The following is a 113257-nucleotide window of genomic DNA, read 5'->3' as shown; positions in this document are numbered from 1 at the left end:
AACAGGGTCAGGGTCAGCAGCGCGGTCACGACCATGACGAACAGGCCGTTCTTGGGGATGTCGATGCTGGCGGTCGGACTCCAGGAGCCCATGATCCATTCCGGCAGTTCGGCGCTGACCTCGCGGGCGCCGAAGACCGAACGAAACACCTGCTGCAGGATCAGCGACAGGCCCCAGGTGGCCAGCAGGGTGTCCAGCGGGCGCTGGTAGAGCCGGCTGATCATTGCCCACTCCACCAGCCAGCCGATGGCCCCGGCGACGAAGAACGCCAGGATCAGGGCGAAAAAGAAGTAATAGGGCTGCAAGGCCGGAAACAGGTGCAGGGTCAGCGAAGACATCACGTAGGTGGTGTAGGCCCCCACGGTGAGAAATTCGCCGTGGGCCATGTTGATCACGCCCATCTGCCCGAAGATGATCGCCAGTCCCAGCGCCATCAGCAGCAACACGCAGAACACCGAAAGGCCGTTGAAGCCCTGCATCACGGCGATCGCGCCGAAGTCGGATAAGCTTTCCATGGAGATCTCCCCGCGAAGGTGGACGGAGGCGTCGGCGAGGCGACGCCTCCGGTCAGGCAAGGCTTATTGGTAGCCTTTGGGGAAGGGATTGGGCTCGATCAGATCGGCGGATTCGTGGACCACCTTGAAGGTGCCGTCCGGCTGGATCTGGGCGATACGCGAGCGACTCCAGAGGTGATGGTTCTCGTGGACCTTCACATAGCCTTCCGGGGCGGTTTTCAGCTCCAGGCCCGGAGACGCCGCGACCACCTTGTCGACATCGAAGCTGCCGGCCTTCTCCACCGCCATTTTCCACAGCCAGGGACCGAGATAGGCCGCCTGGGTGACGTCGCCCACCACCGCATCCTTGCCGTACTTGGCCTTGAAGGCCTCGACGAAGGCCTTGTTGTTGGGATTGTCCAGGGTCTGGAAGTACTTCATCGAGGAGTAGAAGCCGGCCATGTTCTCGCCGCCGATGCCGAGCATTTCATCCTCGGTCACCGAGAGGGTGAGCAGATTCTGCTTGGCCGAGGTGATCCCGGCCGCCTTGAGCTGCTTGTAGAAGGCGACGTTGGAACCCCCGACTACCGCGGCAAAGACCACATCGGGCTTTTTCAGCTTGATCTTGTTGGTCAGGGAGCCGAACTGGGTGCCGCCCAGCGGGTAGTACTCCTCCCCCACCACCTCGCCATGCAGCACGTTCTCGATGTGCTTGCGGGCGATCTTCATCGAGGTCCGCGGCCAGATGTAGTCCGAGCCCACCAGGTAGAAGGTCTTGGCGCCCTTCTCCTTGGCCAGCCAGTCCAGCGCCGAGAGGATCTGCTGGGTGGCTTCCTGGCCGGTGTAGAAGACGTTCTTCGACTGCTCGAGGCCCTCGTAGAAGGTCGGGTAGTAGAGCAGGCCGTTGTCCTTTTCGAAGATCGGCAGCACCGCCTTGCGCGACGCCGAGGTCCAGCAGCCGAACACCGCCGCGACCTTGTCGGCTTCCAGCAGCTTCTTGGCCTTTTCGGCGAAGGTCGGCCAGTCGGAGGCGCCGTCTTCCTGGATGATCTTGACCTGCCGCCCGAGCACCCCGCCCTGGGCGTTGATCTGCTCGATGGCCAGCCGCTCGGCCTGGATGGCCCCGGTCTCGGAGATGGCCATGGTGCCGGTGGCGGAATGCAACTGGCCGACGGTCACGGTGGTATCGGTCACGGCCAGGCCCGTGGAATTGGCGGCGTCCGCCATCACGCCCTGACTGAACACGCTGGCTGCCAACAGGGACAATGCCGCGGCGCCCAGTGCCAGGCGTCGCGGAAGACTGGATTTCACGCCCGCTGATCTGTGCATCTTGTCGCTCCTCTAGGTGATGTGCCGGTCGCCCCCGGGGACCGGGACTGCGGCTTGCGCTGCGGAGCAAGGATGGGCTGGGACAGCCGGCCCGGAACATACGCAGGATGACGTAACGGCCTACGTCATCTGACGTACAGCCCGCTGCAACGCCCTGAGGCATGCTCTGTCCGTCGCGCGCCCGCGCGGGGCACGCCAAGCCGGGCAGATAGTGGCCATAGAGAGGCAGGACGCCAAGACGACCGAGGCATGGAACTTGCCTGAACCCCGCCACGCAGACCCCAGGAGCCCTGCCGTGCAGCAGACCGGGACGCAACGCATCGCCAAGATCCGCAGGGACTACAACAGCTGGGTGGCCGACGAGACGCTGGAAGACTACGCCCTGCGCTACACGCCCCGGTCGTTTCGCAAGTGGTCGGAATTTCGCATCGCCAACACCGCCCTGGCCGCCGTGTCCTTTCTGGCCCTGGAAGCCATCGGCGGCGCCCTGGCGATCAGCTATGGCTTCACCAATACCCTATGGGCGGTGCTGGCGGCGAGCCTGGTGATCTTTCTCACCGCGCTGCCGATCAGCTACTACGCGGCGCGCTACGGGGTGGACATGGACCTGCTGACCCGGGGTGCCGGCTTCGGCTACATCGGCTCGACCATCACCTCGCTGATCTACGCCAGCTTCACCTTTCTGTTCTTCGCCCTGGAAGCGGCGATCATGGCGCTGGCCCTGGAACTGTACTTCCGCATTCCGCTGGCCCTGGCCTATGTCATCTGCTCGATCATCGTCATCCCCCTGGTGACCTATGGCATCACCCTGATCAATCGCCTGCAGCTCTGGAGCCAGCCGCTCTGGCTGATCCTGCTGCTATTGCCCTATGCCTTCGTCATCGCCAAGAATCCCGGGGCCCTGGCGGACTGGACCACCTTCGCCGGCCGCGAGGGCGAGGCCGGTGCCTTCAACCTGCTGTCCTTCAGCGCCGCCTGTACCGTGGCCCTCGCCCTGGTGACCCAGGTGGGCGAACAGGTCGACTACCTGCGCTTTCTGCCGGAAAAGACCGCGCAGAATCGCCGGCGCTGGTGGGCCGCGCTGCTGATGGCCGGTCCCGGCTGGATAGTGCCCGGCGCCCTGAAGATGCTGGCCGGCGCCTTCCTGGCCTTTCTCGCCCTGCAGCACGAGATTCCCCTGGAACGCGCCGCAGAACCCACCCAGATGTACCTGGTCGCCTTCGGCTACGTGTTCGCCTCGCCCGGCTGGGCCATGGGCGCCATGGTGCTGTTCGTCATCGTCAGTCAGGTCAAGATCAACCTGACCAACGCCTACGCCGGCTCCCTGGCCTGGTCCAACTTCTTCGCCCGGGTCACCCACAGCCACCCGGGCCGGGTGGTCTGGCTGGTGTTCAACGTGCTGATCGCCCTGATGCTGATGGAGCTGGGAGTGTTCGAGGCCATCCAGGAAGTGCTCGGGCTCTATGCCAACATTGCCATCGCCTGGATCGGCGCCGTGGTCGCCGACCTGGTGATCAACAAGCCTCTGGGGCTGTCGCCCCGGCACATAGAATTCAAACGGGCGCACCTCTACGACATCAACCCGGTCGGCGTCGGCGCCATGCTGCTCGCCTCGCTGCTGTCCGGTCTGGCCCATGCGGGGCTGTTCGGCGCCCTGGCCCAGGCTGCCTCGCCCCTGGTGTCCCTGGTCTCCGCCCTGATCTGCGCGCCGCTGCTGGCCTGGCTCACCCGGGGCCGCTACTACATCGCCCGGACCAGCGTGCTGAAGTTGCTGCACCCCGCGCAGGTCCATCTGGAATGCGTGCTCTGCACCAACGCCTTCGAGCGCGAAGACGTCGCCTTCTGCCCTGCCTACGGCGCGCCCATCTGCTCGCTCTGCTGCGCCCTGGATGCGCGCTGTGGCGATCTCTGCAAACCCAGGGCGCGCCTGGCGGAGCAGGTCGACACCCTGCTGCGCTGGCTGCTGCCGAACACCTCGGTGCCGCGCCTGCATACCCGCCTGGCGCACTACCTGGGCGTGCTGCTGGTCTTGGTCGGGCTGATGTTCTGCGCCCTGGCGCTGATCTACAGCCAGGTTTCCCAGGGCTTGCAGGTCGATGAACGCCACCTGTTGTATCAGGGCTTCTTCAAGGCCTTCATGGTGCTCACGCTGTTTGCTGGCGCCCTCGCCTGGTGGGTGGTGCTGACCCGCGAGAGCCGCCATGTGGCGCTGGAGGAATCGAACCGGCAGACCGCGCTGCTGATGCAGGAGATCGAGGCGCACCGCAAGACCGACGAAGCCCTGCAGCGGGCCAAGGAGGCCTCGGAAGCCGCCAATGCCGCGAAGAGCCGCTATGTCACGGGCTTGTCCCACGAATTGCGTACGCCGCTGAACAGCATCCTCGGCTACACCCAGATCCTGCAGCGCGATCCGACCAGCAGCCATCGTCAGTTGGACGCCCTGGCCACCATCTACCGCAATGGCTCGCACCTGCTCTCGCTGATCGACGGCCTGCTCGACGTGGCTCGGATCGAAGCGGGCAAGCTGCAGCTGGAACCCTCGGAAATCCCCTTCCCGGAATTTCTCGAACAGCTGCAGCAGATGTTCACCCCCCAAGCCCAGGACAAGGGCCTGAGCTTTGCCCTCGAGGTCGACGGACGCCTGCCCGCCGTGGTACGTGGCGATGAAAAGCGGGTGCGGCAGATCCTCATCAATCTGCTCGGCAACGCCGTGCGCTACACCGACCAGGGCGGCGTGATCCTGGCGGTCACCTACGCGCGGGAAACCGCCACCTTCGAGGTCATCGACAGCGGCCTGGGCATCGCCGCGGAACAGCTGGAGCGGCTGTTCCAACCCTTCGAACGGGGCGATCCGCTGCGCCAGGACAACGGCCTGGGACTGGGCCTGACCATCACCCGCATGCTAGTGACGCTGATGGGCGGCGCCCTGGACGTGACCAGCACACCCGGCCAGGGCACCCGCTTCTTGGTGCGCCTGTTCCTGTCCGAAGTGCGGGTGCCCCGGGCGCTGGTTCACGTCGAACACAGCATCAGCGGCTATCAGGGCCCGCGGCGCCGGGTGCTGCTGGTGGACGACCATCTGGATCACCGCCGGGTGCTGGCCGGCATGCTCGAACCCTTGGGCTTCGAACTGGCGGAGGCCGCCAATGGCCAGGACGCCATCCGCCAGATCGCCCTGTGGCAGCCGGATCTCATCCTCATGGATCTTTCCATGCCGCTGCTGGACGGGCTGGAGACCAGCGCGCTGATCCGCCGCCACGGCCTGTCCAGGGCGCCGATCATCGTCATTTCCGCCAATGCCTTCGCCGTCGATCGCGAACGCAGCACCGCGGCCGCCTGCGACGATTACCTGGCCAAACCGGTCCATACGCCGCAGCTGCTGGAAAAGATCAGGACGCACCTGGACCTGACCTGGCTGGAGCGGACCGCCGAACCGCCTGGCAGGCGATCGGTGTCGCTCCAATCACCGAGCGTTGCCAATCTGAAAGCGTTACAGGAGCTGGGTGCGCTGGGCTATGTGAAAGGCATCCACGCCTGCCTGGATCGAATCGAACGCGAGGAGCCAGCCAGCGCTGTCTATGTCGATACCCTGCGCGCACTGGTCAAACGCTTTCAGCTCAACGACTTCAACCGCCGGGTCAAAGACGCGCTGCAGCCGGCCGACCTGCCCCTGGAAGGAGAGAATCCATGACCGCCGCCCTACCGCCCAGCGTGGTGCTGATCGTCGACGACACCCCGGACAACCTCGCCCTGCTCTCCGACGCCCTGGACGCCAGCGGCTACATGGTGCTGGTGGCCCTGGACGGCGCCAGTGCCCTGGAGCGCATGCAGCGCCGCCGACCGGACGTGGTGCTACTGGATGCCATGATGCCCGGCCTGGATGGCTTCGAGACCTGTCGACGCATAAAGGCCCAGGCCGAACTGGCTGATATCCCGGTGCTGTTCATGACCGCCCTGACCGAAACCGAGCATGTGGTGGAGGCCTTCGCCGCGGGCGGCATCGACTACGTGACCAAGCCACTCAAGACCGATGAGGTCCTGGCACGGGTCGCGGCCCACCTGCGCACGGCGCGCGAACTCCAGGCGGCGCGCAGCCTGCCAGCGAGCCGCCCGCACGCCAGGACCGCGCTGGACCTGGCGCCGCTCAGCAGCCGCTACCAGCTGACCGGGCGCGAGGTCGAGGTGCTGCACTGGGTCGCCTGCGGCAAGACCAATCGCGACATCGGCGACATCCTCGGCCTCTCGCCCCGCACGGTGAACAAGCACCTGGAGCACGTCTACGTGAAACTCGGCGTGGAGACCCGTACCGCGGCGGCCACATTGGCCATTGCGGCGTGTCGGTAGAAAAGAAACGAGGCGACGCTAGGCACGCTCGTCCTTGGCCGTGTCCATGACGATGTAGCTGACCACCGAGTTCACGTGCGGCAGCACGCCAAGTACCTGGGTATGGAAAGCGCGGTAGGCCAGCATGTCGGCCACCTCCACCCGCAGCAGGTACTCCACGGCGCCGGTGACGGTGTGGCACTCCACCACGGCGGCCGAATCGCTGATGGCCGCCTCGAAGGCATCCAGCTCTTCGCGACCATGGCAGGACATGCCCACGGCGACGTAGACGATGAAGCCGATGCCCATCCGCGTGCGGTCCACCACCGCCCGATAGCCCTTGATGATCCCGGAGCGTTCCAGCTCCTGCACCCGCCGCAGGCAGGCCGAAGGTGACAGGCCGACCCGCTCGGCCAGCTTCACGTTGGTCTGGCGCGCATCCTTTTCCAGCTCACGCAATATTCGACGGTCAAGACGGTCCAGATCAGTCATTCATCGCACCCAAGAAGTCTTATTACTTATTTATGCAATCTTAAACTGATGGGTGCGCAATAAAATAGCCATCCAATATCGTCACTCCACAACAATCTTGTCCATGACTGACCTCAGCGTTCTCCTGCCCTTCCTCCTTTTCGGCCTCATCATGACCGCTACGCCCGGACCCAATAACGCCCTGGTACTGGCCAGTGGCGCTCAGGTCGGGATACGCCGGACCCTGCCCCTGGTCCTCGGCATCGCCCTTGGCGTGGGCCTGCAGCTGGTGGTAATCGGCCTTGGGCTGGGCGCGTTTTTCCTGGCCCTGCCAGGGCTGCATCTGCTAGTGAGTGCCTTGGGACTCGGCTACCTCCTGCTATTGGCCTGGCGGATCGCGCGCAGTGGTCCGATCCGGCTCGACGCGGAACCTGCCGCGCCCATGGGATTGCTCGCCGGCGCGGCCTTTCAGTGGATCAATCCCAAGGCGTGGACGGTGTCGATCAGTGCAGCGGCAGCCTATATCCCGGTCGAGCATCACGCCCCGAACGTGATACTGGCTGCACTGCTGCTGGCCATGCTGAGTCTTCCTGGCGTCGGTGTCTGGGCGCTGGTCGGCAGTGCGCTGCGCGGATGGCTCGCGGATGCGCGGCGCGCGCGCCGCTTCAACCTGGGCATGGCAGTCGCGCTGCTGGTATCGACCTTGCCACCGCTCTACCAATTGTTCGCCGCCTGAGTCTTCGCGAACGTCGCGCGCCTTCATACAGGAAACCGCCTAGTGTCCTGCCATACCCGCACCGCCCTTGTCTGCGAAGGTCACCAGGGCCTCGGCGGCCTTATCGCCGAAGCCTTGATCCGCAATGGTGTTAGGGTGATTCGGGCGTCCAGTGACCCCCTGGGCGCCGCCCAGACCGATAGTGTGCAGCTGGATTTCCTCATGCCCGCGTCGGTACGTCATTGCGCCGAGCACCTCGCGGCGACCGGCTGCCAACCGGACATCCTGGTGCTCAATGCCCCCTGCGCTGCCTGACGGCTACAGTGCCGGGCTGGACGACGCTGCCTGGGCGCGGGCGTGCCAGCTGTTGTGGACCGGACCTCTCGCGCTGGTAGGCCGGCTGCTACCGGGAATGCTCCAAGGTGGCAACGGCAGGCTGATCTGGCTCACCTCCTGCGCGGCGCATCGCTTCGTCGCGGGACAGGCCATCGCAACCTCGTTGCAGAGCGGCATCCATGGGCTGGTACGCACCCTGGCCGCCGAATACGATGCCCAGGGCCTTAAGGTCAACGCCCTCATCCCGACCGCCAGGTCGTCACCAACCGCGCTGGCAGGCCAGCAGACCGCCTCCCTCGCCTTTGCTCGCTATGTGGCCTTTCTCGCCTCGGATGCGGCCGCCTACGTATCGGGGCAGTTGCTGGTCGCCGACGTGGATGCCGTCCCGTAGCTCAGCCGCAGCGGGTGGACTGCCTCTTCCGGGCTTGCGATCAGGCGGCTAAGGTGTGCGCCTCGTCCCTTCCCGTAGTCGTCTTTCCGGAGCCTGACCAACCATGCTCAGCCAGGAGCTCAAGGCGTTTCACATGGTCGCCCGGCTGGGCAGCATCACCCAGGCGGCCAAGAAGCTTGGCCTGAGCCAGCCGACGGTGACCACCCAGATCCGCAACCTGGAAGCCCATTACGGCATCGAGCTGTTCCATCGCGGCGGCCGGCGGCTGATGCTCAGCGAGGTTAGGGGTGCAGTTGCTGCCCAGGGTGCAGGAGCTCCTGCAACGCGAAGCCGACATCGACTTCCTGCTCCGCAACAGCGGCCAGCTGCAGGGCAGATTACGTCTCGCCGCCACCGCGCCCTATTACATGCTGGATCTGCTGAGCGCCTTCCGGGCGCGTCATCCGCACATCGAGGTGACCCTGACCATCGGCAACTCGCAGCAGGTGGTGGAGGCGCTGGAAGACTATCGCGTCGATCTGGCGGCGTCCTCGCAACTGGAGCAGGACCCGCGCTTCAGTCGGCTGGTCCTGGGCGAGGATCCGCTGGTACTGACGGTGCACCGCAGCCATCCCCTGGCCGGACGCCACCTTTTACCGCCCGCCGCCCTGGCCGGTGAGTGCCTGCTGTGTCGCGAAGCGGGTTCCGTCACCCGCCAGCTCACCGAGCGTTGGCTGGCGGCGGCCGGCGTGCAACTGGGCAGCCTGCTGGAGATCGGCAGTCGCGAATCGATCCGCGAGGCGGCGCTGCGTGGCCTCGGGGTGGCGGTGATCGCCCGGCACGAGGTGCCGGATCATCCCGCCCTGCGGGTGATCGAGCTGGAGCAAGCGCCCACCATCACCGAATACCTCTATTGCCTCAAGGAGCGACGCCAGGCACGTCTGCCAGCGGCCTTTCTCGCCGTGGCCCGGGAACGCGCCCAGCGCTGACCGGCGCTACCCAAATTCGCCGATACCACTATCGGCAGGTTTGGCTCAACTGCCATCAAGGCGTCGCGCCCGGCGCCCAGCATTGACCTCGTCTCCCGCTACCCGAGGTCACCGCCATGGCTACCGTCGATCTACGCCTGACTGGACTGCACAAGCGCTTCGAAGACTTCGTGGCGCTGGACGGCGTCGACCTGGAGGTCACTGCCGGCGAGCTGGTCTGCCTGCTCGGACCCTCCGGCTGCGGCAAGACCACCCTGCTGCGCTGCATCGCCGGGCTGGAGCGACAGGACGCCGGCCACATCCTGGTCTGCTCGGGACACGACTACCAGACGCTGCTGGCCGAGCAACTGGCGACCCTGGAACCCCAGGTCTGCCGTCTGCAAATGCTGCGCGCCCGCTGTACCCGTCCACTGGATCTGCAGCACGCGGTGCTGACCGGGCTGAGTTGCGTGCACTACGGCGCCTTCGCCGATCTGCCGGAAGCCGCGGCGATCCGCGCGGAAATCCGCCAGCAACAACCGGAACTGGCGACCCTGGGCATCCACCTGCTGATGAGTCCCACCCCGCAGGGTGACCTCATCATCGGCGATTCCCACGACTACGGCAGCGATGCGTCGCCCTTCAACGCCGAACACGTCGATCGTCTGCTGCTGGAATTGGCGGAACAGACGCTGGGCGACCGCCTGGAGGTGCTGGAGCGCTGGCAAGGCGTCTACGGTGCCCGTGGACCCGGGCCCTACAGCGTGCTGGAGGTCGATCCGCAGATCACCGCCGTATTGATGCATACCGGGCTCGGCATGAGCATCGGCCTGGCGCTGGGGGAGCGAACGATCGCCGAGTTGTTCTGAGCCCCCACCGGTATGAGGCGTTCTCACGCCCTGCAGGAATGAGCTGCAGTACCCTTCGGGCGTAGGGCCTGCTATCTAGGCAGCATGAGCCGTCACGGCATGCTGCCGAAGACCCCCGTTCCGTTAGCCCAGGTTGAAGATGCCTTCCTTTCCCACCGACCGCTACGACCTTCCCCTGTCCACCCCTTCCACTCACGCCGCCGAGCGCTATCGAGCCGGCGTCGACCTGCTGCTGTCGCTCTGGCCCGGGGCGGCCGAGGCGCTCGACGAGGCGATCGCGGCCGATCCTGATTTCGCCCTGGCGCTGGCAGCACGGGCGCGGCTGCAGCTGATCGACAACCAGGCCGGCGCGGCCCGGGAGACCATCGCGCGGGCGCAGCGGCTGGTCGAGCGGCTTGGCACGGAGCGCGAGCGCAGCCATGTCGAGGTCCTGCGGCGGCTGATCGCCGGGGAAGGCGCGCGGGCGCTGCAGGGCGCGCTGGAACATGCCGAGCGCTGGCCACGCGACATCCTGATCCTTGGCCTGCCTCTGGGGGCCTTTGGCTTGCTGGCGTTTTCCGGGCGGGCCGATCATAACCAGGCGCGGGTCGACCTCTGCGAACGCCATGCCCGCCATTTCGCCGCGGACGACTGGTGGTTCCTGACCTACCGCGGCTGGTCCCATGGCGAGAACGGCGATGTGGTCCGCGGTCGAGTGCTCACCGAGCGGGCGCTCGAGCTACGCCGTCACAACGTCAATGCGGCCCATGCCCTGACCCATGTCCTGCACGAATCCGGCGACAGTCAGGCCGCGCAGGCCCTGATCGCCGGCTGGCTGCCCGAGTATCCGCGCCATGGCACCCTGCATGGACATATCGCCTGGCACGGCGCCCTGGTGGCGCTGGAACAGGGCGACAGCCAGGGCGCGCTGGACCTCTATCAGCGCTTCGTAGCGCCGGCGGCGTCCACCGCCGGCCCGCTCAATCGGGTCAGCGACAATGCCTCCTTTCTCTGGCGTCTGGGACTCTATGGTCATGAGGTGCCCGCCGAGCTCTGGCAGGCCACCGCCGCCAGTGTGGAGGGGCTGTTCCAGCAACCGGGCCTGGCCTTCGCCGACGTCCATATGGCGCTGATCGCCGCAGCGATCGGGGATCGTCTGGCGGTGGAAGCCCGTATCGCTGGACTGGAAAGCCGCCTGCGCGACGGCGGCCTGGCCGCCGGACCGGTAGTCCCCCTGCTCTGCCGCGCCCTGCTGGCTTTTGCCGAGGAGAACTACCCAGGTTGCGCCCGGCTGCTGGAACCGCTGCGCGGGGACGTCGCCCGCATCGGCGGCAGTGGCGCCCAGCGCGAGGTCATCGAAGACACCCTGCTGGTCGCCCTGCTGCGCGGGGGTGAACACGCCAGGGCCGCGGCGCTGCTGGACGAGCGGCTTCACCGGCGGCCCTCGACCCGGGATCGGCGCTGGCAGGCCAGCCTGGCGTTCTGAAGCGCGGGGTCAGGCGTGGGTCAGATACCAGCGCCAGTCCTGCTCGCCCACCTCAGCCATGAATTGCCGGTATTCCGCGCGCTTGATGGCCAGGTACACCTCGACGAAGCGCTCCCCCAATGCCTCCCGGATCCAGCTGGAGCGATCCAGCGCCTGTAGCGCGGTCAGCCAGTCGGTGGGCAGGAAGTCGGTGGCCTGCTCGTAGCCGTTGCCGACAGTGGCCGGCCCCGGGTCGCGTTCGTCACGGATGCCTTCATGGATGGCGGCGAGGATGGCCGCGGCCGCCAGATAAGGATTGGCATCGGCGCCACAGATGCGGTGCTCGATGTGGCGACTGCTGGCCGGACCGCCGGGTACGCGCAGGGACACGCTGCGGTTGTTGACCCCCCAGCTCTTGGCCAGCGGCGCATAGCTGTTGGCCTGGAAGCGGCGGTAGGAGTTGGCGTTGGGACAGAAGATCGCCAGGGCATCCAGCATCCGGTGCTGCATGCCACCGATGGAGTGGCGCAGCAGTGGCGTGCCCTGCGGATCCTCGCTGGCATAGAGGTTGTTGCCCGCGGCGTCGGCGAGGCTGACGTGCAGGTGCAGGCCACTGCCGGCCTGGTCGCCGAACGGCTTGGCCATGAAGCAGGCCTGCAGGCCGTGGCGGTTGGCGACCCCCTTGACCAGGCGCTTGTAGCGAATGCCCTCGTCGATGGCCTGGAGGGCATCGACGCGGTGCAGCAGGGTCAATTCGAGCTGGCCGGGGGCGTATTCGGAGATGGCCGTGCGCACCGGCAGTTCCTGTACCTCGCAGGCGGCGTAGAGGTCGTCGAGAAAGGGCTGCAGTTGCTCCAGTTCGTAGACCCCATAGACCTGCGGCGAGCCGGGTCGAACGCCATTCATCTGCAGCGCCGGTTGCGGCCGGCCCTGGGCGTCGCGGGTGCGGTCGAGCAGATAGAACTCCAGCTCCACCGCCATCACCGGCTGGAAGCCGTCGGCCTGCAGCCGCTCGATCACCCGTACCAGGGCATGCCGGGGATCGGCGGGGGTGGCCGGCAGGCCCTGGGTCGGGTGCATGCTCACCTGCACCTGGCCGGTCGGGGTGCTGCGCCAGGGTTGCAGGGTCAGGCTGCCGGGCAGCGGATAGGTCCAGCAGTCGACATCGGCGACCTCCCAGACCAGGCCGGTGGCCTCGACGTCCTCCCCCTGCAGGGTCAGCGCCAGGATGGAGCTGGGCAGCGGCCGGCCCTCCTCGTAGATGGCCAGCAATTCGTCACGGTGCAGCAGCTTGCCGCGCGGCACGCCATTGGCGTCGATCAGCATGAGTTCGATGCTGCGCACCTCGGGGTGGGCGGCGAGGAAGTCACGGGCTTCTTGGGCATCGGCGAAGTTCATGGCTGACACTCCCGGGCGCCGGGCAACGCCAGGAGCTCGCCAAGAGCCTGGTCGAGGGTGGCCAGCAGGCGGTCGACGTCCGCCGCTTCGAGATCCGGGCAGCACAGGGTCATGTTGTGGAAGGGGGTGATGAGGATGCCCCGGTTGATCAGGTAGAGGTGCAGCGCCTGCTGCAGACTGTCGTGGAAGGCGGCTTCCGCCTCGGCGCCGGTGGTGGGCGGCGTGGCGCAGAACTGGAATTCGCAGCGGGCGCCCAGCTCCGTCACCGACCAGGCCAGGCCATGGCGGGCGATCACCTCGCGCAGGCCGGCGGCCAGTCGCGCCGCCAGCGGCAGCATTCGCGCATAGGCGGCCGGGGTCATGACCTCTTCCAGGCTGACGCGCAGGCAGCGCATGGCCAGGGCATTGGCCGACAGCGTCGTGCCCATGCCGCTGTGCCCATGGCCGTGGCTGGTCTCGCTGGCGTGCTGCTGCGCCAGGCGCATGGCCTGGGCCATCTCGTGGCTGCAGCCATAGGCCGAACAGGGCACGCCCCCGGCGATGGGCTTGCCGAAGGTGATGAAGTCCGGCTGGAGATTCCAGGCACGGGTGCAGCCACCGGGACCGGTGGACAGGGTATGGGTCTCGTCGATGATCAGCAGGGTGCCGTACTGCCGGGTCAGGGCGCGGACCTGCTCCATGAACCCCGGGGCGGGCAGCACCATGCCGATGTTGGTCATGGCCGGCTCGCAGATCAGCGCGGCGACGTCGCCTTTCGCCAGTGCCGCCTCCAGCGCCGCGAGGTCATTGAAGGGCACCGCCCGGCTGGTCTCGGCCAGGTTGTGGGCCTGGCCGATCAGGCCGCCGCGGTGCACGGTACGCCCCTCCTGATGGCGCACCATGACATCGTCGACGGTGCCGTGATAGCAGCCGTCGAACACCAGCAGCATCTTGCGATTGGTGATGGCGCGCGCCCAGCGGATGACATAGCGGTTGGCATCCGTGGCGGTGGTCGCTACCTGCCAAAATGGCAGGCCGAAGCGCTCGGCGAGCAGTTCCCCGGCGACCACGGCATCCTCGCCGGGCAGCATGGTCGTGAGCCCGCGCGCGCCCTGCTCGGCCAGGGCCCGGGCGATGGGCGCCGGCGAGTGGCCGAACATGCTGCCGGTGTCGCCCAGGCAGAAGTCGACGTACTCGTGGCCGTCGACGTCATGGAAGCGCGAGCCCTGGGCATGGCTGACGAACAGCGCGCTGGGCATCGACCAGTCGTTCATCCAGTGCATGGGCACACCGCCGAACAGCGAGTGCCGGGCCCGCTCGGCCAGGGCCAGGGACTTGGGATTGCGCGCCAGGAAGCGCTCGCGTTCGGCCGCGACAAAGGTCTGCACGGCGGCTTCGCTGATACCACTGGTGGTCATGTCGAATTCCTCTTGGGGTGGAGGGCGGATCGGCCCGGGCTCAGTGCCCGGCCGAGACGCCGCAATCGATGGCCAGGTCCGCGCCGGTGATGGAGCGGGCGGCGGGTTGGCACAGGAAAAAGGCCAGCTCGGCGACCTCCTCGGGCTGGATGAAGCGCGCCGCTTCACCTTGCGGATACTTGGCCAACAGGTCCTGCAGGTAGGCGGCGGGATTGCCGTCGCCATAGCGCTCGGCCTGAAAGCTCAGCATGGGCGTCGCCACATCGCCGGGCGAAATGCTGTTGCAGCGCACCCCGCTGGGCGCCAGATCCAGGGCCAGGGCCTTGGTCATCAGGGTCACCGCCCCCTTGCTGGCGCAGTAGACGGCGGCATTGCGATTGCCCTGGCGACCGGCATCGCTGCTCAGGTTGACGATGGCGCCCCGGGTGTCCCGCAGCGCGGGAATGGCCGCGGCGCAGAGAAAGAAGCTGGCCTTCAGATTGACGTCCAGCACCAGGTCGAAGTCTTCCTCGCTGAAGGTCTCGGCTGGGCCTTCGCGCCAGACACCGGCGCAATTGACCAGGGCGTCGAGCCGACCGAGGCGGTCCAGGGCGCTGGCGACCACCTCCCGGCTGGCGCTGGCCTGGCGCAGGTCGGCGGCGTGCTGGCCGGCAAGGCCACCTTCGGCCTCGAGCGCCGCCAGGGCCGCGCCATCGAGATCGGTACCGAAGACCCGCCAGCCGGCCTGCAGAAAGTGCGCACGCACCGCCTGGCCGATGCCCCCCAAAACCCCGCTGATCAGCACGACTGGCTGCATGTCAGGCCCCCTTGTTTTCGATGCGGCTGTTGCCACCGTCCACCACCAGGTATTCCCCGGTGATGTAGCTGGCCTCGGGCGAAGCCAGGAAGGCCACCGCTGCGGCGACCTCGGCGGGACGACCGGCGCGGCCCACGGGCACCCGGGTCGCGGCCTGCAATTCTTCCGGCAGGCTGGAGGCGGTCTCGATCCAGCCGGGCGCCACGGCGTTGACCGTGATGCCCTGCCCGGCCACCTCCAGCGCGAGACTCATGTTCATGCCGACCATGGCCGCCTTGGCCGCGCTGTAGGCCGCGGCCTGCGGAATGCCCGCCCGGGTGCCGGTGGCGGAACTGACATGGACGATGCGGCCATAGCCGCGCGCCTGCATGCCGGGCAACACGGCGCGGGTCAGCAAGAAGGCCGTGGTCAGGTTGCGCGCCAAGGTCAGATTCCAGTCGGCCAGAGTCATCCGCGCCACCTCGACCAGGGGCTCGGGACTGCCCTGCATGGCCATGCCGGCATTGTTGACCAGGATGTCGATACGGCCCCAGCGCGCCTCGGCCCACTGGCAGAACTCGCCAACGGCCGCCTCCTCGGTGAGATCCAGCGCCCGGCCTTCGGCGGTGAAGCCGGCGGCGCGCAATTCCACCACCCGCTCCGCGATCCGGGCACTGCTGGCGGTGACGATCAACCGCGCCCCCGCCGCACCAAGGCGCCGGGCGATCGCCATGCCGATACCGGCTTCGCTGCCGGCACCGCTGATCAGGGCCACCTGGCCCGCCATCGACTCGCTCATAAGGCTGTCTCCGTTGTGGTTTGGCTGGACTCTAAGCCGGTCTGGCTGATACAAAAAGACGATCGTTATCAGCGAAATTGACAACCATGGCCTTTACCAGCGAAACGCTCAGGGTCTTTCTCGCCGTGATTGACGAAGGCTCCTTTTCCGCCGCGGCTCGTGTGCTGGGGCGGGTGCCCTCCGCAGTGAACATGGCGATCTCCCAACTGGAGGCCGAGCTGGACTTGGTGCTGTTCGATCGCGCCACCCGCAAGGCCTTGCCGACCCCCGCCGCGCGCGCCCTCGAACCCCAGGCGCGGCAGGTGGCCAGCCAGCTCACGCTGCTCGACGCCCATGCCCTGCAATTGCATGCGGGGCTGGAACGGCGCTTCGTGCTGGTGATGGCGCCGGAGTTGCAGACCGGCGCCTGGAGCCGCCCGCTGGTGACCCTGGCCGAGGAATTTCCGGCCTTGGAAATCGAGATCCGCTCGGCCGCCCGCGCCGAGGCGATCCGCCTGCTGCACGAGGGCAGCGTGGACATGGCGCTGATCTTCGAGCGCCCGGGCATCAACGCGCTGGAAGGTTTCGCCGAGGCTGGCAGCCAGTTGCTCACGGCGGTGGCCGCGCCCGGCTATCCCGCCTCCCGCCAGGATCGGCCACTGGGCGAAACGCTGATGGCCGATACCCGCCAGATCGTGGTGGCCGGGGGCGACCGTAATGCCTCGGACCCGCAGATCGTGCTGTCGCAACGGGTCTGGCTGACCGACAGCTACCTGGCGACGCTGGACCTGGTGCAGGCCGGGCTGGGCTGGGCCTATCTGCCCCACCCGCTGGTGCGGCCGCTGATCGCCGCCGGCCTGCTCGAGCAGGTGCAATTCGACAACATGGCCAGCCAGATCCGCCGCTGGATCGACGTCATCTGGATCAAGAATCGCCCCCTGGGCCTGGGAGCGCGCCGCTACCTAGAGTTGTTGCGCGAGCAGATCGGCACCAAGCCGGAATAGCGGCTTCAGCGCCCTTCGGTCAGCCGCTGTAGCAGCTGCGCGCGCCGTGCGTGGTCCGCGGCCTCCTTGGCCAGCGCACCGGGCAGCAAGGCTGCGGCCCGCGCGGGCGACAGGACGAACAGGCCATCGTCGTCTCCGAGGGCCAGGTCACCGGGGCAAACGCGGGTCTCGCCGAGCTGGAGTTCGACATTCAATTCGCCCAGCGCCTCGCCACCCTGGGTGGTGACGGCGCTGATACCGCGGTGGAAGACCGGCAGGCCGAGTTGACGAAGCGCCTGGACGTCGGTGATGGCGCCATTCACCACCACGCCGGCCAGGCCCTTGATCAAGGCGGCCAGGGTGCGCAATTCGCCCCAGCAGGCGCAGTGGGGATCGCCCACGGCCTCGATCACCAGGACGTCGCCCGGGCGACTGGCGATCAGAGCCTCGCGCAACAGGGCGCCATGGGGTAAGGGAATGCGCGCCGTCACCACCCGGCCCAGCAGACGCGTATTGGCCACCACCGGCTTGAGTTCGGGCAGATAGCCCGTGCGCCCGAGATGGCCCAGGGTCGAGGCGGCTACCTCGGCGTACCCGGCGATCAGTTCGGCCGGCAGCTCGCTCAGGGGGCCGGGCATGCGGCCTCCCGGGGGCGGATCAGCGGGCAGTTGCTGCAGTATTCGGCGGGCGCCGTGGCCTGGTAGTAGAAGCAGCAGGTGCGCCGGAAGCGAACGGGGCGCCCAAGGGTATTGGCCGTCGCAGGCCGGCGGAACTGCGCCAGCGGATTGGTCTCCAGCCCAAGTTCCGCCGGCGTCGCCGCCAGCAGCCAGGCGAAATCCTCGGCGCAGCGGGCACGAATGGCCGGATCATCGAGTTCGGCGAGGCGCCGGTCGTACAGCGAATAGAGCCGCACCGCGGCGTTCTCCCAGAGGATGCGGGGCGAGACGCGGCCAACCCGCGCCAGAGTCTCCCAGAGCGGCCGCAGCAGCTCGCCGAACAGGGTGCGGGCCAGTAGTGCTCGGGCCGTGGCGTGATCCTCCAAGGCGGGCAGCGGCCGGGTATCGCTCAATGGCAGGGCCGATCGCCAGCGCCCCTGGACGTGGCCATCCTCGATCCAGACATTGCCCGGCGTCAGGTCCAGGCACCGGTCATAGGCCGACAGGGCCTGGAAGGCCACCCCGGTGGTGAGAAAGCCCAGCCGTTTGGTCAACAGCGACGCCGCGACCCGCCGGGTAGGCGCTGCCATCCGCTCCGCCAGGTCGTCGAGCAACTCGGCGCAGCGTGCGGCGTCCAGCCAGGCGGCCACCGGCTGGCTGTGCTGCCCGTCGCGCTCACTGGCTTCGCGCAGGCCGAAGGTGGCGCGCAACTCGTCCCGCTGGGCGCTGTCGAGGGCGGGCCTCAGGCACATGGCGGTACCTCGCGACCAAAGGGAATGCACAGCGGCGTGCCGAAATAGGGATCGGCGATGATCCGGCATTCCAGGGCGAACACTTCCCGGACCAGGGCTTCCGTCAATACCTCTGCGGGTGCGCCCTGGGCGAAGGCACGACGCTGATGGACGGCGACCAGGTGATCGGCGTAGCGGCAGGCGAGATTGAGATCGTGTAGCACCATGACGATGGTCTTGCCCTCCTCCCGATTCAGCTGACGTAGCAGGTCCAGCACCTCGATCTGGTGCGCCAGGTCCAGGTAGGTGGTGGGCTCGTCCAGCAGCAGGCAATCGGTGTCCTGGGCCAGGGTCAGGGCGATCCAGGCGCGTTGGCGCTGACCGCCGGAGAGGTCGTCCACCGGCCGCTCCGCCAACGCCAGCAGGTCGGTGAGGCGCAGCGCCTTGTCCACCGCCGCGGCATCGTCCGCCGACCATTGGCGCATCCAGTTCTGGTAGGGATAGCGGCCCAGGCTCACCAGTTGCCGCACGCTGATGCCCTCGGGCGCCACCGGGGTCTGCGGCAGGACCGCCAGTTGCCGGGCCAGGGCGGCGGTGGACTGCCGGTGGATGTCCTGGCCGTCGAGCAGCACCTGGCCCTGGCGCGGTTCCAGCAGCCGGGCACAGGCCTTGAGCAGGGTGCTCTTGCCGGAGCCGTTGCTGCCGATGAGAACCGAGACACGCCCCGGCGGTAATTCGAGGTCGAGGGCCTCGATGATGGTCTGGGTGCCGTAGCCGAGGGTCAGGCCGCGGCTGGCCAGGGTTGCCATGAAGACTCCTTCAGGGACGCTGCCGGATCAGCAGGTAGAGGAAAAAGGGCGCCCCCAGGGCGGCGACGAAGATGCCGGCCGGCAGATCCAGGGGCAGGAACAGGGTACGACCCAGGAGGTCGGCGAGCATCACCAGCAACGCCCCCGCCAGAGCCGCCATCAGCGCCTGAGCGGCGAAACCCGCGGGCAGCAGGCGGCGGGCGATATGGGGCGCGATGAGGCCGACGAAGGCGATGGCGCCCCCCCAGGCGATGGCCACCCCGGCCAGGGCCACGGCCAGCGCCAGCAAGGTTGCGCGGTGCACCTGCAGGCGCACCCCGAGGCCGCGGGCCAGCTCGTCGTCGAGTTGCGCCAGCACGGCGTGGCGCGCCAGGGTCGCCAGCGGCAACAGCAGGACCAGCCACCACAGCCCCAGGGCGCGCACCTCCGGCCAACTGGCACCATAGACGCTGCCGGTCAGCCAGACGTAGGCGGACAGCGTCGTGGTCAACGGACTGAACACCAGCAGGAAGGTGGTGGCCGCGGCGAGCATGGCCGACACCCCTACCCCCACCAGCACCAGCCGCAACGGCGAGGCGCCATGGTTCCAGGCCAGGCCATAGACCAGCAGCGCCGCCAGGCCCGCGCCGAGCATCGCGGCCAGCGGCAGGCCATGCGGTCCGAGGCTGCCGGCCAGAACCGCCAGATAGAAGACCGCCCCGGCGCTGGCGCCACTGGTGATGCCCAGCAGGTCCGGCGAGGCCAGGGGATTGCGCACCTGGCCCTGCAGCAGCAGGCCGGACACCGCCAGGGCGCTGCCGACCAGGGCGGCAAGCAACGCCCGCGGCAGGCGCAGCTGCATGACGATGAAGCTCAGGCCGCCATGCGCGTCGTCGGCCAAGGCGGCCAGCACCTGGGTGGGCGTCAACCAGACCTTGCCCAGGCAGAGGCACAGCAGCAGGGCCGCCAGGGCCACCAGCGCGGCGACGGCGAGCCGCCCCAGGGTGGCCGGGGCCAGGCGGCGGGAGAAACGGCCGAGCCGCCAGACGATCTCAGCGGCCATGACGGCCTCCTCGACGCGCCAGATGGATGAAGAAGGGCCCGCCGAACAGCGCGGTCATGATGCCCACGGGCACCTCCTGGGGCAGGATCACCACCCGCGCCAGGCTGTCGGCCAGCACCAGCAGCAGGGCCCCGCCCAGGGCGCAGCCGGGGATCAGCCAGCGATGCTCGTGTCGCGCGCGGGCCAACAGCCCGCGCACCAGGTGCGGCACCATCAGGCCGATGAAGCCGATGTTGCCGGCCAGGGCCACGGCGCTGCCGGCCAGGCAGATCACCAGCACCCCGGCCAGCAACCGGATCAGCCCGATGGGCTGGCCCAGGCCGCGGGCCAGGTCATCACCGGCGACCAGTACATCCAGCTGCCCGGCCAGGACCCCGGCAGCGGCCAGGGCCAGCAGGCTGAACACCAGCAGGGGCGCAGCCGTGGCCAGGTTGCGCTCTCCCACCGAACCGGCCAGCCAGAACAGCACGCTGTCCAGCCCCTCCTGGTTGATCACCAGCAGCGCCTGGCTGAAGGCGGTGAACAGGGCCGCCAGGGCGGCGCCGGCCAGCACGATGCGCAGCGGTGTCAGGCGCGCCTGGCCCCGGTTGCCCAGGGTCCAGACCAGGCTGCCGGCCACCGCCGCGCCCAGCAGCGCGCAGAGTATCCAGCTTTCGGTGCTGGACAGCCCCAGCAGGGTGATGCCCAGCACCAGGGCGAAGGTGGCGCCGGCGTTGATGCCGAACAGCCCCGGCGAAGCCAGGGGATTGCGCGTCATGGCCTGCATCAGGGCACCGGCCACCGCCAGGTTGGCGCCCACCACCAGGGCGACCAGCAGGCGCGTCAGCCGGGTGGTGTTGACCAGGGTGGCGTCCAGCCCTAGCGAGGGGTCCTGCACCAGGGCCGCCACTACGCTAGTGGGCGCGATCCAGCGGGCGCCTACGGAGAGACTCAGCACGGCGATCAGCGCCAGGGCCAGGGCGAGCAGCAGCAGTCTGAGGGGTGCGCTCATGCGGCCCCCTGGTCGACCAGGACGCGCTCGATATCGTCCAGCAGCCGATTCGCCGCGAGCAAGCCGCCGCCCAGGCTCCAGGCCACCCCATCGACCCGCCAGACCTGCCCGCGCCGGGGGGCGCTCAGGCGTTGCCAGAGCGGATGCTCGAGCAGACGCTCGTAGTTGCGCTGCACCGCGGCCTGGTCGGCGCGCAGGAAGACGAAGAAGACGTCGGCCTCCACCACCGGCAGACTTTCCCGGGAGGTCAACTTGATCGAGGGTGCAGCGCTGCCCTGGCTGGCCGACGGCCAGGCGAAGCCCAGCTCGCTGAGTACCCGGCCGGCGAAGCTGTCGGGCAGGTAGCTGCGCAGGTGATCGGCGCGTAAATCCAGGACCGCCACCGTCGGCGGCCACTGGGACCCGTAGTGGCGTTGCAACGCCTCGCGCAGACGGGCGATGCGCGCCTGCCAGGCCTGCAGCAGGGCCGTGGCCTCCGCTTCACGCCCCGCGGCGGTGCCCAGGGCCAGCAAGGTCTGCTTGAATTCGAAGACCTCCTCCAGCATCACCACCGGGCACAGCTGCTGCAGCAAGGGAGCGATCCGGCCATGGCGAAAGCGCGAGGCGACGATCAGGTCGGGCGCCAGCAGCGCCAGGTCCTCCAGACTCGGCTGGGTCTCCAGGCCCAGCGAAGGCACTCCTGCCAGCGCCGGGCGCAGGTAGCGATAGACCGGTTTCTCGCTCCAGGACTCCACCACCCCGCAAGGCCTGAGCCCCAGGGCCACGGCGCTGTCGGTGGCGCCCTGGAACAGCGTGGCCACCCGGGTTGGCTGCGCGCAAGCCATGCCTGGCTGCAGCGCCAGGCCGGTGGCGAGCACGCCGCCGAGCCCGAGCAGGCGGCGGCGGGTTACTACTGAGGAAACACTAGGGGGCATGGCTCACCTGATGAAAGGGATTGACCACCCTGCCCTTGCCGAACGGCATGCTGCCAGGCCCACCGGCCCGCTCGATCATCGGGCGCAGCAGCCACTTCTGCGGCCAGTCCGGTGCCTCGAACAGCGTCTCCCGAAGCAGCGCCCGAGCCTCGGCGTCGAAGTCCAGGGCCGCGATGCGTTCTTCCAGCACCTCGCGCAGCAGCGTCCAGGCGGCGGTCAGCGGGACAGCGTAGCAGCTCGCGACGGTCTCGAAGATGGCCCTGAGGTTGACCTGGATGCCCAGGGTCTGGAACCAGAACAGCAGGTCGCGCGGATGCTCGTGATAGAGCGTCTGGGCATGACCGGGCTTGATCCGGTACTGCGGATCGGCCAGCCCCTGGCGCTCCAGCCAGGGCACGTACAGGCGCAGGGAGTCGTGGTCGCGTAGCAGCAGACCCTGGATGCGTCCGGCGCGCCAGACCAGCACGGCGTTCTGCCCGTGCACCTCGCCGAGCAGGCCGAGGCGGAACAGCCGCAGGTTGAGATCGATGAAGCTGTGGCACAGCTCACCCAGCAACAGCTGGACGTTGGCCGGGGTCGGCGCCAGTAACCGGGCCGCCAGCCAGTCGTCGAAGAAATGCCGACGACTGCCCGGCAGCGGCGTGCCAAGCGCGGCCATGGGCAGCAGGCGGCAGTCGGGATCGGCCAGCAGCGCGGCGGGATAGCCGCGCACCATGGCCGAGAGATGCCGCGGCGCCTCGTCGAACAGGGTCGCCGACGGTGGCATGAAGGCCCACCAGCGAGACTCGTCGCACAGGTGCAGGCTCTCGGCGAGCACCGGGTCCAGGGCCCGCGCCTTCCGCAGCAGGGCCTCGCTGCGCGAGCCGTTGATCATCTTCACCGCCGGCAGGTAGCGCGAGGCACCCAGGGAATGCACCGCCATGGGCAACTTCAGCTGGGCCACGCCCGCGCCCTCCTCCATCAGCATGGATCGCAGCGACGAGGTCGCGTGGCAGCGTGCGCCGGCAAAATCCAGCTGCTGGCAGACGCCGCTGGCGAAGGCCTCGTCCAGCCGACCCGGCAGTCCCCTGGCGAGTTGCCAGGGATGTACCGGCAGCGCCACGTGACTCGCCGCCAGGCCGCGCCGCTGCAATTCGGCCTGCAACTCGCCCAGCGCCGCCGGGGTCAGCAAGTCGGCCGCCGGTCCCTGGGAAGCGGCCGCCACGCCCTCTCCACACAGCAGCTGATCGCGGCGCACCGCGACCCAGGCCAGGCGCACGGGTTGGCCGAATTCGGCCTGGTAGGCCTGGTAGTCGGCGTCGCTCAGCCCCAGCTTGGCCTTGGCCAGGGGGTGATAGGGTCGATCCCGCAGGGCCGCCCAGCGCTCCAGCTGCAGGAAGGCGGCCTTACCGTCGCCCTCCAGCAACGGACCGGGGACCAGGGATTGTTCCAGCGACAGCCGGGTCTGCCGCAGACTGGTGGCCAGGGTCTCGCGCAACAGCGCGATGCCCCGCGCCTGCTCGGGATCGGCGGCCGCCTCGGCGAACACCAGGGAGACGAAGGCATCCGGCGTGAGGGTGCTCCAGGCGTCGCCCTGGCGCGCCAAGATCGGCGTACCGGGCACCTTCACCCAGGCCTGGGTAATGCCCGGGCGCACCCGCGCGGCGATGAAACGCTGCTCGCGGGAATCGCAGCAGCACTCCCAGAGGCGCTCCTCCGGGGCGGCCGGCTGCAGGGTGGCGGGATGTTCCGCGGTCGCGGCCGTCAGGGTCACGGCCATGGGGGCGAAGACGTCTTCGGCCAGCAGGCAGTCGAACAGGTCCTGCAGGATCAGGTCGGTGGCGAGGGTCTGGGCGTTCATGGGGATTCTCCGCAGGAATGGGCGGTCAGGCGGGCTTGCAGGGCCCGAAAGGCGATGCCGCGCTCGTCGCCGAGCACGAAGGTGGTGACGCCCCGGGCGCGCCAGAGGTCAAGGTCCTCCGGCTGCCGGGGGATGGCGCAGTAGCGGGTGCCCTGGCGCTGGGCGGCGGCCCAGGTCTGGCGCAGGGCTTCCTGCACCTCGGGATCGGCGAGGTGCCAGGGGCGGCCGAGGGATTGCGACAGGTCCGCCGCCCCTTCGAGCAGCAGGTCCACCCCCGGCACCGCGGCGATTTCCGCCGCCCGGGCGACGCCGGTGGCACTTTCGATCATGGCGACCACCAGGATCTGCGCATTGGCGCGGTTCACGTAGTCGGCCAGGCTGGTCTTGCCGAAGGAGCCCGGGCGACCGGCATTGAGGCTGCGCTCGCCCTCCGGGTGGTATTTGCAGGCGCGCACCGCGGCGGCCAGCACCGCCGGGTCCTCCACGCAAGGCAGCACGATCCCCTGGGCCCCGGCATCGAGCAGGCGCAAGAGGCGCTTGGGCTCGGCGTCCGGCACCCGCACCAGCGGTGTGAGATCGTAGCTCTCGGCGGTGCGGATCATGTTCTCCAGGGTTTCCGGATTGATCAGCACGTGCTCCATGTCGATGATCACGAAGTCGTAGCCGGCTTCGGCGATCAGCTCGATGCTGGCGGGCGTGGGCAGCGAGGCGAACAGGCCGTGGCTGGGCGTACCGGCCGCCAGGGCGGCCTTGAGTCGATTGCGCCTCAGCATGCGGCGGGCCGATAGGGATGCAGGGGGTTGGCCACCGCCTTGAAGCGCCGCTCGCCGTCACCCAGCAGGCGCCGCTTGGTCAGCTCCTCCACCTCGAAGGTGGGGGCGAAGACGTCGAACAGCGCATAGCGGTCCCGGTGCTGGGGATGGGCGCGCTGGTAGTCGAGGATGACCGTGGCGGTCGCCTGCCAGAAGTCGGCCTCGGCCAGGGCGAAGTGCTGACGCAGGAACACCGCCAGCTCGCCCAGGGCGATGAAGAAGAAGGCATCGCAGGTGAAGTCGCGCACCGCCGCCACGTCCTCGGTGAGGATGAAGGAATTGCGGTTGATCCGCGCATGACTCGCCGGCAAGGGCTCCAGGGTCGGACGCAATTCCGGGCGCGCCAGGTGGCGCTCGGCGTAGCGCACACCATCGTGGAAGTCCTTGAGGGCGATGCGCAGCGGCCAGCCGTCGCGGTGGATCAGCACGATATTCTGGCCATGGGACTCCATGCCGATGCCTTCGGCATGGAGCATGTGCATGAGGGGCGTCACCGTGACCCTGAGCAGCTGCCGCAGCCAGGCGTCGAGGCCGTGGCGCTCGATCCAGGCGGCGACGAAGGGCCATAGCGCGCCCTGGCCGTAGCGATTCTCCACCTGGGTCAGGCCGTTGAAGGGTACCGCCTGTTCATCCGCGCGCAGATAGGCGTGGATGCTCTCGCGCCAGACGGCGCCGAGGGTACCGTAGACCTGCCCCGCACGGCTGACCGGCAACGCACGACTGTCATAGGCGACGCCGGCGACCTCGCCGAGCACCACGAAGTCCAGGTCGCGGGCCGTGGCATCGGTTGCGATCAGGCGCTGCAGCCAGTCGGTGATGAGCGGGCCGTTGAGCACCGTGTGGCGCGCCAGGATGCGGGTGCTGGAGGTGTTGGTCAGGCACATCGCCAGCTTGACATAGGGCCGCTCGGGCGCGCTGCGATTGGCCAGGGTGCGGATGGACTGCTGGGCCGCGTACTGGTCGCGGGAGCTGCCCAGGTAAAGCAGCTCGCCGCTCACCAGTTCGGGCTGGAACAGCGCGGCCAGGTGCTGCTCCCACTGCCAGGGATGCACCGGGATCAGCTGGTAGTCGTCCAACGCCCGCCCCTGTTCGCGCCACTCGGCGGCCAGGGCCGTCCAGCGCTCCACCCCGAACTCCGCGGCGATGAAGGCCGGGAAGTCCAGGCGGCGGGAGTGCCCCACCGAGGCCCGCTCGCGTGCCAGGGCCAGCCAGACCAGCTGGATCGGCTCGCCGAATTCCGGTCCGTAGCGGCGATTCTCCGCCAGCGAGAAGCCGATGCGCGACTTGTAGCAGGGGTGGTAGCCATGGGCGTCCATGAAGTGCCGCTCCAGGGCGTCCACGTCCAGCTCGTGCGCCGGGCGTTCAGGACGATAATCCTGACGGCGCGACTGCAGGTCCTTGAGCAGCGTCTGCTCCAGCTCCTGGACGAAGCGCGGCCACAGCGGCGAGTCGCTCTGCTCGCCGAGCAATTCGGCCAGGGTCTCGTGCAGCGTCGGCGCGCGGCTCCCCTGGGCGTCCTGGCGCACCAGGCGCTGCGGATCCAGGCGGATCAGGCCGAAGCTGGCAGCGGCGGGCGCATAGCCCAGGTACTGCACGGGTGTGCCATCGGCGGCGGTACCGGCCAGGCGATACGCTGCCAGCCCCTCGGCCAGCGGCTGGACCTCGGCCTTGAGCACCTCTTCGTAGATCAGCGTCTGCAGCAGCTGCGCCACCACGCGCTGCTCGACCTGGCGATAGAGGGCGGCATCGGCGGGCGACGGCCAGGGCTGCGCGGCAAGTGAAAGCTGAGCGGTCATGAGTACCTCCGAACGGAAAGGGGTTGAGCGGCGGGAAAGCGCCAGGCCCAGGGCAGTGCCAGCAGGATGAACAGGCCGGTGGCGATGAAGGCGTCCTGGATGGCGACGCCGGTGGCGGCCTGGCGCGGGCCCCAGCCGGCCGCGCCGCCCAGGCGCAGTTCCAGCCACAGGGAGGCGGCCACCACGGCCACCGAGGACACCAGGCGCCGGGCGATGTTGTTCATGGCCGCGCCCTGGGTGACCTGGGCATCCGGCAGGCTATTGAGGCCGGCGGTGGTGGCCGGCATGTAGGACAGCCCCAGACCGACGCCGCGGAGCACCATGAGCGCGCAGATCCAGGCCAGCCCGGCATGGCTGCCGACCACACCGAGGGCCAGGGTGGCCAGGCCGCTGAGCGCCAGGCCGGTGGCGATCACCCCGCGGGGTCCGCGGCGGTCGAGCAGGCGACCGCCGACCTGGCCGAACAGCGCCGCCGCCAGGGCGGTGCAGAGCAGCGCCAGGCCGGTCCAGAGGGCGCTATGGCCCAGCACCAGCTGGACCAGCAGCGGCAGCAGCACCAGGCATTCGAACATGCCCACCGCCTGGACCACGGCGATGATGACGCTGGCCCGATAGCCGCGCAGGGCGAACAGGCGCAGCGGCAGCAGCGGCTGGCTGCGCTGCAGTTGCAACCGGACGAAGACCAGCAGGCACAGGACGCCGGCGGCCAGCGCGAGCAGATTGAGGGGGTCGGCCAGCGCCGCCAGCTCGCGCAGCCGGCCGAGGGTTACCAGCAGCAGCCCCAGGCCACTGGCGATCAGCAGGTAGCCGGCCAGGTCGAAGGGCTTGCGTTCGCGGGGGCCATCCGCGGGCAGCACCACCTGCCCCATGGCCAGGGCCAGCAGGCCCACCGGGACGTTGAGCAGGAACAGGGCGCGCCAGTCGAACACCTCCAGCAGCAGACTGCCGCACAGCGGCCCCACCGCCGGCGCCAGCATCACCGCCCCACCCCACCAGCCGGTCACCCGGCCACGCTCCTCCTTGGGATAGACGGAAAAGATGATGCCCAGTGCCAGGGGAATCATCAGGCCGCTGGCCACCCCCTGGACCATGCGCGCCAGCAGCACGCCGGCGATGGAATCGGCCAGGGCGCCCAGCGCCGAGCCGGCGATGAAGGCCAGCAGCCCGAGGCGATAGAGTCGCCGCCGACCGATGCGCCCGGCGAGAAAGCCGGTCAGCGGCATGGTGATACCCATGGCCACCATGAAGCCGGCGACGATCCAGCTGGCCAGCAGCGGCCCCAGGTCGAAGGCGGCGATGAAGGCCGGCAGCGCCGGATTGAGCGCGGTATTGGCCAGGCTGACGGTGACCGTGCCCAGCAGCACGTTCACCGCCACCCAGACCCGCGGGATCGCAACGCTCACGCCGGGACACTCCCGTTGCCGGCGAGGAACAGCTGCCGCGGGCGCGGATGGCAGAGGAAATCCGCGTGGGAGATGTTGTAGCCATAGGCGCCGGCCAGGGGCAGCACCAGCAGGTCGCCGACCCGTACCTCACCCAGCGGCTGGCCGCGGCTGAGGATGTCCTTGGGGGTACAGAGCTGACCCACCACTGTCCAGGCCTTGCCTCCAGTCGCGGTCGCCCGCCCCTCGCGGGGCAGGTGCAGCACCGGATGATCGTGCCCCTGGGCCACCGGCAGGCGGAACTGGTGGGTCCCGCCGCGACAGACCAGGAAGTGCTGGCCGTGGCTGGTCTTGGTATCCAGCACCTCCATGGCGTAGTAGCCGCAGAAGGCCGCGAGGAAACGTCCCGGTTCGAAGCGGATCAGCGGCGGCTGCGCCTGTTCGGCTAGGCGGGCGCGCAGGTGCGCGCATAGCCGCGCCCAGTCGAATCGCCGGCCTTCGCGATAGTCCACCCCAATGCCACCACCGACGTTGAGCCGCACCACGCTTTCCGGGCGCCGGGCCAGGCCGCGCCAGTGCGGCCAGCGCTGCAGGTAGAAGTCCAGCAGTTGCAGATGGCGCTCCACCGAGTGCTGGTGCGACAGGGCATGCACATGGAAGCCCTGCAGCTGCAGGTGGCTGGCCGCCTCTACCGCCGCCACCGCGGCGTGCAGATCGGCTTCGTCGAAGCCGAAGGGCGTCGCCGTGCCGGCCATGGCCAGGGTGCTGGTCAGCCCGGCCGGCAATTGCGGATTGATGCGGATGTACACCGGCTGCAGCCGTCCCAGGGAAAGCGCCAGGCGTTGCAGGCGCTGGATCTCGCCAAGGCTCTCCAGGTGGATGGCTTCGACGCCCGCGCTCAGGGCGGTGCGCAGATCGGAATCCAGCTTGCCCGGACCGGAGAAGATGAACGGCTTGCGCTGCGGGCAGGCGGCGAGGCGATCGATCTCGCCACCGGAGGAGATCTCGAAGCCGTGCACCAGCGGCGCCAGGGCCGCCAGGATCGGCGCCTCGCTGTTGGCCTTGATGGCGTAGTACAGCTCCACGCCCGGGGGTAATTCGGCCATCAGCGCGGCGACGTGCCGCCGCAGGGCGTCGAGGTCATAGACGAAGGCCGCCAGGGGATCGCCGGACTGCGCCTGGGCCTCCACCAGGGCGGCGCGGACCGCGGCAGGTAGCTCAGCCATGACGCACCTCCGCGCCCCAGGGGCAAGGCAACTGCACGTAGCCGGCGTGGCGATCGGCCTGGGCGGCGAGGCGCACCTTGAGATTGGTCTTGCAGGGAATCGGCTGGCCGGCGATCAGCGCATCCAGCTCGGGCGCGGCGCGTTGCAGGTCCCGGCGGATGGCGATCAGCTCGGCTTCCACCTGCCGCCACAGGCGCGGCGCCAGGTGCGGACGCTCCCAGCTCAGCGCCAGCACCGCCTCGGCGAGGTTGTTGACGAACAGGCAATAGGCGATGCGCCGCCAGCCCTGGTCGCGACTGTAGAGCAACGACTGGCGCACCCGGGGCTGGACGTGGGCGTCCAGGGCCTCGGCGCCGAGGGTATCGGTCAACTTGATGCCTTCGAAGTCGCGCAGCAGCAGCCGGACGGGTCGGCCGTTGTCATGCACCAGCACGCAATTCTGCAGGTGCGGCTCCAGCACCACGCCGTGCTCGAAGAACAGCCGCAGCACCGGCCCCAGCAGCAGTCGCTGGTAGTCCTGGAACCAGGCCAGCCGGGTTTCGTCGCTGACCGGCTGGCCACCGCAGCGGCTGAGGAAGTCATGCAGCAACGGCTGCAGGCGGGTGTCGCGGGCGAACAGGGTGCCGGCCAGCAGGCAGCAGTCGGCGCCATGCTCCAGGCAGAAATTCTCGCGCAGGATGGCGCCGGTCTGCTCGCGGAACCAGCGCTCGTCCTCGGCACTGGCGGCCGGCGGCGCCCAGCTCAGGGCACCCGGCTCGCGCACCATGTCCAGCCCCGCCACCCGCCCCTGCAGGCGCTGCATGAGGCGGTCGACGATCAGGGTGCTCTGCAGTTCGTACCAGGCGTTCTTGCGCACGCAATTGGTGATGCGCACGTTGAGCGAGCCCTTGATGAAGAAGGCATGGCCTGGGCGGTACCAGGTGCGCATGGAGGCGGTGGGACTGGCCAGGGCGCCGCTGGCGCCGAGGTCGCGGATCACCCCCTGGCTGACCAGCGCCCGGACCCGGGGATCGCCGAGGAACAGCTGCGCCTGGACCGGGTGCAGCACGATGCGCGCCCGCTCAGGGGCGGCCTGCGCCTGGTCCACGAAGCCCTGCAGCACCTGGGCGTCGCTCAGGCCGTTGCCGGCCACCTGCAACCCGGCGCGGGGCACCTCCAGCACGTGCATGGCGGTGCTGATGTGCAGCTCCGGGGCATAGGCCTCGGCCGGCAGGGGCTCCGGCCAGCGGCGTGCCTTGGGCGCCGGGTGATTGGGATGGCCGAACCACAGGCCCTGCTCGCTGGCCAGGTAGTCGCTGAGCGGCGCGGGATGGCGCGAGACCTGTACGTGGTCGACGATGGCCGCGGTCAGGTGCTGGCTCTGCAGGACCTGCTGCAGCAATTCGCCATTGTGGGCGCCGGCGAGTTCTTCGCAGGCCTCCAGCAGAAAATCGATGAAGGCGGCGAAGTCCGGGCAATGCCAGGCCTGGTCCCCGCGCCGGACATAGATATCGGAGAGATAGCGCTGGCTGCCGAGTTCATCCTGCCGATCAACGACAAGGAAGAACTGGCGGTCGCCGGGAAAGGCGATCAGCAGGGGCACGCCGCCGTCTTGCAACCAGCCGAGATAGTTGGCCGGGGCGATACCGCGCCGGTCTTCCGGCCAGGCATAAGACAGGCACCGTTCCGGCAGGGCGAATTCCTTGATGAGGCAATTCATCAGGGCGTGGGAAGACGCCAGCTCGCTGACGATGCGGGAAAGCAGCGTGGATTCGAAAGAAGTCATGGCAGTGTCCAAGAGGTTGCGCGTCCCTGCGGGCGATCCGGTGTCACGGCACTCGGGTGGTGCCTTGTGCTCAGCCACGGGGCTCGGCCAGGGCCGCCACAAGGGCCGCCTCCAGGCGTTCGAGCAGCACCAGGCAGTGGCTTTCCTGGAGGATCAGCGGCGGCAGCAGCCGCACCACGTTGCCGTCCCGGCCGCCGCGTTCGAGCAGCAGCCCCTGGGCGAAACAGTGGCGCTGGATGGCCGCGGCCAGGGCGGGATCGGCCGGCAGGCTGCCGAGCGCATCCGCCGCGCCACCCGCCTCGACGATTTCCAGGCCCAGCATCAGCCCCAGCCCGCGGACATTGCCGATGGCGGGGAAGCGCTCGCGCAGCCGCTCCAGATGGCGCCTGAGCCAGCCCCCGAGCTGGGCCGCATGGCTGACCAGGCCGTCGCGCTCGATGACCTCCAGGGTGGCGAGCCCGGTGGCCATGGCCAGCTGGTTGCCGCGGAAGGTGCCGGTATGGCCACCGGGCTCCCAGGCGTCGAATTCACGGCGAATCGCCAGCAGGGCCAGCGGCAGGCCACCGCCCACGGCCTTGGACAGCACCAGGACGTCCGGCTCGATGCCGGCATGCTGGCAGGCGAACAGCGCGCCGGTGCGGCCGAATCCGGTCTGGACCTCGTCGACGATGAGCAGGATGCCGTGCTCCCGGGTGACCTGGCGCAGGGTCCGCAGCCAGGCCACCGGTGCCGGATTGACGCCGCCCTCCCCCTGCACCGCCTCGACGATCACCGCCGCCGGCCGACAGACGCCGCTTTCCACGTCGCCGAAGAATCTTTCCAGATAGCGCGCCAGGGCCGCGGCGCCCTGCTCGCCGCCCAGCCCCAGCGGGCAGCGGTACTCGTGGGGATAGGGCAAAAATTGCACTCCGGGCATCAGCCCGGCCACCCCCTGCTTGGGCGCGAGATTGCCGGTCACCGCCAGGGCGCCGTGGGTCATGCCGTGGTAGCCGCCGGAAAAGGCGACCACGTTGCTGCGTCCGGTGACCTTCTTGGCCAGCTTCAGCGCCGCCTCCACCGCATCGGCACCGGACGGACCGCAGAATTGCAGGCAGTAGTCTTCCGCGCGGCCCGGCAGCAGGCCCAGCAGGCGCTCGCTGAAGGCGTCCTTGAGCGGCGTGGTGAGATCCAGGCTGTGCATCGGCAGGCCGCTGCCGATAAAGTCCCTGATGGCCTCGGTGACGGCCGGATGGTTATGCCCCAGGGCCAGGGTGCCGGCTCCGGCCAGGCAATCCAGGTAGGTCTTGCCTTCGACGTCGGTCACCCAGACCCCGGCGGCCTTGGCGATGGCCAGCGGCAGCTTGCGGGGGTAGCTGCGGACCCTGGATTCGAAGCGTGCCTGGCGAGCGAGAAAGAAGGCGTTGTCGGCTGTTGCGGTATCGCGACTGAGGGATGGTTGAAGCATGGCGTCAGACCTCTGGACGTTTATCTTCGTAAACGATAATCAGTTTCATTCTCATCCTTCAACCGCGATTCCCGAAAAAGATCGAGTCTTTGAAGTCGCGCCACTTTCACCAAAATGCGGGCGATAAAGGGCCCGAACGCCCGGCGGGTCCGCCCTTGAAATCACGTGTCAACACGCCTGATAGGCAGCTGTTCCCGCTCTGTATGCCGCTCACTCCTGCCGATGAATGACGCCTGAGGGGCCACCGTTCTGCCCCCGTTGGCGATGCGCGGAAGTCGCCCCTGAGCCGGGCGGCGACACGCCTTGCGCAAGGACGGATAACGCCTGCTCAGAACGCCAGGGTGGTGGAAAAGACCAGGGTCCGCGGCGTGGAGATGGTCAGGCCCGGTTCGCTGTCGTCCGAGGCGCCGGCGGAGGCCCAGTAGCGCTCGTCCATCACGTTTTCCACCGAGGCACGCAAGGTCACGCGGGTGGCGTCGACCTTGAAGGCGTAGCGCGCCCCCACGTCGAAGCGATGCCAGGCGTCGATTTCCTTGCTGTTGGCCTGGTCCAGGTACTGGGAGCTGGTGTAGATCCCCCGTCCGGTCAGGGTCAGGCCCGGCACCGCCGGGATGTCCAGTTCGGCGCCGAGGTTGGCATTGAGCCTGGGCGTGGCCGGGGCTCGGTTGCCATCGAAGGAGCCGCCGACGGTGTCCTTGAGTTCGCTGTCGATGTACATCAGGCCGCCGAGCACGCGGAAGCCGGCCAGCGGCTCGCCGAACACGCTCAGCTCCACCCCGTCGTTGACGCGCTTGCCGTTGGGACCGAAGACGCGGCTGGTGGCATTGGTCTCGTAGGCCGGTTGCTTGATGCGGAAGGCGCTGGCGGTCACGGCCACCGCGCCGAAGTCGTACTTGGCCCCCACTTCCGCCTGGCGGCTGATGAAGGGCGGGAAGATCTCGTCCTCGTTAAGCGCGGTGGACGGCGCGATCTTGCCCTGGCTGAGGCCTTCCATGTAGTTGGCATAGAGCGACAGCCGCTCGGTGGCCTTGAACAGCACGCCCGCCGAGGGCGAGACCTTTTCCTCGTCGTAGGCGGTGGGTTGCTTCACGCCGTCGGACCAGTCGTCCACCTTGACCCGCTGCCAGCGGGCGCCGAGGGTGACCAGCAGGCGATCGTCGAAGAAGCCCAGGGTGTCGGCCAGGGCCACGCCACTGAAGCGGTTCTCGGTGTAGTCCTTGCCATCGGAGCGGGTCTGGATGCCCGGCGCGGGCAGGTTACTGGGGTTGTACAGGTTGCTCGGCCCACTGGCGTAGCGCCCGCCGCCGTTCTCGAAGTCCATGTAGAAGTAGTCGGCGCTGACGTTGAGTTCGTGGCTGATTGGTCCGGTCTGCAGCCATTTGCGCGCGCCCAGGTTGGCGGTGCGGACATTCTCGTCGCGGGTGAAATCGCGCGGCTGGACGCTGAAATCGCCGGCGTTGTTAGTGATGGAAACGTTGTGGCGGAGGAAATCGTGATCGCTGCGACGCGCGCCCACGGCGCCATAGACCATCAGCGAGTCGTCGACGTCGAATTCGCCACGCAGGGCGCCGAAGGTGTCCTTGGTCTGGGCGCGGGTCCAGCGCTGGGCATAGTTGTGGCGCACGTCGTCGGCATCGGGTACCCGGGCGTTGGCCCCCACCAGCACCCGCTCCTGGGGCGCGTCGGTGTCGCGCTCGGTGTGGCCCAGATCGAGACCCAGGCGCAGGCGCTCCACGCGATAGTCCAGGCCGAGCACGCCCATCTGGCGATCGACGTGCTGGTGATCCCAGGTAGTGTCGCCGGATTGCTTGACACCGTTGAAGCGCATACCGAAGCGATTGTCCTCGCCGAAGCGACGCCCGATGTCCACGGCCCCGCCCACCTGGCTGTCGGATGCATAGCTGCCGGTGATTTCGGTGATGGGCTGGTCGGTGGCGCGCTTGGGCACCACGTTGATGCCGCCGCCGACGCTGCCGCGGGGCGAGATGCCGTTGAGCAGCTGGCTCGGCCCCTTGAGGATATCGACCCGCTCGGCCATCTCCATGTCGATGGAATAGGTCGGCAGCACGCCATAGAGACCGTTGTAGGCCACATCGCTGTTGAACAGGCTGAAACCGCGGATGGTGAATTGCTCGAAGCGACCACCGGACGGATTGGTGGAGCGTACCGAGGGATCGCTGGCGATCAGGTCGGTCAGGGTGCGGGCCTGGAGATTCTGCACGGTCTGGGCGGTGTAGGACGTCTGGCTGAAGGGCGTGTCCATGAAGTCGCGATGGCCCAGCAACCCCTGGGAGCCTTGCCGCGCGACCTGGCCACCGGCGTAGGGCGCGTCTTCCGCCTGCAGGCTGGAGGCAACGATGGAGGTGCTGGCCAGCTCCTGGACGCCGCTGTCCTGGGGGGCCGGCGCCAGGGTGAAGTCGCGCTCACCCAGCGGCTGCAGCCGCAGCCCCGAGCCGGCCAGCAGCCGGCTGAAGCCCTCCTCCACGCCAAAGTCGCCGTTGAGGCCAGCGCTATTACGCTTGCCCACCAGTCCCGGATCCACCGCCAGGTTGACGCCGGACTCCGCGGCGAAGCGCGTCAGCGCCTGGGCGAGACTGCCCGCGGGAATCTCGTAATGCCGGCGGGCCGCCTCCTGGGCCAGGGCCGAAGCGGCCCACCAGGGAGTACCGCTCAACGCCACCAGCAAGCCCGTGCGCAGCAACGGACGCAATACCAACGTCACCATCGAATCCCCCTCCTTTTGGTTGTCCTATGCCGTTAATGACCGACAGGTACGAAAAAGGGGACAGACTTTTTTCAGACGGTGACCGAACGGGGTATCAGGGTCACCCAGAAGCGGGTACGCCACTGCAGTTCCACCGGTAGCGTCGCGGCCAGCAGCGTCAGTACCCGGTCGGTATCGGCCAGCTGAAAGCTGCCGGTGACCCTGAGATTGGCCACCGCGGGATCCCAGCGCAGCAGGCCAGGACGATAGCGACTGAATTGCTGCAGGAATTCGCCCAGGGGCTGGTCCTGGGCGATCAGCACGCCCTGGCGCCAGCTCAGCAGGGTCGGCGAAAACGGCTCGATGGCGCCGATGCCCAGGGTACTCAGGCGCAACTGCTGGCCCTTGCCCAACGCCAGCCCGAGGCCCATCAGCGGCCGCACCTCGACGCTGCCGCTGACCACGCGCACGTCGCAGCCTTCATCGTCCTGCTGCACGCAGACCTCGGCCTGTTCCACCGTCAGGGTGCCGAAGCGGGTATCCAGCGTCAGCGCCTGGGTACCGGGTACGCGCAGCGAGAGCTCGCCGCGCACCAGGGTCAGGCGCCGCCGGGTCTGATCCAGGTCCACGGCGGTCGCGGTATTGAGTTGCAGCAGGCTGCCATCCGCCAGGGTCAGGCTGCGGCGTTCGCCCGTGGCGGTGCTGAGATCGGCGGTCCAGGCGTCCAGCGGCAATTCCCGGCTCAGCCACCAGCCGGTCGGTACCACCACCGCCAGGCCCAGCAACTGGCGCAGGGCGGTACGCCGAGTGCGCTCGGCCGGCTGCAGACTGGCCATGGCCAGCCGCGACGGCACCGCGGCGAAGCGCTGTTGCAGCTGCAGGGCCGCCTGCCAGGCGCGCTCGTGTTCGGGATGGGCCTGGCGCCACGCCTGCAGCTGCTGCCGCTCGCGCTCGCCGGCTGCGCCGGACTCCAGCAGCGCCAGCCATTCCGCGGCCTCGCGGATCGCCCGCCGCCGCCGGTCCTGGCCGCTCAGCACAACTCCGCCAGCAGGCAATGCTCGTAGGCCTGCGCCATGTATCTCTTGATGGTGCGCTCGGAGACGTACAGGCGTTCGGCGATCTCGCGGTAGGTGAGGTCCTCGAGCTGGCTGAGCAGGAAGGCCCGCCGCACCGCGGCGGGCAGGCCATCGAGCAGCTCGTCCAGCGCCTGCAGGGTTTCCAGCAGCAGCCAACGCTGCTCGGGCGACGGCACGCAGGCTTCGGGCAATGCCATCAGGGCATCGAGGTAGGCCTGCTCGAGGCTTTTGCGCCGCTGGAAATTGATCAGCAGGCGTTTGCCGATGGTCACCAGATAGGCCCGCGGCTCCTGCAGTTCACCGAGCACTTCGGGATGGCGCAACAGCCGCAGAAAGGCTTCCTGGCTGAGATCGGCCGCATCCCATTCGCTGCCCAGCCGCCGGCGCAACCAGGCCTGCAGCCACCCGCTGTGGTCGAGATAGAGCCGATGAAGGTGGCGCGTGGACGCGAGAGCCATATCACTCATGACGGGTGCTACCTGCTCGTCGATGCTTAGATGATATTGATTCTACTTTACATGGATCATCCAGGACCAGTCCGGAGCCGTCTATTCCCTGCGCTTTCGCCCGAAAGCTGGGCAATGGCCAGCATGGGCCTCAGCCCACCAGGCTTTCCGCGGGCGCAGGCGAGAGATCGACGCTCCGGCAATAGTCCATGAACAGCCGCGTCGCCTTGGTCGGTTCGTTGTTGCGCAGGTAGGCCATGATGAAGGTGGAGGCCGGCATGTCGTCGTGGATGTTGACCTGGGCCAGGCGCTTGCCGTCGTAGGTCAGGTCGGTGGTCGGCCGGGTGACCAGCACGGAAAAGCCCAGGCCCTGCCCCACCATGCAGCGCACCATCTCGATGGAGGGCGAGCTGTAGGCCACGGTGGGGTGATAGCCCTTCTCCCTGAAGATGTCGATGAAATAGTTACGGCTGGGTACCACGTCCAGCAGGATCATGGGCTCGCGACTCAGCTCCTTGAGGGTCACCGCCTTCTTGCCGGCCAGGGGATGGGCGATGGGCAACAGCGCATAGGGCTTGTGCGGTGCATTGAGCTTTTCCTTGGTGATGGAATCACCCAGCTCCAGGTCGTAGAGAAACACCAGGTCGAAGCGTCCGCGGTGCACCCCGTGCATCAATTCGTGCTGCTCGCCATCGTGCAGCTGGATGGTGATCTCGGGATAGAGCCGCTTGAAACCGGCGACCAGCTTGGGCAGATAGAGCGGCGCCGCGGATTCGAAGCAGCCGATGGCCACGGTGCCCGAAACCAGCTCGTTTTCCGCCTTGGCGTTCTGTTCCAGTTCCTGGGACAGCCGCAACAGTTCCTTGGCCTTTTCATACAGCCGACGGCCACTGGCGGTGAGCGAAACGCCCTGGGCGTGATGGCGAATAAACAACTTCTGCTCGAAACTTTCCTCGAGGTTCTTGATGGCGACGGAGATCGACGGTTGGGATATATGCAGTTGTCGCGCGGCCTCGACGATGCTGTCTTCCTCGACCACCGCCACGAAATAACGAAGTTGCCTCAGGGTGAAACGCGTCATGGCTCATCCATAGGAAAAAACTTTGCAGAATGCATATCTGCATAGCGCAATCTGCCGAAGCGAAAGCCATGCCATCCGCCTGAATGCCACCGCGCGGCCCGTGCCTGGCGGTGCTTCATGCGCGGTGACGTAAAGACTAAAGCCTCTGCCGTACGGGATAAAACGCACCAAAAGACTGCACTTCGAGTGCTTATGATTGCATCTTGCCCTGCCTTGGGGCGTATAGCGCGCAGAACAAGATGCCGCCTTCCACTACTTAGGAAAAGGCTATGCAACGACCTGTAATTTGTTAATTGACGATGAGTCTGGCGGACGCCAATTCTGTTCCTGGCAACAGTGCGAACGCTTCAGGAAAGTTCGCACTTTCTTTGAAATGGCGACGGGTTGGCTCACCATGACTTTCGACTGGAACTACATGTTCAGCCTCATTGGCGACACTCAATTCTGGCTGGCAACCTGGACGGTCATCAAACTCAGCACCCTCACCTGGATCATCAGCATCGCCCTGGGCTTCTTCATCGCCCTGGCGAAACAGTCACGGTATCCGGCGCTCAGCCTGCCTGCTCGCGGTTACATCTGGTTCTTTCGCAGCGTGCCGCTGCTGGTGCTGCTGATCTTCATCTACAACCTGCCCCAGGCGCTGCCGGCGACCTCGGTGGTGCTCGCGGATCCCTTCTGGGCCGGCCTGATCGGCCTGGTCATCAGCGAAACGGCCTATGTCGCCGAGATCCACCGCGGCGGCCTGCTGTCGATTCCCAAGGGCCAGGGCGAGGCGGCCCGGGCGCTGGGCCTGCGCTTTCTCGGCACCCAGTGGCGCATCGTAATTCCCCAGGCCCTGCGCGTGGCCCTGCCGTCGCTGGCCAACGAATACATCTCCATCGTCAAGCTCAGCTCGCTGGTCTCGGTGATCTCCCTCACCGAGATCCTGATGGTCGGCCAGCGCCTCTATTCGCAGAACTTCCTGGTCATGGAGACCATGGTGGCGGTGGCCTTCTACTACGTGCTGATCGTCACCCTGTTCGACTTCCTGCTCAAACGCCTGGAGCGCTTTCTCGACGTCACCCAGCGCAAGGTGGTGCGAACCCCCGACGCCCAGGTGCTGGCCCTGGCCAACCAGGCCTCGACCGCCAGCGCCAGGCCGCAGTGGGATGCCGGCACCCCGGCGCTGCAGGCGGCGCGGCTGCACAAGGCCTACAACGACGTCGAGGTGCTGGGTTCGGTCAACCTGCGCATCCAGCCCGGCGAGGTGGTCTCGGTGATCGGCCCATCGGGCTCGGGCAAGACCACCCTGATCCGCCTGCTCAACGGCCTGGAGCAACTGGACAACGGCGAGATCCGCATCAACGGCCAGCCCTTCATCCACCTGCACAAGGACGGCGCCCAGAAGCCCCGCTTCGTCGAGCACAGCGAGCATCGCCTGGACATCGGCATGGTGTTCCAGAGCTTCAACCTCTTTCCCCACCTCACGGTGCTGGACAACCTGCTGCTCGCGCCGCGCTATCACCGCCTGGATGCTCCCGCGGCGCTCAAGCAGCAGGCCTATGCCCTGCTGCACAAGGTCGGGATGCTCGACCACGCCTGGAAGTACCCGCACCAGCTCTCCGGCGGCCAGCAGCAGCGCGTGGCCATCGCCCGGGCGCTGATGATGCGACCGCAGATCATGCTGTTCGACGAGCCCACCTCGGCGCTGGATCCGGAAAAGGTCAACGAGGTGCTGCAGGTGATCGAGGCCCTGGCCCAGGAGGGCATCACCATGGTGATCGTCACCCACGAGATGAACTTCGCCTTCAAGGTCTCGGACCGCATCGTGTTCATGGAAAAGGGCCGCGTGGTCTGCGACGACGCGCCCGCGGTACTGCGTAACGGCCAGCATCCGCGCGTTGAGGCCTTCCTCAAGGACGTGTCCCTGGCTTGACCCCCACCCTTGGCTTCTGGAGAACAGAGATGATCGAGCAAGCGCAAATAGACAGCTTCCACCGAGACGGCTACCTAGTGGTCGAGAACCTGCTGACCGCCGACGAGATCGCCACCCTGCAGGCCGATTTCGACGGCTGGGTGGCAGAGAGCCGCAGCCACGCCGAAGCCTGGGGCGAAACCCAGGATGGCCGCGCCCGCTTCGACGTCGAGCTGGACCACCGGCCCGACCACCCTTCCCTGCGCCGGGTCAGCTCGCCCACCGAAATCTCCGCGGCCTATTGCGAGGTCGCACTGTCCTCGCGGATGGCCCAGGTGGCCGCCCAGTTGATCGGCGGCAGCGGCACGAGATTCCACCACAGCAAGATCAATTCGAAGCTGCCGCACACCGCCACCCAGGTGAAGTGGCACCAGGATTTCCTGTTCACGCCCCACAGCAATGATGACGTGGTCACCGCGCTGCTGATGGTGAGCGAGGTGACCCCGGAGAACGGTCCCCTCACCGTCATCCCCGGCAGCCACCGGGGTCCGCTCTGGTCGCACTGGCAGGACGGTCGTTTCACCGGCGCGGTCGACGACAACGTGGTGGTTGAGCATTGCGGCGAGCCCGTGGCCTGCTTTGGCCCAGCCGGCTCGGTGTGCTTCATGCACACCCGCCTGCTGCACGCCTCCAGCCCCAACCAGACCGAACTGCCGCGCACCCTGTTCATCAGCGTCTACGCCGCCGAGGACGCCCTGCCCTTTGGCGAGAATCCGCTGCCCAGCGAGCACGCCGGGGTGCTGGTGGCCGGCCAGGAAAGCGGGCTGGTGCGCAGCGTGGCCAACAGCGTACGGCTGCCGCAGAAACCGCGCGGCGCGTCCTTCTTCGTCCAGCAGGCCGGGCTCGACCAGGCTGCCGTTTGATCTTTCCTACCGCTCAAGGAGTTTCGCCATGCAAAGATTCAGCAGCGCCTCGCTTCGCATCCTCTCCACCGCCGTACTGGGCGCCGGCCTGGCGCTGGTCTCCAGCCTGGCCTCGGCCGACTTCCTGCAGCCGGGCAAGCTGGTCGCCGGTTCCGACCTGACCTTCTTCCCCTACGAATACGTGCAGGACAACAAGCCGGCCGGCTTCGACATCGAATTCGTCGACGGCCTGGCGAAGTTCATGGGCCGCTCCGTGGAGACGATCGACACCCGCTTCCCCAACCTCATCACCGGGCTGCAGGGTGGCCGCTTCGACATCACCAACTCCTCGATGTACATCACCGCGGACCGCCTCAAGGTGATCGACATGATCCCCTACCTGAAGAGCGGCGAGTCGATCATCGCGCTCAAGGGCAGCAGCTATCAGCCCAAGAAGCCGGAAGACTTCTGCGGCCACAAGATCGGCTCCATGGGCGCCACCTCCTGGCTGCAGCAGCTGCACAAGCTGTCCGACGAGTACTGCGTGAAGAACGGCCTCAAGCCCATCGCCGTGAGCGAATACGGCACCGATCCCCAGACCACCCAGGCACTGCTGTCCAAGGCCGTGGAGGCGCAGATCACCGACGCCGCCGTGGCCCGTGGCCTGGTGGAAAAGCTCGGCAATCGCGTGGTGATCTCCTCGGACACCCTGATCTATCCGGTGCTCAACGGCTTTGGCGTGAAAAAGGGCAATGACGCGGTCAAGACCGCCCTGGTGGATGCGCTCAAGCAATACAGCGCCACCCCGGAGTACGCCGCGCTGCTGAAGAAATACAACTTCCAGGCGCCCACCGAGGCGGACATCGCCGCCCTGATGCCCAAGCCCTGAGCCTTACGGAGTCACGACCATGGCACTTTCTCACGAGGAACGGCTGCGCATCGATCTGGCGGCGACCTTTCGCGTCATCGCCCACCTCGGCATGCACGAAGCCGTCGCCAACCACTTCAGCGCCGCCGTCTCCGCCGACGGCAAGCGCTTCCTGATCAATCCGAAGTGGAAGCACTTCTCGCGCATCCGCGCCAGTGACCTGCTGCTGCTCGATGCGGACGATCCGCAGGGCGCCGAGCGGCCGGACGTGGATCGGACGGCCTGGTCGATCCACGGGCAGATCCATCGCCTGCTGCCGGAGGCCCGGGTGGTGCTGCACCTGCACCCGGTCTACACCACGGCGGTGGCCTGCCTGGCCAGGCCCGAGGTGCCGCCCATCGACCAGAACACCGCGCGCTACTTCAACCGTATCGCGGTGGACGAACTCTATGGCGGCATGGCCGACACCGAGGCCGAGGGCGCGCGCCTGGCCGGGTTGCTGGATGGCAAGCAGCGGCTGCTGATGGGCAACCACGGCGTCATGGTGATCGCCCCCACCATCGGCCAGGCCTTCGACGACATCTGGACCCTGGAGCGGGCCTGCCAGATCCTGGTCACCGCCTGGTCCACCGGCCAGCCGCTCAAGGTGCTGTCCGCCGAGGTCGCCGAAAAGACCGCCCGCGCCTGGGAAGGCATCACCGACTTCTCCGAGCAGCACTTCGCCGAGATGAAAGAACTGATGATCCAGCAGGACCCCTCCGTGCTGGATTGATCGCCGCGGAGCCTCTGCGCTCCGCCTTCCTACTGCTTAGATGACGGCCGCGCCCTGCGGAGCGGCCGAAGGGTACCCTCATGTCCACATTACCGACCACGATCGACACCCTGGTGATAGGCGCTGGCCAAGCCGGCGTCGCCATGAGCGAGCACCTGGGGCGCCTCGGCATCGAGCACCTGGTGCTGGAAAAGAACCGCATCGCCGAAGCCTGGCGCACCGGTCGCTGGGATTCCCTGGTGGCCAACGGTCCGGCCTGGCATGACCGCTTCCCTGGGCTGGAATTCCAGACGCCGCCGGATGGCTTTCCCGGCAAGGACGAGATCGCCGCCTACTTCGAGACCTATGCCCGGCAGATCGGCGCGCCCATCCGCACCGGCGTCGCCGTCACCCGGGTGACTCGCCAGGCCGGCCAGGCGGGCTTTCTGGTGGAAACCTCGGCGGGCAGCTTGAATGCCCAGCGGGTGGTGGTGGCCACCGGCCCCTTCCAGAAGCCGGTGATCCCGGCCATCGCACCTGCGGACGAGCGGCTCTACCAGATCCACTCCGCCCATTACTTCAATCCCCAGCAACTGCCCGACGGCGCAGTGCTGGTGGTGGGCGCCGGCTCCTCGGGGGTGCAGATCGCCGAGGAATTGCTGCGCGCCGGCAAGCGCGTCTATCTCTCCGTCGGCCCTCACGACCGGCCGCCGCGGGCCTATCGCGGTCGTGACTTCTGCTGGTGGCTGGGCGTGCTCGGCCTGTGGGATACCGAGACCATGCAGCCGGGTCGCGAACACGTGACCATCGCCGTGAGTGGCGCCCGCGGCGGCCATACCGTGGATTTCCGCCGCCTGGCCCAGGCCGGCATGACCCTGGTGGGCCTCACCGACACCTTCACCGAGGGTGTCGTGCGCTTCCGCCCGGACCTCAAGCAGAACCTCGACGCCGGCGACGCCAACTACCTGTCCCTGCTCGACGCCGCGGACGCCTATGCCGCCCGCCATGGCCTGGACCTGCCCGAAGAGCCCTCAGCCCGCGAACGGGTGGCGGACGCCGCCTGCATCCGCGAACCGCTCAGGGAACTGGACCTCCAGGCCGCGGGCGTCAGCTCGGTGATCTGGGCCACCGGCTACGCCACCGATTTCAGCTGGCTGCAGGTGGATACCTTTGGCGACAACGGCAAGCCCAAACATCAACGCGGGGTCGGCGCCGAGCCGGGCATCTACTTCGTCGGTCTGCCCTGGCTCAGCCGCCGCGGCTCGGCCTTCATCTGGGGCTGCTGGCACGACGCCCGCCATGTGGCCGACCAGATCGCCATCCAGCGCCGCTACCAGGACTACCGCCCGAGCGTCGAGACGACCGTCCACACCCAGCAGTCGCGCAGCGCCTGACGCCCTTATCGAGATCCGGAGACTCCCCGCATGGCCACCCCGACCCATACCCGTATCCGCATGTTCAACACCAAGGACACCTACCCCAACCAGAGCCTGGACAACGACCTCTGCCAGGCCGTGCGCGCCGGCAACACCGTCTATGTGCGCGGTCAGGTGGGCACCGATTTCGACGGCAATCTGGTCGGCCTGGGCGATCCCCGCGCCCAGGCCGAGCAGGCGATGAAGAACGTCAAGCAACTGCTGGAAGAAGCCGGCAGCGACCTCAGCCATATCGTCAAGACCACCACCTACCTGATCGATCCGCGCTACCGCGAGCCGGTCTACCAGGAGGTCGGCAAGTGGCTCAAGGGCGTCTTCCCCATCTCCACCGGCCTGGTGGTCGCGGCCCTGGGCCAGCCCCAGTGGCTGATGGAGATCGACGTCATCGCCGTGATCCCCGACTGAGGCGCCCCCATGACCTTTTCCCTTACCGCCCGCTGCGCCGCCACCGGTCAGTTCGGCATCGCCATCAGTTCGTCGAGCATCGCCGTGGGCGCCCGCTGCCCCTGGCTGCAGCCCGGTGTCGGCGCGGTCAGCTCGCAGAACATTACCCTGCCCGCCCTGGGGCCGCGCACCCTGGAGCGCCTGGCGCAAGGTCTGACACCCGCCGCGGCCCTGGCCGAGAGCCTGGCCGGCGATGGCTACGCCGAATATCGCCAGGTGACCGTCATCGACGCCCAGGGCCGCAGTGCCCATCACAGCGGTGCCCATACCCTGGGCGTGCACCAGGCCTTGAGCGGCCTGAACTGCGTGGGCGCCGGCAACATGCTGGCCAGCCCCGCGGTGGTGGAGGCGCTGGTGGCGAGCTTCGAAGCCACCCAGGGCGCCCTCGCCGAGCGCCTGCTGCTGGCCATGCAGGCGGCGATGGCCGCCGGTGGCGAGGCCGGTCCGGTGCACTCGGCGGCGCTGCTGGTGGTGGGCGAGCCCAGCTGGCCCATCGTCAATCTGCGCGTCGACTGGGCCGAGACCGACCCCATTGGCGAGCTGGCGGCCCTGTGGCGCGCCTATGAACCCCAGTTGCAGGACTATCTCGACCGCGCGGTGCGTCCGGATCTCGCCCCCGGCTACGGCGTGCCGGGAGACGACCGATGAGCGCCAGCCAGGAGTTGCTGGCGCAGCTGGTGGCCTTCGACACCACCAGTCGCGAATCCAACCTGGCACTGATCGACTTCGTCGCCGGCTACCTGGATGGCTTCGGCGTACCCTTTGAGCTGATCCACAACGCCGAGGGCACCAAGGCCAATCTCTTCGCCACCCTGGGACCGGCCGACGTGCCGGGCATCGTGCTCTCGGGGCATACCGACGTGGTACCGGTGGACGGCCAGGCCTGGACCCGTCCCGCCTTCGCCCTCAGCGAAAGCGCCGGCCGGCTCTATGGCCGCGGCACCGCCGACATGAAGGGCTTTCTGGCCTGCCTGCTGGCGCTGGTGCCCGCGGCCAGTCGCGCGGCCCTGCGCCGTCCGCTGCACCTGGCGCTGTCCTATGACGAGGAAGTCGGCTGCCTGGGCGTGCGCAGCCTGCTCGATCAGCTGGCCCAACGCCCGATCAAGCCGCTGCTGTGCCTGATCGGCGAACCCACCGAGCTCAAGCCCGTGCTCGGCCACAAGGGCAAGGTGGCCATGCGCTGCCAGGTGCACGGCGCGGCCTGTCATTCGGCCTATGCGCCCCAGGGCGTCAACGCCGTCGAATACGCCGCGCGCCTGGTCGTCGAACTCGGCCGGCTCGGCGAGGCGCTCAAGGCACCGCAAGACCAGGATCCACGCTTCGACCCGCCCTTCTCCACGGTGCAGACCGGCCTGATCACCGGCGGCCAGGCCCTGAATATCGTGCCCCAGGATTGTACCTTCGATTTCGAGATCCGCGCCCTGCCCGCCCAGGATCCCTATCAGGTGATCCACCAGCTGCAGGCCCATGCCGAGGCGATCCTGCTACCGGCCATGCGCGCCATCAGCGGTCAGAGCGCCATCCGCTTTACCGAGCTGTCCAGCTATCCCGGCCTGGATACCGCCGTCGAAAGCGAGGCGGCCGAATGGGTCGCACAATTCTGTGGCTCCCGCGACTTCGGCACGGTGGCCTTCGGTACCGAAGGCGGTCTGTTCGCTGCGGCCGGCATCCCCACCGTGGTCTGCGGCCCCGGCAGCATGACCCAGGGGCACAAGCCCGACGAATTCGTCACCCAGGCGCAACTGGACGGCTGCGATGCCATGTTGGGGCGGGTGCTGGCCTTCGCCTGCCGCTAGGTCCTGTACGAAATGTGCCTGCGCTCGGTAATGCTTCGTTGAAAAAGGCCTGGATCGCCAGCCCGGTCGCAATGCTCATTTACCGGTCGTAAACTCGAGCGCGAGCCCGGTCCGCTTCCTCAGCCTTTTTCGTGGGGCCGCCTAGGCTTCGCCTGACCTTCGCTCGGCGACTTTTCGTACAGAACCTAACCTGATCATTCCATTTTGCGGAATGCTGAACTGACGAGAAGGCCGATTCCCACGAAAGCGCTCTGACCCCAAGCTGGTAGCACGAATCGGGACCACCCTTGGCCCGATGCCTGCCAGGAGTTGGATCATGAAGCTCTACCACCTTCCGTTGTCCGGTCATGCCCATCGCGCCGTGCTGTTCGCCTCGTTGCTGGGCCTCGCGCCCGAACTGGTCGAGGTCGACCTCGCGGCCGGCGAGCACCGCACCCCGGCGTTCCTCGCCCTCAACCCCTTCGGCCAGGTGCCGGTGCTGGAGGACGCTGGCGTGATCGTCGCCGACTCCAACGCCATCCTCGTCTACCTGGCGAAGAAGCTGGGCCGCACCGACTGGCTGCCGGAAGACCCGGCCGGGGCCGCCGCCGTCCAGCGCTGGTTGTCGGTGGCCGCGGGCGAACTGGCCTATGGCCCGGCAGCGGCGCGGCTGATCACGGTGTTCGGTGCCCGCTTGAATCCCGAGGAAGTCATCGCCCGCGCCCACGTCCTTCTGGAGCGGCTGGAGGCTCATCTGGCGAACCGCGACTGGCTGGCCGCCGATCACCCGACCATCGCCGACGTCGCCCTCTACAGCTACCTGGCCGGAGCGCCGGAAGGCAACGTGGACCTGGCGCCCTATACCGCTGTGCGGGCCTTCCTGCAGCGGGTGGAAGCCCTGCCGGGCTTCGTGCCCTTTCCGCAGACGGCTGCCGGTCTGCGCGCCTGAAGCAGCGGGATCACCCGCCTTCCCCCATCGCGAGGAGCCACCTCGATGAGCACGCCCCTGAACGCCCTGCCCACCTGGCACCCCGGCGAAATCGCCCTGCAGGAGCGCGTCGGCGTCCGCCAGCGGATGGCCGAGGTCGGCCCGCGGGTGATCCGCAGCTTCATGCCCGACCAGCACCGCGCCTTCTACCAGCAACTACCCTTCCTGGTGCTGGGTAGCGTGGACGCGACCGGCGCGGCCTGGGCGACGATGCTGGAGGGCGCGCCGGGCTTCGTCAGCGCACCGACACCAACGCGGCTGGACATCGCGGCCAGCCTAGCGGCAGGGGATCCGGCCGGCACCGGCCTGGCGGATGGCGCCGCCGTGGGATTGCTGGGTATCGAGCTGCACACCCGGCGCCGTAACCGCGTCAACGGCGAGGTCGAGCTGACGCCCCGGGGCCTGCGGGTGACCGTGGACCAGAGCTTCGGCAACTGCCCGCGCTACATCCAGCTGCGCGACCTGCAACCCAGCCAACCACCGGATCAGACGCCCGCTCCGGCCGTCGAACCCCTGGAGACGCTGGATGAGGCGGCACGCCAGCTGATCGAAGGGGCCGATACCTTCTTCGTCGCCTCCTATGCCGAGCAGGAGGGACGACGCCGGGTGGACGTTTCTCACCGTGGCGGCAAGCCGGGCTTCGTTCGGGTGGATGCCGAGGGCGTGCTGACCATTCCCGACTTCAACGGCAACCTGTTCTTCAACACCCTGGGCAACATCGCCGTCAACGGCCAGGCAGGACTGCTGTTCGTCGACGACGAGCGCGGCGATCTGCTGCAGCTGAGTGGCCTGGCCGAGGTGCTGTTCGACTCGCCGGAGATCGCCGCCTTCGAGGGCGCCGAACGCCTCTGGACCTTTCGCCCGCAGCGTATCGTCCGTCGCCGCGGCACCCTGACCCTGCGCTGGCAGGCGCGGGCCGGGGGCGAGTCGGACAGCAGCCAGCTGACCGGCAGCTGGGCGCAGGCGCGCGAGCGCCTGCTGAGCCGTGAACTCGGCAACCGCTGGTGACCCTTGCGCGTCATCCGCATCGTCGAGGAGAGCGCCACCATCCGCTCCCTCCATCTCGCCGCGGCGGACGGCACCGCCTTGCCGCCCGCCCAGGCCGGCCAGTTCCTGCCGGTACGCCTCACTCCAGTCGCCGGCCAGGCCCTGGCGCTGCGTAGCTATAGCCTCTCCAGCGCGCCGGCCGACGGGCACTACCGCATCAGCGTCAAGCGCGAGGGGCTGGTGTCCACCTGGCTGCACGACCGGCTGCGCGAGGGCGATCTGCTCGACACGCGTCCGCCGGCGGGGGACTTCACCCTGGCCGCCGCCGACCAGTCCCTGGTTCTGCTGGCGGCCGGCATCGGCATCACCCCGCTGCTGGCGATGCTCAGGCACCTGGTCCACGAAGGACGCCGGACCCAGCGCCAGCGCCCGATCACCCTCTTCTACGGCGCCCGGTCGAAGGCCGAGCGCGCCTTCGATGCGGAACTGGCCGAATTGGTGGCCGCCGCCGGAGGCTCGCTGCGCCTGGTGCGGGCGCTGAGCGATACCCGCGGGGCCGTGGCGGATACCGACTACGAGGTGGCCGGACGGATCGACCTGGGTGTGCTGGGCCGCTTCCTGCCCTTCGGCGATCACACCTTCTACCTCTGCGGCCCGGCGGCCTTCACCCAGGCACTGTACGACGGCCTGCGCGGTTACGGCATCGAGGACACGCGTATCCATGCCGAAGCCTTCGGTCCGGCGGCGCTGCGCCGCAGTCAGCCCCTGGAAGCGGCGGCTCCCGTGCGTCCAGCCGCGGCCACGGACAGCGTGCCGGTGGTCTTCACCGCCTCGCTCAAGGAAGCGCGCTGGACACCCGCGGCAGGCTCGCTGCTGGAACTGGCCGAAGCCCGAGGCCTCGACCCCGCCTTCAGCTGCCGCGAAGGTCATTGCGGCAGCTGCCGGACACGGCTGCTCGGTGGTGCCGTCACCTATGCACGGGAGCCGGTGGCGCGGGTCGCCGACGGCGAGGCGTTGCTGTGCTGCGCGGTGCCGGCGGCTGGCACCGACCGCCTGAAACTCGATCTATGATCCGCGCCGCCTGAAGTTGACTACCATGGAGCCTGGTCGACAAGACAGGACGGCGAGGCAGATGGATCGTTGGCAGGCGATGCGCGTGTTCGTGAAGGTGGCGGAAACCGAGAGTTTCGCCCGTACCGCCCGGGAGCTGCACCTGAGCGCACCGGCGGTGACCCGCCTGGTGGCGGCGCTGGAGGAGCTGGTCGGCGCGCGCCTGCTGGTGCGCACCACCCGTTCGGTCAGGCCCACCGAAGCCGGCGCCCGCTACCTGCAGGATTGCCGACGCATCCTCGCCGACATCGCCGAGGCGGAGCTGGCCGCGGCCGGCCACTACGCCAAGCCGGTCGGCACCCTGACCATCACCGCCCCGCTGCTGTTCGGGCAGCTGCACGTGCTGCCGCTGCTGCTGGACTATCTCGAGCGCTATCCGCAGATGCGCGCCCGCACCTTCTTCGTCGACCGGCCGGTGAACATCGTCGAGGAAGGCATGGACGTCGCCCTGCGCATCGGTCACCTGCCCGATTCGGGCTTCACCGCCATCCAGGTCGGCCGCGTGCGCCGGGTGGTCTGCGCCGCCCCCGCCTATCTGCAGGCCCAGGGCGTGCCCGCTACCCCTGCCGCGCTGCGTGAGCACCGCATCCTGGTGTCCCACAGCGCCTGGTCATCACCGGAATGGCGCTTTGCCGGTGGGCAACGGGTGAGCGTCGATCCGCTGCTGCACTGCAACACCAACGAGGCCGCCATCAGCGCGGCCAGGGCCGGTCGCGGCCTCACCCGGGTTCTGCACTACCAGATCGCGCCGGCCCTGGCCGAAGGTGCGCTGCAGATCGTTCTCGCCGAGCACGAGGAAGCGCCGCTGCCGATCCACCTCATTTACCCCGAAGGCCGCCAGGCACCGGCCAAGGTACGGGCCTTCATCGACCTGGCGGTGGCGGCGCTCAGGGACAATCCGCTGTTCGCCTGACACCCTCAGTGGCCGAGGATCGCTTTGGTCTCCAGGTACTCCTCCAGGCCGTGGACGCCATATTCGCGCCCGTTGCCGGAACGCTTGTAGCCGCCGAAGGGTGCCCAGGGGTTCCAGGCCGGATAGTTGAGATGGACCTGCCCGGCGCGCAGACGGGCCGCTACCGCGGCGACCTGGTGGGGGTCCCGACCCTGGACGTGGGCGCTGAGGCCATAGCGGCTGTCGTTGGCGATGGCGATGGCGATGGCGATGGCCTGGTCGAGCGAGCTGTAGGGCAGCAGGCAGAGCACCGGCCCGAAGATTTCCTCCTGGGCGATGCGCATCCCCGAGGTGACCGCCGAAAACACCGTGGGGCGCGCATAGAAGCCGGTGGTGCAGCCATCCGGGCGCCCTCCGCCAGACCGCTCTCGATCAGCGCCTGCACCCGGGCGAACTGGGCGCCATTGGCCAGCGGGCCGAGGGTCGTCGCGGGCGCCTGGGGGTCACCGACCACGAGGCCCGCCACGGTGGCTGCCGCCAGGCGCTCCACCTCGGTCAACTGGGCCTGAGGCACCAGCATCCGCGTCGGCGCGCTGCAGGATTGGCCGCTGTTGCGGAAGGCCGCCAGCACGCCCTTGGCCACCGCCTCCGGCAGATCGGCATCGGGCAGCAGCAGGTTGGGCGACTTGCCGCCCAGTTCCTGGGTCACGCGCTTGACCGTAAGGGCGGCGGCCTGGGCCACCTGGACCCCGGCGCGATTGGAGCCGGTGATGGAAATCATGTCGACATCGGGATGCTCGGCCAGCGCCGCGCCGACGGTGGGGCCGTCGCCGTTGACCAGGTTGAACACCCCTGCCGGGATCCCTGCGTCATGAACCGCCTGAGCGAACAGCAGGGCGCTCAGCGGCGCCAGCTCGCTGGGCTTGAGCACCACCGTGCAGCCGGCGGCCAGCGCCGGCGCGACCTTGGCGGTGATCTGGTAGAGCGGCCAGTTCCAGGGCGTGATGAGCGCGCAGACGCCGATGGGCTCACGTCTGAGACGCAAGGCACCGTCGGCGCGCTCGAAGGCGTAGTCGCTCACCACCTCGCGTGCCACGCGCAGGTGTTCCAGGGCTAGGGGCACCTGCAGGGCCCGGGCCGCGGCGAGGGGCGCACCCATCTCCCGTGAAATCACCTGGGCGAAGGTGTCGGCACGCTGTGCCAGCAGGGTCTGCAGGCGCTCCAGCCGTTGGGCGCGAGCGGCCGGCGTCTGCCCGGACCAGGCGTCGAAGGCGCCGCGGGCGGCCTGCACCGCCTGGTCGACTTCCGCGGCGCCGCCAAGGGCCACCTCGGCGAGCGCGCGTTCGGTCGCGGGATCCGTCACCGTGGCCCGGGCGGCGCCAGGCACCGGCACCCAGCGGCCGGCGAGATAACAGCAGCGGGTCACTTGGGGATCGATCAACGTTTGCAACGAAGGGTCCAGCAGCATGAGGGGAGCTCCCAGATGGCGACGGGCGATCAGTCGGCGCGCGCCAGCGCCTCGATCTCGACGAGATAACCATGGTGCAACTGCGGCACCGGCACCACCGCCCGCGCCGGCCAGTGTTCGCCCAGGAATCCGGCATAGAGGCGGTCGAAGGTAGGCCAGTGCTCGATGCCGACAACATAGACGGTCACCTTGAGCAGATCCTGCGGCCCCCGCCCTGCCGCGGCCAGGATGGCGCAGAGGTTGTCCAGGGCGATCTGGGCCTGCTCAGCGAAACTCGCCGCGACCGCATGGCTGCCGTCGGGTCGTACCGGCAGTTGCCCGGATACATGGAGCAGCCCCTGGTAGGCCACCGCCTGGGAATAGTGGCCGCCCGGTAGCGCCGCGGCCGCGGTCTGGATGAAACGCGTATCAGCGGCCATGCAGGCGACTCCAGGGGGTGACCGCGCCGCTGGCGTCCACGGCGTGATAGCGCTCGAACTGGCCGCCGGTGGCGCAGGCATGGTTGGGCAGGATGCGCAGGCGGCTGCCCACCGGGAAGCGCTGCTCCAGATCATCTGGGCAGCCCCCGGCGAAGCTGACGATGCCATGCTCCTGGTTGGCACCGGTCAGCAGGGCCCCTTCGAGCCAGCGGCCGTCCAGGGTGCAGACCTGGCCATAGCCGAAGTCACGCCGCTGCCGCTGGGTGCCCCGGTCGCGACTGAGGGCCATCCAGCCGGCGTCCACCAGCACCCAGCCTTTCTCCACCTGATGGCCGATCACCGTGGTCAGGACGCTCAGCGCCAGATCCTCGGCCTGGCAGATGCCGACGTTATGCATCACCAGGTCCTGGAAGACGTAGACCCCGGCGCGGACCTCGGTAACCCCGGTCAGATCCAGGGCCGACAGCGCCGTGGGCGTCGAGCCAATACTGACCTGCGGACAGGCCAGGCCCTGGGCACGCAGCCGCTCGGCCGCCGCCACGCAACAGGCGCGCTCCTGCTCGGCCAGGGCCTGCAGCGCCTGGGGGTCGTCCAGCTCGTAGCTGGAGCCGGCATGGGTGAGCACCCCCGCCAGGCGCATGCCGCCCGCGCTCAGCAGCTCGGCGATCTGCACCAGCCGGGGATCGTCCGGTTGCAGGCCCGCGCGATGTCCATCGCAGTCGATCTCCAGCCAGACCTCGAAGGCTTCGTCGTAGCGCTGGCCGGCCGCGACGATGGCCTGGGCCCCGGCCAGGCTGTCGGTCAGGATGCCTAGCCGACAACCCTGCCGCCGCAGCGTGCTGACCTGTTCCAGCCGCGCCGGGGCAATGGCCACGGCGTAGAGCACGTCGGTGATGCCCAGGGCGAAACAGGCCTCGGCCTCCTGGAGGGTGGAGACGGTCACGCCCTGGGCGCCCGCCGCCAGTTGCCGGCGGATGACCGCCTCGCTCTTGCTGGTCTTCACATGGGGCCGCAGGCGGACGCCGAGGGCGTTCATGCGCGCCTGCATGAGGTGGATGTTGCGCATCATCCGGGCTTCGTCGATGAGCGCGGCAGGGGTATCGAGGGTGAGCAGGGAGAGGGTCATGGCAAGGACTCGACCGGTGGGCGATGGGCGAACTGTAGCCGCCCTTCGTTAACCTGTGATTCAATCCTGCTGATGGATTCCTTTAGTCCAGATTAATGATCGCCATCGAAGACCTGCGCCTGGTGGTACTCCTGGCCCGCTGTGATTCCCTCAGCGCAGCGGCGCGCGCCCTCAACGTCTCGCCGCCCGCGCTCTCCACCCGCCTGCGCAAACTGGAGGCACGGCTGGGGGTGGCCCTGGCCAATCGCGATGCCCGGCGGCTGAGCCTGACCCCCGACGGCGAGCGCTTCGCCCAGCAATGCAGCGAACTGCTCGAACGCCTGGAGGCCTTGCCCGACACCTTCGCCCGCCAGGATCGGCAGCTGGTGGGCACCCTGCGCCTCGCCGCGCCCTTCGGCTACGGCCGCCAGCGCATCGCCCCGCTGCTGGCGCGCTTCGCCGTGTTGCATCCGCAGCTGCGCCTGCAACTGGACCTGCGCGAGACCCCCTGGCCCGACCGGCACGACAGCGATGCGGTCATTCATATCGGCGCCATCGACGACAGCTCCTGGATCGCCAAGACCCTGGCCCACAACGAACGCTGGCTGTGCGCCAGTCCGACCTACCTGGAGCAGCACGGCCTGCCGCAGGGGCCCAGGGCGCTGCTGCAGCACCGCTGCATCTGCATCCGCGAGAACGACGAGGACGTGACCCTCTTGCAACTGCGCAACGACCAGGAGCGCCAGACGCTGCGCATCGAACCGGCGCTGCTCACCAACGATGGCAGCGTGGCCCGCCGCTGGGCCGAACAGGGTCTGGGCATCGTGCTGCGTTCCCAGTGGGACGTCGCCGATGCCATCGCACGCGGCGCCCTGGTCCGGCTGCTGCCGGAGTGGCGCTTCGACAGCGCGCCCATCACCCTCCTGGTCCCCGCCCGCAAACAGCGCAGTGCCCGCCTCCAGGCGCTGGCCAACTTCCTCGACCTGGCGGTGAAGGGGCTGGACGCGGGCGCGGACCCTCACTAGCGGCCGGCCAGGAAGCCACCGCACAAAGTGCGGCAACGTCGCCGCGAACGCGTTCGGCACCGGTTCACAGCGGTCGATTTCGGCATTCGCCACCGCCACCCCTCCCTAGACTCAGGGCCTGACCTGCCACTGGGAGCGCCACCATGCCGCTGCACCTCGATCTGCGGGATCCCCGCCTGTTCAAAGCTTCCGCCTATGTCGATGGCCACTGGATCGCCGCCGACAACGGCGCCACCTTTGCCGTGGACAACCCCGCCACCGGCGAGACCCTCGCCCAGGTCGCCGCCCTGGAGGCTGGGGAAACCGCCCGTGCCATCGCCGCGGCGGAAGCGGCCTGGCCGGCCTGGCGCGAGCGTCCGGCCGCCGAACGCGCCGCGCTGCTGGAGCGCTGGCATACGCTGATGCTGGAGCACCAGGAAGACCTGGCCCTACTGATGACCCTGGAACAGGGCAAGCCACTGGCCGAGGCCCGTGGCGAGATCGCCTATGGCGCCAGCTTCGTCAAATGGTTCGCCGAGGAAGCCCGACGCAGCTTTGGCGACATCCTGCCCGCACCGGCCCGGGATCGCCGGGTGCTGGTGCTGCGGCAACCGGTGGGGGTCGCTGCCGCCATCACCCCGTGGAATTTCCCCAACGCCATGATCACCCGCAAGGCCGCCCCGGCGCTCGCCGCCGGCTGCCCGGTGGTGATCAAGCCCTCGGATCTCACCCCGCTGTCGGCCCTGGCGCTAGCCGAGCTGGCCGATCGCGCCGGCTTTCCGCCCGGCGTATTCAACGTGGTCACCGGGATGCCCGCCGGCATCGGCGGTGAACTGACCGGCAATCCGGCGGTGCGCAAGCTGTCCTTTACCGGCTCCACGCGCATCGGCCAGCTGCTGCTGGCGCAGTGCGCGGCCACGGTGAAGCGCACCAGCATGGAACTGGGCGGCAATGCGCCCTTCATCGTCTTCGATGACGCCGACCTGGATCTCGCCATCGCCGGGGTGCTGCAGAGCAAATTCCGCAACGCCGGCCAGACCTGCGTCTGCGCCAACCGCATCCTGGTGCAGGACGGCATCCACGACCGTTTCGCCGAGCGGCTCGCTGCCGAGGTGGCCAAGTTCAAGGTGGGCAACGGCCTGGAGGCCGGCGTGACCCTCGGTCCGCTGATCAATCGCCTGGCGGTGGACAAGGTCGCGCGTCATGTCGACGATGCCCTGACCCAGGGCGCCAAGGCCCTGTTCGGCGGCTTGCCCAGCGGTCGCGACCAGTTCGTCGCCCCCACGGTGCTCACCGGCGCCACGGCGGACATGTTGCTGGCCCGCGAGGAGACCTTCGGCCCGGTGGCGCCGCTGTTCCGCTTCCGCGAAGAAGCCGAGGCGCTGGCGCTGGCCAATGCCACGCCCTATGGCCTGGGCGCCTACTACTACACCCAGGACCTGCGCCGCGCCTGGCGTGTCGGCGAGCAGCTGGAATTCGGCATGGTGGCGCTCAACACCGGCACCCTGTCGATGGAGGTCGCGCCCTTCGGGGGAGTGAAGCAATCCGGCCTGGGCCGCGAAGGCTCGCACCTGGGGCTGGACGAGTACCTGGAAGTGAAGGCCTGGCACCTCGGCGGCCTCGACTGAAAGCCACCGGCGGCAGGCAACCGAAAATGCCGCCACCCCCAAGCAAAACAGCCGATCACGATGCCGGGGCCGGCAACTTCAGCGTTACCGACCCTGCGGCCTGCGTAGGCTGGAACTCTCGCCCCTGCCTGGAGTATCGCTGCATGAATTCCGCTGCCAAAGCCACCGACCGCCTGCTGGGTCTTCGCGAACAAGGCGTTCCCCGCGGCATCATCACCGCCCATCCCGTCGTGGTGGCCCGCGCCCAGGGCAGCGAAGTCTGGGACGTGGACGGTCGCCGCTACCTCGATTTCGTCGGCGGCATCGGCGTGCTCAATGTCGGTCACAACCACCCACGGGTGGTGGAGGCCGTGCGCCGTCAGGTCGGGGAGATCTCCCACGCCAGCTTCCAGGTAATGGCCTACGAGCCCTACCTGGAGCTGGCCAATCGTCTCAACACCCTCATCGGCAACGGCGAAGCCTACAAGACGCTGCTGCTGACCTCCGGCGCCGAAGCCGTGGAAAACGCCATCAAGATCGCCCGCGCCCACACCAAAAGGCCCGGGGTGATCGCCTTTCGCGGCGGCTTCCACGGTCGCACCCTGCTCGGCGTGACCCTCACCGGCTTCGCCCAGCCCTACAAGCAGAACTTCGGCCCCTTCCCCGGTGACATCTACCACGCGCCCTACCCCGATGCCTTCCGCGGAGTGGATAGCCAGCAGGCCCTGGCCGGCTTGCGCGAGGTCTTCGCCACCCAGGTCGCGCCCGACCAGGTGGCCGCGATTCTGATCGAACCGGTGCAGGGCGACGGCGGCTTCCGCCCGGCGCCGGTGGAATTCCTCCAGGCGCTGCGCGCCCTCTGCGACCAGCACGGCATCGTGCTGATCGCTGACGAGATCCAGACCGGCTTCGGTCGCACCGGCAGCCTGTTTGCCTTCCAGCAGACCGGCGTCCAGCCCGACCTGGTGACGGTGGCCAAGAGCCTGGCCGGTGGCCTGCCGCTCTCCGGAGTGGTCGGGCGCGCCGCCATCATGGACGCGCCCCTGCCCGGCGGTCTCGGCGGCACCTATGGCGGCAACGCCCTGGCCTGCGCCGCGGCCCTGGCGGTGCTGGACGTATTCGAGGAAGAGGACCTGGTCGCCCGTGGCGTCGCCCTCGGCGAGCAGCTGCGCAGCGGTCTGCTCGCGCTGCAGCGACGGCATCCACGCATCGGCGAGGTGCGCGGCCGCGGCTTCATGCTGGCGGTGGAGATGGTCGGCGCCGATGGCCACAGCCCGGACGCTGCCCTCGCCCAGCAGGTCATCGACGGCGCCCGCCACGCGGGCCTGCTGGTGATCAAGTGCGGTGTCGAACGCAACGTCATCCGCTTCCTGGCACCGCTGGTGACCACCGAGGCGCAACTGGCCGAAGCCTTGCACATGTTCGGCCAAGCCCTCGCCCAGGCCGGTGCCTGAGGTTGAACGTAACGCCGCCTGGCATCGGCAGAGCGGCGCCAAGGGGAAACCGACCATGAGAATCACGCGTTACCAGGCCCTAGGCTTTTCCTGCTACGGCACCCTCGTCGACCGCGAAGGGGGCATCCTCGAAGCCCTGCGCCCCCTTGTGGCGCAGGCGGGCCTCAGCACCCATCCCGACTGGCTGCTCGGCAGCTATCACCGCCTCGCCCGCGAGTTGCGCCAGGCCACGCCCAACGCCAGCCAGACCAGTCTGCACCTGCGTATCCACCAGCGTCTGGCGCAAGAGTTGCAGCAGGAAGCCGACCTGGATGCCAGCGTGGCCTTTGGAAACGCCACGTCGTGCTGGCCGGTGTTCGAGGATGCGCCGGGCGCGCTGCAGTACCTGAGCAAGTTCTATCGATTGGTGTTGCTGGCCTCGCCCGATGACGGCGACGCCGCAGCGGTCACGGCGCGGCTGCCCGAGGTGTTCGCCGCCGTGATCCCCAACCGCGGCGGCGATCTGCGCCTGGCGCTGGACAACACCCTGGAGGAGCTTGGCCTGGCGCGCGGGGATCTGCTGCCGATAAGAGGCAGCGAACCGGACGACCCCTGGAACCCCTTGGTGGATTTTCCGCTGTGTACCTTGCGCCGTGATCGCTCGCGGCCCTGGAACCTTTCACGGCAGGCCCTGGATGGCACGCGGTGCGAGTACGCGAGTCTCGCCGACCTGGTGCATGCGCATCAGACCGCCCTGCGTGCCTAGCCTGACGTTCACGACTGCGAGGAACGACGATGGACGCCGCAACAAAACTGGACCGCATCGACATCAACATCCTGGTGCAACTGCAGAAGGATGGCCGGATGACCAATGTCAGTCTCGCCGAAGCCGTGGGCCTCTCCCCCAGCCCCTGCCTGCAGCGCGTGAAGCGTCTGGAGGCGGCCGGCTACATCAGCGGCTACGAAGCCCACGTCAACCTCGCCAAGATCGCCAACTCGGTGACGGTCTTCACCGAGGTCACCCTTTCCGACCACAAGCGCGCCGATTTCGTGAAGTTCGAGTCCTTCATCCGCGGGGTCGACGAGATCCTCGAATGCCACCTCATCAGCGGCGGCTACGACTACCTGCTGCGCTTCATGTGCAGCAGCATCGGCCACTACCAGGAGCTGATGGAATCCATCCTCGACCGCAACGTCGGCATCGAGAAGTACTTCAGCTACATCGTCATCAAATCGCCGGTGGTCAAGAACGCCCTGCCGCTGCGCAGCCTGATCAAGGCCGGCTGACCTCCCTCGCCGCGGCGCTCCGCCAGCATCCCGCTGCCGGAGCGCCCTCTTCTCAGCGCAGGATGCAATACAGCTTGCGCACCCGCTCCCGGCTGTCCCAGGCCATGGCCGTTGCCGCCGGTACCAGCACCGCCTCGCCCGCGTTGACCGTGCAGGGCGCTTCGCCCTCGACCGTGAGGGTCACGGCGCCGGCATAGAGCAGCATCAGCTCGCAGTGGGGATTGCTCACCGCCTTGCGCGTATAGGCCGTGCACTCCCACATCCCGACCCGCAGGGCCCCGCCACCGCTTTCGAACAGGTCGCAGCCGGTGGCCGTGGGCTCGGGACTGAGCAGTACGCTGGCCGCTGGCGGCGGCGAGGGTTCGCGCGGCGCCGAGGGATCCAGCAGCACGGGTGCCTGAGGCATGGGGCCTTCGCTGGCCCGGCCGGGAAAGGCCATGAACAGACGCCGCAATTCGCCGCTGTGACGCCAGCGGCAGCTCAGGCCACGCGGCAAAATGAAGGCATCGCCGGCCGTTAGGTGCAGGGCATTCCCCTCCCATTCCAGCTGCAACTCCCCGGCCTCGATGAGGCTGACTTCCACCCAGGGGTAGTCGTCCAGCCGGCAATCGGCGGAATGGGCGACGGCGCTGCCCATCACATAGCCCAGGCGGCCATCGTGCAGGTGCAATTCGCGACCGGCGGCCAGGGGATCATCGTGCAGCGGCTGGAGCGCCCGGGGCAGCTGGCGGTCACCGGGCGGCAGACAATAGTGCAGCAAGGGCATGGCGGATCCTCGTGTCGAGCGGCGCGGCAGGGGCGCCGCGGACCCGGCCAGTATCGACTCGCAGGGCACCGGGGTTATGGCGTTTGCGCCCTGGGCCGGCACAGAAGCTGCCGTTTTTCCCAGATGCGGCGCAGTTTCCACCGCACCACCGATCATGGCGGCGGCAGCGGAGAATTCGGGACAAACTACCGCACGCTTGCGCCATCCTTGAGCTTTGCCGGAGACCTCCCCATGACGCTGCTCTACAAGGCCGATCCCGAACGTGGCCAGGCCTGGCGACGCCTGTTCCAGGAACGCGCGCCCGATATCGCCTTCCGCCAGTGGCCGGACGTGGGCAATCCCGAAGAAGTCCGCTACCTGGCCTGCTGGCAACCGCCGGAAGACCTGGCCAACCGCTTTCCCAACCTGGAGGTGCTGTTCGCCACCTCGGCCGGCGTCGACCAGTTCGACCTGAACCTGTTCCCGCCAGCGCTGCCCGTGGTGCGGATGCTGGATCCTGGCATCGTCGCCGGCATGGTGGAGTACGCCACCCTCATGGTGCTGGCGCTGCATCGCCAGTTGCCCCTCTATCTCGACCAGCAGGCCGCGGGACGCTGGCAGGAACATGCCCTGGTAACGGCGAACAACAGACGCGTCGGCGTGCTGGGTCTGGGCCAGATCGGCCAGGCGGTGCTGGAGCGGCTCGCCACCTTCGGCTTCCAGCTTTCGGGCTGGTCGCGCTCGCCCCATGAGCTGCCGGGGGTGCGCTGCCATGCCGGCGCCGAGCAGCTGCCGGCGTTCCTGGCCGATTGCGAGATCCTCATCTGCCTGCTGCCGCTAACCGGGGAGACCCGCGGCATCCTCGACGCCCGCCTGTTCGCCGCCCTGCCCCGCGGCGCCAGCCTGATCAACCTCGGCCGTGGCGCCCAGCTGGTGGAAGCCGACCTGCTGGCGGCGCTGGACAGCGGTCAGCTGAGCCAGGCGGTGCTGGACGTGGTGGAGCCGGAACCGCCGGCAGTCGACCATCCCTTCTGGCAGCATCCGCGGATCTGGCTGACGCCCCACGTGGGCGCCATGACGGTGCCGGAAACGGCGTTCACCGTGCTGCTGGACAATATCCGCCGCCATCAGCGCGGTGAGCCCATGCAGGGTCTGGTGGATCGCCAGCGGGGCTACTGAAGAGACCGGGTGGCCTCAACCCAGGGCCACCCGCAACCGCCCAAGCAAGGCGTCACAGGCAGCGAGCTGGCTCAGTTCGACATACTCGTCCGGCTTGTGCGCCTGCTCGATGCTGCCCGGACCGCAGACCACCACCGGGGTGTCCAGCCGGCTGGCGAAAAGGCCACCCTCGGTGCCGAAGGCCACCTTGAGCGGGGTGGTGCCCGGCTCGACCAGGGTCTGCAGGAAGCGCACGGCTTCGACGCTGGGATGGGTATCCAGGCCCGGATAGGCGTTGACCGTCTCGATCTCGATGGCGGCCTTGTCCGAGGTTTGCCGTGCCTCCCGGACCAGGCTGTCCGCCGTTTCCTGCAGCGCGGCGACCAGGATGGCGGGATCGTCCGCCGGCAGGTGACGGATCTCGAAGTCCAGGGTGCAGAGGTTGGGCACGATGTTCAGCGCCTTGCCGCCATCGATCCGCCCGACATGCAGGGTGGTGTAGGGAATGTCGTAGGCCGCGTCGTGGGCGCCCTCTTCCGCCAGACGCCGCTGGCTGGCGCGCAGGGCGCCGACCAGGTCGCTGGCCAGGTGAATGGCGTTGACGTGCAGCGGCGCCAGGGAGGAATGGCCCTCCTGGCCATGGCAGTGGGCGCGCAGCGCGGCCTTGCCCTTGTGGCCGAGGGCGACCTGCAGGTCCGTGGGTTCGCCGACGATGCAGAGGAAGGGGCGCACCGGCGCCAGTTCCAGCACATCCAGCAGGCGGCGCACCCCGACGCAGCCGATCTCTTCGTCGTGGGACAGGGCCAATTGCAGCGGTCGCTTCAGGGGCTCACCCCGGGCGGCGGCCAGCAGGGCCACCACGGCGCAGGCGACGAAGCCCTTCATGTCGCAGGCACCGCGCCCATAGATCCGGCCGTCCTTCAGGGTCCCCTCGAACGGTGGCAGGGTCCAGGCCTGGCCGGCCACGGGCACCACGTCGGTATGCCCGGAGAGCAGCACGCCGGGCACGTCGCTCGGGCCGACGCTGGCGAAGAGATTGGCCTTGCGCCCGCTCTCGTCGAGCACCAGGCGGCAGGCGATGCCGGCAGCCTCCAGCAGACCCTGCACATGCTGGATCAGCGCCAGGTTGGAGTCGGCGGAAACGGTGGGAAAGCCGATCAGGGTGCGCAGCAGGTCCTGGCTGTTCATCCGGCGAGACTCTCGCTGCGGGGTTGCGCGAAGCGGCCGATGTCGAAGGCCGCCAGCGGCGTCTCGGTACGGCCGGTGGCGATCAGTTCGGCCATGGTGTCGCCCACCCCCGGGCCGAGCTGGAAGCCGGCGCCGCAGAAGCCGAAGGCGTAATAGAGACCCTCCACCTGGCTGCTCGGGCCCATGATCGGCAGGTCGTCGGCGATATAGCCTTCCACCCCGCTCCAGGTGCGGATCACGTTGACCCTGGCCAGGGCCGGCGCCAGGCGGCGCAGCTGGGTGAGCTGATTGAGCAGGCCGTGGGGCTCGGCGCGGGCCAGACGGGTGTCCAGATCCGGGCGGGAGCGGAAGCAGCCGCCGAAGATCACGTTGCCGCGCGGGATCTGGCGGAAGTAGATGGTCTCGCTCACCAGCGGTGAAGAGACGCCCACCGCTTCCTTGAAGGCATAGGGCAAGGGCTCGGTGACGCCCATCTGGGGGCCATGGGTCTCGATGGGCACCGGCTCGCCGAACTGGCTCGACAGCCGACTGCCCCAGGCTCCGGCGGTGATCAGCAGCCGCGGCGCCCGATAACGGCGGCCGTCGGCGGCCTGCACCAGGAAATCGCCATCCGGCTTGGTGACCTGGGTGATCTCCACCCCTTCCTGCAGATTGACGCCCTCGCGCACCGCGGCGCGGGCAAAGGCCGGCGCGGCCAGGCGCGGATTGGCATGGCCATCGTGGGGCGCATAGGAGCCGGCCACCACCTCGGGGCCCAGGTAGGGAAACTTCTCGTGCAGGGCCGCGCCTTCGAGCACCTGCAGATCGAGGGCGGCGGTCTCCGGCGCCCGGGCATACTCGTGCAGCATGGCGATGCGGCCGGGATCGTAGACCACCCGCAAGTGGCCGCCGGGGATGAATTCCAGGTCATCGCCGATCAACTCGGGCAGGCGACCCCAGATACCGCGGGAACGGTTGGACAGCGCCACCTGGGTCAGGTAGCGGCCCTGCCGGCGGACGTTGCCGAAATTGGTGCCGCTGGCGAAGCGCCCGACCTGGTCGCGCTCCAGCAGGAGCACCGACAGGCCCCGGCGGCGCAGGAAGAAGGCGCTGGCGCTGCCCATGATGCCGGCGCCGACGACGATGACGTCCGCGCGGTTGGCGGTCTGGTTCATGACGAAAGCTCCTCTTCGCTGGTGACGATGCCCAGCGGCAATGGCCGGACCGGTGCCTGGCCGCGCAGGCGGCCAACGGTTTCCACCGGCACCCCGGATTCGGCGGCGATGATCTCGGCGCCGGCCTGGGCGCAATAGCGACCCTGGCAGCGACCCATGCCGACGCGACTGAAGGCCTTGGCCCGATTGGCTTCCTGGGCACCCTTCTCGCGCACCACGGCACGCAACTCTCCGGCGGTGATGCTCTCGCAGCGGCAGACCACCGCGGTATCCGGCAGGCTGGCCATCTGTTTCGCGGGCCAGGGAAAGGCCTCGGCCAGGCCCAGGCGAAAGCGCTCCTGCACCGTCAGCGCCTCGCGGCAGCGCTCGGCGAGGCCAGCGGGCGGGGTGCGACCGAAATCGGTCAGGACCGCGCAGGCGGCCAGTTGCCCGGCCAGCTCCGCCCCGTCGGCGCCCCGTACCCGGGCGCCATCGCCGGCGGCATAGACCCCCGGCGTGGAGGTGCGGCCGTCGGCATCCAGTTGCAGCACCCATTGGCCAGTGGCGAGCTCGAATTCGAAGGCGCAGCGGGCGAGATCGCCCAACTGGGTTTCCGGGCGCAGGTGATAACCCAGGCCCACGGCGTCGCCCGCCACCTCCTGGCGCAGGCCACGCGCATCGGCGAAGGCTACGCCGCGCACGCCCTGTTCGGCATCGCCGAGGATTTCCAGCGGGGTGACGCCAAAGTGCAGCGGCACCCCGGCGCGCTTGAGCGAGGCCATGAGTTGCACGCCCTTCCAGGCCACGCCCGGGCGGGCCAGCAGTTTGGGCGTGGCCTGGGCGCGCAGGCGCAGCGGCGCGGTGTCGAGGACCGCGGCCACCGTGGCGCCGGCCTGCTGGTATTGGGCGGCGACCAGGTAGAGCAAGGGGCCGCTGCCCAGAAAGATCACCCGCCGGCCAATGGATACCGCCTGGGCCTTGAGGGCGATCTGGGCGCCACCGAGGGTATAGGTACCGGCCAGGTTCCAGCCCGGCACCGGCAGCAGGCGGTCACCGGCCCCGGTACAGAGCACCAGGGCATCGAAGTCCAGGGTGCGCTGGCGATTGCCCTGCACCGTGTAGAGGGTGCGCTCGTGCAGATGCCAGGCCAGGGTGTCGGGGCGGTAGTCGAGGCGTCCGCGCAAGCCGTCGAAGGTGCGGTGCAGGCTTTCGGCCTTGCCCGCCTCGCTGCCGTAGAGAGTGGCATAGGGACGCTGGAAGCCCTCGGGCTGGCGCCGATAGATCTGGCCGCCGTCGCGGCGATTCTCGTCGATCACCACCGGGGTAATGCCGGCAGCCAGCAGGGTTTCCGCGCAGCGCACGCCGGCCGGACCGGCCCCGACGATGACCACCCGCGGCGGGTTGCCGCCCCCTTTCGTTAGGCCCGATTCCATACCGCCTCCGGTTGCGTGGTGAGGATCTGCAGGCCCTCGCGGACCTCGGTGCCGCAGGCGCGCAGGCGCTCGCCGTCGGCGGTCCAGACCCAGCAATCCTGGCAGGCGCCCATCAGGCAGAAACCGGCGCGGCGCTCGTCGCCGAATTCCGACCGGCGCAGTGCCGGACCATTGGCCAGCAAGGCGACCATCAGGGTGTCGCCGGCCAGCGCCGTGACCGGCAGGCCATCGACGCTGAGGCTGACCTGGGACCGGCCGGTCTCGCCGAGTCGCTGAAAGCGGGAAGTCATGCGCGAACTCCTTGGGTGTGCAGCAGGGCGCCACCCTGCAGGCGCTGCAGGGTCTCGCCATCATGATGACAGAGGATGCGGTTGCCCCCGGCAAGGGTCTGGGGCCGGGGCGGCACCCGGTCGCAACGGCCTTCGAGCCGTACCGGGCAGCGCTGCAGGAAGCTGCAGAGCCGGCCACTGGCAGGCGGCGACGAAACCAGGGGGACCGCGGTACGGATGGGTTGCTCTTCCAGCCAGCCCTGGCGCAGCGCCGGTACCGAGGCGGTGAGCAACTCGGTGTAGGGATGCAGCGGCGGATGTTGCAGCGTGGTCGGGGTACCCAGCTCCACCGGCTGGCCGGCATAGAGCACCAGCACCTCGTCGCAGAGACTGCGCACCGTGGAGATGTCGTGGCTGATGAACAGATAGGCCAGCCCCAGCTCACGGCGCAATTCGGCGAGCAGATCGAGGATGGCGGCGCCGACCACGGTATCCAGCGCCGAGGTGACCTCGTCGCAGAGGATCAGTTCGGGTTCGGCGGCCAGTGCCCGAGCCAGGTTGACCCGCTGCTTCTGGCCACCGGACAACTCGCCCGGACGCCGGCTGGCGAGGCTGGCCGGCAGTTGTACCCGGTCGAGCAACTCGCGGACCTTGCGCTGGCGGGTAGCCTTGTCGAAGGCGTGATAGGTCTCCAGCGGACGCATGAGGATGCGCTCCACGCTGTGGGCCGGATTGAGCGCCGTGTCGGCATTCTGGTAGACCAGCTGCACCCGGCGGAACTGCTCGCGGGTGCGGCCGTCCAGACCGGGCGGCAGCAATTCGCCACCCAGGCGCACGCTGCCCTGGGCCGGCGGCAGCAGGCCGGCGATCACCCGCGCCAGGGTCGACTTGCCCGAACCGGATTCGCCGATAACGCCCAGAGCCTGGCCAGCGCCGATGCGCAGGTCGATGCCCTCCAGCACCCGATAGCGCGGCAGGCCATCGGCGCCGACGGGGCCGTAGCCGGCCACCAGGTCCTTGACCTCCAGCACCGGGGCGGCGGTCTCCACGGTGGGCAGGCCACGTTCCGCCAGGGGTTCCGGCCGGGCCGCGGCCAGCAGGCTGCGGGTATAGGGATGGCGGGCGCTGGCCAGCAGGCGTTCGGTACGGCGATTCTCATAGACCTCGCCGCCGTTGAGCACCAGGATGCGATCGGCCATCTGGGCCACCACGGCCAGGTCGTGGGAGACGTAGATGGCGGTCACGCCCCGCTCGCGCACCACCTGCTTGAAGACGCGCAGCACCTCGATCTGGGTGGTGACGTCCAGCGCCGTGGTGGGTTCGTCGAGGATCACCAGGGTCGGATCGGTGATCAGTGCCATGGCCGCCATCAGCCGCTGCAACTGCCCGCCCGAGACCTGGTGCGGATAGCGCTGGCCGATGTGCTCGGGATCCGGCAGCGCCAGCTCCTTGAACAGCTGCAGCGCCCGCGCCTCGGCTTCCCGACGCGTCAGCACGCCATGGATCAGCGCGCTTTCGATGATCTGCTCCATCAGCCGCCGCGACGGATTGAAGGCCGCCGCCGCGCTCTGGGCGATGTAGGCCACGGTGCGGCCACGCAGCCGGCGCAGGCCCGCGGCATCCAGCTCCAGCACCTGGGTGTCGCCGACGCGGATAGAGCCGCCGGCCAGTCGGCAGCCGGCGCGGGCATAGCCGAGCAGCGACAGGGCGATGGTGGTCTTGCCCGAGCCGGATTCACCGATCAGCGCCAGCACCTCGCCCTTGGCCAGGTTGAAGCCGACGTCCTTGACGATGGTGGTTTCGCTGCCGTCTTCGCCCTGGGCGACCACGCGCAGGTCTTTGACCTCTACCAGCAATTCCATCTCAGCGCCCTCCCCGGCGCCGCGCGCCGAAACGGTCGATGAGCAGGTTGACGCCCACGGTCAGGGTGCCGATGGCCAGCGCCGGCATCAGCACCGCCGGAGCGCCGTCGGCCAGACCGCCGATGTTTTCCCGCACCAGGGAGCCGAGGTCGGCGTTCGGCGGTTGCACGCCGAGGCCGAGAAAGCTCATGCCGCTGAGGAGCAGCACGATGTAGACGAATCTCAGGCCCAGGTCGGTGAGCAGCGGCAGGCGCATGTTGGGCAGCATCTCGCGCAGGGCGATGTACAGCCGGCCTTCGCCGCGGGTGCGGGCGACCTGGACGTACTCCAGCTCGGTGAGGTTCATCGCCAGACTGCGGGCGATGCGATAGCAGCCGGGGGCATAGCCCACCACCGCCATGACGATCAGCAGCGGCACCGAGGAGCCGAAGGCCGAGACCATCACCAGCGCCAGCATCTTGCTCGGCAGCGAGATCAGCGCATCGATCAGCCGCGACAGCGGCTCGTCCACCCAGCGTCCGGACAGCGCCGCCAGCAGACCGAGGCCGGTACCCAGGACGCAGGCCAGCACCGCCGCCACCAGCGCCAGCCCCACGGTGAAGCGGGCGCCGTCGAGGATGCGACTGAGCACGTCGCGGCCCAGGTAGTCGGTGCCCAGCAGGTGCGCAGGGCTATAGCTGGCCAGCACCGCGCTGTCGCCCAGGGCGCCCGGGTCATAGGGCGCCAGCCAGACGCCGAACAGCGCGATGAACAGCCAGAAGGCCACCAGGACGCCGCCGATGATGCCGGTCAGGGACCAGCGGCTGCGCCGACGGGTCCGCGGCGGTGACAGCTGGGCGTCGAGCGTCTTGCCATCCACCGGCACGACGGACGCGGCACGTACGGGAATCACGGGTCGGGTCATAGCGTTCTCAGCCTCGGATTGGACAGGATGGCGCAGAGGTCCGCCAGGGTCATGAGCACCAGGTAGGCGCAGCAGAACAGCATGGCGCAGGCCTGGATCAGCGGCAGGTCGCGACTGGCGACGCCGTCCACCATCAGCTGGGCGATGCCCGGGTAGTTGAAGATGGTCTCGACGATCACCACCCCGCCCATCAGGTAGGAAAGACTCAGGGCGATGGAATTGGCGATGGGCCCCACGGCATTGGGCAAGGCATGGCGCAGGACGGCGCGCACCGGACCGACGCCCTTGAGCCGGGCCATCTCCACATAGGGACTCTGCAGCTGCTCCACCAGGGCGGCGCGGGTCATCCGCGCCATCTGCGCGACGATCACGCAGCACAGGGTGCCCACCGGCAGCGCATAGGCGCGCAGGAAGTCCAGGGGGCCGTCGATGTCATGGGCGAAGGTCAGCGCCGAGGTCCACTGCAGGTGCACGGCGAAGACCAGCACCGCCAGGGTCGCCACCAGGAATTCCGGCACCGCGACGATGCCCAGGGTAAAGACGTTGAGGGCGCGGTCCAGGCGACCGCCGGCGTTCATCGCCGAGACGATGCCCAGACCCAGCGCCAGGGGTACCGACACCAGGGCGGTGACCCCGGCCAGCATCAGGGAGCCGCCCAATCGATCGCCGATCATGGTGGAGATGGGCATCTGGCTGGCCAGCGACTGGCCGAGATCACCGTGCAGGAGGCCGCTCAGCCAGTGGACGTAGCGCAGCAGCGCCGGCTGGTCGAGGCCCATCTGGGCCCGCAGCGCGGCAACCTGCTCGGGCAGCGCGAACTGGCCCAGCGCCTGCTGCGCGGCATCGCCCGGCAACAGCGCGGAGACGAAGAACACCAGCAACGAGACGATGAGCAGGGTCAGCAACCCGCCCCCGAGGCGTCTGGCGATGAGGGAAAAGACGGAAAGGTCCAAAGCCACCTCCTGCTTGAGCGTGGAGCGGCGAGCCGGTCACTGCGGAGCGACTCGCCGTGAGGCAACGAGCGTCAGGCCTCCAGCCAGACGTGCTCGGCGAACATGTAACCCATGAAGCCACCGATGGGGATGATTCCGTAGCCACCAAGCTTGGGCGAATGGGCATCGATGGAGCTGGTGAAGATCGGCAGGCCGATGCCGCTGTGCTGGTGGATCAGCAGCTGCATGTCGGCGTACATCTGCTTGCGCTTGGCGACATCCGTCTCGCCGCGGGAGGCCACCAGCAACTGGTCGAACTGTTCGTTCTTCCAGCCGGATTCGTTCCAGGGCGCATCGGACTTGAAGAATTGCGACAGCAGGATGTTGGCGGTGGGCCGGGCGTTGATGTTGCCGAAGCCCAGCGGGTCCTTCATCCAGTGGTTGTCCCAGTAGCCGTCGGCGCTGACCCGATTGACCATCAGGTTGAGGCCGGCCTGGCGCGCCGACTGCTGCAGCACCAGGGCCATCTCGTTGGCGTTGTCGGCGGCGGTGGAGGTCACCAGCGGCATCCGTGCGCCGGCGATGCCGGCCTTCTGGAAGAGGAACTTGGCCTTGTCCGGATCGTAGGGCCGCTGGGGCAGATCCGCCGCGTAATAGGGTGTGCCCGGCATGATCGGCTGGTCGTTGCCGATGGTGCCGTAGCCGAGGAACACCGACTTGAGGATCTGCTCGCGGTCGAACAGCAGCTTCATGCCCTCGACCACGTTGGGATCGTTGAACGGCCGGTTGGGAATGCGCATGATCAGGTCGGTGTAGCCACCCGAGGTGTTGGCCACCACCTTGAGCTTGCCGCTCTGCTTGAGACGTTCGGCGGAGCGCGGATCCACCGACACGGTGAGCTGGACGTCGCCGGCCAGCAGGGCGTTGACCCGCGAGGGCTCGTCGCCGATGCCGATCAGCTCGATCTCGTCCAGATAGGGCTTGCCGGACTTCCAGTAGTTTTCGTTGCGCACGCCCACGGTGCGCACGCCCGGCTTGAATTCCTTGACCTTGAAGGGTCCGGTGCCGTTGGCGGTGGAAAAATCCTTGGTGCCGTCGGCGATGATCAGGAACGGCGAGATGGCCAGCACCGCGGGCAGCTCGGAGTTCGGCGACACCAGGCGGATGCGCACCTCGTCGGGGGCCACCGCGGTGACCTCGGCGAACTGGTCGGCCAGGGCCTTGACCTTGGAACCCACCGCCGGGTCCTTGTGGCGCAGCAGCGAGTAGACGACGTCGGCGCTGTCGAAGGTCTTGCCGTTGTGGAATTGCACACCCTGGCGCAGCTTGATCGTCCAGGTCAGGGCGTCCTGGGTATCGAAACTGGTGGCCAGCGCCATCTGGGGTTCGAGGTGGCTGTCGAAGACGGTCAGGCCGTTGTAGAAGAAGTATTGCCGGGCATAGTCGCCCGAGAAAGCGCCGCGGGCCGGATCGAGCGTATCGGCGGTGGACGACCCGGCCGCTGCGGCGCGCACCCGACCGCCACGGCGCGGGGTGCCAGTGACCGCATCTTCTGCGGCGAACGCCTGGCCGTCACGGCCGAGCAGACTACCCACCCCGGTCGCCAGCAACCCGGCGGCGCCCAGCAGGCGCAGCGCATCGCGCCGCGACAGCCCCCGATGCAGGGCCTCGAAGGCCCGAACGCTTTCAGCAGCTCCTATCAGGGGACTTCCAGTCTTTTTCTCGGTCATGTCGGCTCGCTCGTTGGGGGCTCGGTCACCAGTCCGTACACCCCTCCCCGGGCGCACGGCGCTGTCCTCTTGGCCGCCTTGTCATGCGGCCTGGTTCATTACAGCACCGGCCCCTCGCCGATTACCGTCGAATTGCCCCTGCGGCGAGACAGAAAAGACCGTTTTGACCAAGCCGCTCAGCATTGTTTGCGGTGTGCGTCGCGACGGCGCATCAGGGCCCGCCATGCCCGTCTTTGGCGCGCTGGCGCGGCGTTTCGCTTGGGGTGGCGGAGCGCGGTGCGGACCGCGACGGGAGACTGGATGGCTATGAAAAACCTGCGGTGGCAGCAGGTTCTGCGCAGCGCCGCCGGTCAGCGCCCGCCGGGCTGCGGAAACGCAAAACCGCCCGCGCAGGCACTGCGCGTGGCAGGGCCTGGGCGGGCGGTTGCGGGAGCGACGGCTAGTGCAGGCGATCCTGGACCCGGTAATACAGCCCTACCAGCGGCAGAAACCACGGCTTGCCGAAATGCCCAGGAATGGCCGGCCAATCCAGCACCCGCCAGGGATTGGCCTGGCTGCGCCCTTCCAGCACCTCGGCCATCACCCGGCCCATGTGCACCGACATCTGCACCCCGTGGCCGCTGTAGCCCATGGCGTAGAACAGGCCATCCTGCTCGCCGGCGCGGGGCAGGCGGTCGGCGGTCATGTCCACCAGGCCGCCCCAGCAATAGTCGATGGGCGTCTGGGCCAGGCTGGGAAACAGCTGGCCCAGGGCGTTGCGCAGCACGGCGCCGCTCTTGGCGTCCTGGCGCGGATCGGACAGGGCGAAACGCGCCCGCCCGCCAAAGATCAGCCGGTGATCTGGCGTGGTGCGGAAATAGTTGCCGATGATGCGGCTGGTGACATAGGTGCGCCGATTGGGCAGCAGTTCGTCCAGCTGCGCCTTGGGCAGCGGCGCCGTGGCGATGATGAAGCTGCCCACCGAGGCGATGCGGCGGCGAAACCACTGGAAGGGGCCGACGCTGGCGTTGCCCGTGGCCACCAGCACCTGGCGGGCGCGCAACTCGCCCTTGGCGCTGATCACCCGAAAGCTGCCATCGGGCAGGCGCTGCAGATCGCTCACCGCCGCGCCCTCGTATACCTGGGCGCCCCGTCGCACCGCCGCATCGGCCAGCCCTACGCCGAAGCGCCCCATGTGCATCTGGGCACCGTTGTGCTGCAGCAGCCCCCCATGGAAATCATCTGACGCCACCTCGACCCGCACCTGGGCCGCGCTGAGCAATTCGACCTGCGGATCCACCTCCTGGCGGATCAGTTCGCAGGTACGCGCGAGGTTGTCGTAGTGCTGCGGCTTGGCCGCCAGTTTGAGCTTGCCGGCCTTGTGGAAGTCGCAGGCGATGCCTTCTTCGGCGATCACCGCCTCCACGCTGGCCACCGCATCGGCATAGGCCTGGTAGAAGGCCCGGGCCTTTTCGGCGCCCAGGCTGGCGTGCAGGGCCGCGTAGTCCTGGGCGACGCCGGTGTTGCAGTGGCCGCCGTTGCGCCCGGAGGCTTCGCCGATCACCCGACCGGCCTCCAGCACCGCCACGCTGGCACCGCGCCGGCGCAGGGCGACGGCCGCGGAGAGCCCGGTGAAGCCGCCGCCGATGATGGCGACATCCACCTCGCCCGCCACCGGCCCCAGGGTGGCCCCGGTAAAGCCCGGCGCGGTCGCGAGCCAGTAGGAATCGGACGATGCTGGGCCAAGACTCATGGGCGGGCGCTCCGGCAGCTCAGGGGTTATTCGAGACCGACGACCGCGGCCAGGCCGCCGATGTCCTTGATCTCGGTGTTGCGGTAGAACGGCGTGCTCGGCTCATGGCCGCGATTCACGAACACCTTGTTCTTGATGTTCATGTAGTCGGCCGGAATGAGGTCGTAGCGAAAGCTCGACGACACGTGCAGCACGTCTTCCGGGCCGCAGCCGAGGTTGTCCAGCATGTATTCGAAGGCCTGCAGGCGCGGCTTGTAGGCCTGGCCCTGCTCGGCGGTGAAGACCCGGTGGAAGGGCACGCCCAGCTTGTCTACGTTGGACATGATCTGCTCGTCGGCGGCGTTGGAATAGATCACCAGCGGGATCTTATCGGCGATCTTGGCCAGGCCCGCGGTCACGTCCGGATGCGGCCCCCAGCTCGGCACCGCCTCGTAGTAGGCATTGGCCTCGGCGTCGGTGAAGGAGATGCCCCAGCGCTTGCAGGTACGCTCTACCGCCGAGTACAGCACTTCCGAATAGGGTTTCCAGGCGCCCAGCACCTCGTCGAAGCGATAGCCGTTGAAGTCCTTGCAGAACTGGTCCATCGCCTCGGCCGGAATGCGGTCGGCGAACATCTCGCGGGCCATGTCGGACATGCGGAAACGGGTCAGGGTGCCGTAGCAGTCGAAGGTGATGTACTTGGGCCGAAAGGCGGTCATGGCAAGAGTCCTTTGACAGGGGTCGTGAGTGAGAGGCCGGGGCGCCAGTGGCGTCCCTGGCAAGCATTACAGCACCGGCGGGCCTGACAGTTGTCCGCTTTCAGGCGCCGCGGGAGACAGAAAAAACCGTTTTGGCGGTAGGGCCCAGCATTGTTTGCGGCGACCTCAGGCTTTGGCCGAAAAGTGCCTGCGCTCGGCCATGCTGCGTTAAAAATCATCTCGGAATGCTCATTTACCATTCGTAAACTCCGCTTCCTCGCTGATTTTTGCCTTGCCTGACCATCGCTCAGCGACTTTTCGGCCACGCCTCAGGAGTGCTCCAGATCGATCAGTACGCTCTTGCTGCGCAGGGTCGCCTCATAGGCGGCGCGGCCCAGGTCCTTGCCGATGCCGGAGCGCTTGTAGCCGCCGGTGGGAATGATCCAGTCGTGGCTGCGGCCATAGCGATTGACCCAGACGGTACCGGCTTCCAGCGCCCGCGTCAGGCGCAACGCCCGGCCGAGATCGGCGGTGTGCACCCCGGCGGCCAGGCCGTAGGTGGGGTGGTCGGCCAGCGCCAGGGCCTCGGCTTCGTCGTCGAATACCTGCACGGTCAGCACCGGGCCAAAGATCTCTTCGCGCACCGCGGGATTGTCCGCCTCGACCCCGGTGATCAGCGTCGGCTGATAGTAGGCGCCGCCCATGCCCTCCTCCAGGGCACCACCAACCAGGATCTCCGCGCCGGCCGCCCGACTGCGCGAGACGATGTCCTGGATGCGCTGGCCCTGGCGGTGGGAAATGATCGGCGCCAGGGTGGCCTCCGCCGACCAGGTCGGCCCCGGGCGCAAGGCGGCGAAGGCCGCCTGGATGCCCTCCAGCATCGGCTCCAGGGCGGCCCGTTGCACCAGCAGCCGCGACCCCGAAACGCACACCTGGCCGGCGTTGCCGGTGATGGCGGCGGCCACGCTGCGGGCGGTACGGGCCAGATCCGGGGCATCGGCGAACACCAGTTGCGGACTCTTGCCGCCCAGCTCCAGGGTCACCGGCTTGGGCCCGCTCTCGGCGCAGGCGGTCATGATGGCGGTGCCGGTTCCGGTGGAGCCGGTAAAGGTGACCTTGCCGATGCGCGGATGGCGGCACAGGGCGTCGCCGGTGGTCCGACCATCGCCCTGGACCACGCTGAGGATGCCGGCCGGCAGCCCCGCCAGGACGGCCAATTCGGCCAGACGCAGAATGGAGAAAGGCGTCAGTTCCGACGGTTTGATCACCACGGCATTGCCGGCGGCGAGCGCCGGCGCCATCTTCCAGCCGGCCATGCTCAGGGGGAAATTCCAGGGCGCGACGGCGCCCACCACGCCATAGGGCTCGGTGATCTGCAGTCCCAGGTGACTGGTGGCGGTGGCCGCCACGTCGCCGCCGTGCTTGTCGGCGAATTCGGCGAAGAAGCGGATGCCCTCGGCCACATAGGGGATGTCCCAGGCCAGCACCTCGCGCAGCGGACGGGTCGAACCCACCGCTTCCAGCGGGCCGAGGATCTCGCCGTCGGCTTCGACCAGATCGGCCCAGCGGCGCATCACCCGCGCCCGCTCGCGCGGCGGCCGGCTGGCCCAGTCGCTGGCCTTCCAGGCGCGCCAGGTGCCCTCCACCACCTCGTCCACCAGGTCGGCCGAGGCGCACGGCAGACCGCTCTGGAAACCGCCATCGGAAGGCCGGAACACCTCCAGTTCGGCGCGGGCGTCGCAGATGCGCCCCCCGCTGAAATGGGCACAACGAACCGCTATTGCTCTGGGGTCGAACGAGGCCATGGCGCGCTCCGCTAGGGCTGTGGGCTTGGCCCCATGCTAGGCGCGCGGGTCGCCATCTTTTGCCGAACTGGCAGGGGCCTTCGGCGCCGCGCAGTGGCGCGTCCACCCCTCGGCAACCGAATCTGCCGTCGCGGCTTGTTAGGCTGACGCCTGAATCAGCCAGACCCGAATCGGAGCCCTGCCGTGTCCCACGCCACCCTAAGACCCCTGCGCGAAACCGACCTCGCCCCCGCCCACCAGCTGTCCCAGGCGCTGCACTGGCCCCATCGCCCGGAAGACTGGCAGTGCCTGTTCCACACCGGCGAAGGCCTGGTGCTGGAAGACGACCAGGGCGTGTTCGGCACCGGGTTCTGCGTGCCCCAGGGCGACTTCGCCACCATCGGCCTGGTGATCGTCGCCGACAGCCACCAGGGCCAGGGCCATGGCCGCCGCCTCATGGACGGCCTGCTGCAACTGGCCGGCAACCGCACGCCCCTGCTGGTCGCCACCCTGCGCGGCGCCCCGCTCTACCGCAGCCAGGGCTTCGATTCCTATGAGCGCATCTATCAGCACCAGGTGGCGAGTCTGCCGGCCATGGCTGAACGTCAGCCACTGGAAGACCAGATCCGCGAGCTGAGTCCGGCAGCTGCGCCGCAGCTGAAGACCCTGGCCCAGGCGGCTACCGGCCTGGACCGCAGCGCCCTGCTGCAGGAATTGCTGCCCCAGGCCGAGCGCATCGTCGGCTTTGAGCAGGAGGGCCAGTTGCGCGGCTTCGCCCTGCTGCGCCCCTACGGCCGCGGCCTGTCGGTCGGCCCGGTGATCGCCGAATCCACCGAACAGGCCAAGGCGCTGATCCTCGCCCTGCTGCGCCACGCCGAAGGACGCTACGTGAGATTCGACGTGACGGCCCGCAGCGGTCTCAATCCCTGGCTGAGCGAAATCGGCGTTCCCCAGGTCGATGAGGTCGAGCAGATGGCCCGGGGCAAGGCGCCGCTGTCCCGCGATGGCCTGGATCAATTCGCGCTGCTGACTCAGGCGCTGGGCTGAGCGACCGCGGCCTCGCGCGGGCGGTATCCCCGCGGCAGGCGGCGCGGCCGCCTGACCGCTCTGCCGGGCGAAATCGGCGACCATCCCCTTACCCGTCCAGCCACGCAGGCGCCCTCACGACACAGCCGTCCGCACCGTCAGGCCAGGGTTCCAGACGCTGGCTAGCGTCCTTCATCCGCCCAGCTGGGCCGCTCATTGACGAGGGTTTCCAGTGGATAGCCGCCTTGGCGAAGGGGCTGGCGCAGGACGATGCGGCTGGCAAATTTCTCGATACCGATATTGTCCTCCAGCAGTCGATCCATCAGGGCCTGCAACCAGTTGATGCTCGGCACCACGATCTTGAGCAGATAGTCGTAGCCGCCACTCACGTTGTGGCACTCGACGATCTCCTGATACCGGGTGATTCCGTCTTCAAAGGTGCGAAAGTCGGCAGGTCGATGGCTGCTGAGGGTGACCTCGGAAAAGACGATGACATGACTGCCCACCTTCTCCAGGGCGATATCGGCGTGATAGCCGCGGATCACCCCGGTCTCCTGCAGTCGCTTGGTGCGAAGCAGGCAGGGACTTTCGCTCAGCGATATCGCGGAAGAAAGCTCGACATTCGAACAGCGTCCCTCGCGTTGCAGATACACGAGAATCTTGATATCGAACGCATCGAGGGACGCCGGAGGGTGCATGGGTCTGCCTTGAACGGTGAGCGCTAGACGCGGGGAACTGCAGAGTGCGCTTCGGTCAGCGCCGCGTCGAGCGTCTCTATCACCAGGCCGGCCTGTTCCGCGGTGAGCACCAAGGGGGGGCGAATCTTCAGCACGTTGTGGCCCATGGCGCAGCCGCTGAGCAGGACACCCTTGTCGCGCATCAGATTGACCACCCGGGTCGTCAGCGCTCGATCCGGCTCTCGGGTCAGCCGATCGGACACGAGCTCCACGCCGACGAACATGCCTACCCCCCGCACATCGCCGATGGCCGCGTGCCGGTGGGCGAGCGCCGCGATACCCTCCCGCAGGAGCGTGCCCACCTCGGCGGCATGCTGCACCAGGCGTTCCTTCTCGATCGTGTCGAGCACCGCCAAGGCGGCGGCGCAGGACACGTTATTGCCCCCGAAGGTATTGAAATACCGGGAGTTCCTACCAAACTCGGCGAGGACGTCCGCCGTGGCCAGCAGCCCGGCGACCGGTTGTCCGTTGCCCATCGGCTTGCCCAGGGTGACGATATCCGGGATCACACCGTGGCGCTGGAAGCCCCACAGGTGCTCGCCGGTCCTGCCAAAGCCCGGCTGGACTTCGTCGGCGATGAAGATACCACCGGCCCGCTTGATCGCCTCGACCGCGCCCTTCAGCAGACCCGCCGGCTCGGGCAGGATGCCATCGCTGGTAAAGATCGAGTCCACGATCAGCGCCGCCGGCTTGATGCCGTGGCGTTGCAGGTCGCGAATCGCCGCTTCGACGTCGCGGGTGAAGCGCTCAGCGACATCCACCGCGCCGGCATGGTAGGCGCGTGGCGCCGGTACCAGCCGCACGTGGGCGCCGAGGTCCACCGTGGCGCCCAGCGACGGCGAGAACTTCGCGACCGCATCGGTGAAGCCGTGATAGGCGGTCTCGGTGACGATCACGCCCGTGCCCCCCGTGCGCACCTGGGCGATCCGATAGGCGACGTCGTTTGCCTCGCTCCCGGTGCAGGTGAGCATGAGGTGCGCCAGCTCGGTCTCGGGCACGGTGGCGAGCAGGCGCTCGGCCAGTTCGAGAATGGTGTCGTGCAGATAACGGGTATTGGTGGCGAGGGTCTGCACCTGCCGGCAGATCGCCTCGGTCACCGCGGGGTGGCAATGGCCGAGCGAGGCGACATTGTTGTAGGCGTCCAGATAGCGGCGGCCCTCCGGATCGATCAGCCAGGCGCCCTCGCCCCGCACGATATGCAGGGGATGCTCGTACATCAGCCGATAGGCCGGCCCGAGCAGGGCGTCGCGCCGTTCGATCAGGGCCGCCGTCGCGGCGTTCAGTTTGACGCGGCCCGGTATGTAGGCGTTGACCATGTTGAGGTCAGGGGTGCTGTTCATGGCGTGGTCCTGTGCATACGTCGGTAAGTAACAGCTCGCGTGCCTGATCTCGAGACAGATCGGCCAGCAAGGTCAGTGCCTCCCACGAGGCCGCGTTGTGGCGCATGATGTAGTCGTAGTTTTCCGGGTAGCGCCTGGCCCGCCATTCCGAGATCAGCACGGTGATCAGATGACGCGTCGCCATGAGGTCGGCAACGATCTCCTGCTCGCTTTCGTCGAGCGGCAGCGTGGCGTGATAGGCGCCGAGGAATTGCGCGGGGCCCAGGAGTGGATCGGCAGGGCCACTCATGGCAGGGCCACTCCCGGCAAGGCCGCTCATGTGGAAGGCCGCGGCGGTGGCGACCTCGCCCACCAGGGGCGCATGCAGCATGTCGCCGAAGTCTATGACTCCGACGATGCGCTCGTGGTCCTGGGGCGCGGCCAGCACGTTGTAGAGGTGGTAGTCGTTGTGGATGACCTGGGCCCTCAGATGTGGCAACAGCGGCAGCACGTGCCGGTTGAAACGCGCCATGAACGTCCTGACCAGGGCGCGGCGCGGGCCTTCTTCGATGCTATCGACCTTGGCCGCCAGGCGATGGGCTGTGGCAACGTTCCACAGCAGATCGTGGGTCGCGGACGGGTGCTCGAAGTCGCGCAAGGCGAGGTTCAATTCGGCCAGGAAGGTGCCCATCGCTCGGCGCTGGGTAGCGGTACGGCGGGTATCGCGGACCTGCACACCGTCGAGATAGGTCAGCATCCGCACAGAGGTCGCCGATCCGTCCGGGAGCACCAGGGTAGCGTGCGTCTGCCCTCCCAGCGTCCGCACCACCCGAGGTACCGGAAGGCTGGGCGCCACGCAGCAAATATGGTCGAGCGCGGCGATCTGAAAATCCACCACCGCCAGGGATTCGGACGGATTGCTGATCTTGACCACGTAGCGCTCGCCCGCCGCCGTCTCCACACGGCAATTCTGATCCCGCTCACCCAACAGCAGGTCGACCCGGCCATCGATACCGTAGAGACGCCGAACGAGCTGCTGCACCTCGTCCGGCGCGAGGGTCGGTGGTGGCGTCTCCATGGTCGCCGAGACGCCTGGCTGTGCGGTGGCGACCATCATCCCTGCCTCGGCGAGGCGGTCTCGGCGAGGCCTGGCAGACCGAGCAGCCCCGGAAGTTGGCGGATATCGGTCAGGCGCTCGACGCCATAGCCGTCGCAGGCCGGCTCATGCCCGCGGTCGATGAAGGCCCTGGCCATGAAGCCCAGATCCGCAGCCGTCATCAGGTCGTAACGGAAGCTCGAAGAGACATGCATCATGTCCTGCGGCCCGCAGCCCAGCTGCTCGAACATGTACTCGAATACCTGCGCCCTCGGCTTGTAGGCGCGCGCCTCTTCCGCCGTGTAGACCGCGTGAAAATCCGCCTGCAGGTGGGCGACGCTGGCGGGAATCAGATCGACCATGGAGTTCGACAGGATCACCAGCGGTACCTGCGGGGCGATGGCCTTGAGCGTCTCGACGACATGCGGATGCGGCTGCCAGGTGGGCACGGCCTGGTACAGAGCCAGCGCATCGGTCGCGCGATAGTCCACGCCGTGCTTGGCGCAGGCGCGCTGAATGGCGTTTTCCACTACCTCGAAAAAGGGCTTCCAATCGCCCAGGACTTCATCGAGGCGATAGAAACGAAAACTGTCGAGGAAGGCTGGCATCCGCTCGCTCGGCACACGATCCGCGAACAGCCGCTTCGCGGTGGGTCCCATTTCGAAGTTGATGAGCGTGCCATAGCAGTCGAAGCTGATGAATTTCGGCTTGTACGTCATGTGTCGCGAACTCCAGCGCCTGGGTGAGGGGTGATGCCTCAAGCTTAGGGAGTTCGCGCCCGCTGGGATGCTCTACAGCAGGGATGATCAGGCAGATTCCTGCGCAAATCGGCGCCTGCTGGCAGGATCTGCGGGGCGCTTTCCGACGACTCGCCGGTCAACGCCACTCGCATCCCGCTACGCGGTTGCAACTAGTACGGGCGCGGTCGCCCTGGGACGTGGAGAAGCGACTGATGACGTTCCAGCCCAGCTGCCGGGTGCGGCCCAGCCAGAGATTGCCGTCGCTGGTCAGGCCGCTGAAGAACTGCAGCCGCCCCAGGCGGGTGCTGGTCTGCGCCCATGACAGACCCGAAACCGGATCGTAACCCCGCATCAGGGTGTCGTTGCCCTGGACCGCCACCCCGTACCAACCCCCCTGCCCGTCCTGGCAACGCAACACGAAGGCGCTGCGCACGCAGGTGTTGGCCGGTTTGAGACTGGGAATGGCCGCCTGGACGGCAGGCACCAGCAGCAGAGCCGCGGCCAGCAGGCCGGTACGCAGGAGCGCAGACGAGGTCATGGCGGTAATCGGTCGGGAGCGGGACGCCCAGCATGAGGTAAATCCCGCAGCCCGACCAGCCACCTCCTATCCGTCTGGGGCTAGTCTTTCGCCGCCTGCCACAGCCGACCGATATCGCGAGCGGTGCGTTCCAGCAGCCCCTCGGCCTGGGCCAGGGCCTCTTCCAGGCTGAGCGGGCCCGGTACCAGACTGAAGGCAGCGGCGAGGCCCTGTTGATAGAGGGCGTCGTAGCCTTCGCCCAGCGAGCCGGCCACGGCCACCACCGGCACGCCGTGGCGCTGGGCCAGGCGCAGGACGCCCGCCGGGGTCTTGCCCCTCAGGGTCTGGCCGTCCAGCCGCCCTTCCCCGGTCACTGCCAGATCGGCGCCCTGCAGGGCTTCTTCCAGACCTACCAGTTCCGCGACCACCTCGATGCCGGGGCGAAAGGTGGCCTGGAGAAAAGCCAGGGCGGCAAAGCCGACCCCACCGGCGGCGCCGGCACCCGGCTGCTCGCTGACATCACGGCCCAGGGTCGCCGCGGTGACCGTGGCGAAATGCGCCAGGGCCGCGTCCAGCTCCCGCACCTGCTCGGGGGAGGCGCCCTTCTGCGGCCCGAAGATCTGGCTGGCTCCCTGGGGACCACAGAGCGGATTGTCGACGTCGGCGGCGATGACCACCTCCACCGCCGCCAGGCGCGGATGCAGGTCCGTCAGGTCCAGGCTGGCCAGGGAGGCCAGCGCCGCACCGCCCGGTGCCAGCGCTTGGCCCTGCCCGTCCAGCAGCCGGACGCCCAGGGCCTGGAGCACGCCCGCGCCGCCGTCGTTGGTGGCGCTGCCGCCGATGGCCAGCACCAGGCGCTCGGCGCCGGCATCCAGGGCGGCGCGCAGGAGCTCGCCGGTCCCGTGGGAGGTGGCGACCCGCACGTCGCGGCGGGCCCTGGGTACCAGTTCCAGACCGCTGGCGCTGGCCATCTCGACGAAGGCGGTGCGCTGCTCGGCCAGCCAGCCCCAGCGGGCGGTCACGAGTTCGCCCAGGGGAGCGGTCACCCGCGCCTCGCGCACCTCGCCGCCCGTCGCGGCGAGTACGGCATCCAGGGTGCCTTCGCCGCCGTCCCCCAGGGGGCACTCGATGACCTCAGCCTCGGGTAGGGCCTGGCGCAGGCCGCGGGCCAGGGCGCTGGCGACACCGGCGGCGGACAGGCTTTCCTTGAAGGAATCGGGAGCGATGACGATTTTCATGGGGCGATTCTCCGTTGTTATGCGCCGAGTGTTTCCTGGATCGGGCACGGCAGCAACAGGACAGACGCCCAGTCTCGACAGGTCAGGACTGTGAATTCGCCCAGCCCTGATCCCATAGCAGCAAGGCGCAATACAGTTCGGCGGCGTCGGCGAAACGGCGTGGATCCCGTCCGGTCAGCGCCTGGATCCGCTCCAGTCGATGCCGCAGCCCATTGCGATGCAGCCCCAGCGCCTCGGCGCAGGCCTGGGGGCTGGCGTCCTGGGCGAACCAGCTGCGCAGCGTCGCCAGCAGCTGGCCGTCGCGATCGGCGCGGCGCAGTCTTGCCAGCGGTTCCAGCAGCCAGGCGCCGCGCGCGCACTCGGCCTGGCCCTGCAGCCAGGTCGGCAGGGCCAGATCGTCCAGCGTCACCCGGATGAGCTCAGGCCGCAGGCGCCGGGTTACTGCCAGCAGGTCCAGCGCCCGCCGGGTCGTCTCGGCCAGCCCCGTCCAGGGTCGCGGCTCGGGGATCCAGGCGCTGCGCTGCAACGACCAGCCCTGCCCCGCCAGTTCCTCCAGCAGCGCCTCGGGCGCTTGCGCGCCGGGTCGATACCACAGCCATTGCCGCTCTTCATGGGGCAGGCACCAGCTATGGACGCTGCGCTGCTGCGCCCAGTCGCCAAAACCCGGCGCCGGCACGGCGAACTCCAGCAGCAGCACGTCCCGCGGCAGGACCGGCTTCAGCCCGAGCAGCGTGGCATGGCGCCCCAGTTCGGGTGCGGCGCCGGGCGCGAGCAGCTGCCGCAGCAGCGGCGTGGTCATGCGCGCGGTCGCGGGCGGCTGCCCTGCCGCCTGCTCGATCAGCATTTCCGCGGTCAGGCGCAGGAGTTCGGCAGGTAGGCGCAACTGCTCGGCGTCCTCCCCGGACACGCCAAGCACGCCGACCAGTTCGCCCTGGTGATACAGCGGCAGATTGATACCGGCCTGGGCCCCCGCCAATTCCAAGGCAGCGCTGGCATCCAATGCCACCGCGCGGCCTTCGGCGATGACCTGCCGCGCCCCGGCATGGTGGCTGAACAGCCGCGCCGGATCGCCCGAGCCGATGATCAGCCCGGACGCATCCATGACATTGACGTTGCCGGGCAGGATGCGCATGGCGCGTTCGACGATTTCCTGCGCCAGGGTCTGGCTCAGCTCCATGGCCACCTCGGAGGTTGAAGGACGCCGGCATGGCGCGCCGTCACCTTAGAGGCGCCTCCACCGCTGGGCAAGCCGGTGGAGCTACGGGAGGGGCTACTCCGAGGTGCTCAGCACGCCACGGCGCACCTGGTCGCGCTCGATGGATTCGAACAGGGCCTTGAAGTTGCCCTCGCCAAAGCCGGTATCGCCCTTGCGCTGGATGAATTCGAAGAATACCGGCCCCAGCAGGGTCTGAGAGAAGATCTGCAGCAGCAGGCGACGCTCCCCACCTTCGGAGGTACCGTCGAGCAGGATGCCGCGGGCTTTCAGCTCTTCCACCGGTTCGCCATGGTTGGGCACCCGGCCTTCGAGCATCTCGTAGTAGGTCTCCGGCGGCGCGGTCATGAAGCGGGTACCAGAGGCCTTGAGCCGATCCCAGGTGGCCACCAGGTCATCGGTGAGAAAGGCCACGTGCTGGATGCCCTCGCCGTTGAACTGCATGAGGAATTCCTCGATCTGCCCGGCCCCCTTGGAGGATTCCTCATTGAGCGGGATACGCACCAGGCCGTCCGGTGCGGTCATGGCCTTGGATGTCAGCCCGGTGTACTCGCCCTTGATGTCGAAGTAGCGCAACTCGCGGAAATTGAACAGTCGCTCGTAGAAGTCGGCCCAGTAGGCCATGCGCCCGCGATAGACGTTGTGGGTCAGGTGGTCGATGACCTTGAGGCCGGCCCCCACCGGCTTGCGCTCGACTCCCTCCAGGAACACGAAGTCGATGTCGTAGATGGAGCTACCCTCCTCGTAGCGATCGATGAGGTACAGCGGCGCGCCGCCGATACCCTTGATCGCTGGCAGGCGCAATTCCATCGGCCCGGTGGGCATGTCCACCGCCTGGGCGCCCAGCTCCAGCGCCTTGGCATAGGCGCGGTGGGAGTCGCGGCAGCGAAAGGCCATGCCGCAGACCGAGGGGCCGTGTTCGGCGGCGAAATAGGCGGCGTGGCCGGTCCTTTCGCGATTGACGATGGCGTTGATGTCGCCCTGGCGAAACAGCACCACGTCCTTGGAACGGTGGTTGGCGACGTGAGTGAAGCCGAGGCTTTCCAGCACGGGTTCGATGACGTTGGGCGTGGGCGAGGCGAATTCGATGAACTCGAAACCCATGAGGCCCATGGGATTTTCAAACAGATCGGCCATGATTGGCTCCTTGACGGGTGACGTGACGGACGTTGCCGATAACGCGGGCTAGCAATCCGTCAAGGGCGGCGCGCAGGAAATGCCACGCACGCTGCGCGCCAGGAAATCACCCAGGATGAGCTGACAGCCGAGCAGCTTCATGAAGCCACCCGCACCGGGGCATCGGACTGCGCCTCGGGGTGTGCCTGCTGGAAGGCCGGATGCGCGCCGGCCAGGGCCTCCACCCGCTGGACGCGTGGACAGGACGCCAGGTCCACCTGGAAACGCCGCGCCGCATAGAGTTGGGGCAGCAGATAGACATCCGCCAGCCCCACCTCACCGAAACAGAAGCCACTGGAGCCGATCTGCGCCTCCACTGCCGCCAGGCCCTCGCCGATCCAGTGCGAGATCCAGTCGAGCACGGCCGGCTCTTCCAGGCCCAAGCCGCGCAGGCGGTTGAGCACCGAGACGTTGTGCAGCGGATGGACATCGCAGGCGATCAGGGCGGCGACACCCCGATGGCGGGCGCGCAGCAGCGGATCGGTCGGCAGCAAGGGCACGGCCGGATAGCGCTCTTCCAGGTATTCGAGGATGGCGGGCGACTGGATCAGCACCTCGCCGCTGTCGAGGCGCAGGCTGGGCAGCCGCCCCTGGGCATTGAGCGCCCGGTAGGCCGGCTGGTGCTGCTCGCCGGACAGCAGATTGACCGGTACGGCTCGGTAGTCCAACCCCTTCAGCGCCAGGGCCAGGCGGACCCGATAGGACGAGGTGGAACGGTAATAGGTGAAGAGGTCCATCGAAACTGCCCCGCGCTTGCCTGTCGGCTTCTTATTATGCGTAAGCTGATTACGTTACGTGGAATCTGCGCCGGCCCGGACGGCTTGTCAATGCCGCCCGGGCCGGCCTATACCCGCTCGCCTAGTCGGCCGCCACTACCCGACCGCGACATTCGCCGAAGCCGATCGTGGGCAGTCCGGGCCGCTGGCAGCGGGCCCGGAGGATGACCTCATCACCGTCCTCCAGAAAGGTACGGGTCTCGCCGCCTGGCAGCTGCAGCGGCTGCTTGCCGCCCTGGGTGAGCTCCAGCAGGCTGCCGCAGCTGTCGGCGTCCGGCCCGGACAGGGTGCCCGAACCAAAGAAGTCGCCGGGCTGCAGGGCGCAGCCATTGACGGTGTGATGGGCCACCATCTGCGCCACCGTCCAGTACATGTTCAGGGTGTTGCTCAGGGCGATCCGCTGGGCGGGGTGCCCCTGCTCCGCCATGCGCGGCGTGCGCAGCAGCACTTCCAGCTCGACGTCCAGGGCCCCCTGGGCCTGGTCATGCTCGTCGTATAGATAGGGCAAGGGCTGGGGATCCCCGGCGGGTCGTGCCGGCTGCGCCTGGCGATAAGGGGCCAGGGCTTCCGCGGTGACGACCCACGGCGACAGGGTGCTGGCGAAACTCTTCGACAGGAAGGGCCCCAGGGGCTGGTATTCCCAGGCCTGGATATCCCGCGCCGACCAGTCGTTGAGCAGGCAGAAGCCGGCGATATGCTCGGCGGCGTCACCGATGGCGATGGACTCGCCCTGGGCGTTGCCCGGACCGATCCAGATGCCCAGCTCCAGTTCGTAGTCCAGCCGCCGACAGGGGCCGAAGACCGGGGCGTCCTGTCCGGGCGGCAGCGTCTGGCCCTTGGGTCGCCGGAACGCCTCGCCGGATACCCCAAGGGTCGAGGCGCGGCCGTGGTAGGCGATGGGCACGTGCTTGTAGTTGGGCAGCAGCGGATTGTCCGGACGGAACAGCCGGCCGATCTGGGTGGCGTGGTGGATGCCGACATAGAAGTCGGTGTAGTCGCCGACCCGCGCGGGCAGGTGCATCCGGCAGGCGCTCTGGGGCACCAGCAGATGTTCGCCCAGCTCTTCGAGGTGCTCGCGTTGCGGATGGTCGGCGCGCAGCAGCACCTGCACGGCCTGGCGCAAGGCGACCCGCGCCGGCCGGCCGGCGGCGAAGAAGGCATTGAGCGTCTCCCGGGCGGCCCGTTCGGCGGCCCGCTGGGCCTCGCCACGGAACAGCCCGGCTTCGAGGGCGAAGCCCAGGTCGAGGATGAAGTCACCCACCGCCACGCCGCCGCGGGGCGTCTCCTCGCCGCGACTGAACACGCCCAGCGGCAGGTTGTGCAGGGAAAAATCCGCATGGCCGTTGGCCGAGGCCACCCAGCTGGGCGATTCGTGGGTCATGCCGATTCTCCCGCGCCGGGCGCGACAAAGGTCTTGGTGAGGCCTGCCCAGCAGGCGTCGTAGTCGGGCTGCAGCAGCGGCGAGGCCAGGGCGTGATGGGTCGGCCGCAGGACACGGCCGGTTTCGAACATGAAGGCCATGGTGTTCTCGATCCTGTGCGGCCGCAGATCGGCGGCTATGGCGTTCCGGGTGGACACCTCGTCCGGGCCATGGGCGCTCATGCAGCTGTGCAGGGAGGCGCCGCCCGGCGCGAAGCCATCGGCCTTGGCGTCGTAGGCGCCCTGGATCAGGCCCATGAATTCGTTCATCAGGTTGCGATGGAACCAGGGCGGCCTGAAGGTGTTCTCCGCGACCATCCAGCGTGGCGGAAAGATCACGAAGTCGATATTGGCCACCCCCTCGCTGGCGCCCGGCGCCGTCAGCACGGTGAAGATCGAAGGATCGGGATGATCGAAACTCACCGTACCCAGGGTATTGAAGTGGCGCAGGTCGTATTTGTAGGGCACGTTGTTGCCATGCCAGGCGACCACGTCCAGCGGCGAGTGATCCAGCTCGGTCTCCCAGAGTTCGCCGAGGAATTTCTGCACCAGGCGAGTGGATCTCTCCAGATCCTCGAAGCGGGCCACGGGTGCCTGGAAATCCCGCGGATTGGCCAGACCGTTGCTGCCGATCGGGCCCAGCTCGGGCAGCCGCAGGGATCGCCCGTGGTTTTCGCAGACATAACCCCGTATCGGTTCGCCCGCCGCTACCTCGACGCGGAATTTCAGGCCGCGTGGAATCACCGCGATCTCCAGCGGTTCGAGGCGCAGCAGGCCCAACTCGGTCACCAGCTCCAGGCGTCCCTGCTCAGGCACGATCAGCAATTCCCCGTCGGCGTCGTAGAAGACGCCGGTCATGCTGGCATTGGCGGCATAGCGATAGAGGCTGACGCCTTCGGCCTGATCGGCTGCGGCGGTGGCGACGATCCGCTCCAGGCCGGCGAGAAAATCGGTGGCGACTGCCGGGATCGGCAAGGGATTCCAGCGCAGGCGATTGGGCGTGGGGGCGCCCAGTTCCGCGCCGGTCAACTGGACGGTGCGGCGCTGAAAGCGGCCATGGGCGGCCGACGGCCGGAGCCGATACAGCCAGGAGCGTCGGGCCTCGTGGCGCGGCACGGTAAAGGCCGTGCCGGAAAGTTGCTCGGCATAGAGGCCGAAGGGTGCGCGTTGCGGCGAGTTCTGCCCGATGGGCAGGGCACCCGGCAGCGCCTCGGAGCTGAAGTGATTGCCAAAGCCGGACTGGTAGCTCACTGGCGGTGCTACTTGTTCTTGTTGGTTCAACGGGGCCACCCATTATGCGTAACAGGTTTACGCAAAAAGTAAATTGAACCTGGCGGAGCGTCAAGCTATAACGCTGCCTTTCCACGGCGAGCGAATCGATGACAGACATTCCCGAAGCAGCACCCCCACGGCGGCAGAAGGTGCAGGCGGCCGAGGTCGGCACCGATATCCTCAAGGCCCTCGCCGAGCTGGCACCCTCCACGTCCCTGTCGCGCCTGGCCAGCCACCTGGACATGCCCGCCAGCAAGGTGCATCGCTACCTGCAGGCGCTGATCGCCAGCGGTTTCGCCGAGCAGGATCCACGAACCAATCACTACGGACTCGGCCAGGCCGCCCTCTTCGTCGGCCTGGCCGCCCTGGGTCGACTGGATGTGGTGAAGCTGGCGGCGCCGGTGCTGGCCGACCTGCGCGACGAGGTCGGCGAGACCTGCTTTCTGGCGGTCTGGGGCAACAAGGGCCCGACGGTGGTGCTGGTTGAACAGGCGGTGCGCGCCGTCACCCTGGTGACCCAGGTCGGTTCGGTGCTGCCGCTACTGGGCTCGTCCACCGGCCTGGTGTTCAACACCTTCCTGCCGGATGCCGAGACCGCGGCGTTGCGTGCGGAAGAGTTGCGCCAACCGGCTGCGCCCAGCGCCGCGACCCTGGCGGAGGCCGCGCGCCAGCTAAGGGAAACCCATATCCAGCCGGTGCACGGCCTGCTGATGGCGGGGGTCAATGCCCTCTCCGCGCCACTGCTAGGAGCCGGCGGCCGGCTGGCCGGCGTCCTGACCGTGGTCGGTGCCGCGCCAGGCTTCCAGGCCGAGGTCGAAAGCGCCGCCGCGCTGCATCTGCGGGCAGCCGCCCAGGCCATCAGCGGGCGGCTGGGTGGAAAGCTCTGACGATTGGCGTCGCAGTGCAGCCGTCAGGAGCGCCGATGGTCGCGGCGGCGCTCCGCTTGATCCTTTCTACCCTCCATTCGGCTAAAGGATCCCCCAGACTGGCCGTTTGCCATTAAGCTTACTGTTAGCGCGTTTATCATTGGCGCACTGCTTTATGGTGATCCCTTCATGACTGCTCTTTCCTATCGTGATCGCAACCAGGCTCTCAACGACTCCCTGGGCAAATTCTGGCAGGTCGCCAAACCCGTGGTTCAGGCGGCCATGGCCATTCATGTGGCGTTGCTGGTCGTTTTCATCCTGCTCGACCAGATCCTGATGGCCTGGGCCAACGTGCTCAGCATCGCCGCCTACGTGGGCTGTCTGGCCGCCCTGCGCCAGCGGCGCTATCGCATCGCCAGCCTGACCATGAGTTGCGAGATCGTCGCCCACGCCTGGATCGCCACCTGGCAACTCGGCTGGGACAGCAACTTCCACTACTACGTGCTGTGCATCCTGCCGATCGTCATCTACAACTACCGCACCGCGCCGATCCGCCATCTGCTGCTGGTCTCCGGCATCCTGGTGACCCTGGCGGGCGGCTATCTGCTGCACCCACCCGCCACCCTCGCGCCCCTGGCGATGAAGCTGTTCGGCACCATCAACATCATCAGCGCCCTGGGGCTGCTGCTTTACGGCACCGGCGCCTCCTTCCACCACAGCACCAAGATGCAGCTGGACCTGTTGCACTCCGCCAGCCACGACAGCCTCACCAACCTCTACAACCGGCGGCGGATTCTCGACCAGGCGGAAAAGCACAGTGGCGTGAGTGGCAGCCTCATCCTCTTCGACGTCGATCACTTCAAGCACATCAACGACCGCTTCGGCCACGACTGCGGCGATCTGGTGCTGCAGGGGATCGCCGACGTCATCCGCCGCGAGGTGCGCCATTCCGATCTGGCGGCGCGCTGGGGTGGCGAGGAATTCCTGGTGCTGCTGCCCCAGGCGCGAACCGAGGTGGCCTGGGGCGTGGCGGAACGCATCCGCCAGCGCCTGACCGAGGTCACCGAATCACTCGAACGCGGTCCCGCGCGGGTCACGGCCACCCTGGCGGTCTGCGAGATTCGCGATTGCGAAGCCTTCGCCAGCGCCCTGGAGCGCGCCGACCAGGCGCTCTACCGGGGCAAACAGGAAGGCCGCGACCGGGTGATGCTGGCGGCCTGAGCCCCCGGCCGCCCTAGACCACGAAGCGCTGCAGGGCACCGTGCAGATCGGCGGCCAGGGCGGACAGCTGCTGGCTGCTGGCACTGGTCTGCTGGGCGCCGGCGGCGGTCTGGTTCGCCGCGTCGCGGATCAGCGTCAGATTGCGATCGACCGCCGCCGTGGTAGCCGTCTGCTCTTCGGTGGCCGCGGCGATGGCGTCATTGCGCTGGCCGATGGCGGTGATGGCCTGGGTGATGCCTTCCAGCACCTGCCAGGTGGCCTGGGCCTGGTCGCGGGTATGGCTGGCCTGGAGGCGACTCTGATCCAGGGCGATCACCGTCTTCTCGCTGACCTGCTGCATGCCGCCGATCAGGCCTTCGATCTCGCGGGTGGAGTCGCCCGTACGGCTGGCCAGCCCACGCACCTCGTCGGCCACCACGGCAAAGCCACGCCCGGCTTCCCCGGCACGGGCCGCCTCGATGGCGGCGTTGAGCGCCAGCAGGTTGGTCTGCTCGGCGACGTTGCGGATGACGTCGAGCATCTTGCTGATGCCCTTGGACTGCGCGGCCAGCTGGTCCGCCTGGTTGGCCGCATCGTCCACATTGCCCACCAGCTGGGTGATGGCGGCCAGCGTCTGCTTGACCTGCGCCTGTCCCTGCTTGGCCTGATCGACGCAGCGCTGCGATTCGGCAGAGGTGGAGGTCGCGTGCTCGCACACCGCCTGGACCGCCTGATTGAGCTGGGTGACGGCATTGGCCGCATGCTGGATATCGGTCGTCTGCTGCTCCAGGTTGCGGCAGCTGTCATCCATCACGGCGCTCACCTGGGTCGAGGCCGAGGCCAGCTGCTCGGAGGCATTGCCGGTGTGGGCCAGCACCTCGCGCAGATTGCCCTGCATACGCTCCAGCGCCAGCAGCAGCATGGCCGCCTCGTCGCGTCCCTCGGGCTGGATGTTCTGCCGCAGGTCACCCGCGGCGATGCCGCCGGAGATGTCCAGGGCCTGGCGTAGCGGCTGCACCACGCTGCGGGTCAGGCGCCAGGCCAGCAGCAGCAGAAGCAGAATGGCACCACCTATGACCGACCAGACGATGGCGCGGGCCTGGACGAACTGGGCGTTGGCCACCTCCTTGGCCTGGGCGGCGCCCTGCTTGTTCAATTCGCGCAGGAGTTGCACCTGCATGTCCATCAGATCGCCCTTGAGGCCGACCACGGTATCCAGCTGTACCCGCGCGGCCGGGATCTGCTGCTGCTCGATCAGCCGCACCTCCTCGCGCAGTCCTTCCACGAAGGGCTGGTAGGCGTCGTGCAACGCCTTGATCGAGTCGCCCTCGGTCGCGTCGGTGACGACCGGCGCATAATCCCGGAACAGCTGGTCGGTCTCGTTGACCAGTTGCTCCAGGGTGACGCGGCTCATGGCCACGGCGCCCGAATCCTCGGCATTGAGCAGCACCACCGAGGCCTGGTTGCGCAACTTGCCAAGGTTGATCGCCAGGGAATCGGCAATGGCGATACTGGGCAGCCAGTCCTGCTCCATGCTCAGGGCCTGTCGGCGCAGCTGCTGCATTTCCCACAGCGAAAAGCTGCCCAGCCCGGCAAGCAGCACGGCGGCAAAAGTAAAGGAACACAGCATCCGCGGGCCGGTCTTGAGCGTTCGCAACCAGGAGCGGCGGGACAGACGGCGAAAGGGGGCAAGGATACGAAGCATGGGGGCGTCACTGCATGAAGACGGTCAAGCACAGGAGCCTAGGCAAGCAAGATGTCGGACTGATTACAAAATGCCTTCATCCAGATAAATCTGACGATTGCGGCAAAAGATAACTGGGGCTAAGGTCCGCCCCTCTGTCCGCCAACCTGCCCGCCGCTGTCATGACTACCCCTACCGCCAAGGCTTCGTCCTTCCAGATCCTGCTGCTCGGCATCGCCCAGATCCTCGTCTGGGGTGGCTCCTTTTTCATTCTGGCGGTGCTCGCCGATCCGGTGGTCCGGCAAACCGGCTGGTCCCGGCAGTGGGTCTATGGCGGACTTTCCCTCGGGGTGCTGGTGTCCGGCCTGCTGGCACCGGCGTGCGGCCGCCTGATCGCCCGCCAGGGGGGCCGCACCTTGCTGTCGCTGAGCGGCCTGGGGGTGGCGGCCGGGCTGGTGCTGATGGCCAGCGCCCAGCAGTTGCCGGTGTTTCTGCTCGCCTGGGTGGTGATGGGCATCGGCATGGCCGCGGGTCTGTACGATGCGCTGTTCGCCACCCTGGGCACCTGCTACGGCACCCAGGCCCGTTCGGCCATCAGCGGTATCACCCTGGTATCGGGCTTCTGCACCGCCATCACCTGGCCCGTAGCCGCCTTCCTGGTCAGTCACCTCGGCTGGCGCGGTGCCTGCCTGGCCTATGCGGCCGTCCTGCTGCTGACGATCTGGCCGCTCTATCGCCGCGCCCTGCCCGCACCGGTCCTCGTCACTCAGGCACCCCGGACCGGCCAGGCGGCATCGGCCGTGCCGGTCAACCGGGCGCTGTACACCGTGCTCACGGCACTCTTCACCCTGGGCGCGATGCTGATGACGGCAATTTCCGTTCAACTGATCACCCTCCTGCAGGGGCTCGGCTACAGCCTGGCGAGTGCGGTGGCGCTGAGCACCTGCCTGGGGCCGAGCCAGGTGGCCTCGCGGATCATCGACCTGCTCAACCGCAATGGTCACCCGCTGTGGACGGCCCTGGCCTCGGTGGTCTGCACGGCCGCCGGCCTGCTGCTGGTGACCCTGGGGCCTGGCCTGGTCTGGGTGACGGTCGTGGGTCTGGTGATCTTCGGTGCGGGCAATGGCCTGCGGGCGATCATTCGGGGCGCCCTGCCGCTGGCGCTCTGGAATCCGGCGGAATACGCCACCGTCCTGGGCCGCATGGCGCGCCCGGCGCTACTCGGCCAGGCGGCCACGCCCCTGCTCTGCGGCTATGTGCTGGAACATCACGGCCCCCAGGCGGTGCTGGCCCTGCTCTGCCTGCTGGCGCTGATCAACGTGGCCCTGGTCGCCTGGCTGTTCAGAGCGTTGTTCGGCCGTGCCCCGGCCTAGTCGCAGGCGATTTCCAGAGGGACCAGGCGCAGCTTGATACCGGTGCGGCGCAGGGTAAGGATATCGCCCTCGCGCTGTCCGACCTCGTCGCCCAGGGTACTGCGGAGCGTCTCGCCGAGCAGCCGCGCATAGGTCCGCGGGTCCTCGCCTTGACAGCTCTCGGCGATATGCAGCTCGCCCTGGAGCAACTTGCCGGCCGTGCGCCCGCTGGTGAGATCCACAAGCAGGTAATCCTGGTCGGGCTGATAGTTGAAGGTCATACGAATTCCCCGGCGACTGTAGCCATGGGAACCGATCAGGGCGGGTTGGTTCAGGACGTCGGGTTGCCTTCCTCGTCCAGGCGGTTGCGCAACATGACCAGGGTCTCGCGCAGATCGTCCAGCCCGGCATCGCCCAGCGCGCAGACCTGCCGCACCCGGCTGTTGACGCCGTTGGCCTGGTCACGCAGCGAGCGACCCGCTGGCGTCAGTTCGATCGACAGGTTGCGCTCGTCCTCGGCGCTGCGCCGGCGCGTGACCAGCCCGGCCGCTTCCAGGCGCTTGACCACGGGGGTCAGGGCACCGGAATCCTGCCGCAGTCGATTGGACAGTTCCTTGAGCGTGAGGCCGTCATGCTCCCAGAGCACCAGCATGATCAGGTACTGCGGGAAGGTCAGGCCCATGCTCTCCAGCAGGGGTTTGTAGAGTTGCGTCATCGCCAGCGAAGCCGAATACAGGGAAAAGCACAGTTGCTGGTCAAGGAGCAGTGGATCTTTGGCTGTCATGGGATCTGCCATTACAAAACGTGAAAAGAGTGGAAGGTGCAAGCGCCCCAACGCGAGCCGAAAGGCCGCCTGGCGTGAGTTCGGTTGCCGGAAACATCCGGTAACTGGCACTGGATTCCGATACCACAGGATGCCACAGTGAGCGGCTGGACATAAATAATAAGGGTAATACCTGCATGGCCGTTTCCTCTGCCACGCCAGCCATTCCTGGCGAAACCCCCACCGCCGCCCTGCCCGGCGCCTCGCCGATGGTGGCGGGCATTCTGGCCTCCTGTGCTCTGGCCCACCTGATCAACGACCTGATCCAGTCCGTCCTGCCCTCGATCTATCCCATGCTCAAGGATAGTTATGGTCTGACGTTTACCCAGATCGGTCTGATCACCCTGGCCTTCCAGATCACCGCCTCGCTGCTGCAACCCTGGATCGGCTTCCATACCGACCGCCATCCTAAACCCTATCTGCTGCCCGCCGGCATGGTCTGTACCCTGATTGGTGTACTGCTGCTCGCCTTTGTCGGCAGCTTTCCCGCGATCCTGGCCGCCTCGGCGCTGATCGGCGTCGGCTCCTCGACCTTCCATCCGGAAACCTCGCGGGTAGCGCGCCTGGCGTCGGGCGGTCGCTTCGGCCTGGCGCAATCCACCTTCCAGGTCGGCGGCAACGCCGGCACCGCCATCGGCCCCCTGCTGGCCGCCGCCATCGTCATTCCCTATGGCCAGACGCATGTCGCCTGGTTCGCGCTCTTCGCGCTGTTCGCCATCGGCGTGCAGTACGGACTGTCGCGCTGGTATCGCAATCACCTGCGCAGCGCCAAGGGGCGCAAGGCCGCCGCGGTCAGCCATGGCCTGTCGCGCGGTCGGGTGACCTTCGCGCTGATCGTGCTGGCGCTGCTGGTGTTCTCCAAGTACATCTACATGGCCAGCATCACCAGCTATTTCACCTTCTATCTCATCGAGCGCTTCGGCCTCTCGGTCGCCAGCTCCCAACTGCACCTCTTCCTCTTCCTGGGTGCGGTCGCGGCCGGCACCTTCTTCGGCGGCCCCATCGGCGATCGCATCGGCCGCAAGGCGGTCATCTGGTTCTCGATTCTGGGCGCGGCGCCCTTCACCCTCGCCCTGCCCTACGTCGACCTGTTCTGGACCAGCGTGCTCAGCGTCATCATCGGCTTCATCCTGGCCTCGGCCTTTTCGGCGATCGTGGTGTACGCCCAGGAACTGGTCCCGGGCAACGTGGGCATGATCGCCGGCATCTTCTTCGGCCTGATGTTCGGCGTTAGTGCCATCGCCGCCGCGGGCCTGGGCAACCTCGCGGACCACCACGGCATCGAATACGTCTACCAGCTGTGCTCCTACATGCCGCTGCTCGGGATCCTCACCCTCCTGCTGCCCTCCACCCGCCGCAAGGCGGCCTGAGGTGCAGGCCACGGGAGCGCAAGGCTCCCGTGGCGAAGCGCTGCGCCACCCGCTACGCTGGCCGCCCCTGAGCCTTTCGCCGAGTCGCGATGAAGAGTCCCCTGCACTACCTGGTCCGTTATCCTTCCGCCAACCTGCTGTTCATCCAGCTCCTCGGCCTGCTGCTCTACCCGCTGGTGGAACAGGAAGAGCATGGCCGCGCCATCATCGGCGCCTTCGGCATCATCGTCCTGGCCACCGCCCTGCGCATGGTGCGACGCAGTCCGACCATCCAGTGGCTGGGGTTCATCCTCGCCGGCTGCATCCTGGTGCTCACGGTGCTGGTGGAATGGCACGGCAATCCCCACCTGGTGGTATCCCTGGCCATTCTTGACTCGGTCTTCTACTTCTATGCGGCAGGCAGTCTCATCGCCTACATGATGGAAGACCAGCGCGCGACCACCGATGAACTCTTTGCCGTGGGTGCGACCTTCACCCTGCTGGCATGGGCCTTCGCCCACGCCTACTCGGCCTGTCAGATCCTGCAGCCCAACAGCTTCACCGCGGCCAACGACCCCTTGGCTGCGCGGACCTGGACCGAGCTGCTCTATGTCAGCTTCGCCATCCTCTCCGGCGTCGGCTTGAGCGATATCTATCCGATCAAGCCGATGGCGCGCTCGCTGGTGATGCTCGGCCAATTCTCCGGCGTCATGTACATCGCCCTGGTGGTGACGCGGCTGGTCACCCTGACGGTGCGCAGCCGCTAGCCGAATCGCGCGAGGCTGAAGCTGTCGAGATCGATGTCGCTGCGCCCGGTGGTCACCCGCTGGGCGAGCGCCTCGCCCAGCGCCGCCGAATGCTTGAAACCATGCCCCGAGCAGGCGCTGACCACGGTCACGCCCGGCAGCGCCGGATGTTCGTCGACGATGAATCCGAAGTCGGGTGTCACGGTGTAGGCGCAGACCGCGCTGCGCACCGCCCGGTCTGCAAGACCGCCAACCCACCTCCCGACTTGATTACCGAACAACTTGCTTGATTCTTCCGGGTAAATCGACCGATCAATGCCTAAAGGGGTGGTATTATTCTGGTACTGCTCCGTGGCGACCTTGACGGCGTTTTCGCCTGGCAAGGGGGGAAAGCCGTAGAAGAGATCGCTGTCGCCACTGCCATGGGCGAGGATGAAGCTGGGTGAATCCGCCGGAAACAGTCCCGGCCTGGCGACTTCGAACCAGTGCAGCGTCTGCCGACAGACGCGCAGCAGCCGGTCGAAAGGTGCGCCCAGCAATTCAGCGCTCCACATGCCGGCGGCGACGATGACCCGCTTCGCCCGCCAGTGGCCTTGCGCCGAATGCAGCAATACGCCCTGCTCGTCCGCTTCCAGGCGCTCGATGACGGTATCGGTATGGACCTGGGCGCCCCGCTCGCGCGCCCCGTCCAGTTGCGCCTGGATACAGGCTTCCGGATAGAGATAACCGCCGCCTGGTTCGAAATAGCCCAGGGCATCGTCTGCCACGCAAAATTGCGGGAAGCGCTGGCGAATGGCGGCGCCGTCCCAGGCTTCATGAGGGATCCCGTACTGGCGTGCCAGCTCCAGGGTGGCCCGGGTGAAGTCCGGGCGGCCATGATGGGAGGTCGCCGTCGCGGTGGCGGTCATGATCAGCACCCCGCATTGCTCGAACAGCCGGACGCCCCGCTCCGCCTCCAGCTCGCGCCAGAGGTGCTGCGAACGGATCGCCAGCGGTACATAGGCCGCGCCCTCGCCTACGGCCTGGCGGGTGATGCGGGTGGCGCCGTGGCTGGAGCCCAGGTCGTGGGGCGGCGCATAGCGATCGATGCCCGCGACCCGGACCCCACGCTTCGCCAGCTGGTAGAGCGTGGCCGCCCCCATGGCGCCCAGGCCCAGGACAATGACGTCATGAGTCGCGCTGGTCATCTTACCCCCTGCTCTTTTTCGCTTATCGAGCGCGAACGCTAGCAGGGTGAGCTGTCCAGGACCAAGGGCGGAGTCAGCAATGGGCGGTCATCGTCTCCATCAAGTGTTCGCGCGAAAGGAGTCGAACGGTAGAAGTTCACCCCGCACAGGGTGGTATTGAGTGATGAACGATGCAGGGCCGGGTAGCGACGAGGACGGTTCCGGCCAATCGTGCTATGCGTGGTGCGGCCTCAACCACCAGGTGAAGAGTCCGGTTGCCGGACTCTTCACCTGTTCACCCCCCTACCTCAGGTCATGCCCAGCCAGTTCGGCAAGGCCAGGGACAGATAAGGCACATAGGTCACCAGGATGAGGAAGGCCAGCATCACCAGCAGCCAGGGGGAAACGGCTCTGATGGTCGTGGTGAGCGGCATGCCGGTCACCGCTGAGGTGACGAACAGATTGAGGCCCGTCGGCGGCGTGATCAGCCCGATCTCCATGTTGACCACCATGATGATCCCCAGATGGATCGGATCGATCCCGAGCTGCACGGCGATCGGGAACAGGATGGGAGCCAGGATCAGGATGATCGCCGACGGCTCCATGAAGGTGCCCGCGATCAGCAGCACGATGTTCACCACGATCAGGAATTCCATCGGCGAGAAGCCCTGGTCCACCACCCAGCGGGTGATCGACTGGGGAATCTGCTCGGTGGTCAGGACATGGGCGAAGAGCATGGCGTTGGCGATGATGAACATCAGCACCACGGACAGCTTGGCCGCGTCGATCAGCACCCGATGGCACTGCCGCAGCTGCATGTCCTTGTGCACGAAGACCGCGACGATGGCGGCGTAGATCGCCGAGACCGCCGCCGCTTCCGTGGGCGTGAACATGCCGGAATAGATGCCGCCAAGGATGATCACGATCAGCATCAAGCCCCAGATGGCGCGCCGTCCGGTCCGCAGCACCTCCTTGAAGGAAGCTCGCGGTAGCGCCGGAATGTTCTTGATGCGGGCGATGATGTAGATGGTCACCATCAGCACCAGGCCCAGCAGCAACCCCGGCACCACCCCCGCCATGAACAGCTTGCCCACCGAGGATTCGGTGGCCGTCGCATAGACCACCATGACGATGGAGGGCGGGATGAGGATCCCCAGGGTGCCGGCATTGCAGACGATGCCGGCGGCGAATTCGCGCTTGTAGCCCGAACGGACCATGCCGGCGATGACGATGGAGCCCACCGCGGCCACGGTGGCTGGCGACGATCCGCAGAGGGCGGCGAACAGCATGCAGGCCAGGATCGCGGCGATGGCCAAGCCGCCCCGGATATGGCCGACGCAGGCGTTGGCGAACTCGATCAGCCGATGGGCCACCCCGCCCGTGGTCATGAAGGCTCCGGCCAGGAGAAAGAACGGGATCGCCATCAGGGTGTAGTGCTCGCTGGTCTCGAACAACTTGATGGCCAACGAGCGCACCGAGTCGTTGCTGAACAGCAGGATGGTGAGGGCACCGGAAAGCCCCAGGGAAACGGCCACCGGAATGCCGATGAACATGAGGGCGAACAGCGCCAGGAACAAGAAGGTAATGGTCATGGCTGGCGCTCCGTGCCGTGCTGGCCGTCGACGAGTCGGAGGGCATCCTCGGCTTCGCTATGGCCCCCGAAGCCGCTCTGCTCGTTGCGCAGAATGCGCAGGAACACCTCGACGAAGCGGATGAGCATCAGGGCGAAGCCGATCGGCACGATCATGACGATATGCCACTGACGCAGACCGAAGCGGTCGAGGTCCTCGGCGCCGATGTTGGCGTTCATTAGCGCCGCCACCCATTGTTGGCTGGAATAGGTCATCAGTCCGCAATAGAAGATACAGATGCCGACCGCCAGCAAGGCCACCGCCTTGCGCAAGGCGGGTGGAAAGGTCTTGACCAACAGATCGACCCCCAGGTGAGCGCCGATGCGCACGCCCCAGGCCAGACCGATAAAGATCAGCCAGCCGAACACCGCCTTGGTCAGGGCGATGCTCCAGGTCATTTCCTGGGAGACGAAGAGCAGGCCGTCCCCCATGGCCAACAGGGGTTCTTCCAGGAAGGCGCTGCGATCGGCCAGATAATAGAAAACGGCGTATACGTTGTTGACCACCACGTAGACGAAGGTGATCAGGGTCATGACCGCCAGCAGGAAGGCGACGAGCGCTTCCTCCAGCCGGCACCAGAGACGGGTCACGGCAGACATACGAACCTCCAACAGGCACTGACAGGGGGCGAAAGAAGGACGCGCTCGCGGGTCTTCAGCTGGCCTTGTTGGCGTTGACGGCTGCCTCGATCACCTCGCTGCCGATCTCTCCTTCGAACTTCTTCCAGACCGGCTGCATGGCCTTGCGCCACTCCTCGCGTTGCGCGGGAGTCAGTTCGATGATCTCGCTGGTGCCGGCTTTGGCGATGGCACCGCGAGCCTCGTCATTGAGTGCCTTGGCCTGACGGTTCACCTCCAGGGTGACCTCGTCCATCACCTTGTTGAGCTCGGTGCGCACGTCCTCGGGCAAGCCCTGCCAGAACGTGGTGTTGGTGATCACCATGTAGTCGATCAGGCCGTGGTTGGACTCGGTGAAATAGGGCTGGACCTCATGGATCTTCTGGCTGAAGTAGTTGGACCAGGTGTTTTCCGTGCCATTGACGACCCCGGTCTGCAGGCCCTGGTACACCTCGGCGAAACTCATCTTGCGCGGCGCGGCGCGCAAGGCCTTGAACTGCTCGTCGAGGACGGCGGAGGCCTGGACCCGGAACTTCAGACCGCGGGCATCCCTGGGTTCGCGCAGCGGCTTGTTGGCCGAGAGGACCTTGAGGCCGTTGTGCCAATAGGCCAGACCGGTGATGCCCTTGCCCTCCATGCTGGTCAGCAGCGCCTTGCCCTGGGGCCCGGCCTGGAAGCGGTCGACCGCGGCCATGTCATCGAACAGGAAGGGCAGATCGAAGACCTGCACCGCCTTGGCGTAATGCTCGAATTTGGCCAGCGAGGGGGCGAGCATCTGGACGTCGCCCAGCAGCAGGGCCTCCATCTCCTTGCCGTCGCCGAACAGCGAGGAGTTGGGGTACACCTCCACCTTCACCCGGCCGGGCAGGCGCTCTTCCGCCAGCTTCTTGAACAGCACGGCGCCCTGCCCCTTGGGCGTGTGCTCGGCGACCACATGGGCGAACTTGATGGTGATGGGCGCTTCATCCGCCGCGTACAGCGAACCGGCGAAGGAAAACACGGCGGCACAGAACAGCGTCTTGAACGGAAACGTGGGCATGGCGACACCTCATCTTGTTTTTGTAATCAGGTCGGGGTTATTAAACGCGCCCCCTCCGCGGGGCGGAATTCAGCATTGCCCAACAGGGCCTTCAGCTCCGCCTAACACGGGAGCCGCCTTTTCCAGGCGTCCGAGCAGACGGCGCGCGCGCCCTATCACGGGCGCATCGATCATCTTTCCGTCGACGACGAAGACCCCCTGCTCATCCTGACTCGCTGCGATCACCCGCTGCGCCCAGTCGATTTCCGTGGCCGTCGGCGCCAGGGTGCCATGCACCACGGCGACCTGGCGGGGATGAATGCACAACAGCCCGGCGAAACCCTGGTCGCGGGCGCTGGCGGTGGCCGCCGCCAGCCCGGTCAGGTCATCGATGGCCGGAAAGACGCTGTCCAGGGGTGCGGGCAGTCCAGCCAGTCGGCCTTCCAGCAGGAGTCGAAAGCGTGCCTGGTCCAGCAGCCGTTCCGCTGCCGCGGTACCGCTTTCCAAGCCGAGATCCAGGCCCAGATCCAGACCGCCGAGCACCAGGCGCTCCACCCCGGCAGCCCCGGCGATCTCCTTGAGTCGATCCAGACCCCGGGCGCTCTCGATGATCGGCCAGACGGGCTTGCCCGTCTCGGCATGGACGCGGTCGACCTGGGCGGCGCTTTCCGCCTTGGGCAGGACGATTCCGCGCACCTGCCCGAGGCGTTGGCACAGCGCCAGGTCGTCGCCATGCGCCGGGTGGGCGGCGGCATTGATGCGGATCCAGACCCGGAAGTCAGGCGCGGCGAGCAGTGCCTGTTCGAGGGCGTCACGTGCAGCTGTCTTGGCGGCTTCGGCGACCGCATCCTCCAAGTCCACGATCACCACATCGGCACCACTCGCCAGGGCCTTGCCGATTCGCTCCGGGCGCGTCGCCGGGACGAACAGGGCGGAGCGAGGATCGGCGGGAAGCGTGTCGGCGCCGGGGATCATGGTGCACCTCGCTGGGGCGCCGCGGCCAGGGCTACGGGGTCGTAGCCCAGCTCCTGCAATACCGCTGCGGTGTGTTCGCCCAGCGCGGGAATCGGATCCATCCGCGGCTCGAAGGCACTGTTGCTCGCCGGCGGCAACAGGGCGGGCAAGGGACCGGCCGGGCTGCCCACCTCACGCCAGCGATCGCGCTCGCGCAGCTGGGGATGCGCCCAGACCGCCGCCATGTCATTCACCTGGGCATTGGCGATCTGCGCCCGCTCCAGACGGGCGATGACCTCTGCGGTCTCGAGCTGGGCGAACGCCTCGACGATCAGGTCGCGCAGCGCGCCGCGATTCGCCGAGCGTTTGAAGTTGGCGGAAAATCGCGGATCCGTGGCCAGCTCCGGTTGCAACAGCACCTGCTCGCAGAAGAGCTGCCACTCCCGCTCGTTCTGCAGACCCAGCATCACCGTGCCGCCATTGCCTGCGGGAAAGGGCCCGTAGGGATAGATGGTGGAATGGGCGGCGCCGGCGCGCGCGGGCGGCGGCATGCCGGCATAGGCGTAATACAGCGGATAGCCCATCCACTCCACCAGGCTCTCCAGCATGCTGACCTCGACGCGACTGCCCTCCCCCGTCCGCTCCCGCAACAGCAGCGCCGACAGGATGCCACTGTAGGCATACATGCCGGCCGCGATGTCGGCGATGGAGCAGCCAGCCTTGGCCAGCTGGTCATCGTCAGGTCCCCCCGTCACCGAGAGAAAACCTGCCTCGCTCTGAATCAGCAGGTCGTAGGCTTTCTTGCGTTCATAGCTGCCACCGCCGCCATAGCCGGACACGTCGCAGACGATCAGCCGAGGAAAGCGCGCGTGCAGGACGTCGAAATCCAGCCCCAGCCGACTGGCCGCGCCCGGCGCCAGGTTCTGCAAGAGGACGTCCGCCTTGGCGAGCAGCCCATCCAGCACGGCGAGGGCGGCGTCCTGTTTGAGATCCAGGGCCACGCTCTCCTTGGAGCGATTGGTCCAGACGAAGTGGGAGGCGAGCCCGGCGACACGCTCGTCGTAGCCGCGGGCGAAATCGCCACTGCCCGGCCGCTCGATCTTGATGACGCGGGCGCCCAGGTCGGCCAGTTGCCGGGAGCAGAACGGGGCCGCGATCGCATGTTCGAGACTCACGACCGTGATGCCATCCAGAGGACGAGGTTTTTCGACAGCCATCTTGGTTCACTCCAGGTCAGGTGAAGCAGTAGAGATCCACGCACTCGTGCAGCCGCCAGGCCCGGGCGATCAGGGCCTCGGCATCGGCGGGCGTGCGCTTGCCGGCGAAGGCGACCAGCCGGCGGAATTTGTCTTCCAGTTCAGCCCTGTCGAGGGTATTGCCGGGATCGCCCTTGGGCTCGTCGATCCGTCCCTGCAGAACAGCGCCCTGGCGGGTCGTCACCTCGACCCTGCCCAGCCAACGCTGGGGATAGGCGGCGTCGACCTCGGGGTCCAGCCGCATGCCGACGCGTGCGCGGAAGGCCGCGACCGCGGGATCGTTCAGCGCGGCAGTCGCGAAATTACCCAGTTGCGCCTGGCCGTGGACGGCGATCAACCCCAGTACCGTGCCCATGGAAAACTTCGCCTGGTGCACGGTACGTGGCACCTCGACGCGACCGAGCACGTCCAGGGCGCCCTGGTGGACCCGCGCGGTCACCTGGGCGATGTCTTCGGGCACCAGGCGTTCGCGCTGCATCAGGTCCAACAGGGCATCGGCCGCAGGGTGGGTATGGCGGCAGGACGCATGGAACTTGAAGGAGGTTTCCAGCAAGGCCCAGCGCTGCCCCAGGCGATCGCTCAGCCGGCGGGCGTCGGCGTCAGTGGAGAGACCGGCGGCCAGGCCCTGCTCGCCCTCCAGGATGTTGCGCGCACCGGTCAACCCCTGCGCTGTGAGATAGGCCGCCAGCAGCCCATCCGCCGCCGCCTTGGCGGTATGCAGCTGCTTGGAATCCGCCGCGTCGCGCAGGAACTCCCAGAGCCCTGCCGCCTGGGTGCCCGCGTTGCCGAGCACCTGGATGAACTGCTCCCGGTCGAAGTCCAGCAGCTTGCCCACCGCCACCGCCGCGGCCAGGGTGCCCACGGTGGCCGTGGTATGGAAGATCCGATAGTGCGAGCGCCCGAGGAATTCTCCGATGCGGATACCCGCCTCATAGCCGGCAACCGCCGCGAGGATCAGCTCCTGTCCGCTCTTTCCCAGGTCCTGGGCCGCGGCCAGTGCGGCGGAAAAGACCACCGTGGCCGGATGCAGCACCGAGCTGTTGTGCAGATCATCCTGCTCCACCAGATGAGAGGCGGCGCCATTGACCAGCGCGGCGAAGTAGGCTGAGGTGCCGTAGGGCGCGACCAGTACCCGGGCACGCCCCTCGGGGGGGCCCATGCTCTGGGCATAGGCATGGAACAGCGGTATGGGATGGCTGCCATCACTGGCCAGCGCGGAGCCCAGCCAGTCGAGAAACAGCTCTTCGGTCCGCGTCACGACGCTGGCCGGCAGATCCGCATAGGCCAGCTCGCCGAGAAAGGCCGCCAGACGTTCGGTATGGGTCATGGCGGTCGCCCTAGAAGGAGCGTGGCAGTTCGAGCAGGTGCTCGGCCACGTAGGAAAGAATGAGGTTGGTGGAGATCGGGGCGACCTGGTACAGGCGCGTCTCGCGAAACTTGCGCTCGACGTCGTACTCGGTGGCGAAGCCGAAGCCTCCGTGCGTCTGCAGACAGGCGTTGGCCGCCTCCCAGCTGGCCTTGGCCGCCAGGTACTTGGCCATGTTGGCCGCCGCGCCGGCGTTTTCGCCGCGGTCGTACAGGTCGCAGGCGTGCCAGCGCATCAGATCCGCGGCTTCGATTTCGATATGGGCCTCGGCGATGGGAAACTGCACGCCCTGGTTCTGCCCGATGGGGCGACCGAACACCACCCGGTCGCGGGCATAGTGACGGGCCTTGTCGACGAACCACCGGCCATCGCCGATGCATTCCGCGGCGATCAGGGTGCGTTCGGCATTGAGACCGTCGAGGATGTAGCGAAACCCCTTGCCCTCCTCCCCGATGAGGTTGCTGGCGGGAATTTCCAGCTCGTCGAAGAACAGCTCGTTGGTTTCGTGATTGACCATGTTGGGGATGGGCCGAACGGTCAGCCCCTTGCCGATGGCCTCGCGCAGATCCACCAGAAAGATCGACATCCCCTCGGACTTGCGCTGGACGGCTTCCAGCGGCGTGGTCCGCGCCAGCAGGATCATCAGATCGGAATGCTGCACCCGGGAGATCCACACCTTCTGCCCATTGATCACATAGCGATCGCCCCTGCGCACCGCCGTGGTCTTGATCTTGGTGGTATCGGTGCCGGTGGTGGGCTCGGTGACGCCCATGGACTGGAGGCGCAGCTCGCCGCTGGCCAGCCGTGGCAGATAGGCGCTCTTCTGCTCGTCGCTGCCGTTTCGCAGCAGGGTGAACATGTTGTACATCTGCCCATGGATGGTGCCGGAATTGCCGCCGCAGCGATTCACCTCCTCCAGGATGATGGACGCCTCGGCCAGGCCCAGCCCCGAGCCGCCATAGGCTTCCGGAATCATGGCGGACAGCCAGCCCGCCTCGGTCATCGCCTGGACGAAGTCCTGGGGAAAGCCCTTCTGCTCATCGATCCTGCGCCAGTACTCGGCCGGGAAGCCGGCGCAGAGGCCACGGACGCCGTCGCGAATGGCAGAGAATTCTTCTTGTCGTTCGTCCAGCATGGGAGTTTCTCTCTTGTCGTTATAGGGGCACCGCTGTCACTCGAATCGCAGCCGAGCCACCTGGGCTGCACCGTCGCCATTTCCGGCCCACAGCTCCGCCTCGCCGGGCGCGATGACCTGACCACTGAGCGTGAAGGGAGCGGGCGCGATCAGCGGACGAACGCCGCGATAGCTGAACTGCCGTATCCGCGCGGTGGGATGAGCGCGACGGAAGCTGCGCAGCGACAGGGTCGCGATGAGCGGGCCATGGACGACCAGACCGGCATAGCCCTCCTGCTGGGTCGCGTAGGGCCAGTCGTAGTGGATGCGATGACCGTTGAAGGTCACCGCCGAATAGCGGAAGAGCAACGTCGGCTCGGGTACCACCGACTCCGCCCAGCTGCCGAGCGCGATGGCTTCGCCGCTGCCGGCCTTGGGCGCACCGGGCTCGCGATAGACCAGGTCCTGCTCTTCGCGCAGCACCAGTTCGTCCTGTTGGAAATAACGGTGCTCCACGGTCACGAACAGCAGGCTGCCGCTACGGCCCGTCTTCTCCTCGACGCGCAGCAGCGTCGAGACGCAGCGCGCCCGCTCGCCAACGTGCAGCTCGCCGAGAAAGTCCAGGCGCCCGCCTGCCCACATGCGATTACGCCCTTCCGCCGGCGGCAGGAAGGTACCGCGCGCCGCATGCCCATCGGGCCCGAGCTGGGCCCCTGCCACCGGGTTGTCGAAGAAGGCCCAGTGCCAGAGCGGCGGCAGCGCCTCGCCCGCCGCCAATGGCGGTTCATCGAAGGTGTGGGCGATGCGCGCTACCTGGCGTTGCCCCAGAAAATCCTCTGTTTCGAGGGTTCGTCCCACCCAGGCAGTGGCTGACGTCGCGTTCATGCTTGACTCCCATCGATAGGCTCATCGCCAGCTTGCGGGGAGTTGTTTCGTTCTGTGAATTTACATTTGCGTAATCCGGCATTCGGCTAGGCTGAACGCCAAAAAACGCACGGAGCACGCGAGCATGCATTTCGACCTGGCTGACCTGCGTCTTTTCATCCATATCGCCGAGTCGCCCAGCCTGACCCAGGGCGCACGCCGCGCGGCCCTGTCGCCGGCCGCCGCCAGCGCGCGAGTGAAGGCCCTCGAAAGCCAGTTCGGCATTCGCCTGCTCTACCGTGACAGTCGCGGCGTCGAGCTCACGCCAGCGGGCCAGCGCCTGCTGCAGCATGCCCGTCTCATCATGCGCCAGGTCGACTTTCTCAAAGGCGAATTCACCGAGTACCGCAGTGATGCCACCGGCCATATCCGCATCTTCGCCAACACGACCGCGGTCACCGAGTTCCTCCCCGGATTGCTCGCCGTCTATCTCGCGGATCGCCCGGGCGTGACGGTGGATCTGCAGGAGCGCCTCAATCGTGACATCGTCAGGGGGGTGATCGACGGGGCAGCGGATCTGGGCATCACCGCCGGACTGATCGAAGCGAGCAATCTGCAGATCCTGCCCTACAGCATGGATCGCCTGACGCTGGTCGTGCCCACCGGGCATCCCCTGGCCAGCCAGCCCCAGGTCACCTTGCGGGAGACCCTGGACTACCAGCACATCTGTCTGCGCGAGGGCACCAGCCTGCTGAATTTCCTGCGGGATCAGGTGGAACGTCTCGGTGCCACCCTGAATCTGCGTATCCAGCTCTCCAGTTTCGAGGCCGTGTGCCGCATGGTCGAAGCCAAGGTGGGCATCGGCATCCTGCCCGAATCCGCCGCCCGGCATCATGGCCGAAGCATGGCGATCCGGACGGTGAGGATCGAGGAACCCTGGGCGGTTCGCGAGCGAAACATTCTGGTCAGGGATCTTGAGGCACTACCGGAAAGCGTCCGCGCCCTGGTCAGGCTCCTGCAGGATTCCGCGGGGAGTTCCGACGCCCCAGGACATCTGTAAGCGCGCTCCTTCCCCAGGCGCCCACAGGCTTCCCAGGCAGCGGCTGGTGCCCGAAACTGGCGGCCCTGCTCCATCGGCCCTTCTGAACGGCCCGGCATCGCAACGATCTGGCTTGGTCTCGCCTTGATTATCCAGGCAGGGAGAATCAATCCCAAAGCGATCCAAAACAAAGGGGTGGTATTATCTAGCGGCAGGCAGATATCAGTGAAGGCTGACCGGCCGGGAGATGGCTGGGAGGCCTTGCGTCAGCGCCGGGATGCCTGGGTGCATCCACGGCTCGCCAGGCGAAACGTCGACCCAGCTCGCGATAGCCGGAAAACACGAAGCCTCCGCTGCGCGCCTGATAGGCACTGCGCCTGGCGCGGTAGACCCGCGGAATCAGATACCAGGGCAAGCCCGGCAGATCGTGGTGGACCAGGTGCAGGGTATTGTTGAGAAACAGCCAGCGCAGCGCCCCGCCGCTCTCGTTGAGCACGCACCTTTGCGCCGGATCCAGCGCCGGGCGGTGTTCGTAGAAGGATCTGATCAGCGCCAGGGCCAGCGCCGGCCAGGCCACTCCCAGCACATAGATCGCCAGGGGCATGCCAGACAGCCCGTGGATCGCCAGGAGCAGCCCTGCGCAGAGTGTCAGGTGGATCAGCCAGACACCCTGCACGCCCCGCTCGCCACGCCGGCAGCGGCGCACTTCGAACTCCAGCATGCCGTGCAGCGACAGCACCGGTCCCACCAGGACACGCCCGAGCAAGGTCTTGTCCAGCCAGAGCAACGCGCGTCCGGCCTGCCCTCTTCGCTCCCAGACCTCGCCACCCACATAGCGGCTCTCGGGATCGAGGTCCGGGTCGGTGAGGTTCTCGCGCCGATGGTGCGCCAGATGGCTGTCCCTATAGAGCGGAAAGGGAAACCAGAGGCCGAGGGGTGGATAGGCCAGCAGGGCATTAACCCGGGGCCAGCGCGTGGGATGACCGTGGATCAACTCGTGCTGCAGCGACTGGTGCAGCACGACGACCAGAATCAGCGGTGGCAGGGTCCAGTAGCCAAGCAGCGGCCAGGCCAGGACGAGCAGGAGCCAGCTTGCGTAGACCCCTGCGACCAGCCCCCAGGTAGGCCATTCGCTGCGGGCGGTGAACGTATGCAGGAGCAATTTGACCAGGCGGCGATGCCGCGTATCGAGATAGACAATCACCACAGGGCCCTGATAGCCAGAAATCAAAGCCGACCTTAGAAAAAGAGCATCCCGAAGTGAAATATCGTTAAGGCATTACTTCATGAACAAGTGGTTGTCCGCTGACTTCAGCCATGCAATGGCTCGATATTCAACGTCTCGCCGCGATAATTCCGCAGCCCATCTAACGATCATTCAAGCGACCAATAAAATCATAAGCTTATAAAAAATTATCCACACCAAGACCCAACTGTTGCGGGAACAACACTTCTGGCAAGGAATATTTCGACACATATCCTTAGCACTTTTGACAACTGGTCAATGGCTCGAAGTGCCTTCTAGACTTGAGCCAACTCTGCACTTGTCAAAGTCCGCCATGTTTTTATCCAACAAGATGCTCCGTACGGGTGAACCTGCACCCACTTCCCCGATAAGGACTCATGCAAGGCCGGCGGGCAGGCAGCAAGACGAATGGGCTCCGTCCACCCGATACCGTCCCGCAGCGCCGGTAGCGGTCCTGAAAACCTTGGGCCGCCGTCTGCTGGCGGCCATCGCCCTGATCGGCCGCACCCGCGCCGCCCAGGCTGAGATGGCCCGTCTCGGTCTCGCCCGTACCGAATCTCTCCCGACAGCATTAGAAGGATCTCCATTCCCATGAGCATCATTTCCGCAGGCTGGGGCGCCGGCCCTTCCGCGCGCCATGCCGACCTCTCCGCGCGCTTTCAGCCGCTGTTCCAGCGCGTCCGCGCGGGCGCCATCCAACGCGAGGTGCAGCGGCGGCTGCCGGTCGAAGAGCTGGACTGGCTGAAGGCGGCGGGCTTCACCGCCCTGCGGCTGCCGGTCGAGCACGGCGGCGCAGGCGTCACCCTGCCGGAACTGTTCGCCCTGCTCATCGAACTGGGCGAGGCGGATTCCAATCTGGTCCAAGCCCTGCGCGGCCACATGGGCTTTGTCGAGGGCCTGCTCAACAGCGACGACCCGGCGCGCCGCAGCCGCTGGTTCGCGCGCATCGCTGCCGGCGAGACAATAGGTCCGGCGTCCAGCGAAGTCGGCGATGCCCGGCGCGCCGAGTTCAGCACCCGCGTACGCCGCGAGGGCGACGCCCTGCTGCTCTCCGGCACCAAGTTCTATACCACCGGTTCGCTCTATGCCGACTGGATCGACGTGGGCGCCACCGACGAGGCCGGCAATCGCGTCATGGTCACCGTCCGCCGCGATGCCCCCGGCGTCGAGGTGGTGGATGACTGGAATGGCTTCGGCCAGACCCTGACCGCCAGCGGCACGGCGACCTTCACCAATGTGCGCGTAGAGCCTGCGGACGTGGTGGCGGTGGGCGAGCGCTTCCGCTATTCACCCGGCTTCTTCCAGGTCTTTCACCTCGCCAATCTGGCGGGCCTGGGACGGGCCATGAGCAGCGAGGTAGCGGCCGCGGTCGCCGCTCGCACCCGCACCTTCACCATCGGCAACGCCGACCGTGTCAGCCAGGATCCCCAGGTGCTGGCCGTGGTAGGCCAGGTACGCAGCGCGGCCTACTGCGCCGGGGTGATCGCCTTGAAGAACGCCGAGGCCTTGCAGCGGGTGCATGACCTCAGGCAGACGGACGACCAGGCCGCCGAGGATCGCGCGGTGGCGCTGGCCGAACTGGAGGTCTGCCAATCGCTCAATGTGGTGACGGACCTGATCATCGAGGCCTCCGGACGCCTGTTCGACGCCCTGGGCGCCTCGGCCACGCTGAGACCCCAGGGGCTGGATCGCTTCTGGCGCAATGCCCGCACCCTCGCCTCCCACAATCCGCGCATCTACAAGGATCGAATCGTCGGCGACTTCGCGGTCAACGGCACCCCGCCGCCGCCGCAGTGGAAGATCGGCGTCGCCTAGGCCGCCGAACCGGCCGCAAACCCCGACGAGAGCCGCCCTGCCCGGCTGGCCGCCGCCCCCGGCGATGCTTTAAGCTCGCCGGCCTTACCCCCTGGAGCGGTGTCATGGAAAGGTCTCGCAGCAATCGTCAGGCCATGTGGAAGGCCATCAAGGATCCGCGCTTCATCCCGGTCGCGGTGGCGGCCATGTGCATCGTGCTGTTCTTCGTATTCGGGCTGATCGACGTCCTGGGCAACTGATCTTCCGCCGGGACGCCGGCCTATCCCTGCTGCGGACAGGCCATCATCCCTGCTCGCCCGGCCCGCGGGGACGGTCACCCAGGATGGTCGCCCGGTGCATCACGCGCCGCTGCGGACGATAGTCGTCACAGGCGTAGTGCTGGGTGATGCGGTTGTCCCAGAAGGCCAGATCGCCCGCCTGCCACTGCCAGCGCACCTGGAATTCCGGTCGGGCGGCATGGGCGAACAGCAATTGCAGCAGCGCCTCGCTCTCGGCTTCTGCCAGCTCGACGATCCGGGTGGTGAAGCCGGCGCTGACGAACAGCCCCTTGACCCCGGTTTCCGGGTGCACCCTCACCACCGGATGACGCACCGGCGGGTTGGCCGCGCGTGCCGCATTGAAACGCTGCAAGCCTTCCGGCGTCTGGCCGAAGCGCTCCAGCGGAAAGGATTTGCTCAGGTCGTGCCAGGCACTGAGACCGTCGAGCAGCCCGCGAAGGGGGGCGGACAGCGCCGCATAGGCCGCGGAGTTGCTCGCCCAGAGGGTATCGCCGCCATAGGCAGGCACCTGGCGCGCGCTGAGCAGCGACCCCAGCGGCGGCGTCTGGATGAAGGTCACATCCGTATGCCAGAGCGCGTTGTCCCTCAGGTCGTTCAAGTCGGTATCCAGCACCAGGATTTCCGGCTGCTCGGGATGCTTGGGATAGATCGGGTGGATGTGCAGATCGCCAAAATGGGCCGCCACGTCCCGTTGCTGGCGTGGCGTCAGCAACTGGTCACGCAGAAACAGCACCTGGTGTTCCAGCAGCCCCTGGTGGAGTGCCGCGTGGCTGGCGGCGTCCAGGGGCTCGCGCAGATCCAGGCCATGGGCGCGTGCCCCGAGGGCGGGGCTCAGACGTTCGAAGGTAAGGGGCATGGACGTCTCCCTACTGCCAGCCGGCATAGCGCCGCTGCAGGGCGCGCAGGCCCAGTTCAATGGACAGGGCGATGCTGGCGATCAGCAGGATGCCCACCACCACCACGTCGGTGGCCATGAATTGGGCGGCCGATTGCACCATGAAGCCCAGGCCCCGATTGGCCGCGATCAACTCAGCGGCCACCAGGGTCGACCAGCCCACCCCCAGGGCGATCCGCAGGCCGGTGAGGATATCGGGCAAGGCACTGGGAAGGATGACGTGCCGCACCACCTGCCCTCGCGAGGCGCCCAGGCAGCGCACTGCCTGGCGTCGCGCCGGATCGACCCGGCGCACCCCACCCACGGTGGCGATCAGCAGGGGCGCGAACAACGCCAGATAGATCAGCAGCACCTTGGACAGCTCGCCGATGCCGAACCAGATCACCATCAGCGGCAGGTAGGCCAGCGGTGGAATTGGCCGATAGAACTCCACCAGGGGGTCCAGCGCGGCGCTCAGGGTCGGGTTGAGGCCCATGGCGATGCCCAGGGGTACCGCGGTCAGCACGGCCGCCAGCAGCGCCGCCAGCACCCGCAGCAGGCTGGTGCCCAGGTGCTGCCAGAGGCTGGCATCCAGATAGCCGTCGGCGCGCAGTCCCTGCAGAGCGACCAGCAGTTGTTCGGGCGACGGCAGGAACAGGGTATCCACCCAACCCAGATGGGTCGCGCTCCACCAAAGCGTCGCCACGCCTGCCAGGGTGCCCAGCGCTGCCACGCGGCGGCGGTCCAGGTGCAGTCGACGACGTTCCCGGGTATCGCGCAGGGAGGTTGTCAGGGTGTCAGAGGACATGATCGGGAGACTCCTGCAGAAAGAGGTCGAGCAGCTCCTGGCGCAGCTCGGCGAAAAGGGGATCGGCCTTGATCGCGCGAACGGGCTCCCCCGCCAGATAGCGGCGGGCGAAAGGCACCTCCAGACGGCGGACGATGCGCGCGGGCGGTCCGTCCAGCACCAGCAGCTCGGTCGCCAGAAACAGCGCCTCGTCGACGCTGTGGGTGATGAGGAACAGACCCTTGCCGGTGCGTTTCCACACGTCCAGCAACAGCACCTGCATGCGTTCCCGGGTCAGGGCGTCGAGGGCGCCGAAGGGTTCGTCGAGCAGCAGGAAATCCGGATCCACCGCCAGGGCGCGGGCCAGACCGAGGCGTTGGCGCTGGCCACCCGAGAGTTCGCTGATGGCGTGCTCGGCGTGCTGTGGCAGCCCCACCAGCTCGAGCATCTCGCGGGCCCTGGCCTCGCGCTCGGCACGTCCCAGCCCGCGCAGGCGCAGGCCCAGGGCGACGTTGTCGAGCGCATTGAGCCAGGGCATCAGGGCGTCGTCCTGGAACACCACGCCGCGTTCGCCGCCCGGCCCCGCCAGGGTCCGGCCATCGAGCTGCACGCGCCCTTCATCCAGGGATTGAAAACCGGCGAGCACGTTGAGCAAGCTGGATTTGCCACAGCCGGACGGACCCAGGACGACCAGGGAGGCGCCCTTCTCCACCGCGAGGTCGAGACGCTGCAGGATCGGTTGACGACGGCCACGGCGGACGAATCCGAGGCTGGCCTGTTCCAGGGTGAGTCGACTCATGACCGGCTCCTGTCGGCTGGGAAAAAAAGCCCCTCCGGAGAGGGGCGAATCGTGGCGTGAGAGGATCGCTATTGAGCCTTGCGGACGTATTCGGCGCTGACATAGGGCGAGTAGTCGTCGAGCACCGTGGGAATGCGCTTCTGTTCCTTGAGGAATTCGGCGGTGTGGGCGATGGCCTTGGCCGTGCCGCCACCGAGCAGATCGGGCCCGAGTTGCGCCTGGGCATCCGGATAACGTGAGCCGGCCAGTAATTCGGGGATGTCCGCGGCGTCCGCGCCGGTCAGGCGAGCGATCTTTCTGGCCTGCTCGGACTGCGCATCCCATGCCTTGCCATGGGCCTGGTAGTCGGCGAAGGCCTGCAAGGTGACCTTGGCGTACTGGGCGATGACTTCGGGATGCTTTTCGGCGAAGTCCTTGCGCGCCACCCAGACCTCGAAGGTGGGCGCACCCCAACTGCCCACCTGGGCGGCATCGGCGAGCACCTTGCCGTTCTTCTTGATCTCGCCCAGCGCGGGTGACCAGACGAAGGCGCCATCGATGTCACCGCGGCGCCAGGCGGCGGCGATCTCGGTGGGATTGAGGTTGACGATCTTGACCTTGGTGGGATCCACGCCCCAGTGCTTGAGGGCTCCCAGCAGGCTGTAGTGGGAGGTGGAGACGAAGGGCGTGGCGATGGTCTTGCCGACCAGTTGCTCGGGTCTGTCGATCCCGCTGCCATCGCGTACGACCAGGGCTTCGGCGGAATCGATTTGCGCGGAGACGAGGAAGGTCACCAGCGGCAGCTTGCGCGAGGTGGCCGCCGCCAGTGGGCTGGAGCCGAGGTTGCCAATCTGGACATCACCCGATGCCAGCGCGGCGACGACCTCGGGACCGCTGTTGAAACGGCGCCAGTCGATCTTCTGGCCAATCACCTGATCGTAGCGGCCATCGGCCTGGGCGACCTTGGAGGGATCGACACCGGTCTGGTAGCCGACCACCAGATCGGCAGCGGTCGCCTGCACCGCGAGCGTTGCCAGGCCTGCAGCCAGCGCCAGGGATTTGAACAGCAAATTCATGAAGGCCTCCTTGTCGGCAGGCACGCCGGAGCGCGCCCTCGGCATCGACTCGATGCCTGTCGGAGGCCAAGCTAAACGATCTAACTATCGTCAGATAAATAACGAAAAGGAATCAGCTTAGGCAGGGTGCTGGACGGTTGCGGACAGCGCCCGCTTCCACCACAAAGGAGAGTACGGCCTGGAACCAGGCCGCAGAAGGCAGCAATCAGCCCTTGCGCTGATTGAGGAAGCGGAAGCAGCCGGCCAGCAGGTCGTCGAAGCGCCAGGGCTTGGGCAGGTAGTAGATGTCCGGGGCGCGCTCGGGCTGCAGCTCTTCGAAATAGCCCGAAGAGACGATGATGGGCAGACCCGGCAGCTGCTGCTTGACGCGGCGCGCCAGCTCCAGGCCGTCGATGGCACCCGGCATGCGGACGTCGGTGATCAGCAGATCAGGCGTCGGACGCGCACTCGACAGGTATTCCCAGGCTTGATCCGCGGTGCCGAAGGTGTGCACCTGAAAGCCTTCGCCTTCGAGCACCTCTTCCATCAGCCCGAGCAACATGTTCTCGTCTTCGACGACCACTACCACTGGTTTCATAAATCCGTCTCGATCTCCGCAGGTCCGCCATCTGACTGGACGTATCTCGTTGGGGCGCGAATTCTACTCCTATCCGGCGTCCGCTGCGCACTCTCCTCTGAGCTTAGACGCGAGGTGCGACATCCTGCCCCACTGATCGACAGAAAAAAGCCAGCACTGCGCAACAGGCATCCCACCTATCGGGGTGGTATTGCCACCCTGGGACCGTTTGCCGGACATTCGGGGAACCGTGGCGAAGCCCCTCAGTCGGAAAACAGGTGTCTCGAAAGGCTCCCCGCGGTTCCGGCGCGTCAGCTTTTCTGGATCACGGGGAGCCGTCTGCCTGAGGAAATTGCGCATGACGGCCATCGACTGGACGGGTTGGCTCAACGCCCCCTGGATCACCACGCTGATCGCGGCGGGGGTCGCCCTGCTGATCAGCAGCGTCGCCCTGACCCTGGCGTTCGCGGCCATCCGCCGCCTGGCCAATCCCTTCCTGCTGGCGCGCAACCTGGTCAGGTACGCCGAGAAACCCGCGCGCCTGGCCGTGCCGTTGGTGGTGCTGCAAGGTGTCTGGAATTCCGCACCCGATGCCCTGCCGCTGTTGCGTGCCGTACAGCATCTCACCGGTCTGCTGAGCATCGCCGCCTTTACCTGGCTGGGCCTCCGAGCGGTCAAGGCCGTCGGCGCGACCATCGCCCTGCGCAATCCCGTGGATGTGGCGGACAACCTGCGGGCCAGGCGGATCCAGACGCAGAATCGGGTGCTGGTGCGCAGCCTCAGCTTCATCGTCCTGCTGGTGGGCATCGCCCTGATGCTGATGACCTTCCCGGCGGTTCGCCAGGTGGGTGCGAGCCTGCTCGCCTCGGCCGGGGTCGCGGGCCTGGTCGCGGGTATCGCTGCGCGACCGGTCCTGGGCAATCTCATCGCCGGCCTGCAGATCGCCGTGACCCAGCCGATCCGGCTGGACGATGTGGTCATCGTCGAAGGC

The 113257-nt window shown here is 67.7% G+C and carries 101 protein-coding genes and 4 pseudogenes (2 of these 105 cut by a window edge); 36 read left to right on the top strand and 69 right to left on the bottom strand.

The window, feature by feature from the left end; translation table 11 throughout:
- A protein-coding gene (gene urtB, locus OXS31_RS10360; protein ID WP_017640174.1) for an urea ABC transporter permease subunit UrtB crosses the window boundary here: on the bottom strand, positions 1–515 show its 5' portion. 403 nt of this gene lie to the left of the window's left edge; 515 of the gene's 918 nt are visible here — the first part of the coding sequence; the start codon lies at positions 513–515; the stop codon falls past the left edge of the window.
- 63 nt (positions 516–578) lie between these two features.
- Positions 579–1823, bottom strand: coding sequence for an urea ABC transporter substrate-binding protein (gene urtA / locus OXS31_RS10355; protein WP_108581736.1), 1245 nt, complete (start codon positions 1821–1823; stop codon positions 579–581).
- Positions 1824–2118: 295 nt separating this feature from the next.
- Here urtA and OXS31_RS10350 point away from each other — a divergent pair, with 295 nt between their 5' ends.
- Positions 2119–5514, top strand: a complete 3396-nt coding sequence (locus OXS31_RS10350) for an ATP-binding protein (protein WP_267398883.1) — start codon at positions 2119–2121, stop codon at positions 5512–5514.
- Positions 5511–6167, top strand: a complete 657-nt coding sequence (locus OXS31_RS10345; protein ID WP_144958657.1) for a response regulator — start codon at positions 5511–5513, stop codon at positions 6165–6167. The genes OXS31_RS10350 and OXS31_RS10345 overlap by 4 nt, the downstream gene beginning before the upstream one ends.
- 18 nt (positions 6168–6185) lie before the next feature.
- On the opposite strand, the gene OXS31_RS10340 is transcribed toward OXS31_RS10345, so the two are convergent.
- Positions 6186–6638, bottom strand: coding sequence for an Lrp/AsnC family transcriptional regulator (locus tag OXS31_RS10340; RefSeq protein ID WP_042134162.1), 453 nt, complete (start codon positions 6636–6638; stop codon positions 6186–6188).
- 103 nt (positions 6639–6741) lie between these two features.
- On the opposite strand from OXS31_RS10340, the gene OXS31_RS10335 reads away from it, so the two are divergent.
- The 6 genes and pseudogenes from OXS31_RS10335 to OXS31_RS10310 all read left to right on the top strand — a co-directional run bounded on the left by OXS31_RS10335 (position 6742) and on the right by OXS31_RS10310 (position 11340).
- Positions 6742–7353, top strand: a complete 612-nt coding sequence (locus OXS31_RS10335; RefSeq protein ID WP_108581740.1) for a LysE family transporter — start codon at positions 6742–6744, stop codon at positions 7351–7353.
- A gap of 42 nt (positions 7354–7395) precedes the next feature.
- On the top strand, positions 7396–7647 hold the full coding sequence (locus OXS31_RS10330; protein WP_267398879.1) for a hypothetical protein: 252 nt from the start codon (positions 7396–7398) through the stop codon (positions 7645–7647).
- The gene (locus OXS31_RS10325; protein WP_267398878.1) at positions 7628–8059 is read left to right on the top strand and encodes an SDR family oxidoreductase; all 432 of its coding nucleotides are present in this window, start codon (positions 7628–7630) and stop codon (positions 8057–8059) included. Before OXS31_RS10330 ends, OXS31_RS10325 begins: the two co-directional genes overlap by 20 nt.
- A gap of 103 nt (positions 8060–8162) precedes the next feature.
- A pseudogene (locus OXS31_RS10320) lies at positions 8163–9027 on the top strand (LysR substrate-binding domain-containing protein).
- A 116-nt stretch (positions 9028–9143) separates the two neighbouring features.
- Positions 9144–9875 carry an ATP-binding cassette domain-containing protein gene (locus OXS31_RS10315; RefSeq protein WP_267398877.1) on the top strand — a complete coding sequence of 244 codons (732 nt, stop codon included), beginning with the start codon at positions 9144–9146 and terminating at the stop codon, positions 9873–9875.
- A 139-nt stretch (positions 9876–10014) separates the two neighbouring features.
- Positions 10015–11340, top strand: coding sequence for a tetratricopeptide repeat protein (locus OXS31_RS10310; RefSeq protein ID WP_267398876.1), 1326 nt, complete (start codon positions 10015–10017; stop codon positions 11338–11340).
- A gap of 9 nt (positions 11341–11349) precedes the next feature.
- Here OXS31_RS10310 and OXS31_RS10305 read toward each other — a convergent pair whose 3' ends face one another.
- From OXS31_RS10305 to OXS31_RS10290, 4 genes are read right to left on the bottom strand one after another with little or no spacing between them, the layout of a single operon-like run.
- Entirely contained in the window at positions 11350–12717 is a 1368-nt protein-coding gene (locus tag OXS31_RS10305; protein WP_267398875.1) for a glutamine synthetase family protein, read from the bottom strand.
- Positions 12714–14114 (bottom strand): aspartate aminotransferase family protein, encoded by a 1401-nt coding sequence (locus OXS31_RS10300; RefSeq protein WP_267398874.1) that lies wholly within the window; start codon positions 14112–14114, stop codon positions 12714–12716. Before OXS31_RS10300 ends, OXS31_RS10305 begins: the two co-directional genes overlap by 4 nt.
- Positions 14115–14154: 40 nt before the next feature.
- Positions 14155–14910 carry an SDR family oxidoreductase gene (locus OXS31_RS10295; RefSeq protein WP_027602328.1) on the bottom strand — a complete coding sequence of 252 codons (756 nt, stop codon included), beginning with the start codon at positions 14908–14910 and terminating at the stop codon, positions 14155–14157.
- A gap of 1 nt (position 14911) precedes the next feature.
- On the bottom strand, positions 14912–15688 hold the full coding sequence (locus OXS31_RS10290) for an SDR family NAD(P)-dependent oxidoreductase (RefSeq protein ID WP_044341856.1): 777 nt from the start codon (positions 15686–15688) through the stop codon (positions 14912–14914).
- An 86-nt stretch (positions 15689–15774) separates the two neighbouring features.
- Between OXS31_RS10290 and OXS31_RS10285 the strand changes: the two genes are divergently transcribed.
- On the top strand, positions 15775–16671 hold the full coding sequence (locus OXS31_RS10285; RefSeq protein WP_044341855.1) for a LysR family transcriptional regulator: 897 nt from the start codon (positions 15775–15777) through the stop codon (positions 16669–16671).
- A 5-nt stretch (positions 16672–16676) separates the two neighbouring features.
- Here the strand turns inward: OXS31_RS10285 and OXS31_RS10280 are convergent, their stop codons facing one another.
- The 17 genes from OXS31_RS10280 to OXS31_RS10200 all read right to left on the bottom strand — a co-directional run bounded on the left by OXS31_RS10280 (position 16677) and on the right by OXS31_RS10200 (position 37365).
- Positions 16677–17288, bottom strand: a complete 612-nt coding sequence (locus OXS31_RS10280; RefSeq protein WP_267398873.1) for an RraA family protein — start codon at positions 17286–17288, stop codon at positions 16677–16679.
- Positions 17273–18058 carry an IucA/IucC family C-terminal-domain containing protein gene (locus tag OXS31_RS10275; RefSeq protein WP_042134193.1) on the bottom strand — a complete coding sequence of 262 codons (786 nt, stop codon included), beginning with the start codon at positions 18056–18058 and terminating at the stop codon, positions 17273–17275. The genes OXS31_RS10280 and OXS31_RS10275 overlap by 16 nt, the downstream gene beginning before the upstream one ends.
- A complete protein-coding gene (locus tag OXS31_RS10270) occupies positions 18049–18846 on the bottom strand; it encodes an ABC transporter ATP-binding protein (protein WP_077172836.1) in 798 nt (265 codons plus the stop codon). The genes OXS31_RS10275 and OXS31_RS10270 overlap by 10 nt, the downstream gene beginning before the upstream one ends.
- A gap of 10 nt (positions 18847–18856) precedes the next feature.
- Positions 18857–19888 (bottom strand): iron ABC transporter permease, encoded by a 1032-nt coding sequence (locus tag OXS31_RS10265; RefSeq protein ID WP_267398869.1) that lies wholly within the window; start codon positions 19886–19888, stop codon positions 18857–18859.
- Positions 19878–20879 carry an iron ABC transporter permease gene (locus tag OXS31_RS10260; protein ID WP_042134200.1) on the bottom strand — a complete coding sequence of 334 codons (1002 nt, stop codon included), beginning with the start codon at positions 20877–20879 and terminating at the stop codon, positions 19878–19880. Before OXS31_RS10260 ends, OXS31_RS10265 begins: the two co-directional genes overlap by 11 nt.
- Entirely contained in the window at positions 20876–21703 is an 828-nt protein-coding gene (locus OXS31_RS10255) for an iron-siderophore ABC transporter substrate-binding protein (RefSeq protein WP_267399116.1), read from the bottom strand. Before OXS31_RS10255 ends, OXS31_RS10260 begins: the two co-directional genes overlap by 4 nt.
- A gap of 79 nt (positions 21704–21782) precedes the next feature.
- Complete coding sequence (locus tag OXS31_RS10250; protein ID WP_267398868.1) at positions 21783–23633, bottom strand: IucA/IucC family protein; 1851 nt, start codon at positions 23631–23633, stop codon at positions 21783–21785.
- The gene (locus OXS31_RS10245; protein WP_267398867.1) at positions 23630–24406 is read right to left on the bottom strand and encodes an aldolase/citrate lyase family protein; all 777 of its coding nucleotides are present in this window, start codon (positions 24404–24406) and stop codon (positions 23630–23632) included. Before OXS31_RS10245 ends, OXS31_RS10250 begins: the two co-directional genes overlap by 4 nt.
- Complete coding sequence (locus OXS31_RS10240; protein WP_267398866.1) at positions 24400–26241, bottom strand: IucA/IucC family protein; 1842 nt, start codon at positions 26239–26241, stop codon at positions 24400–24402. The genes OXS31_RS10245 and OXS31_RS10240 overlap by 7 nt, the downstream gene beginning before the upstream one ends.
- Positions 26238–27644 (bottom strand): DHA2 family efflux MFS transporter permease subunit, encoded by a 1407-nt coding sequence (locus OXS31_RS10235; RefSeq protein WP_267398865.1) that lies wholly within the window; start codon positions 27642–27644, stop codon positions 26238–26240. Before OXS31_RS10235 ends, OXS31_RS10240 begins: the two co-directional genes overlap by 4 nt.
- Positions 27641–28849 (bottom strand): type III PLP-dependent enzyme, encoded by a 1209-nt coding sequence (locus OXS31_RS10230; protein WP_044341844.1) that lies wholly within the window; start codon positions 28847–28849, stop codon positions 27641–27643. The genes OXS31_RS10235 and OXS31_RS10230 overlap by 4 nt, the downstream gene beginning before the upstream one ends.
- Positions 28842–30614, bottom strand: a complete 1773-nt coding sequence (locus OXS31_RS10225) for an IucA/IucC family protein (protein ID WP_267398862.1) — start codon at positions 30612–30614, stop codon at positions 28842–28844. The genes OXS31_RS10230 and OXS31_RS10225 overlap by 8 nt, the downstream gene beginning before the upstream one ends.
- 70 nt (positions 30615–30684) lie before the next feature.
- Positions 30685–32058, bottom strand: a complete 1374-nt coding sequence (locus tag OXS31_RS10220; protein ID WP_267398861.1) for a diaminobutyrate--2-oxoglutarate transaminase — start codon at positions 32056–32058, stop codon at positions 30685–30687.
- Positions 32059–32386: 328 nt separating this feature from the next.
- The gene (locus OXS31_RS10215) at positions 32387–34783 is read right to left on the bottom strand and encodes a TonB-dependent receptor (RefSeq protein ID WP_267398860.1); all 2397 of its coding nucleotides are present in this window, start codon (positions 34781–34783) and stop codon (positions 32387–32389) included.
- A 71-nt stretch (positions 34784–34854) separates the two neighbouring features.
- Positions 34855–35799, bottom strand: a complete 945-nt coding sequence (locus OXS31_RS10210) for a FecR domain-containing protein (protein WP_042134220.1) — start codon at positions 35797–35799, stop codon at positions 34855–34857.
- Complete coding sequence (locus OXS31_RS10205) at positions 35793–36305, bottom strand: sigma-70 family RNA polymerase sigma factor (protein ID WP_267398859.1); 513 nt, start codon at positions 36303–36305, stop codon at positions 35793–35795. Before OXS31_RS10205 ends, OXS31_RS10210 begins: the two co-directional genes overlap by 7 nt.
- A 130-nt stretch (positions 36306–36435) precedes the next feature.
- Complete coding sequence (locus OXS31_RS10200) at positions 36436–37365, bottom strand: LysR family transcriptional regulator (protein WP_181085465.1); 930 nt, start codon at positions 37363–37365, stop codon at positions 36436–36438.
- A gap of 394 nt (positions 37366–37759) precedes the next feature.
- Here OXS31_RS10200 and OXS31_RS10195 point away from each other — a divergent pair, with 394 nt between their 5' ends.
- From OXS31_RS10195 to OXS31_RS10145, 11 genes and pseudogenes are all read left to right on the top strand, one after another.
- Positions 37760–39280, top strand: coding sequence for an amino acid ABC transporter permease/ATP-binding protein (locus OXS31_RS10195; RefSeq protein WP_115945798.1), 1521 nt, complete (start codon positions 37760–37762; stop codon positions 39278–39280).
- Positions 39281–39309: 29 nt separating this feature from the next.
- Positions 39310–40182, top strand: coding sequence for a phytanoyl-CoA dioxygenase family protein (locus tag OXS31_RS10190; RefSeq protein WP_267398857.1), 873 nt, complete (start codon positions 39310–39312; stop codon positions 40180–40182).
- 28 nt (positions 40183–40210) lie between these two features.
- A complete protein-coding gene (locus OXS31_RS10185; RefSeq protein ID WP_027599304.1) occupies positions 40211–41050 on the top strand; it encodes an ABC transporter substrate-binding protein in 840 nt (279 codons plus the stop codon).
- A 19-nt stretch (positions 41051–41069) separates the two neighbouring features.
- Positions 41070–41801, top strand: coding sequence for a class II aldolase and adducin N-terminal domain-containing protein (locus tag OXS31_RS10180; protein WP_042134226.1), 732 nt, complete (start codon positions 41070–41072; stop codon positions 41799–41801).
- Between the two features lie 80 nt (positions 41802–41881).
- Positions 41882–43174, top strand: a complete 1293-nt coding sequence (locus OXS31_RS10175; RefSeq protein ID WP_267398854.1) for an NAD(P)/FAD-dependent oxidoreductase — start codon at positions 41882–41884, stop codon at positions 43172–43174.
- 30 nt (positions 43175–43204) lie between these two features.
- The gene (locus OXS31_RS10170; protein ID WP_150338625.1) at positions 43205–43621 is read left to right on the top strand and encodes a RidA family protein; all 417 of its coding nucleotides are present in this window, start codon (positions 43205–43207) and stop codon (positions 43619–43621) included.
- 9 nt (positions 43622–43630) lie between these two features.
- Positions 43631–44308 carry a DUF1028 domain-containing protein gene (locus tag OXS31_RS10165; protein ID WP_115945727.1) on the top strand — a complete coding sequence of 226 codons (678 nt, stop codon included), beginning with the start codon at positions 43631–43633 and terminating at the stop codon, positions 44306–44308.
- Positions 44305–45456 (top strand): acetylornithine deacetylase, encoded by a 1152-nt coding sequence (gene argE / locus OXS31_RS10160; RefSeq protein ID WP_267398853.1) that lies wholly within the window; start codon positions 44305–44307, stop codon positions 45454–45456. The genes OXS31_RS10165 and argE (OXS31_RS10160) overlap by 4 nt, the downstream gene beginning before the upstream one ends.
- Before the next feature lie 316 nt (positions 45457–45772).
- Entirely contained in the window at positions 45773–46384 is a 612-nt protein-coding gene (locus OXS31_RS10155; RefSeq protein ID WP_267398852.1) for a glutathione S-transferase, read from the top strand.
- A 45-nt stretch (positions 46385–46429) separates the two neighbouring features.
- A pseudogene (locus tag OXS31_RS10150) lies at positions 46430–48481 on the top strand (pyridoxamine 5'-phosphate oxidase family protein).
- A 61-nt stretch (positions 48482–48542) separates the two neighbouring features.
- Complete coding sequence (locus OXS31_RS10145) at positions 48543–49433, top strand: LysR family transcriptional regulator (protein ID WP_267398851.1); 891 nt, start codon at positions 48543–48545, stop codon at positions 49431–49433.
- A 5-nt stretch (positions 49434–49438) separates the two neighbouring features.
- Here the strand turns inward: OXS31_RS10145 and OXS31_RS10140 are convergent.
- The 3 genes and pseudogenes from OXS31_RS10140 to OXS31_RS10130 all read right to left on the bottom strand — a co-directional run bounded on the left by OXS31_RS10140 (position 49439) and on the right by OXS31_RS10130 (position 52425).
- Positions 49439–50880 (bottom strand): annotated as a pseudogene (locus OXS31_RS10140) (aldehyde dehydrogenase family protein).
- 29 nt (positions 50881–50909) lie between these two features.
- Positions 50910–51299 (bottom strand): RidA family protein, encoded by a 390-nt coding sequence (locus OXS31_RS10135; RefSeq protein ID WP_042134245.1) that lies wholly within the window; start codon positions 51297–51299, stop codon positions 50910–50912.
- The gene (locus tag OXS31_RS10130; protein ID WP_267398850.1) at positions 51289–52425 is read right to left on the bottom strand and encodes a DSD1 family PLP-dependent enzyme; all 1137 of its coding nucleotides are present in this window, start codon (positions 52423–52425) and stop codon (positions 51289–51291) included. Before OXS31_RS10130 ends, OXS31_RS10135 begins: the two co-directional genes overlap by 11 nt.
- A gap of 95 nt (positions 52426–52520) precedes the next feature.
- On the opposite strand from OXS31_RS10130, the gene OXS31_RS10125 reads away from it, so the two are divergent.
- The 5 genes from OXS31_RS10125 to OXS31_RS10105 all read left to right on the top strand — a co-directional run bounded on the left by OXS31_RS10125 (position 52521) and on the right by OXS31_RS10105 (position 57735).
- A complete protein-coding gene (locus OXS31_RS10125; RefSeq protein WP_267398849.1) occupies positions 52521–53429 on the top strand; it encodes a LysR family transcriptional regulator in 909 nt (302 codons plus the stop codon).
- Positions 53430–53572: 143 nt separating this feature from the next.
- Positions 53573–55036, top strand: a complete 1464-nt coding sequence (locus OXS31_RS10120; protein WP_267398847.1) for an NAD-dependent succinate-semialdehyde dehydrogenase — start codon at positions 53573–53575, stop codon at positions 55034–55036.
- Positions 55037–55179: 143 nt separating this feature from the next.
- A complete protein-coding gene (gene gabT / locus OXS31_RS10115; RefSeq protein WP_042134251.1) occupies positions 55180–56469 on the top strand; it encodes a 4-aminobutyrate--2-oxoglutarate transaminase in 1290 nt (429 codons plus the stop codon).
- A 55-nt stretch (positions 56470–56524) separates the two neighbouring features.
- Positions 56525–57214 carry a haloacid dehalogenase gene (locus OXS31_RS10110; protein WP_145247535.1) on the top strand — a complete coding sequence of 230 codons (690 nt, stop codon included), beginning with the start codon at positions 56525–56527 and terminating at the stop codon, positions 57212–57214.
- Between the two features lie 29 nt (positions 57215–57243).
- The gene (locus tag OXS31_RS10105) at positions 57244–57735 is read left to right on the top strand and encodes a winged helix-turn-helix transcriptional regulator (protein ID WP_007161776.1); all 492 of its coding nucleotides are present in this window, start codon (positions 57244–57246) and stop codon (positions 57733–57735) included.
- A gap of 52 nt (positions 57736–57787) precedes the next feature.
- On the opposite strand, the gene OXS31_RS10100 is transcribed toward OXS31_RS10105, so the two are convergent.
- Entirely contained in the window at positions 57788–58501 is a 714-nt protein-coding gene (locus OXS31_RS10100) for a cupin domain-containing protein (RefSeq protein WP_267398842.1), read from the bottom strand.
- A 231-nt stretch (positions 58502–58732) separates the two neighbouring features.
- Between OXS31_RS10100 and OXS31_RS10095 the strand changes: the two genes are divergently transcribed.
- Entirely contained in the window at positions 58733–59659 is a 927-nt protein-coding gene (locus OXS31_RS10095) for a glyoxylate/hydroxypyruvate reductase A (RefSeq protein ID WP_027599288.1), read from the top strand.
- 15 nt (positions 59660–59674) lie between these two features.
- On the opposite strand, the gene argE (OXS31_RS10090) is transcribed toward OXS31_RS10095, so the two are convergent.
- The 11 genes from argE (OXS31_RS10090) to OXS31_RS10040 all read right to left on the bottom strand — a co-directional run bounded on the left by argE (OXS31_RS10090) (position 59675) and on the right by OXS31_RS10040 (position 73303).
- The gene (argE, locus tag OXS31_RS10090) at positions 59675–60826 is read right to left on the bottom strand and encodes an acetylornithine deacetylase (RefSeq protein ID WP_267398840.1); all 1152 of its coding nucleotides are present in this window, start codon (positions 60824–60826) and stop codon (positions 59675–59677) included.
- Positions 60823–61980 (bottom strand): FAD-binding oxidoreductase, encoded by a 1158-nt coding sequence (locus OXS31_RS10085; RefSeq protein WP_108581778.1) that lies wholly within the window; start codon positions 61978–61980, stop codon positions 60823–60825. The genes argE (OXS31_RS10090) and OXS31_RS10085 overlap by 4 nt, the downstream gene beginning before the upstream one ends.
- Positions 61977–63392 (bottom strand): FAD/NAD(P)-binding oxidoreductase, encoded by a 1416-nt coding sequence (locus tag OXS31_RS10080; RefSeq protein ID WP_267398839.1) that lies wholly within the window; start codon positions 63390–63392, stop codon positions 61977–61979. The genes OXS31_RS10085 and OXS31_RS10080 overlap by 4 nt, the downstream gene beginning before the upstream one ends.
- Positions 63377–63682 (bottom strand): (2Fe-2S)-binding protein, encoded by a 306-nt coding sequence (locus tag OXS31_RS10075; RefSeq protein ID WP_144954069.1) that lies wholly within the window; start codon positions 63680–63682, stop codon positions 63377–63379. The genes OXS31_RS10080 and OXS31_RS10075 overlap by 16 nt, the downstream gene beginning before the upstream one ends.
- A complete protein-coding gene (locus OXS31_RS10070; RefSeq protein WP_267398838.1) occupies positions 63679–65523 on the bottom strand; it encodes an ABC transporter ATP-binding protein in 1845 nt (614 codons plus the stop codon). Before OXS31_RS10070 ends, OXS31_RS10075 begins: the two co-directional genes overlap by 4 nt.
- Before the next feature lies 1 nt (position 65524).
- Positions 65525–66427 (bottom strand): ABC transporter permease, encoded by a 903-nt coding sequence (locus OXS31_RS10065; RefSeq protein ID WP_074583644.1) that lies wholly within the window; start codon positions 66425–66427, stop codon positions 65525–65527.
- On the bottom strand, positions 66424–67380 hold the full coding sequence (locus tag OXS31_RS10060; protein WP_027602371.1) for an ABC transporter permease: 957 nt from the start codon (positions 67378–67380) through the stop codon (positions 66424–66426). Before OXS31_RS10060 ends, OXS31_RS10065 begins: the two co-directional genes overlap by 4 nt.
- Before the next feature lie 71 nt (positions 67381–67451).
- Positions 67452–69089: an ABC transporter substrate-binding protein gene (locus tag OXS31_RS10055; RefSeq protein ID WP_115945743.1), complete on the bottom strand. Its 1638-nt coding sequence runs from the start codon at positions 69087–69089 to the stop codon at positions 67452–67454.
- A gap of 439 nt (positions 69090–69528) precedes the next feature.
- Positions 69529–70821 carry an FAD-binding oxidoreductase gene (locus tag OXS31_RS10050; RefSeq protein ID WP_267398837.1) on the bottom strand — a complete coding sequence of 431 codons (1293 nt, stop codon included), beginning with the start codon at positions 70819–70821 and terminating at the stop codon, positions 69529–69531.
- Between the two features lie 26 nt (positions 70822–70847).
- Positions 70848–71519 (bottom strand): haloacid dehalogenase type II, encoded by a 672-nt coding sequence (locus OXS31_RS10045; protein WP_027599278.1) that lies wholly within the window; start codon positions 71517–71519, stop codon positions 70848–70850.
- Between the two features lie 308 nt (positions 71520–71827).
- Positions 71828–73303, bottom strand: a complete 1476-nt coding sequence (locus OXS31_RS10040; protein WP_267398836.1) for an aldehyde dehydrogenase family protein — start codon at positions 73301–73303, stop codon at positions 71828–71830.
- A 183-nt stretch (positions 73304–73486) separates the two neighbouring features.
- Here OXS31_RS10040 and OXS31_RS10035 point away from each other — a divergent pair, with 183 nt between their 5' ends.
- Positions 73487–74329, top strand: coding sequence for a GNAT family N-acetyltransferase (locus OXS31_RS10035; protein ID WP_267398835.1), 843 nt, complete (start codon positions 73487–73489; stop codon positions 74327–74329).
- A 161-nt stretch (positions 74330–74490) separates the two neighbouring features.
- Here OXS31_RS10035 and OXS31_RS10030 read toward each other — a convergent pair whose 3' ends face one another.
- The 12 genes and pseudogenes from OXS31_RS10030 to hmgA form a co-directional block, all read right to left on the bottom strand.
- The gene (locus OXS31_RS10030; protein WP_267399115.1) at positions 74491–74853 is read right to left on the bottom strand and encodes an Lrp/AsnC family transcriptional regulator; all 363 of its coding nucleotides are present in this window, start codon (positions 74851–74853) and stop codon (positions 74491–74493) included.
- A 3-nt stretch (positions 74854–74856) separates the two neighbouring features.
- Positions 74857–75006: pseudogene (locus OXS31_RS23430) on the bottom strand (AsnC family transcriptional regulator); the annotation flags it as partial.
- Positions 75007–75029: 23 nt separating this feature from the next.
- Positions 75030–76385, bottom strand: a complete 1356-nt coding sequence (locus tag OXS31_RS10020; RefSeq protein WP_145247514.1) for an aspartate aminotransferase family protein — start codon at positions 76383–76385, stop codon at positions 75030–75032.
- Complete coding sequence (locus tag OXS31_RS10015) at positions 76369–77481, bottom strand: phosphotransferase (RefSeq protein WP_267398834.1); 1113 nt, start codon at positions 77479–77481, stop codon at positions 76369–76371. The genes OXS31_RS10020 and OXS31_RS10015 overlap by 17 nt, the downstream gene beginning before the upstream one ends.
- Positions 77478–78179 (bottom strand): haloacid dehalogenase type II, encoded by a 702-nt coding sequence (locus tag OXS31_RS10010; RefSeq protein ID WP_074583639.1) that lies wholly within the window; start codon positions 78177–78179, stop codon positions 77478–77480. The genes OXS31_RS10015 and OXS31_RS10010 overlap by 4 nt, the downstream gene beginning before the upstream one ends.
- 157 nt (positions 78180–78336) lie before the next feature.
- A complete protein-coding gene (locus OXS31_RS10005) occupies positions 78337–78738 on the bottom strand; it encodes a hypothetical protein (RefSeq protein ID WP_027599272.1) in 402 nt (133 codons plus the stop codon).
- A gap of 80 nt (positions 78739–78818) precedes the next feature.
- Positions 78819–79955: a glycerate kinase gene (locus OXS31_RS10000; protein ID WP_267398831.1), complete on the bottom strand. Its 1137-nt coding sequence runs from the start codon at positions 79953–79955 to the stop codon at positions 78819–78821.
- An 82-nt stretch (positions 79956–80037) separates the two neighbouring features.
- Positions 80038–81132: a sugar diacid recognition domain-containing protein gene (locus OXS31_RS09995; RefSeq protein WP_267398830.1), complete on the bottom strand. Its 1095-nt coding sequence runs from the start codon at positions 81130–81132 to the stop codon at positions 80038–80040.
- 93 nt (positions 81133–81225) lie between these two features.
- A complete protein-coding gene (gene hppD / locus OXS31_RS09990; RefSeq protein WP_267398829.1) occupies positions 81226–82305 on the bottom strand; it encodes a 4-hydroxyphenylpyruvate dioxygenase in 1080 nt (359 codons plus the stop codon).
- Positions 82306–82442: 137 nt separating this feature from the next.
- On the bottom strand, positions 82443–83081 hold the full coding sequence (gene maiA / locus OXS31_RS09985; protein WP_267398828.1) for a maleylacetoacetate isomerase: 639 nt from the start codon (positions 83079–83081) through the stop codon (positions 82443–82445).
- A gap of 121 nt (positions 83082–83202) precedes the next feature.
- The gene (gene fahA / locus OXS31_RS09980) at positions 83203–84501 is read right to left on the bottom strand and encodes a fumarylacetoacetase (RefSeq protein WP_267398827.1); all 1299 of its coding nucleotides are present in this window, start codon (positions 84499–84501) and stop codon (positions 83203–83205) included.
- Positions 84498–85790 carry a homogentisate 1,2-dioxygenase gene (gene hmgA / locus OXS31_RS09975; RefSeq protein WP_267398826.1) on the bottom strand — a complete coding sequence of 431 codons (1293 nt, stop codon included), beginning with the start codon at positions 85788–85790 and terminating at the stop codon, positions 84498–84500. Before hmgA ends, fahA begins: the two co-directional genes overlap by 4 nt.
- Before the next feature lie 128 nt (positions 85791–85918).
- On the opposite strand from hmgA, the gene OXS31_RS09970 reads away from it, so the two are divergent.
- Both OXS31_RS09970 and OXS31_RS09965 read left to right on the top strand, forming a co-directional pair.
- Positions 85919–86698: an IclR family transcriptional regulator gene (locus OXS31_RS09970; protein ID WP_074583634.1), complete on the top strand. Its 780-nt coding sequence runs from the start codon at positions 85919–85921 to the stop codon at positions 86696–86698.
- 168 nt (positions 86699–86866) lie between these two features.
- Complete coding sequence (locus OXS31_RS09965) at positions 86867–87898, top strand: GGDEF domain-containing protein (RefSeq protein ID WP_042134297.1); 1032 nt, start codon at positions 86867–86869, stop codon at positions 87896–87898.
- 13 nt (positions 87899–87911) lie between these two features.
- On the opposite strand, the gene OXS31_RS09960 is transcribed toward OXS31_RS09965, so the two are convergent.
- Complete coding sequence (locus OXS31_RS09960) at positions 87912–89582, bottom strand: methyl-accepting chemotaxis protein (RefSeq protein ID WP_267398824.1); 1671 nt, start codon at positions 89580–89582, stop codon at positions 87912–87914.
- 161 nt (positions 89583–89743) lie between these two features.
- Between OXS31_RS09960 and OXS31_RS09955 the strand changes: the two genes are divergently transcribed.
- A complete protein-coding gene (locus tag OXS31_RS09955) occupies positions 89744–90934 on the top strand; it encodes an MFS transporter (RefSeq protein WP_267398823.1) in 1191 nt (396 codons plus the stop codon).
- Here OXS31_RS09955 and OXS31_RS09950 read toward each other — a convergent pair.
- Both OXS31_RS09950 and OXS31_RS09945 read right to left on the bottom strand, forming a co-directional pair.
- A complete protein-coding gene (locus OXS31_RS09950) occupies positions 90931–91194 on the bottom strand; it encodes a hypothetical protein (protein WP_027599258.1) in 264 nt (87 codons plus the stop codon). The two genes, OXS31_RS09955 and OXS31_RS09950, sit on opposite strands and share 4 nt — an antisense overlap.
- A 50-nt stretch (positions 91195–91244) precedes the next feature.
- Positions 91245–91697, bottom strand: coding sequence for a MarR family transcriptional regulator (locus OXS31_RS09945; RefSeq protein WP_007161805.1), 453 nt, complete (start codon positions 91695–91697; stop codon positions 91245–91247).
- Positions 91698–91945: 248 nt separating this feature from the next.
- On the opposite strand from OXS31_RS09945, the gene OXS31_RS09940 reads away from it, so the two are divergent.
- Together OXS31_RS09940 and OXS31_RS09935 are read left to right on the top strand one after the other, a co-directional pair.
- Positions 91946–93106, top strand: a complete 1161-nt coding sequence (locus OXS31_RS09940; RefSeq protein WP_139346989.1) for an MFS transporter — start codon at positions 91946–91948, stop codon at positions 93104–93106.
- Between the two features lie 89 nt (positions 93107–93195).
- Positions 93196–93852, top strand: coding sequence for an ion channel (locus OXS31_RS09935; RefSeq protein ID WP_027602391.1), 657 nt, complete (start codon positions 93196–93198; stop codon positions 93850–93852).
- Here OXS31_RS09935 and solA read toward each other — a convergent pair.
- The 9 genes from solA to OXS31_RS09890 form a co-directional block, all read right to left on the bottom strand.
- Positions 93849–95018, bottom strand: a complete 1170-nt coding sequence (gene solA / locus OXS31_RS09930; protein WP_267398821.1) for an N-methyl-L-tryptophan oxidase — start codon at positions 95016–95018, stop codon at positions 93849–93851. The genes OXS31_RS09935 and solA overlap by 4 nt on opposite strands.
- A 287-nt stretch (positions 95019–95305) precedes the next feature.
- A complete protein-coding gene (gene dctM, locus OXS31_RS09925; RefSeq protein ID WP_027599254.1) occupies positions 95306–96589 on the bottom strand; it encodes a C4-dicarboxylate TRAP transporter large permease protein DctM in 1284 nt (427 codons plus the stop codon).
- Positions 96586–97227 (bottom strand): TRAP transporter small permease, encoded by a 642-nt coding sequence (locus tag OXS31_RS09920; protein ID WP_027599253.1) that lies wholly within the window; start codon positions 97225–97227, stop codon positions 96586–96588. Before OXS31_RS09920 ends, dctM begins: the two co-directional genes overlap by 4 nt.
- A 55-nt stretch (positions 97228–97282) precedes the next feature.
- A complete protein-coding gene (locus OXS31_RS09915; RefSeq protein ID WP_027599252.1) occupies positions 97283–98284 on the bottom strand; it encodes a TRAP transporter substrate-binding protein in 1002 nt (333 codons plus the stop codon).
- A gap of 69 nt (positions 98285–98353) precedes the next feature.
- Positions 98354–99238, bottom strand: coding sequence for a CoA ester lyase (locus OXS31_RS09910; RefSeq protein ID WP_042134308.1), 885 nt, complete (start codon positions 99236–99238; stop codon positions 98354–98356).
- The gene (locus tag OXS31_RS09905) at positions 99235–100434 is read right to left on the bottom strand and encodes a CaiB/BaiF CoA-transferase family protein (protein WP_267398819.1); all 1200 of its coding nucleotides are present in this window, start codon (positions 100432–100434) and stop codon (positions 99235–99237) included. The genes OXS31_RS09910 and OXS31_RS09905 overlap by 4 nt, the downstream gene beginning before the upstream one ends.
- Positions 100435–100450: 16 nt before the next feature.
- Positions 100451–101800, bottom strand: coding sequence for an MmgE/PrpD family protein (locus OXS31_RS09900; RefSeq protein WP_267398817.1), 1350 nt, complete (start codon positions 101798–101800; stop codon positions 100451–100453).
- A gap of 10 nt (positions 101801–101810) precedes the next feature.
- Entirely contained in the window at positions 101811–102971 is a 1161-nt protein-coding gene (locus OXS31_RS09895) for an acyl-CoA dehydrogenase family protein (protein WP_027602396.1), read from the bottom strand.
- A 39-nt stretch (positions 102972–103010) separates the two neighbouring features.
- Positions 103011–103838, bottom strand: a complete 828-nt coding sequence (locus OXS31_RS09890) for a MaoC family dehydratase N-terminal domain-containing protein (RefSeq protein WP_267398816.1) — start codon at positions 103836–103838, stop codon at positions 103011–103013.
- A gap of 124 nt (positions 103839–103962) precedes the next feature.
- Here OXS31_RS09890 and OXS31_RS09885 point away from each other — a divergent pair, with 124 nt between their 5' ends.
- On the top strand, positions 103963–104877 hold the full coding sequence (locus OXS31_RS09885) for a LysR substrate-binding domain-containing protein (RefSeq protein ID WP_144945117.1): 915 nt from the start codon (positions 103963–103965) through the stop codon (positions 104875–104877).
- A gap of 184 nt (positions 104878–105061) precedes the next feature.
- Here the strand turns inward: OXS31_RS09885 and OXS31_RS09880 are convergent, their stop codons facing one another.
- The gene (locus OXS31_RS09880; RefSeq protein WP_267398814.1) at positions 105062–106060 is read right to left on the bottom strand and encodes a fatty acid desaturase; all 999 of its coding nucleotides are present in this window, start codon (positions 106058–106060) and stop codon (positions 105062–105064) included.
- A gap of 633 nt (positions 106061–106693) precedes the next feature.
- Here OXS31_RS09880 and OXS31_RS09875 point away from each other — a divergent pair.
- Positions 106694–107917 (top strand): acyl-CoA dehydrogenase family protein, encoded by a 1224-nt coding sequence (locus tag OXS31_RS09875; protein ID WP_267398813.1) that lies wholly within the window; start codon positions 106694–106696, stop codon positions 107915–107917.
- Positions 107918–108021: 104 nt separating this feature from the next.
- Positions 108022–108156, top strand: coding sequence for a hypothetical protein (locus OXS31_RS09870; RefSeq protein WP_267398812.1), 135 nt, complete (start codon positions 108022–108024; stop codon positions 108154–108156).
- A 43-nt stretch (positions 108157–108199) separates the two neighbouring features.
- Here OXS31_RS09870 and tauD read toward each other — a convergent pair whose 3' ends face one another.
- The 5 genes from tauD to OXS31_RS09845 all read right to left on the bottom strand — a co-directional run bounded on the left by tauD (position 108200) and on the right by OXS31_RS09845 (position 112287).
- A complete protein-coding gene (tauD, locus tag OXS31_RS09865) occupies positions 108200–109051 on the bottom strand; it encodes a taurine dioxygenase (protein ID WP_267398811.1) in 852 nt (283 codons plus the stop codon).
- Positions 109052–109061: 10 nt separating this feature from the next.
- Positions 109062–109877: a taurine ABC transporter permease TauC gene (gene tauC, locus OXS31_RS09860; protein WP_267398810.1), complete on the bottom strand. Its 816-nt coding sequence runs from the start codon at positions 109875–109877 to the stop codon at positions 109062–109064.
- Complete coding sequence (locus tag OXS31_RS09855; RefSeq protein WP_267398809.1) at positions 109867–110655, bottom strand: ATP-binding cassette domain-containing protein; 789 nt, start codon at positions 110653–110655, stop codon at positions 109867–109869. The genes tauC and OXS31_RS09855 overlap by 11 nt, the downstream gene beginning before the upstream one ends.
- A gap of 68 nt (positions 110656–110723) precedes the next feature.
- Complete coding sequence (gene tauA, locus OXS31_RS09850; RefSeq protein WP_267398808.1) at positions 110724–111710, bottom strand: taurine ABC transporter substrate-binding protein; 987 nt, start codon at positions 111708–111710, stop codon at positions 110724–110726.
- A 205-nt stretch (positions 111711–111915) separates the two neighbouring features.
- Positions 111916–112287 carry a response regulator gene (locus OXS31_RS09845; RefSeq protein ID WP_027599241.1) on the bottom strand — a complete coding sequence of 124 codons (372 nt, stop codon included), beginning with the start codon at positions 112285–112287 and terminating at the stop codon, positions 111916–111918.
- 337 nt (positions 112288–112624) lie between these two features.
- Between OXS31_RS09845 and OXS31_RS09840 the strand changes: the two genes are divergently transcribed.
- Positions 112625–113257 carry the 5' portion of a mechanosensitive ion channel domain-containing protein gene (locus OXS31_RS09840; protein WP_144958542.1) on the top strand. It continues 489 nt past the right edge of the window, so the window shows 633 of its 1122 coding nt (coding positions 1–633); the start codon lies at positions 112625–112627; its stop codon lies off the right edge, out of view.

This window comes from Pseudomonas sp. GM_Psu_1, assembly GCF_026544185.1.
Lineage (GTDB): Bacteria > Pseudomonadota > Gammaproteobacteria > Pseudomonadales > Pseudomonadaceae > Chryseomonas > Chryseomonas oryzihabitans.
The sequence above is the reverse complement of the archived record's forward strand: the minus strand, read 5'-3'. Positions and strand labels throughout refer to the sequence as shown.

Bases quoted from the DNA above. Each gene is read 5' to 3' on its own strand.
- urtA (WP_108581736.1), bottom strand. From the start codon at position 1,823: ATGCACAGATCAGCGGGCGTGAAATCCAGTCTTCCGCGACGCCTGGCA.
- OXS31_RS10345 (WP_144958657.1), top strand. From the start codon at position 5,511: ATGACCGCCGCCCTACCGCCCAGCGTGGTGCTGATCGTCGACGACACC.
- OXS31_RS10340 (WP_042134162.1), bottom strand. From the start codon at position 6,638: ATGACTGATCTGGACCGTCTTGACCGTCGAATATTGCGTGAGCTGGAA.
- OXS31_RS10335 (WP_108581740.1), top strand. From the start codon at position 6,742: ATGACTGACCTCAGCGTTCTCCTGCCCTTCCTCCTTTTCGGCCTCATC.
- OXS31_RS10325 (WP_267398878.1), top strand. From the start codon at position 7,628: ATGCCCCCTGCGCTGCCTGACGGCTACAGTGCCGGGCTGGACGACGCT.
- OXS31_RS10315 (WP_267398877.1), top strand. From the start codon at position 9,144: ATGGCTACCGTCGATCTACGCCTGACTGGACTGCACAAGCGCTTCGAA.
- OXS31_RS10310 (WP_267398876.1), top strand. From the start codon at position 10,015: ATGCCTTCCTTTCCCACCGACCGCTACGACCTTCCCCTGTCCACCCCT.
- OXS31_RS10305 (WP_267398875.1), bottom strand. From the start codon at position 12,717: ATGAACTTCGCCGATGCCCAAGAAGCCCGTGACTTCCTCGCCGCCCAC.
- OXS31_RS10300 (WP_267398874.1), bottom strand. From the start codon at position 14,114: ATGACCACCAGTGGTATCAGCGAAGCCGCCGTGCAGACCTTTGTCGCG.
- OXS31_RS10295 (WP_027602328.1), bottom strand. From the start codon at position 14,910: ATGCAGCCAGTCGTGCTGATCAGCGGGGTTTTGGGGGGCATCGGCCAG.
- OXS31_RS10290 (WP_044341856.1), bottom strand. From the start codon at position 15,688: ATGAGCGAGTCGATGGCGGGCCAGGTGGCCCTGATCAGCGGTGCCGGC.
- OXS31_RS10285 (WP_044341855.1), top strand. From the start codon at position 15,775: ATGGCCTTTACCAGCGAAACGCTCAGGGTCTTTCTCGCCGTGATTGAC.
- OXS31_RS10280 (WP_267398873.1), bottom strand. From the start codon at position 17,288: ATGCCCGGCCCCCTGAGCGAGCTGCCGGCCGAACTGATCGCCGGGTAC.
- OXS31_RS10275 (WP_042134193.1), bottom strand. From the start codon at position 18,058: ATGTGCCTGAGGCCCGCCCTCGACAGCGCCCAGCGGGACGAGTTGCGC.
- OXS31_RS10270 (WP_077172836.1), bottom strand. From the start codon at position 18,846: ATGGCAACCCTGGCCAGCCGCGGCCTGACCCTCGGCTACGGCACCCAG.
- OXS31_RS10265 (WP_267398869.1), bottom strand. From the start codon at position 19,888: ATGGCCGCTGAGATCGTCTGGCGGCTCGGCCGTTTCTCCCGCCGCCTG.
- OXS31_RS10260 (WP_042134200.1), bottom strand. From the start codon at position 20,879: ATGAGCGCACCCCTCAGACTGCTGCTGCTCGCCCTGGCCCTGGCGCTG.
- OXS31_RS10255 (WP_267399116.1), bottom strand. From the start codon at position 21,703: ATGGCTTGCGCGCAGCCAACCCGGGTGGCCACGCTGTTCCAGGGCGCC.
- OXS31_RS10250 (WP_267398868.1), bottom strand. From the start codon at position 23,633: ATGAACGCCCAGACCCTCGCCACCGACCTGATCCTGCAGGACCTGTTC.
- OXS31_RS10245 (WP_267398867.1), bottom strand. From the start codon at position 24,406: ATGCTGAGGCGCAATCGACTCAAGGCCGCCCTGGCGGCCGGTACGCCC.
- OXS31_RS10240 (WP_267398866.1), bottom strand. From the start codon at position 26,241: ATGACCGCTCAGCTTTCACTTGCCGCGCAGCCCTGGCCGTCGCCCGCC.
- OXS31_RS10230 (WP_044341844.1), bottom strand. From the start codon at position 28,849: ATGGCTGAGCTACCTGCCGCGGTCCGCGCCGCCCTGGTGGAGGCCCAG.
- OXS31_RS10225 (WP_267398862.1), bottom strand. From the start codon at position 30,614: ATGACTTCTTTCGAATCCACGCTGCTTTCCCGCATCGTCAGCGAGCTG.
- OXS31_RS10220 (WP_267398861.1), bottom strand. From the start codon at position 32,058: ATGCTTCAACCATCCCTCAGTCGCGATACCGCAACAGCCGACAACGCC.
- OXS31_RS10215 (WP_267398860.1), bottom strand. From the start codon at position 34,783: ATGGTGACGTTGGTATTGCGTCCGTTGCTGCGCACGGGCTTGCTGGTG.
- OXS31_RS10205 (WP_267398859.1), bottom strand. From the start codon at position 36,305: ATGAGTGATATGGCTCTCGCGTCCACGCGCCACCTTCATCGGCTCTAT.
- OXS31_RS10200 (WP_181085465.1), bottom strand. From the start codon at position 37,365: ATGACGCGTTTCACCCTGAGGCAACTTCGTTATTTCGTGGCGGTGGTC.
- OXS31_RS10195 (WP_115945798.1), top strand. From the start codon at position 37,760: ATGACTTTCGACTGGAACTACATGTTCAGCCTCATTGGCGACACTCAA.
- OXS31_RS10190 (WP_267398857.1), top strand. From the start codon at position 39,310: ATGATCGAGCAAGCGCAAATAGACAGCTTCCACCGAGACGGCTACCTA.
- OXS31_RS10185 (WP_027599304.1), top strand. From the start codon at position 40,211: ATGCAAAGATTCAGCAGCGCCTCGCTTCGCATCCTCTCCACCGCCGTA.
- OXS31_RS10180 (WP_042134226.1), top strand. From the start codon at position 41,070: ATGGCACTTTCTCACGAGGAACGGCTGCGCATCGATCTGGCGGCGACC.
- OXS31_RS10175 (WP_267398854.1), top strand. From the start codon at position 41,882: ATGTCCACATTACCGACCACGATCGACACCCTGGTGATAGGCGCTGGC.
- OXS31_RS10170 (WP_150338625.1), top strand. From the start codon at position 43,205: ATGGCCACCCCGACCCATACCCGTATCCGCATGTTCAACACCAAGGAC.
- OXS31_RS10165 (WP_115945727.1), top strand. From the start codon at position 43,631: ATGACCTTTTCCCTTACCGCCCGCTGCGCCGCCACCGGTCAGTTCGGC.
- argE (WP_267398853.1), top strand. From the start codon at position 44,305: ATGAGCGCCAGCCAGGAGTTGCTGGCGCAGCTGGTGGCCTTCGACACC.
- OXS31_RS10155 (WP_267398852.1), top strand. From the start codon at position 45,773: ATGAAGCTCTACCACCTTCCGTTGTCCGGTCATGCCCATCGCGCCGTG.
- OXS31_RS10145 (WP_267398851.1), top strand. From the start codon at position 48,543: ATGGATCGTTGGCAGGCGATGCGCGTGTTCGTGAAGGTGGCGGAAACC.
- OXS31_RS10135 (WP_042134245.1), bottom strand. From the start codon at position 51,299: ATGGCCGCTGATACGCGTTTCATCCAGACCGCGGCCGCGGCGCTACCG.
- OXS31_RS10130 (WP_267398850.1), bottom strand. From the start codon at position 52,425: ATGACCCTCTCCCTGCTCACCCTCGATACCCCTGCCGCGCTCATCGAC.
- OXS31_RS10125 (WP_267398849.1), top strand. From the start codon at position 52,521: ATGATCGCCATCGAAGACCTGCGCCTGGTGGTACTCCTGGCCCGCTGT.
- OXS31_RS10120 (WP_267398847.1), top strand. From the start codon at position 53,573: ATGCCGCTGCACCTCGATCTGCGGGATCCCCGCCTGTTCAAAGCTTCC.
- gabT (WP_042134251.1), top strand. From the start codon at position 55,180: ATGAATTCCGCTGCCAAAGCCACCGACCGCCTGCTGGGTCTTCGCGAA.
- OXS31_RS10110 (WP_145247535.1), top strand. From the start codon at position 56,525: ATGAGAATCACGCGTTACCAGGCCCTAGGCTTTTCCTGCTACGGCACC.
- OXS31_RS10105 (WP_007161776.1), top strand. From the start codon at position 57,244: ATGGACGCCGCAACAAAACTGGACCGCATCGACATCAACATCCTGGTG.
- OXS31_RS10100 (WP_267398842.1), bottom strand. From the start codon at position 58,501: ATGCCCTTGCTGCACTATTGTCTGCCGCCCGGTGACCGCCAGCTGCCC.
- OXS31_RS10095 (WP_027599288.1), top strand. From the start codon at position 58,733: ATGACGCTGCTCTACAAGGCCGATCCCGAACGTGGCCAGGCCTGGCGA.
- argE (WP_267398840.1), bottom strand. From the start codon at position 60,826: ATGAACAGCCAGGACCTGCTGCGCACCCTGATCGGCTTTCCCACCGTT.
- OXS31_RS10085 (WP_108581778.1), bottom strand. From the start codon at position 61,980: ATGAACCAGACCGCCAACCGCGCGGACGTCATCGTCGTCGGCGCCGGC.
- OXS31_RS10080 (WP_267398839.1), bottom strand. From the start codon at position 63,392: ATGGAATCGGGCCTAACGAAAGGGGGCGGCAACCCGCCGCGGGTGGTC.
- OXS31_RS10075 (WP_144954069.1), bottom strand. From the start codon at position 63,682: ATGACTTCCCGCTTTCAGCGACTCGGCGAGACCGGCCGGTCCCAGGTC.
- OXS31_RS10070 (WP_267398838.1), bottom strand. From the start codon at position 65,523: ATGGAATTGCTGGTAGAGGTCAAAGACCTGCGCGTGGTCGCCCAGGGC.
- OXS31_RS10065 (WP_074583644.1), bottom strand. From the start codon at position 66,427: ATGACCCGACCCGTGATTCCCGTACGTGCCGCGTCCGTCGTGCCGGTG.
- OXS31_RS10055 (WP_115945743.1), bottom strand. From the start codon at position 69,089: ATGACCGAGAAAAAGACTGGAAGTCCCCTGATAGGAGCTGCTGAAAGC.
- OXS31_RS10050 (WP_267398837.1), bottom strand. From the start codon at position 70,821: ATGAGTCTTGGCCCAGCATCGTCCGATTCCTACTGGCTCGCGACCGCG.
- OXS31_RS10045 (WP_027599278.1), bottom strand. From the start codon at position 71,519: ATGACCGCCTTTCGGCCCAAGTACATCACCTTCGACTGCTACGGCACC.
- OXS31_RS10040 (WP_267398836.1), bottom strand. From the start codon at position 73,303: ATGGCCTCGTTCGACCCCAGAGCAATAGCGGTTCGTTGTGCCCATTTC.
- OXS31_RS10020 (WP_145247514.1), bottom strand. From the start codon at position 76,385: ATGAACAGCACCCCTGACCTCAACATGGTCAACGCCTACATACCGGGC.
- OXS31_RS10015 (WP_267398834.1), bottom strand. From the start codon at position 77,481: ATGATGGTCGCCACCGCACAGCCAGGCGTCTCGGCGACCATGGAGACG.
- OXS31_RS10010 (WP_074583639.1), bottom strand. From the start codon at position 78,179: ATGACGTACAAGCCGAAATTCATCAGCTTCGACTGCTATGGCACGCTC.
- OXS31_RS10005 (WP_027599272.1), bottom strand. From the start codon at position 78,738: ATGACCTCGTCTGCGCTCCTGCGTACCGGCCTGCTGGCCGCGGCTCTG.
- OXS31_RS10000 (WP_267398831.1), bottom strand. From the start codon at position 79,955: ATGAAAATCGTCATCGCTCCCGATTCCTTCAAGGAAAGCCTGTCCGCC.
- OXS31_RS09995 (WP_267398830.1), bottom strand. From the start codon at position 81,132: ATGGAGCTGAGCCAGACCCTGGCGCAGGAAATCGTCGAACGCGCCATG.
- hppD (WP_267398829.1), bottom strand. From the start codon at position 82,305: ATGGCCGATCTGTTTGAAAATCCCATGGGCCTCATGGGTTTCGAGTTC.
- maiA (WP_267398828.1), bottom strand. From the start codon at position 83,081: ATGGACCTCTTCACCTATTACCGTTCCACCTCGTCCTATCGGGTCCGC.
- fahA (WP_267398827.1), bottom strand. From the start codon at position 84,501: ATGACCCACGAATCGCCCAGCTGGGTGGCCTCGGCCAACGGCCATGCG.
- OXS31_RS09970 (WP_074583634.1), top strand. From the start codon at position 85,919: ATGACAGACATTCCCGAAGCAGCACCCCCACGGCGGCAGAAGGTGCAG.
- OXS31_RS09965 (WP_042134297.1), top strand. From the start codon at position 86,867: ATGACTGCTCTTTCCTATCGTGATCGCAACCAGGCTCTCAACGACTCC.
- OXS31_RS09960 (WP_267398824.1), bottom strand. From the start codon at position 89,582: ATGCTTCGTATCCTTGCCCCCTTTCGCCGTCTGTCCCGCCGCTCCTGG.
- OXS31_RS09955 (WP_267398823.1), top strand. From the start codon at position 89,744: ATGACTACCCCTACCGCCAAGGCTTCGTCCTTCCAGATCCTGCTGCTC.
- OXS31_RS09950 (WP_027599258.1), bottom strand. From the start codon at position 91,194: ATGACCTTCAACTATCAGCCCGACCAGGATTACCTGCTTGTGGATCTC.
- OXS31_RS09945 (WP_007161805.1), bottom strand. From the start codon at position 91,697: ATGACAGCCAAAGATCCACTGCTCCTTGACCAGCAACTGTGCTTTTCC.
- OXS31_RS09940 (WP_139346989.1), top strand. From the start codon at position 91,946: ATGGTGGCGGGCATTCTGGCCTCCTGTGCTCTGGCCCACCTGATCAAC.
- OXS31_RS09935 (WP_027602391.1), top strand. From the start codon at position 93,196: ATGAAGAGTCCCCTGCACTACCTGGTCCGTTATCCTTCCGCCAACCTG.
- solA (WP_267398821.1), bottom strand. From the start codon at position 95,018: ATGACCAGCGCGACTCATGACGTCATTGTCCTGGGCCTGGGCGCCATG.
- dctM (WP_027599254.1), bottom strand. From the start codon at position 96,589: ATGACCATTACCTTCTTGTTCCTGGCGCTGTTCGCCCTCATGTTCATC.
- OXS31_RS09920 (WP_027599253.1), bottom strand. From the start codon at position 97,227: ATGTCTGCCGTGACCCGTCTCTGGTGCCGGCTGGAGGAAGCGCTCGTC.
- OXS31_RS09915 (WP_027599252.1), bottom strand. From the start codon at position 98,284: ATGCCCACGTTTCCGTTCAAGACGCTGTTCTGTGCCGCCGTGTTTTCC.
- OXS31_RS09910 (WP_042134308.1), bottom strand. From the start codon at position 99,238: ATGATCCCCGGCGCCGACACGCTTCCCGCCGATCCTCGCTCCGCCCTG.
- OXS31_RS09905 (WP_267398819.1), bottom strand. From the start codon at position 100,434: ATGGCTGTCGAAAAACCTCGTCCTCTGGATGGCATCACGGTCGTGAGT.
- OXS31_RS09900 (WP_267398817.1), bottom strand. From the start codon at position 101,800: ATGACCCATACCGAACGTCTGGCGGCCTTTCTCGGCGAGCTGGCCTAT.
- OXS31_RS09890 (WP_267398816.1), bottom strand. From the start codon at position 103,838: ATGAACGCGACGTCAGCCACTGCCTGGGTGGGACGAACCCTCGAAACA.
- OXS31_RS09885 (WP_144945117.1), top strand. From the start codon at position 103,963: ATGCATTTCGACCTGGCTGACCTGCGTCTTTTCATCCATATCGCCGAG.
- OXS31_RS09875 (WP_267398813.1), top strand. From the start codon at position 106,694: ATGAGCATCATTTCCGCAGGCTGGGGCGCCGGCCCTTCCGCGCGCCAT.
- OXS31_RS09870 (WP_267398812.1), top strand. From the start codon at position 108,022: ATGGAAAGGTCTCGCAGCAATCGTCAGGCCATGTGGAAGGCCATCAAG.
- tauD (WP_267398811.1), bottom strand. From the start codon at position 109,051: ATGCCCCTTACCTTCGAACGTCTGAGCCCCGCCCTCGGGGCACGCGCC.
- tauC (WP_267398810.1), bottom strand. From the start codon at position 109,877: ATGTCCTCTGACACCCTGACAACCTCCCTGCGCGATACCCGGGAACGT.
- OXS31_RS09855 (WP_267398809.1), bottom strand. From the start codon at position 110,655: ATGAGTCGACTCACCCTGGAACAGGCCAGCCTCGGATTCGTCCGCCGT.
- tauA (WP_267398808.1), bottom strand. From the start codon at position 111,710: ATGAATTTGCTGTTCAAATCCCTGGCGCTGGCTGCAGGCCTGGCAACG.
- OXS31_RS09845 (WP_027599241.1), bottom strand. From the start codon at position 112,287: ATGAAACCAGTGGTAGTGGTCGTCGAAGACGAGAACATGTTGCTCGGG.